Source organism: Burkholderia sp. LK4, assembly GCF_001043615.1.
Classification (GTDB): Bacteria; Pseudomonadota; Gammaproteobacteria; order Burkholderiales; family Burkholderiaceae; genus Burkholderia; species Burkholderia cepacia.
Window position 1 is genome coordinate 1 of the sequence record NZ_LDUL01000022.1, and the last position, 112586, is coordinate 112586.

Annotated in this window: 109 protein-coding genes and 1 tRNA gene (1 of these 110 running past the window's edge); 46 read left to right on the forward strand and 64 right to left on the reverse strand. The window is 67.6% G+C overall.

Annotation, left to right across the window (positions count from 1 at the left end; all coding sequences use genetic code 11):
- Window positions 1–149: 149 nt before the first annotated feature.
- Window positions 150–1040, reverse strand: coding sequence for a LysR family transcriptional regulator (locus VK92_RS11690; RefSeq protein ID WP_021157296.1), 891 nt, complete (start codon window positions 1038–1040; stop codon window positions 150–152).
- A gap of 91 nt (window positions 1041–1131) precedes the next feature.
- Between VK92_RS11690 and VK92_RS11695 the strand changes: the two genes are divergently transcribed.
- Genes VK92_RS11695 through catC form a run of 3 tightly spaced genes read left to right on the forward strand, consistent with a single transcriptional unit; the run spans window position 1132 to window position 3534 of the window.
- Window positions 1132–2265, forward strand: coding sequence for a muconate/chloromuconate family cycloisomerase (locus tag VK92_RS11695; protein WP_048022401.1), 1134 nt, complete (start codon window positions 1132–1134; stop codon window positions 2263–2265).
- A 32-nt stretch (window positions 2266–2297) separates the two neighbouring features.
- Window positions 2298–3200 (forward strand): catechol 1,2-dioxygenase, encoded by a 903-nt coding sequence (gene catA, locus VK92_RS11700; RefSeq protein WP_048022403.1) that lies wholly within the window; start codon window positions 2298–2300, stop codon window positions 3198–3200.
- Window positions 3201–3243: 43 nt separating this feature from the next.
- Complete coding sequence (gene catC, locus VK92_RS11705; RefSeq protein WP_027790983.1) at window positions 3244–3534, forward strand: muconolactone Delta-isomerase; 291 nt, start codon at window positions 3244–3246, stop codon at window positions 3532–3534.
- Window positions 3535–3743: 209 nt separating this feature from the next.
- Here catC and VK92_RS11710 read toward each other — a convergent pair whose 3' ends face one another.
- Complete coding sequence (locus VK92_RS11710) at window positions 3744–4526, reverse strand: NAD(P)H-dependent oxidoreductase (protein ID WP_048022404.1); 783 nt, start codon at window positions 4524–4526, stop codon at window positions 3744–3746.
- An 86-nt stretch (window positions 4527–4612) separates the two neighbouring features.
- On the opposite strand from VK92_RS11710, the gene VK92_RS11715 reads away from it, so the two are divergent.
- Window positions 4613–5506, forward strand: coding sequence for a LysR family transcriptional regulator (locus VK92_RS11715; RefSeq protein ID WP_021157299.1), 894 nt, complete (start codon window positions 4613–4615; stop codon window positions 5504–5506).
- Window positions 5507–5644: 138 nt separating this feature from the next.
- Window positions 5645–6055, forward strand: coding sequence for a DUF2471 family protein (locus VK92_RS11720; protein ID WP_021157300.1), 411 nt, complete (start codon window positions 5645–5647; stop codon window positions 6053–6055).
- Window positions 6056–6079: 24 nt separating this feature from the next.
- Here the strand turns inward: VK92_RS11720 and VK92_RS11725 are convergent, their stop codons facing one another.
- Complete coding sequence (locus tag VK92_RS11725; protein WP_048022405.1) at window positions 6080–8113, reverse strand: NADPH-dependent 2,4-dienoyl-CoA reductase; 2034 nt, start codon at window positions 8111–8113, stop codon at window positions 6080–6082.
- A gap of 75 nt (window positions 8114–8188) precedes the next feature.
- Here VK92_RS11725 and VK92_RS11730 point away from each other — a divergent pair, with 75 nt between their 5' ends.
- From VK92_RS11730 to VK92_RS39845, 3 genes are all read left to right on the forward strand, one after another.
- Window positions 8189–9271 (forward strand): AraC family transcriptional regulator, encoded by a 1083-nt coding sequence (locus VK92_RS11730; protein ID WP_048022406.1) that lies wholly within the window; start codon window positions 8189–8191, stop codon window positions 9269–9271.
- A 97-nt stretch (window positions 9272–9368) separates the two neighbouring features.
- Complete coding sequence (locus VK92_RS11735) at window positions 9369–9914, forward strand: hypothetical protein (protein ID WP_048022407.1); 546 nt, start codon at window positions 9369–9371, stop codon at window positions 9912–9914.
- Entirely contained in the window at window positions 9911–10513 is a 603-nt protein-coding gene (locus VK92_RS39845; RefSeq protein ID WP_082160823.1) for a hypothetical protein, read from the forward strand. The genes VK92_RS11735 and VK92_RS39845 overlap by 4 nt, the downstream gene beginning before the upstream one ends.
- 29 nt (window positions 10514–10542) lie before the next feature.
- On the opposite strand, the gene VK92_RS11745 is transcribed toward VK92_RS39845, so the two are convergent.
- The 3 genes from VK92_RS11745 to VK92_RS11755 all read right to left on the reverse strand — a co-directional run bounded on the left by VK92_RS11745 (window position 10543) and on the right by VK92_RS11755 (window position 12852).
- Window positions 10543–10998 (reverse strand): aconitase X swivel domain-containing protein, encoded by a 456-nt coding sequence (locus VK92_RS11745; protein WP_048022408.1) that lies wholly within the window; start codon window positions 10996–10998, stop codon window positions 10543–10545.
- Complete coding sequence (locus VK92_RS11750; protein ID WP_048022409.1) at window positions 10991–12238, reverse strand: aconitase X; 1248 nt, start codon at window positions 12236–12238, stop codon at window positions 10991–10993. Before VK92_RS11750 ends, VK92_RS11745 begins: the two co-directional genes overlap by 8 nt.
- Window positions 12239–12423: 185 nt before the next feature.
- Window positions 12424–12852: a MarR family winged helix-turn-helix transcriptional regulator gene (locus VK92_RS11755; RefSeq protein ID WP_021157307.1), complete on the reverse strand. Its 429-nt coding sequence runs from the start codon at window positions 12850–12852 to the stop codon at window positions 12424–12426.
- Between the two features lie 91 nt (window positions 12853–12943).
- Here VK92_RS11755 and VK92_RS11760 point away from each other — a divergent pair, with 91 nt between their 5' ends.
- The 5 genes from VK92_RS11760 (at window position 12944) to VK92_RS11780 (ending at window position 18607) form a co-directional block, all read left to right on the forward strand.
- Entirely contained in the window at window positions 12944–13864 is a 921-nt protein-coding gene (locus tag VK92_RS11760) for a LysR family transcriptional regulator (protein ID WP_021157308.1), read from the forward strand.
- Window positions 13865–13971: 107 nt separating this feature from the next.
- Entirely contained in the window at window positions 13972–14403 is a 432-nt protein-coding gene (locus tag VK92_RS11765; RefSeq protein ID WP_042973299.1) for a MarR family winged helix-turn-helix transcriptional regulator, read from the forward strand.
- A gap of 68 nt (window positions 14404–14471) precedes the next feature.
- Window positions 14472–15566, forward strand: coding sequence for an HlyD family secretion protein (locus tag VK92_RS11770; RefSeq protein WP_048022410.1), 1095 nt, complete (start codon window positions 14472–14474; stop codon window positions 15564–15566).
- A gap of 13 nt (window positions 15567–15579) precedes the next feature.
- Entirely contained in the window at window positions 15580–17154 is a 1575-nt protein-coding gene (locus VK92_RS11775) for a DHA2 family efflux MFS transporter permease subunit (protein WP_048022411.1), read from the forward strand.
- Window positions 17155–17170: 16 nt separating this feature from the next.
- Complete coding sequence (locus VK92_RS11780; RefSeq protein WP_048022412.1) at window positions 17171–18607, forward strand: efflux transporter outer membrane subunit; 1437 nt, start codon at window positions 17171–17173, stop codon at window positions 18605–18607.
- 50 nt (window positions 18608–18657) lie between these two features.
- Here VK92_RS11780 and VK92_RS11785 read toward each other — a convergent pair whose 3' ends face one another.
- The 13 genes from VK92_RS11785 to VK92_RS11845 all read right to left on the reverse strand — a co-directional run bounded on the left by VK92_RS11785 (window position 18658) and on the right by VK92_RS11845 (window position 29286).
- On the reverse strand, window positions 18658–18840 hold the full coding sequence (locus VK92_RS11785) for a hypothetical protein (RefSeq protein ID WP_021157313.1): 183 nt from the start codon (window positions 18838–18840) through the stop codon (window positions 18658–18660).
- Window positions 18841–18847: 7 nt separating this feature from the next.
- Window positions 18848–19471 (reverse strand): LysE family translocator, encoded by a 624-nt coding sequence (locus VK92_RS11790; protein WP_048022413.1) that lies wholly within the window; start codon window positions 19469–19471, stop codon window positions 18848–18850.
- 147 nt (window positions 19472–19618) lie between these two features.
- Complete coding sequence (gene yfcF, locus VK92_RS11795; RefSeq protein ID WP_082160824.1) at window positions 19619–20251, reverse strand: glutathione transferase; 633 nt, start codon at window positions 20249–20251, stop codon at window positions 19619–19621.
- Between the two features lie 144 nt (window positions 20252–20395).
- On the reverse strand, window positions 20396–20806 hold the full coding sequence (locus VK92_RS11800) for a TIGR02594 family protein (RefSeq protein WP_048022468.1): 411 nt from the start codon (window positions 20804–20806) through the stop codon (window positions 20396–20398).
- Between the two features lie 325 nt (window positions 20807–21131).
- Window positions 21132–21356: a hypothetical protein gene (locus VK92_RS11805; protein ID WP_021157316.1), complete on the reverse strand. Its 225-nt coding sequence runs from the start codon at window positions 21354–21356 to the stop codon at window positions 21132–21134.
- 280 nt (window positions 21357–21636) lie between these two features.
- Window positions 21637–21840 (reverse strand): cold-shock protein, encoded by a 204-nt coding sequence (locus tag VK92_RS11810; RefSeq protein WP_006485974.1) that lies wholly within the window; start codon window positions 21838–21840, stop codon window positions 21637–21639.
- Window positions 21841–22106: 266 nt separating this feature from the next.
- Window positions 22107–22562 (reverse strand): GNAT family N-acetyltransferase, encoded by a 456-nt coding sequence (locus VK92_RS11815; RefSeq protein WP_048022415.1) that lies wholly within the window; start codon window positions 22560–22562, stop codon window positions 22107–22109.
- A gap of 181 nt (window positions 22563–22743) precedes the next feature.
- Window positions 22744–23532 carry a hypothetical protein gene (locus VK92_RS11820; protein WP_048022469.1) on the reverse strand — a complete coding sequence of 263 codons (789 nt, stop codon included), beginning with the start codon at window positions 23530–23532 and terminating at the stop codon, window positions 22744–22746.
- 104 nt (window positions 23533–23636) lie between these two features.
- On the reverse strand, window positions 23637–25499 hold the full coding sequence (locus VK92_RS11825; protein ID WP_048022416.1) for a methyl-accepting chemotaxis protein: 1863 nt from the start codon (window positions 25497–25499) through the stop codon (window positions 23637–23639).
- 158 nt (window positions 25500–25657) lie between these two features.
- Window positions 25658–26323: an OmpA/MotB family protein gene (locus tag VK92_RS11830; protein WP_048022417.1), complete on the reverse strand. Its 666-nt coding sequence runs from the start codon at window positions 26321–26323 to the stop codon at window positions 25658–25660.
- 39 nt (window positions 26324–26362) lie between these two features.
- Window positions 26363–27127 carry a flagellar motor protein gene (locus VK92_RS11835; RefSeq protein WP_021157322.1) on the reverse strand — a complete coding sequence of 255 codons (765 nt, stop codon included), beginning with the start codon at window positions 27125–27127 and terminating at the stop codon, window positions 26363–26365.
- Between the two features lie 14 nt (window positions 27128–27141).
- The gene (locus tag VK92_RS11840) at window positions 27142–28386 is read right to left on the reverse strand and encodes a Crp/Fnr family transcriptional regulator (RefSeq protein WP_048022418.1); all 1245 of its coding nucleotides are present in this window, start codon (window positions 28384–28386) and stop codon (window positions 27142–27144) included.
- Window positions 28387–28623: 237 nt separating this feature from the next.
- Window positions 28624–29286 carry a glutathione S-transferase family protein gene (locus tag VK92_RS11845; protein WP_048022419.1) on the reverse strand — a complete coding sequence of 221 codons (663 nt, stop codon included), beginning with the start codon at window positions 29284–29286 and terminating at the stop codon, window positions 28624–28626.
- A gap of 288 nt (window positions 29287–29574) precedes the next feature.
- Between VK92_RS11845 and VK92_RS11850 the strand changes: the two genes are divergently transcribed.
- Window positions 29575–30930, forward strand: a complete 1356-nt coding sequence (locus VK92_RS11850; RefSeq protein WP_048022420.1) for a polyhydroxyalkanoate depolymerase — start codon at window positions 29575–29577, stop codon at window positions 30928–30930.
- A gap of 108 nt (window positions 30931–31038) precedes the next feature.
- Here VK92_RS11850 and VK92_RS11855 read toward each other — a convergent pair whose 3' ends face one another.
- From VK92_RS11855 to kdpF, 13 genes are all read right to left on the reverse strand, one after another.
- Complete coding sequence (locus VK92_RS11855) at window positions 31039–31509, reverse strand: DUF3761 domain-containing protein (protein WP_048022421.1); 471 nt, start codon at window positions 31507–31509, stop codon at window positions 31039–31041.
- Between the two features lie 61 nt (window positions 31510–31570).
- Window positions 31571–31708 (reverse strand): HHHH-motif protein, encoded by a 138-nt coding sequence (locus tag VK92_RS42425; RefSeq protein WP_021157327.1) that lies wholly within the window; start codon window positions 31706–31708, stop codon window positions 31571–31573.
- 332 nt (window positions 31709–32040) lie between these two features.
- Window positions 32041–32475, reverse strand: coding sequence for a cupin domain-containing protein (locus VK92_RS11860; RefSeq protein WP_021157328.1), 435 nt, complete (start codon window positions 32473–32475; stop codon window positions 32041–32043).
- A 74-nt stretch (window positions 32476–32549) separates the two neighbouring features.
- Window positions 32550–33317 carry an ABC transporter ATP-binding protein gene (locus tag VK92_RS11865; RefSeq protein WP_042973307.1) on the reverse strand — a complete coding sequence of 256 codons (768 nt, stop codon included), beginning with the start codon at window positions 33315–33317 and terminating at the stop codon, window positions 32550–32552.
- Between the two features lie 43 nt (window positions 33318–33360).
- On the reverse strand, window positions 33361–34074 hold the full coding sequence (locus VK92_RS11870; RefSeq protein ID WP_048022422.1) for an ABC transporter permease: 714 nt from the start codon (window positions 34072–34074) through the stop codon (window positions 33361–33363).
- The gene (locus tag VK92_RS11875) at window positions 34071–34760 is read right to left on the reverse strand and encodes an ABC transporter permease (RefSeq protein WP_048022423.1); all 690 of its coding nucleotides are present in this window, start codon (window positions 34758–34760) and stop codon (window positions 34071–34073) included. The genes VK92_RS11870 and VK92_RS11875 overlap by 4 nt, the downstream gene beginning before the upstream one ends.
- Window positions 34761–34935: 175 nt before the next feature.
- Entirely contained in the window at window positions 34936–35709 is a 774-nt protein-coding gene (locus VK92_RS11880) for an ABC transporter substrate-binding protein (protein ID WP_021157330.1), read from the reverse strand.
- A 300-nt stretch (window positions 35710–36009) separates the two neighbouring features.
- The gene (locus tag VK92_RS11885; RefSeq protein WP_021157331.1) at window positions 36010–36762 is read right to left on the reverse strand and encodes a response regulator; all 753 of its coding nucleotides are present in this window, start codon (window positions 36760–36762) and stop codon (window positions 36010–36012) included.
- Entirely contained in the window at window positions 36759–38465 is a 1707-nt protein-coding gene (locus VK92_RS11890; protein ID WP_048022424.1) for a DUF4118 domain-containing protein, read from the reverse strand. Before VK92_RS11890 ends, VK92_RS11885 begins: the two co-directional genes overlap by 4 nt.
- An 80-nt stretch (window positions 38466–38545) precedes the next feature.
- Window positions 38546–40570, reverse strand: coding sequence for a potassium-transporting ATPase subunit KdpB (gene kdpB, locus VK92_RS11895; protein WP_048022470.1), 2025 nt, complete (start codon window positions 40568–40570; stop codon window positions 38546–38548).
- Between the two features lie 83 nt (window positions 40571–40653).
- Window positions 40654–41352: a potassium-transporting ATPase subunit KdpC gene (kdpC, locus tag VK92_RS11900; RefSeq protein WP_197092532.1), complete on the reverse strand. Its 699-nt coding sequence runs from the start codon at window positions 41350–41352 to the stop codon at window positions 40654–40656.
- Window positions 41353–41362: 10 nt separating this feature from the next.
- Window positions 41363–43066 (reverse strand): potassium-transporting ATPase subunit KdpA, encoded by a 1704-nt coding sequence (gene kdpA / locus VK92_RS11905; protein WP_048022425.1) that lies wholly within the window; start codon window positions 43064–43066, stop codon window positions 41363–41365.
- 139 nt (window positions 43067–43205) lie between these two features.
- Complete coding sequence (gene kdpF, locus VK92_RS43485) at window positions 43206–43286, reverse strand: K(+)-transporting ATPase subunit F (RefSeq protein WP_063623159.1); 81 nt, start codon at window positions 43284–43286, stop codon at window positions 43206–43208.
- A 335-nt stretch (window positions 43287–43621) separates the two neighbouring features.
- Here kdpF and VK92_RS11910 point away from each other — a divergent pair, with 335 nt between their 5' ends.
- The 3 genes from VK92_RS11910 (at window position 43622) to hutC (ending at window position 46094) form a co-directional block, all read left to right on the forward strand.
- On the forward strand, window positions 43622–43936 hold the full coding sequence (locus tag VK92_RS11910; RefSeq protein WP_081064032.1) for a hypothetical protein: 315 nt from the start codon (window positions 43622–43624) through the stop codon (window positions 43934–43936).
- Between the two features lie 152 nt (window positions 43937–44088).
- Entirely contained in the window at window positions 44089–45216 is a 1128-nt protein-coding gene (locus VK92_RS11915) for a porin (RefSeq protein WP_021157340.1), read from the forward strand.
- Window positions 45217–45398: 182 nt separating this feature from the next.
- Entirely contained in the window at window positions 45399–46094 is a 696-nt protein-coding gene (hutC, locus tag VK92_RS11920; protein ID WP_048022472.1) for a histidine utilization repressor, read from the forward strand.
- 15 nt (window positions 46095–46109) lie between these two features.
- Here the strand turns inward: hutC and VK92_RS11925 are convergent, their stop codons facing one another.
- On the reverse strand, window positions 46110–47351 hold the full coding sequence (locus VK92_RS11925) for a glycosyltransferase (protein WP_048022426.1): 1242 nt from the start codon (window positions 47349–47351) through the stop codon (window positions 46110–46112).
- A 94-nt stretch (window positions 47352–47445) separates the two neighbouring features.
- Between VK92_RS11925 and VK92_RS11930 the strand changes: the two genes are divergently transcribed.
- Window positions 47446–48066 (forward strand): TetR/AcrR family transcriptional regulator, encoded by a 621-nt coding sequence (locus VK92_RS11930; RefSeq protein WP_048022427.1) that lies wholly within the window; start codon window positions 47446–47448, stop codon window positions 48064–48066.
- 250 nt (window positions 48067–48316) lie between these two features.
- Window positions 48317–48670 carry a hypothetical protein gene (locus tag VK92_RS11935; protein WP_021157344.1) on the forward strand — a complete coding sequence of 118 codons (354 nt, stop codon included), beginning with the start codon at window positions 48317–48319 and terminating at the stop codon, window positions 48668–48670.
- Between the two features lie 37 nt (window positions 48671–48707).
- On the opposite strand, the gene VK92_RS11940 is transcribed toward VK92_RS11935, so the two are convergent.
- The 4 genes from VK92_RS11940 to VK92_RS11955 all read right to left on the reverse strand — a co-directional run bounded on the left by VK92_RS11940 (window position 48708) and on the right by VK92_RS11955 (window position 52826).
- On the reverse strand, window positions 48708–49568 hold the full coding sequence (locus tag VK92_RS11940; RefSeq protein ID WP_048022428.1) for an alpha/beta fold hydrolase: 861 nt from the start codon (window positions 49566–49568) through the stop codon (window positions 48708–48710).
- A gap of 109 nt (window positions 49569–49677) precedes the next feature.
- Window positions 49678–50595: a LysR family transcriptional regulator gene (locus VK92_RS11945; protein WP_021157347.1), complete on the reverse strand. Its 918-nt coding sequence runs from the start codon at window positions 50593–50595 to the stop codon at window positions 49678–49680.
- 185 nt (window positions 50596–50780) lie between these two features.
- Entirely contained in the window at window positions 50781–51026 is a 246-nt protein-coding gene (locus VK92_RS11950) for a DUF3717 domain-containing protein (RefSeq protein ID WP_042973317.1), read from the reverse strand.
- A 264-nt stretch (window positions 51027–51290) separates the two neighbouring features.
- Window positions 51291–52826 carry an amino acid permease gene (locus VK92_RS11955; RefSeq protein WP_048022429.1) on the reverse strand — a complete coding sequence of 512 codons (1536 nt, stop codon included), beginning with the start codon at window positions 52824–52826 and terminating at the stop codon, window positions 51291–51293.
- A 600-nt stretch (window positions 52827–53426) separates the two neighbouring features.
- On the opposite strand from VK92_RS11955, the gene VK92_RS11960 reads away from it, so the two are divergent.
- From VK92_RS11960 to VK92_RS43310, 5 genes are all read left to right on the forward strand, one after another.
- Complete coding sequence (locus VK92_RS11960) at window positions 53427–54959, forward strand: GGDEF domain-containing protein (RefSeq protein ID WP_048022430.1); 1533 nt, start codon at window positions 53427–53429, stop codon at window positions 54957–54959.
- 164 nt (window positions 54960–55123) lie between these two features.
- A complete protein-coding gene (locus VK92_RS11965; RefSeq protein WP_048022431.1) occupies window positions 55124–56194 on the forward strand; it encodes an FUSC family protein in 1071 nt (356 codons plus the stop codon).
- 328 nt (window positions 56195–56522) lie between these two features.
- On the forward strand, window positions 56523–57857 hold the full coding sequence (argG, locus tag VK92_RS11970; protein ID WP_021157353.1) for an argininosuccinate synthase: 1335 nt from the start codon (window positions 56523–56525) through the stop codon (window positions 57855–57857).
- Between the two features lie 223 nt (window positions 57858–58080).
- The gene (locus VK92_RS11975; protein WP_048022432.1) at window positions 58081–58578 is read left to right on the forward strand and encodes a shikimate kinase; all 498 of its coding nucleotides are present in this window, start codon (window positions 58081–58083) and stop codon (window positions 58576–58578) included.
- Between the two features lie 51 nt (window positions 58579–58629).
- On the forward strand, window positions 58630–58764 hold the full coding sequence (locus VK92_RS43310) for a hypothetical protein (protein ID WP_260426450.1): 135 nt from the start codon (window positions 58630–58632) through the stop codon (window positions 58762–58764).
- A 67-nt stretch (window positions 58765–58831) separates the two neighbouring features.
- Here VK92_RS43310 and VK92_RS11980 read toward each other — a convergent pair whose 3' ends face one another.
- Both VK92_RS11980 and VK92_RS11985 read right to left on the reverse strand, forming a co-directional pair.
- Entirely contained in the window at window positions 58832–60142 is a 1311-nt protein-coding gene (locus tag VK92_RS11980; protein ID WP_048022433.1) for an MFS transporter, read from the reverse strand.
- 208 nt (window positions 60143–60350) lie between these two features.
- Window positions 60351–61433, reverse strand: a complete 1083-nt coding sequence (locus tag VK92_RS11985; RefSeq protein ID WP_048022434.1) for a tartrate dehydrogenase — start codon at window positions 61431–61433, stop codon at window positions 60351–60353.
- Window positions 61434–61541: 108 nt separating this feature from the next.
- Between VK92_RS11985 and VK92_RS11990 the strand changes: the two genes are divergently transcribed.
- Window positions 61542–62462 (forward strand): LysR substrate-binding domain-containing protein, encoded by a 921-nt coding sequence (locus VK92_RS11990; protein ID WP_048022435.1) that lies wholly within the window; start codon window positions 61542–61544, stop codon window positions 62460–62462.
- A 308-nt stretch (window positions 62463–62770) separates the two neighbouring features.
- Here VK92_RS11990 and VK92_RS11995 read toward each other — a convergent pair whose 3' ends face one another.
- From VK92_RS11995 to VK92_RS12005, 3 genes are all read right to left on the reverse strand, one after another.
- Window positions 62771–63763, reverse strand: a complete 993-nt coding sequence (locus VK92_RS11995; protein WP_048022436.1) for a LysR family transcriptional regulator — start codon at window positions 63761–63763, stop codon at window positions 62771–62773.
- A 99-nt stretch (window positions 63764–63862) separates the two neighbouring features.
- Complete coding sequence (locus VK92_RS12000; RefSeq protein ID WP_048022437.1) at window positions 63863–64282, reverse strand: ATP--cob(I)alamin adenosyltransferase; 420 nt, start codon at window positions 64280–64282, stop codon at window positions 63863–63865.
- Window positions 64283–64404: 122 nt separating this feature from the next.
- A complete protein-coding gene (locus tag VK92_RS12005; RefSeq protein ID WP_042973320.1) occupies window positions 64405–65205 on the reverse strand; it encodes an AraC family transcriptional regulator in 801 nt (266 codons plus the stop codon).
- 181 nt (window positions 65206–65386) lie between these two features.
- Between VK92_RS12005 and VK92_RS12010 the strand changes: the two genes are divergently transcribed.
- Together VK92_RS12010 and VK92_RS12015 are read left to right on the forward strand one after the other, a co-directional pair.
- The gene (locus VK92_RS12010) at window positions 65387–66013 is read left to right on the forward strand and encodes a LysE family translocator (RefSeq protein ID WP_021157365.1); all 627 of its coding nucleotides are present in this window, start codon (window positions 65387–65389) and stop codon (window positions 66011–66013) included.
- A gap of 15 nt (window positions 66014–66028) precedes the next feature.
- Window positions 66029–66793 carry a class I SAM-dependent methyltransferase gene (locus VK92_RS12015; protein ID WP_048022438.1) on the forward strand — a complete coding sequence of 255 codons (765 nt, stop codon included), beginning with the start codon at window positions 66029–66031 and terminating at the stop codon, window positions 66791–66793.
- A 19-nt stretch (window positions 66794–66812) separates the two neighbouring features.
- Here the strand turns inward: VK92_RS12015 and VK92_RS12020 are convergent, their stop codons facing one another.
- The 4 genes from VK92_RS12020 to VK92_RS12035 all read right to left on the reverse strand — a co-directional run bounded on the left by VK92_RS12020 (window position 66813) and on the right by VK92_RS12035 (window position 70051).
- Entirely contained in the window at window positions 66813–67502 is a 690-nt protein-coding gene (locus VK92_RS12020) for a DUF2848 domain-containing protein (protein WP_048022439.1), read from the reverse strand.
- A gap of 71 nt (window positions 67503–67573) precedes the next feature.
- On the reverse strand, window positions 67574–67960 hold the full coding sequence (locus VK92_RS12025; protein WP_048022440.1) for a hypothetical protein: 387 nt from the start codon (window positions 67958–67960) through the stop codon (window positions 67574–67576).
- A gap of 48 nt (window positions 67961–68008) precedes the next feature.
- A complete protein-coding gene (locus tag VK92_RS12030; RefSeq protein ID WP_048022441.1) occupies window positions 68009–69487 on the reverse strand; it encodes a 4-hydroxyphenylacetate 3-hydroxylase family protein in 1479 nt (492 codons plus the stop codon).
- Window positions 69488–69523: 36 nt separating this feature from the next.
- Window positions 69524–70051, reverse strand: coding sequence for a flavin reductase family protein (locus VK92_RS12035; RefSeq protein ID WP_048022442.1), 528 nt, complete (start codon window positions 70049–70051; stop codon window positions 69524–69526).
- Between the two features lie 276 nt (window positions 70052–70327).
- Between VK92_RS12035 and VK92_RS12040 the strand changes: the two genes are divergently transcribed.
- Window positions 70328–71539 (forward strand): IscS subfamily cysteine desulfurase, encoded by a 1212-nt coding sequence (locus tag VK92_RS12040; protein ID WP_048022443.1) that lies wholly within the window; start codon window positions 70328–70330, stop codon window positions 71537–71539.
- A 39-nt stretch (window positions 71540–71578) separates the two neighbouring features.
- Here the strand turns inward: VK92_RS12040 and VK92_RS12045 are convergent, their stop codons facing one another.
- Window positions 71579–72121, reverse strand: a complete 543-nt coding sequence (locus VK92_RS12045) for a MarR family winged helix-turn-helix transcriptional regulator (protein ID WP_027790922.1) — start codon at window positions 72119–72121, stop codon at window positions 71579–71581.
- A gap of 128 nt (window positions 72122–72249) precedes the next feature.
- Between VK92_RS12045 and VK92_RS12050 the strand changes: the two genes are divergently transcribed.
- The gene (locus VK92_RS12050) at window positions 72250–72840 is read left to right on the forward strand and encodes a nuclear transport factor 2 family protein (protein ID WP_048022444.1); all 591 of its coding nucleotides are present in this window, start codon (window positions 72250–72252) and stop codon (window positions 72838–72840) included.
- Between the two features lie 25 nt (window positions 72841–72865).
- Here the strand turns inward: VK92_RS12050 and VK92_RS12055 are convergent, their stop codons facing one another.
- Together VK92_RS12055 and rtcR are read right to left on the reverse strand one after the other, a co-directional pair.
- Window positions 72866–73381 carry an SUKH-3 domain-containing protein gene (locus VK92_RS12055; RefSeq protein WP_231616441.1) on the reverse strand — a complete coding sequence of 172 codons (516 nt, stop codon included), beginning with the start codon at window positions 73379–73381 and terminating at the stop codon, window positions 72866–72868.
- 76 nt (window positions 73382–73457) lie between these two features.
- Complete coding sequence (gene rtcR, locus VK92_RS12060; RefSeq protein WP_048022445.1) at window positions 73458–75077, reverse strand: RNA repair transcriptional activator RtcR; 1620 nt, start codon at window positions 75075–75077, stop codon at window positions 73458–73460.
- Between the two features lie 336 nt (window positions 75078–75413).
- Here rtcR and VK92_RS12065 point away from each other — a divergent pair.
- The 6 genes from VK92_RS12065 to VK92_RS12090 all read left to right on the forward strand — a co-directional run bounded on the left by VK92_RS12065 (window position 75414) and on the right by VK92_RS12090 (window position 81816).
- Window positions 75414–75486 (forward strand) — tRNA-Cys (locus VK92_RS12065).
- A 258-nt stretch (window positions 75487–75744) separates the two neighbouring features.
- Window positions 75745–76884, forward strand: a complete 1140-nt coding sequence (locus tag VK92_RS12070; protein ID WP_048022446.1) for a slipin family protein — start codon at window positions 75745–75747, stop codon at window positions 76882–76884.
- A 62-nt stretch (window positions 76885–76946) separates the two neighbouring features.
- Window positions 76947–78170, forward strand: a complete 1224-nt coding sequence (locus tag VK92_RS12075) for an RtcB family protein (RefSeq protein WP_027790917.1) — start codon at window positions 76947–76949, stop codon at window positions 78168–78170.
- A gap of 57 nt (window positions 78171–78227) precedes the next feature.
- Entirely contained in the window at window positions 78228–79040 is an 813-nt protein-coding gene (locus VK92_RS12080; RefSeq protein ID WP_048022447.1) for a nucleotidyltransferase domain-containing protein, read from the forward strand.
- Between the two features lie 261 nt (window positions 79041–79301).
- The gene (locus tag VK92_RS12085) at window positions 79302–80450 is read left to right on the forward strand and encodes a DUF1176 domain-containing protein (protein ID WP_048022448.1); all 1149 of its coding nucleotides are present in this window, start codon (window positions 79302–79304) and stop codon (window positions 80448–80450) included.
- 61 nt (window positions 80451–80511) lie between these two features.
- Window positions 80512–81816, forward strand: a complete 1305-nt coding sequence (locus VK92_RS12090) for an XAC2610-related protein (protein WP_048022449.1) — start codon at window positions 80512–80514, stop codon at window positions 81814–81816.
- A gap of 36 nt (window positions 81817–81852) precedes the next feature.
- Here VK92_RS12090 and VK92_RS12095 read toward each other — a convergent pair whose 3' ends face one another.
- Window positions 81853–82521 carry an O-methyltransferase gene (locus tag VK92_RS12095; protein WP_048022450.1) on the reverse strand — a complete coding sequence of 223 codons (669 nt, stop codon included), beginning with the start codon at window positions 82519–82521 and terminating at the stop codon, window positions 81853–81855.
- Window positions 82522–82653: 132 nt separating this feature from the next.
- Between VK92_RS12095 and VK92_RS12100 the strand changes: the two genes are divergently transcribed.
- Together VK92_RS12100 and VK92_RS12105 are read left to right on the forward strand one after the other, a co-directional pair.
- Window positions 82654–83949 carry an O-acetylhomoserine aminocarboxypropyltransferase/cysteine synthase family protein gene (locus VK92_RS12100; RefSeq protein ID WP_021157380.1) on the forward strand — a complete coding sequence of 432 codons (1296 nt, stop codon included), beginning with the start codon at window positions 82654–82656 and terminating at the stop codon, window positions 83947–83949.
- Between the two features lie 182 nt (window positions 83950–84131).
- On the forward strand, window positions 84132–84857 hold the full coding sequence (locus tag VK92_RS12105) for a ZIP family metal transporter (protein ID WP_048022451.1): 726 nt from the start codon (window positions 84132–84134) through the stop codon (window positions 84855–84857).
- Between the two features lie 22 nt (window positions 84858–84879).
- On the opposite strand, the gene VK92_RS12110 is transcribed toward VK92_RS12105, so the two are convergent.
- Both VK92_RS12110 and VK92_RS12115 read right to left on the reverse strand, forming a co-directional pair.
- Window positions 84880–85383: a hypothetical protein gene (locus tag VK92_RS12110; RefSeq protein ID WP_048022452.1), complete on the reverse strand. Its 504-nt coding sequence runs from the start codon at window positions 85381–85383 to the stop codon at window positions 84880–84882.
- A 65-nt stretch (window positions 85384–85448) separates the two neighbouring features.
- Window positions 85449–85724, reverse strand: a complete 276-nt coding sequence (locus VK92_RS12115) for a DUF4148 domain-containing protein (RefSeq protein WP_021157383.1) — start codon at window positions 85722–85724, stop codon at window positions 85449–85451.
- A 317-nt stretch (window positions 85725–86041) separates the two neighbouring features.
- Here VK92_RS12115 and VK92_RS12120 point away from each other — a divergent pair, with 317 nt between their 5' ends.
- Window positions 86042–87202, forward strand: a complete 1161-nt coding sequence (locus VK92_RS12120) for a porin (protein ID WP_048022453.1) — start codon at window positions 86042–86044, stop codon at window positions 87200–87202.
- 310 nt (window positions 87203–87512) lie between these two features.
- Here VK92_RS12120 and VK92_RS12125 read toward each other — a convergent pair whose 3' ends face one another.
- On the reverse strand, window positions 87513–87860 hold the full coding sequence (locus VK92_RS12125) for a hypothetical protein (RefSeq protein ID WP_231600535.1): 348 nt from the start codon (window positions 87858–87860) through the stop codon (window positions 87513–87515).
- Window positions 87861–88066: 206 nt separating this feature from the next.
- Here VK92_RS12125 and VK92_RS12130 point away from each other — a divergent pair, with 206 nt between their 5' ends.
- Complete coding sequence (locus VK92_RS12130; RefSeq protein WP_048022454.1) at window positions 88067–88354, forward strand: DUF4148 domain-containing protein; 288 nt, start codon at window positions 88067–88069, stop codon at window positions 88352–88354.
- A gap of 79 nt (window positions 88355–88433) precedes the next feature.
- Here VK92_RS12130 and VK92_RS12135 read toward each other — a convergent pair whose 3' ends face one another.
- From VK92_RS12135 to VK92_RS12185, 11 genes are all read right to left on the reverse strand, one after another.
- Complete coding sequence (locus VK92_RS12135) at window positions 88434–89858, reverse strand: heavy metal sensor histidine kinase (RefSeq protein WP_048022455.1); 1425 nt, start codon at window positions 89856–89858, stop codon at window positions 88434–88436.
- Window positions 89855–90538, reverse strand: a complete 684-nt coding sequence (gene irlR / locus VK92_RS12140) for a heavy metal response regulator transcription factor IrlR (RefSeq protein WP_021157388.1) — start codon at window positions 90536–90538, stop codon at window positions 89855–89857. Before irlR ends, VK92_RS12135 begins: the two co-directional genes overlap by 4 nt.
- A complete protein-coding gene (locus VK92_RS12145; RefSeq protein WP_048022456.1) occupies window positions 90538–93762 on the reverse strand; it encodes an efflux RND transporter permease subunit in 3225 nt (1074 codons plus the stop codon). The genes irlR and VK92_RS12145 overlap by 1 nt, the downstream gene beginning before the upstream one ends.
- Window positions 93763–93899: 137 nt before the next feature.
- The gene (locus tag VK92_RS12150) at window positions 93900–95375 is read right to left on the reverse strand and encodes an efflux RND transporter periplasmic adaptor subunit (RefSeq protein WP_048022457.1); all 1476 of its coding nucleotides are present in this window, start codon (window positions 95373–95375) and stop codon (window positions 93900–93902) included.
- Between the two features lie 34 nt (window positions 95376–95409).
- On the reverse strand, window positions 95410–96741 hold the full coding sequence (locus VK92_RS12155; protein ID WP_048022458.1) for a TolC family protein: 1332 nt from the start codon (window positions 96739–96741) through the stop codon (window positions 95410–95412).
- A 242-nt stretch (window positions 96742–96983) separates the two neighbouring features.
- Window positions 96984–98174: a phosphotransferase enzyme family protein gene (locus VK92_RS12160; protein ID WP_021157392.1), complete on the reverse strand. Its 1191-nt coding sequence runs from the start codon at window positions 98172–98174 to the stop codon at window positions 96984–96986.
- A 36-nt stretch (window positions 98175–98210) separates the two neighbouring features.
- On the reverse strand, window positions 98211–98843 hold the full coding sequence (gene pnuC / locus VK92_RS12165; protein ID WP_021157393.1) for a nicotinamide riboside transporter PnuC: 633 nt from the start codon (window positions 98841–98843) through the stop codon (window positions 98211–98213).
- Window positions 98844–98902: 59 nt separating this feature from the next.
- Entirely contained in the window at window positions 98903–101134 is a 2232-nt protein-coding gene (locus VK92_RS12170; protein ID WP_048022459.1) for a TonB-dependent siderophore receptor, read from the reverse strand.
- Window positions 101135–101750: 616 nt separating this feature from the next.
- Window positions 101751–101954 (reverse strand): DUF2970 domain-containing protein, encoded by a 204-nt coding sequence (locus VK92_RS12175; RefSeq protein WP_021164122.1) that lies wholly within the window; start codon window positions 101952–101954, stop codon window positions 101751–101753.
- A 123-nt stretch (window positions 101955–102077) separates the two neighbouring features.
- Window positions 102078–104210 (reverse strand): pyridoxamine 5'-phosphate oxidase family protein, encoded by a 2133-nt coding sequence (locus VK92_RS12180; RefSeq protein WP_048022460.1) that lies wholly within the window; start codon window positions 104208–104210, stop codon window positions 102078–102080.
- Window positions 104211–104246: 36 nt separating this feature from the next.
- Complete coding sequence (locus VK92_RS12185) at window positions 104247–104891, reverse strand: glutathione S-transferase family protein (RefSeq protein WP_048022461.1); 645 nt, start codon at window positions 104889–104891, stop codon at window positions 104247–104249.
- Between the two features lie 127 nt (window positions 104892–105018).
- Between VK92_RS12185 and VK92_RS12190 the strand changes: the two genes are divergently transcribed.
- From VK92_RS12190 to VK92_RS12220, 7 genes are all read left to right on the forward strand, one after another.
- Window positions 105019–105954, forward strand: a complete 936-nt coding sequence (locus VK92_RS12190) for a LysR family transcriptional regulator (protein ID WP_048022462.1) — start codon at window positions 105019–105021, stop codon at window positions 105952–105954.
- Between the two features lie 230 nt (window positions 105955–106184).
- Window positions 106185–107879 carry a 5-guanidino-2-oxopentanoate decarboxylase gene (locus VK92_RS12195; protein ID WP_082160826.1) on the forward strand — a complete coding sequence of 565 codons (1695 nt, stop codon included), beginning with the start codon at window positions 106185–106187 and terminating at the stop codon, window positions 107877–107879.
- A complete protein-coding gene (locus tag VK92_RS12200) occupies window positions 107876–109348 on the forward strand; it encodes an aldehyde dehydrogenase family protein (protein ID WP_048022463.1) in 1473 nt (490 codons plus the stop codon). Before VK92_RS12195 ends, VK92_RS12200 begins: the two co-directional genes overlap by 4 nt.
- Before the next feature lie 150 nt (window positions 109349–109498).
- The gene (locus tag VK92_RS12205; protein WP_048022464.1) at window positions 109499–110596 is read left to right on the forward strand and encodes an ABC transporter substrate-binding protein; all 1098 of its coding nucleotides are present in this window, start codon (window positions 109499–109501) and stop codon (window positions 110594–110596) included.
- A 4-nt stretch (window positions 110597–110600) separates the two neighbouring features.
- A complete protein-coding gene (locus VK92_RS12210; RefSeq protein WP_021162909.1) occupies window positions 110601–111524 on the forward strand; it encodes an ABC transporter permease in 924 nt (307 codons plus the stop codon).
- Window positions 111521–112363, forward strand: a complete 843-nt coding sequence (locus VK92_RS12215) for an ABC transporter permease (RefSeq protein WP_021162908.1) — start codon at window positions 111521–111523, stop codon at window positions 112361–112363. The genes VK92_RS12210 and VK92_RS12215 overlap by 4 nt, the downstream gene beginning before the upstream one ends.
- A gap of 40 nt (window positions 112364–112403) precedes the next feature.
- Window positions 112404–112586, forward strand: the start of a protein-coding gene (locus VK92_RS12220) for an ABC transporter ATP-binding protein (protein ID WP_021162907.1). Its footprint extends 891 nt past the window's final position; the window shows 183 of its 1074 coding nt (coding positions 1–183); the start codon lies at window positions 112404–112406; its stop codon lies off the right edge, out of view.

The following is a 112586-nucleotide window of genomic DNA, read 5'->3' on the forward strand; positions in this document are numbered from 1 at the left end:
GGCTTATGGCTTATGGCTTATGGCCTGCGACCCGCAAAACCGGCGCGGCATTTGCATCGACGCGCGTGGCATTACGACAACCCCTCCGCATCCACCGGCGCCCGCCGAAACAGACCGTTAGTTGCAATGCCTGAAAACGACGACGCCCGTCAGGCCGACGCCCCGATCATCTCCCGCGCAATCGCGCAGAACGCGGCCGTGGCGGCGCTTTCGCCGTGCAGCCGGCGGCTCATGATGATCGGCGACGTCGCGGCCGGCTCCGGCAACCGCCGGTAAACCACGCCCTTCACGCGCACGCCCTCCACGCTCTCCGGCACCAGCGACACGCCGACCTGCGCGGCCACGAGCCCGAGCGCCGTCTGCAGCTCGCGCACCTCGTGCACGGCCGCCGGCACCAGCGCGCCGTCGCGCAGCGCCGACAGCTGCTGATCGGCGAAGCTCGGCCGCGGCGTGCTCGGATAAACGATCAGCGTCTCGTTCGCGATATCCGCGAGCGCGAGCGGCCGATCGGGATCGGCGAGCGGATGCCCGACCGGCAGCGCGGCGATCAGCTTTTCCTCGATCAGCGCCTCGCGCACCAGCTGGTCGTCGTCGAACCGCAGGCGGCCGAACCCGACGTCGATCCGCCCGCCCTTCAGCGCGCCGAGCTGCTCCAGCGTGAACATTTCGATCAGCGACAGTTCGACGTCCGGCTGCGCCTCGCGAAACGCGCGGATCACGTCCGGCAGCGCGCCGTACAGCGTCGACGGCACGAAACCGATCACGATCCGCTCCGACAGCTGCGCGAGCCGCCGCGTCAGCGGGCCGAGCTCGTCGGCCTGGTCGACGAGGCGTTTCGCCTGCGCATAGAACACGCGCCCCGCATCCGTCAGTTTCAGCGGCCGCGCGCCGCGCTCGAACAGCGGCAGCCCGATCTCGTCCTCGATCGCCTGGAGCTGGCGGCTCAGCGGCGGCTGCGTCATGTGCAACCGCTCCGCCGCCCGCGTGATGTTCATTTCCTCGGCGACGGCGATGAAGTAGCGGAGCTGGCGCAATTCCATTTCATGCCTCAAAGGTATGGAAGTAGTCGGAAAGAGTGTTGGACGACGCGGGGCGGGAATTCCTACCATGTGCACCAACAGGAGGAATCGCATGATAGCAACTGCCGCCACCATCGAACGCATCGAGACTTTGCTGGTCGACGTGCCGACGATCCGGCCCCACAAATTGTCGGTCGCCACGATGAATTGCCAGACCCTCGTGCTGGTTCGTGTTCGATGCACGGACGGTATCGAAGGCGTCGGCGAGGCGACGACCATCGGCGGTCTCGCCTACGGCGAGGAAAGCCCCGAAAGCATCAAGGTCAACATCGACACCTACTTCGCGCCGCTGCTGCAGGGCATGGACGCGACCCGCCCGGGCGCCGCGATGGCGCGCGCCCGCAAGCTGTTCCAGGGCAACCGCTTCGCGAAGTGCGCGATCGAGACCGCGCTGTTCGATGGGCAGGCACGCCGCCTCGGCGTGCCGCTGTCGGAACTGTTCGGCGGCCGCCGGGCCGACGCGGTGGATGTCGCCTGGACGCTCGCGAGCGGCGACACGCAGCGCGACATCGCGGAAGCCGAAGCGATGCTCGACGCGCGCCGCCATCGTGCGTTCAAGCTGAAGATCGGCTCGAACGCGGTCGCCAGCGACGTCGCACACGTCGTCGCGATCAAGCGCGCGCTCGGCGAGCGCGGCGACGTGCGGGTCGACGTGAACCAGGCATGGAGCGAAACCGACGCGATCTGGGCCGGCGCACGGCTCGCGGAAGCGGGCGTGAGCCTCGTCGAGCAGCCGATCGCCGCGACCAACCGCGCGGGGCTGAAACGCCTCACGCAGCTCGCGCAGGTGCCGATCATGGCCGACGAGGCGCTGCACGGCCCCGTCGATGCGTTCGCGCTCGCGCAGGATCGCGCGGCCGACGTGTTCGCAGTGAAGATCGCGCAATCGGGCGGCCTGCAGGGCGCGGCGAGCGTCGCGTCGATCGCGGCGGCGGCCGGCATCGAACTGTACGGCGGCACGATGCTCGAGGGCGCGGCCGGCACGATGGCGTCCGCGCAACTGTTCAGCACGTTCGACTCGCTGAAATGGGGCACCGAGCTGTTCGGCCCACTGCTGCTCACCGAGGAAATCCTCGTCGAGCCGCTGCGCTACGAGGATTTCAAGCTGCACCTGCCGGCGACGCCCGGCCTCGGCATCACCTTCGACTGGGCCCGCATCGAACGCATGAAGCGCGACGCCCGCTGATCCCCACACGACAACCGAAACCGGAGACACACATGGACAAGCAAGCCATCGACGCCCTGCTGAAGACGTTCGACGACGCCGCGGAGAAGCCCGGCAACCCGCGCGTGCGCGCGATCGTCAACCGGATCATGAAGGACATCTGCTACACGATCGAGGATTTCGACGTGCAGCCGAGCGAATTCTGGACCGCGCTCAACTACCTGAACGAAGCGGGCAAGGAGCTCGGCCTGATCGCCGCGGGCCTCGGCCTCGAGCGCTTCCTCGACGTGCGGATGGACGAAGCCGAAGCGAAGGCCGGCATCGAGGGCGGCACGCCGCGCACGATCGAGGGGCCGCTGTACGTTGCCGGCGCGCCGGAATCGGTCGGCCATGCGCGCCTCGACGACGGCACCGATCCGGGCCAGACGCTCGTGATGCGCGGCAAGGTGCTCGGCCACGACGGCGCGCCGATCGCGAACGCGCTCGTCGAGGTATGGCATGCGAACCATCTCGGCAACTACTCGTACTTCGACCAGTCGCAGCCCGCGTTCAACCTGCGCCGTTCGATCCGCACCGACGCGGAAGGCCGCTACAGCTTCCGCAGCGTGGTGCCGGTCGGCTACAGCGTGCCGCCGGGCGGCAAGACCGAGCAACTGCTCGACCAGCTCGGCCGCCACGGCCATCGTCCCGCGCACATTCACTTCTTCGTTTCGGCGGATGGTTATCGTAAGCTGACGACGCAGATCAACATCGAAGGCGATCCGCACCTGTGGGACGACTTCGCATTTGCAACGCGCGACGGGCTGATCCCGGCAGTGAAGCAGGCCGAAGGCGCGGAAGGCAAGCCGTACGGCGTCGACGGGCAGTTCGCGCTGATCGACTTCGATTTCTCGCTGCTCAAGGAAAAGCAGGACGTGCCGGCAAGCGAAGTCGAGCGAGCCCGCGCGCAGGCGTGAGCGGCCTTCCCGTTCGACGAATCGACAACGCAAGGAGTGCAGGATGCTGTTTCATGTGGAAATGACCGTCCGTCTGCCGACGGACATGGATCCGGTCAAGGCGGCCACGCTGAAGGCGGAAGAAAAGGCGATGTGCCAGCGGCTGATGAACGAAGGTGTCTGGCGTCATCTGTGGCGGATCGCCGGGCAGTATGCGAACGTCAGCATCTTCGACGTCGAAAGCGTGCAGCAACTGCATGACCTGCTGAGCCAGTTGCCGCTGTTCCCGTATATGGAGATGGAAGTGCGCGCGCTGTGCCGGCATCCGTCTTCGGTGCGGGAAGACGATCGGTAAGCAGGCGATCGAGTTCCGACAAGACGGGCGGCCCGCGACTTCATCGCGGGCCGCCCGTTTCGTTACGCCATCCGCCGGGGTGGAGCGGGTTGCCACGCGGCCGGCTTCCGCTCATCCGTCGCGCCGATCTCCGGAAACGGCTCGATTCGCGCGCTGGTGTCGATATGCCCGCGCGTCGCTTTCCCGAGCGGGCCCGCCATGCGTCATCACTACGCGTGCGCCAGATGCGCGGCAAACCCCACCGTCCCCGGCACGATCTCCTCCTTCAGCGTCAACGCCGGAATCTCGTAATCGCCCGCGTTCTGTCGCCGGAACGGAATCGGCGGCGCGGTCCACAACGCATCGAGACGCTTGCCGAGCGCCGCACGCGTTTCATCGAAGCGTGCGTCGCTCATCTTGCCCGTCCGGTAGATCACGAACGGCGGCAGCACGTCGAACCCCGGGTAATACAGGATCCCGTGCTGGATCGGGAACAGCACGTCGTCGATCGGCCCGTTGATGCCGCGCGCACTATAGTGCGATTCCCACCCGCCTGCCGTGACGATCAGCATCGCCCGCTTGCCGGCCAGCGACCCTTCGCCGTAGCGGTTGCCCCAGCGCGTCTCCGAATGCTCGCCGACGCCATACGCAAAACCGTACGCATACACACGCTCGACCCAGCCCTTCATGATTGCCGGCATCGAGAACCACCACAACGGAAACTGCAGGATCACCGCGTCGGCCCACTTCAGCTTCTCCTGCTCGCGCGCGATATCTTCACTTTGCGTGCCGGCCGCGAATGCGAGCTTCGAGTCGAGCGACGGATCGAACCGCGCGTCAGGTGCGCGACCGGTCACGTCGTTCGCGTCGAACGCCGCCTTCCAGTTCATCGCATACAGATCCGTCACCTGCACCGCGTGGCCGGCCGCTTCGAGATGCTCGACGGCAAAGTCGCGCAGCGCGCCGTTCAGCGAACGCGGTTCAGGATGGGCATAAACGATCAGCACATTCATGTTCGTCACTCCTTTGATTGAACGACTACAGGATGCCGCCGCCGAAGGTATATTTGAAATGAATTCCTGATATTCCAGGTATAGCCATGAATAATCTCAGACGACTCGACCTGAACCTGCTCGTCACGCTGGACGTGCTGCTTGCCGAGCACAACGTCACGCGTGCGGCCGAGAAGCTGAACATGTCGCAGCCGTCGGTGAGCGTGCAGCTGCAGAAACTGCGCGACCTGTTCGGCGACCCGCTGCTGTTGCCGGGGCCGCGCGGGATGCGGCCGACCGCGCGCGCGGAAACGCTGCGCGAGCCGTTGCGCGATGCGCTCGAAGCCGTCGAACGCGCGGTGGTTCCTGCCACCCCGTTCGATCCGGCGACCGCGACGAACACGTGGCGCGTGGCCGCGACCGATTACGGCGAATCGACGATCGTGCTGCCCGCGCTGCACACGCTGCGCTCGGCCGCGCCCGGTACGCGGCTCGCCGTCGTCGAACTCGCGCCGCCGCGCATCGAGCAGGATGCCGAACGAAACGGCATCGACCTCGCCTTTCATACGACAGAAGGGTCGCCGGCCGGCATGCGGCGCCTGCCGCTGTTCGTCGAGCGTTATGTGCTCATCGGCCGCGCCGGGCATCCGAAGCTGAAGCGGCGCCCCACGCTCGCGCAGTTCGGCACGCTCGAACACGTGATCGTGTCGCCCGATGGCGGCGGCTTCTTCGGCGTGACGGACGAAGCGCTCGCGAAGGTCGGTGCCGTGCGGCGCGTCGTGCTGTCCGTGCCGCACTTCCTGTTCGTGATGTCGGCGGTCGCGAGCACCGATCTCGTCGCGATGCTGCCCGAGCGGCTGGTGCGCGACGTGCCTGCGCTGCGTGTGGTGGACGCACCGGTCGAGGTGCCCGGCTATGAAATGTCGATGCTGTGGCACGAGCGCGTGCATCGCGATCCGGCGCATCGGTGGCTGCGGGAGACGATCGCGGCGGCGGTCTGACACGGCCCGGTTGCCGGGCGGCTGCCATCTGCTGTCATCGGGGGCTTGAAAGTGCGCCGATCACTGTATATATTTACAGTGTTTCTGCGTCATTTGACCCGAATTCCGTCCCCCGAGACGGTCTTTAGTGAGGCGACCATGTTCCAGTCATCCGCATTCGATCCCGAGCAACCCGGCTTCAATCCCGTCCACTTCGAGCGCGCCGCGCGGCAGGCGGTCGTCGATCTTCAGCGTGTCGTCGGCGGCCCCGCGCAGCGGGCGCTCGGCTTGCGGCGCCGCAGCCATCCGGCCGCCGTCCGCACGATGAGCTGGCAGGCGCTGCTGAATGTCGAGGAGCTGGCGTTCTCGAACTCCGGCTTCCTGAACCGCAACGATCCGACGGTCGTCGACGCCTTCATCCGGCTGCGCGACAGCCGGTTGGTCGCCGCGGACGTCGAGGAAGCCGTCGACTGGAAGCGCGACGACGACGATTTGCCCGCCGTTTACCTGATCGTCAAGGCGATGCTCGAAGCGGAAGAGCGCGAGACCCAACACGCCGAAATGGAGTGACGGCGGCGACGCGCGGCCGTCCCGTTACAGCCGCGCCGCGAGGCGCGCACCCTGATCGATCGCGCGCTTCGCGTCGAGTTCGGCGGCCAGTTCCGCGCCGCCGATCAGGTGCACGGAACGCCCGGCCGCCTGCAACGGCGCGAGCAACGCACGCTGCGGCTCCTGCCCCGTGCAGAGCACGATCGTGTCGGCTTCGATCAGCTCGTGATCGGTGCGCTGCTCGCCGTACGACACGTGCAGCCCGCGCGCATCGATCAATTCGTAGTTCACGCCGCCGATCATCTTCACCTGCTTCATCTTCAGCGTCGCGCGGTGAATCCAGCCGGTCGTCTTGCCGAGCCCCTTGCCGAGCGGCGCGGCCTTGCGCTGCAGCAGCGTCACTTCACGCGCGGGCGGCGTGACCTGCGCACGCGTCACGCCGCCACGCGTCGCGGCCGGGTCGGTCACGCCCCACTCGGCCTTCCACTCGTCCAGATCGAGCGCCGGCGATTCGCCGTCCTGCACCAGATACTCGGCGACATCGAAGCCGATCCCGCCCGCGCCGACCACCGCGACACGCCGGCCGACCGGCCGCCTGCCCGCGAGCACGTCGATGTAGCTGAGCACGTTCGGCCCGTCCTGCCCCGGAATCTTCGGGTCGCGGGGCGCGACGCCCGTTGCGAGCACGATTTCGTCGTAGCCGCCTGCGATCAGGTCGCTTGCGTCGACGCGGCGGTTCAGGTGCAGGTTCACGCCGGTCAGCTCGACCTGGCGGCCGAAGTAGCTCAGCGCTTCGTGAAACTCCTCCTTGCCCGGAATCCGCTTGGCCATGTTGAACTGGCCGCCGATCTCGGCCGCGCCGTCGAACAGGTCGACCCGATGGCCGCGCTGCGCGAGCACGGTCGAGCACGCGAGCCCGGCCGGCCCCGCGCCCACCACCGCGATGCGCTTCGGCTGGGGCGCGGGCGTGTATTTCAGCTCCGTCTCGTGGCACGCGCGCGGATTCAGCAGGCACGACGCGATCTTGTTCTTGAACGCGTGATCGAGGCACGCCTGGTTGCAGCCGATGCAGGTGTTGATCTCGTCGGCACGGCCCTGCGCGGCCTTGACCACGAACTCGGCATCCGCGAGCAGCGGGCGGGCCATCGACACCATGTCCGCGCAGCCGTCCGCGAGGATCTGCTCGGCCACTTCGGGGCGATTGATCCGGTTGGTGGTCACGAGCGGAATGCCGACCTCGCCTTTCATCTTCTTCGTCACCCACGCGAACGCGCCGCGCGGCACCGATGTCGCGATCGTCGGCACGCGCGCCTCGTGCCAGCCGATCCCCGTGTTGATGATCGTCGCGCCCGCGCGCTCGACGGCCTTCGCGAGCTGCACGGTTTCGCTCCAGTCGCTGCCGTCCGGAATCAGGTCGAGCATCGACAGCCGGTAGATCAGGATGAAATCGCGGCCGACCGCTTCGCGCGTGCGTTCGATGATCTCGAGCGGCAGCCGGATGCGGTTCTCGTACGCCCCGCCCCACTGGTCGGTGCGCTTGTTCGTATGCATCGAGATGAACTGGTTGATCAGGTAGCCTTCGGAGCCCATGATCTCGACGCCGTCGTAACCGGCTTCACGCGCGAGCTTCGCACAACGGACGAACGCGCGGATCTGCCGCTCGACCCCGCGCGCGCTCAGCTCGTGCGGCGCGAACGGCGAAATCGGCGACTTGATCTTCGACGGCGCGACCGCGAACGGGTGATAACCGTAGCGGCCCGTATGGAGGATCTGCAGCGCGATCTTGCCGTCCTCCGCATGCACGGCGCCGGTGATCTCGCGATGGCGCCGCGCGGCGGCCGACGTCATCAGCGTACCGCCGAACGGCTTGGTCCAGCCGGCCACGTTCGGCGCGAAGCCGCCCGTCACGATCAGGCCCACGCCGCCGCGCGCGCGTTCGGCGAAATATTCGGCGAGCCGCGGCAGCGTCTTGCGGCTGTCCTCGAGGCCCGTGTGCATCGAGCCCATCAAGACGCGGTTCTTCAGCGTCGTGAAACCGAGATCGAGCGGCGCGAGCAGGTGGGGAAAGGGTGTCGTCATGATGATCGTGCCAGTAAGCGATGCGTGACATCGTAGGCGCGCGCCGCCTTGAACGTGAGGGGGCAAACAGCCATAATGCTTGTCATTTCCGGCCAAAACGACATGACTTCCCCTCTCGCCAAGGACCGCCTCGGGCTGCGCCGGCCGACGATTCCGGTCGCCTACACGCGCCTGCTGCTGCAGGCGCTGGCCGCGCGCGGTGTCGACCTGGCCGCCGTGCGCGCCGGCACGGGCCTGCGCGATGCGGTGCTGGCCGAACCGGACGCGCGCGTCGCGCCGTCGCAATGGGGGCGGCTCGTGCTCAATGCGATCGAGATCGGCGGCGATCCGGGCATCGGCCTCGCGTTCGGGCTGCTGCTGAAGCCGACCGTGCACGGCTTTCTCGGCTACGCGACCCTGACCGCGCGGGACATCCGCGACGCGCTGTCCGTCACGCAGCGCTACTTCCGGATGCGCAACCGCCAATATCGCCTGACCTATGCAGAAGACGAACGCGGCGCGACGCTCGAACTGCACGGCGTGCAGGCGAGCCCCGTGTTGCAGCATCACGTGATGTTCGAGTTCGTGCTGACCGGGCTCGCGCAGAACATCTCGCAATGGGCCGGGCGCGCGTCGCCGCCGATCGCGCTGCAATTCACGTGGCCGGAGCCGCCCTATTTCGCACGCTATCGCGACCAGTTGCCGCCGGTCGAATTCGGCTGCGCGGCCAACGCGCTGTGGATCGCGCGCGACGTGCTCGACTGGCCGCTGCCGCTCGCCGACGAAGTCGCGCATCGGCAGGCGCTCGTCCAGGTGGAGCGTGAGTATGCGCAGGTGCGCCAGGAGGAAGGCGATCTGGTCGAACGCGTGCGTGCGGAGCTGGCACGCAGAGCCGGCGATTACCCGGGGCCGGAGACGCTCGCCGATGCACTGCTGGTGTCGACCCGCACGCTGCGGCGCCGCCTCGAGGAAGCCGGGTCGGGCTATCGGCAGTTGCTCGACGAAGCGCGGTTTCGCGACGCGAAGCAGTTGCTCGCCGCGTCGGATCTCGACCTGAAGACGATCGCCGAGCGGCTGCAATTCACCGACCCGGCGAATTTCACGCGCGCGTTCAGGCGCTGGGCCGGGCAGACGCCGAGCGCCTTTCGGGAAGCGGCTGCGGGCACGGCACGCGACTGATGCAGGGCCGCGACCGGCACGAGGTGCCGGCCCGTGATTTCATCGGTATGATCAATCCCACGCCCAAGCGGCGCCGACCGGCGCACTCTCCCGCCCCATGCCCAAGCACACCACGCTGATCGAGTCGACGATCGACCGTATCGATACGAACCTCGTCCGGATCAAGGCCGACAGCAGTAAGGTGCCGCTTTATCGCCTGACGATGCGGAACGCCTGCTACTTCATCGCCGCCGACGATTTCGACGCGGAGGCGTTCAAGCAGATCGATCGATTGAAGCCCGGGATGGCCGTGCGCGCGTGCATCTTCGACGATCGCGGCCGTCACCGGATCGCGTGGCTCAGAAGCAGCGACCTGGCGATCGCACCCTACGATGCGCTCGGACAAAGGGACGGCAACCTGACGCTGCTCACATGGGCGTCGATCGTCTTCGTGCTGAGCCTGCTGATCGGTGCCGCCGTGTTCAGATCGGGCTGGGCGTTCGTCGGCGTCCTGGCCTTGCTCGCGAGCATCATCAGCCTGCTGGGTATCCTGCTCGCGATCGCGGGGCTGTCCGATCTGGTATTCCGGCCTCAGCGTCGCGAGGCGCAGCAAAAGTGGCGGTACGAACCCGCCGGGTTCACGACGGAACGGAGCAACGGATGACCGGTCGCACCATGCAAGTCGCATCCGGCCGCGTGACGTCCGTCAGCCAGAAGACGATCACTACGCAGGTCTGGAGCAACAATCTCGGCTGGACGACGCAAGGCATCGAGGAGATCGCGCTGCAGCTCGACACGTTCGACGCGCCGCTCACGCTCGTGACCGGCGCCACGCGCAGCCTGTTCATCGTCGCGGGCGATCGGCTGGAGGTGGCGTACGCCGAAGGCCCGGATCGCCCGGCCATCTACGGCATCCGCAACGCGACCGACGCCTCGGTGTATCTGGTTCGACCCGCGAAAGTCGCCGGGGCCCGCATCGATGTGTACGCGACGCTATTCCTGCTGGTCACCTTCGTCTTCATTCTCGGCATCATGTCCGCGGTGTCGCGCAGCTTCGACGGGATGCTCGACACGTTTGCATGGTTCGCCGGAGGCGCGATCGGGTTCCTCCTGCTGAGCACGATCCTGCGCACCGCGTTCGGCGTGGTCGTGTGGCCCGAGATCCGGCGGCTCAGGCAGCCCGGCGGCAAGCGCGAGATGAACGCCGCAAGGCAGGCGCTGTCGCTCACGAACGACGATACGCCGAACATCCGTTTTCTCTGACTTCTCCGACGCGATACGCACGCGACGCGTCAGCAACCGACGACGATCTGCGCGCCGCCGTCACCCTCGCTCGCCTCGATCCGCACCTCGCCCTCGGCGGCGACGATCGCGTCGTACACGTCGTCGCTCACGCACACCACCGGCACCGCGATCGCATACAGCTCGGCCGCCACGATCGCGCCGATCGAGATGATCAGGTCGCGCTCCTTCAGCACGATCCCGACCGGCCCCGTGCCGTTGCGCACGGCTTCCGCGAGCACGCTGCTGCTCGAACTCGAGCCCTTCGCGTGCGGCATCACCATCACCTTGCCGGCGAGGCTCGCACCGGCCTGCGGATGCCCGCGATCGACGATCTTTCCCGCGCCCGAGTCGTAGCCGCCCCAGAAACTGAGCGGCTTGTCGAGCACGAACGCGCGCGCATATGCGCGGCCTGGCACGAGCGTGTCGCCCGTCAAGCCCTTGCCCGTCGCCGTCGCTTCAGTCATCGAATCGCACCTTTCCTTCGAACGCCGACCGCACGCATTCGCGCATGCTGCCGTACGCGACCGTCACGCCGATGTTCGCGGGCGCATACGACGCCCATTTCCCCGAATTGGTCATCACCAGCCCCGACAGTTGCTTCATCACCGGCGTGATGTACGTGCAGGTGTCGACGACGATCTGAATGCCGCGCGCGGCGAATTTTTCCGCAAGGCCGGCCTCCTCCAGTTCCCACAAGATGAAGCGGCTCGTGTTCACGTAGAAATCGCAGGCCGGCTTGCCGTCGAACGCGTCGAGCAAGGTGCCGAGCGTGCGGAATTCGGCCAGCGAGAAATGCGGCGTGCCGAGCGCCACCGCGACGAGTGCGTCGCCGGCCGCGCCGTGGTTCAGCGTGCGGCGAATCTCGTCGAGGTCGGCCATCGCGACATCGACCGTGCGTTGCGCCGCCTGCCCGTGCAACGCCGCGTCGAGCGTCGGCGCCTCGGGTGTGATGCCCACCGCATGGAACAGCGCGACGGCGCCGCTCGATGCGGCCGCCGCGCCCAGCGCCTTGAGTTCGTCTTCGGTGGTATCCGCCGGCAGCCCGACGATCGCCGGCACGACCGCGCCCGCGATCCTGCCGATCAGCAGACCGAGCGCGGCGAAATAAATGTCGCGCGACGGCTGGCGGCTGAAGTCCGGCGCGTTGAACACGATCCGCGCGGCGCGATTCGCTTCGACGTGCAGCCCCGCATACGGCGCGCGCCCGGTGATCGCGGCAGCCAGGTCGAGAAAATCGCCATACCGGCTCGTGCGCGCGCCGAGCACCGAGTTCGCGAACACGATCGCGTTCGATTCGGCCCACGCGATCTGCTCGCCTTTCGCGGGACGGTTCTTCAGTTGATACGGCGCGCACGTGAAGCTCGATTCGCAGCCGAGTTGCAGATGCGCGTCCATCAGGCGCTGCGCGTCGCGCTGGATCGTGCGGTCGCCGTGGTACAGCTCGGGATGGATCAGGTCGAGCGACCCGACGTTCAGCGTGGTCGGCACCGCGACCTTCGCACCGGTGTCGACGAAATATTCGACGAAGTCGAGGCTCGTCCGGCCGTGGTAAAGGCAGCCGTCGATATGCGCGGACGTGATGTCGATCAGGTGCGGCGCGGACATCACCTGCGCCGTGCGTGCGACGATCCGCATCGCGCGCGCGACGCCATCGCCGTCATCCCCGCGCAGCATGGCGCTGTCGCGGTCACTCAACTGCAGCATCGGTTGCTCCTCTGACGCGTGCCGGCGGCGCCGGCCCGTGAAATCCGTCAGGGGACTCTACAACTGGAAATAAAAACTGTCCAGATCCACGTCGATCCGGACAGTTTAAAAAACCAATTTCAGCGTTGTAGCGTCACCGAAGTGGACAATGGCTCGAATTCCGCTCCAGTTTGCCGCCGATTCGTCTAGCGCTCCGCGGTCACGCTGAACAGCTCGTCGCGCAGCGCCTTCGCGCGGTCGCGTCCGAACTGCGTCTCGAATTCGTCCTGCGCGGCCTGCCACGCAACCAGCGCCCGCGCGAACGTGCGCTCGCCCGGTTTCGTGAGGCTCAACGCATGCGCACGCGCATCGTGCTCGGACGCGGCCGTCGCGACGAAGCCGTCGCGCTGCAGCGGCTTCAGCGCGCGCAACAGCGTCGTGCGATCCATCACGAGGCGATCGGCGAGTTCGCTCATCAGCAGGCCGGGCCTGCGCGTCAGGTTCGACATGATCGAGAACTGGGCGGGCGTGACGCCAACCGGGGCCAGATGACGTTCGTACAGTTGCGTGACGAAGCGCGCCGCCTGACGCAGCGCGAGACAGTTGCACGCCTGGGCAATCGAGGTGTCGTTCATGCCTCGCAATTTATATGTGCATATGCATAAAGTCAATGTACACTCCGCCGTAACCAGGCCGGTGGCCGGCCCGCGCGTCAAGGAGACGGACATGGACTACATCGACAAGCTGAGGATCTTCCGGTCGGTGGTGGAGCTGCGCAGCTTCACGCGCGCAGCCGACATGCTCGGCCTCGCCCGGCCCGTCGTGTCGCGCGCGGTCGCGGATCTCGAAGCGCGCTTCGGCAGCCGGCTGCTGCACCGGACCACGCGCCAGGTGTCGCTGACCGAAACCGCCGAGCGTATCTACGAGCGCTGCGCGGCCGTGCTGGACGAGCTCGACTCGCTCGAAGCGGAAGCGCAGGCGCCGACGCGCGAGCCCGAAGGCCTGTTGCGGCTCGTCGCGCACACGACGGCCGCGCTGAACCGGCTGGTGCCGCTGATCGCCGGCTTCAAGGCCGCGCACCCGAAGGTGCGCCTCGACGTGACGCTGACCGAGCGCCCGGTCGATCTCGTCGGCGAAGGCTACGACATCGGCATCGTCGTGCCGTACATGCTGACGAGCGAATCGACCGTCGTGCGGCTGATCGAACGCATTCCGGTCGTGATCGTCGCGACGCCCGCGTATCTGCAAGCGCATGCGCGCCCCGAGACACCGGCCGACCTGGCCGATCACCCGTTCGTGCCGATCTCGCCTTCGCTGCGCCGCCCCGCCCTGTCGTTCCGCATCGACGGCGACCTGCTGACCGTGCCGTTCCGCTTCGACATCTCGTCGAACAGCCCCGTCTTCAACCGCGAAATGGTGATGCACGACTTCGGCATCGGCGTCGTCCCGAAAACGCTCGTCCAGGCCGAACTCGCGTCGGGCGCGCTCGTGCAGCTGCTGCCCGACGCCGACCTCGTCGATGCATCCGTCGAGATCAAGCTCGCGTACGCGAACCGCGCGCTGCTGCCCGCGAAGGTCAAGGCGTTCATCGACTACACGGCCGCCTACTGCGACCGCGAAGGCTGGATCGTTCCCGCCGCGGCCTGACCGGGCGCACGAACGCGCCTCGTTGCAGCCGATTGGTACAGCCACGACACCAATCTGATCCCGCCCCGCCCATCGCTTCACGCGATCCAGCGCCCTAACATGTGCACATGCACAAGACCACGCTCACCGACGACGATTGCTTTGCGGTCCGGCAAGCCGCCCGGCGAATCTCGCAGTTCTACGAGCGCTATCTGTCGCGCGCGGGTGTCACGCCATCGCAATACAGCATTCTCGCGCTGCTGCGCGACCAGCCCGGCCTGACGATGGCGACCTTGTCGAGCATGCTGGTGATCGAACGCACCGCGCTGCTGCGCGCGCTCAAGCCGCTCGTCGGCGCGGCGCTGGTGGCGGGCCGGATCGAGCCGCCGTGCCGCGGCCAGACGTTCGCGCTCACCGCGCACGGCGAAACCAAGGTCGCCGATGCGCACGTGCACTGGCTCGCCGCGCAGGAAGCATTCGAGCGGTGTTTCGGGTCGGCGCAGGCGGCCCGCCTCAGAGACGAATTGTTCCGGATCACGCACAACCTGCCGGAACGCTGATTGACGACTTCCCCGACGGACGGCACGCCGTCTTTCGTTTTGATACGTGCATATACATAGGTGAATCGATGGAAACGACCCAAGCCGCTGCCGCGTCACGCGAAGCAGCCACAACCGACCAACCCGCGAAGCAACAGCGCCGTGTGCCGTGGATGCGCATCGCGGTGGGTGCCGTCGTCGTCGTCGTGGCCGCCGCCGCGCTCGACTGGCTGTTCGTGCTGCGCTTCCAGGAAAGCACCGACGATGCCTATGTGGGCGGCGACGTGACGGTGCTCGCACCGAAGGTCAACGGCTTCGTCGACAAGATCCTCGTGACCGACAACCAGCGCGTGAAGGCCGGCGACGTGCTCGTGCAGCTCGATGCGCGCGACTACGACGCGAAGCTCGCGCAGGCCAGCGCCGAAGTCGACAGCGCGCGCGCCGCCGTGACCGAACTCGAGGCGAAGCAGCAACTGCAATATGCGGTGATCGGACAGCACGCAGCGGACAAGAACGCTTCGTCGGCCGAGCTGACGCGCGCCGCATCGGATCGTGTGCGCTATCGCGAGCTCGTGAAATCCGACGCGGTGTCGAACCAGATCGTCGAACGCGCGGACGCCGATTACTCGAAGGCCGGCGCCGCCGTCGAACGCAGCGACGCCGCGCTGCTCGCGTCGAAGCGGCAGCTCGATGTGCTCGGCGCGCAGCTCGCCGACGCGCGGGCGCGCGTGAACACCGCGCTCGCCGCGCAGCGCGTCGCCGCGCTCAACGTCGAATACACGACGATACGCTCGCCCGTCGACGGTTACGTCGGCAATCGCACGGGCCGCGTCGGGATGCTCGCGAACGTCGGCGTGCCGCTGCTGACGATCGTGCCGGCTTCCGGACTGTGGATCGACGCGAACTTCAAGGAAGACCAGCTGCGCAAGATGCACGCGGGCGATCGCGTCGACGTGTCGCTCGATGCGTCGAGCACGCGCCTGCACGGCCGCGTCGACAGCCTCGCGCCCGCGACCGGCGCGACCTTCAGCGTGCTGCCGCCCGAGAACGCGACCGGCAACTTCACGAAGATCGTCCAGCGCGTGCCCGTGCGCGTGCATCTCGATCCGCAGCCGGGCCTCGAGCACGTGCTGCGCCCCGGCCTGTCCGCGGTCGTGACCGTGCATACCGGCCGCGCGAGCTGAACGGGAGACGACGATGACCACCGCGTTTTCCGGCGACCCGGCGTCGCAACCGACGAAGCAGCGCGTCTTCGCCTTCGCGCTGATGTGCGTCGGCTTCTTCATGGCGACGCTCGACATCCAGATCGTCGCGTCGTCGCTGCGCGACATCGGCGGCGGCCTGTCCGCCAGCCAGGACGAATTGTCGTGGGTGCAGACGGCCTACCTGATCGCCGAGATCATCGTGATCCCGATGTCGGGCTGGCTGTCGAAGGTGATGTCGACGCGCTGGCTGTTCGTCGCGTCGGCCGTCGGCTTCACGATCACCAGCATGCTGTGCGGGCTCGCGTGGGACATCAACTCGATGATCCTGTTTCGCGGGCTGCAGGGCGCGCTCGGCGCCGCGATGATCCCGACCGTGTTCACCACCGCGTTCGTGCTGTTCCCCGGCAAGCAGCGGCTGATCGCGTCGACGACCATCGGCGCGCTCGCGTCGCTCGCGCCGGCGATCGGCCCCGTGATCGGCGGCTGGATCACCGACCAATGGTCGTGGCACTGGCTGTTCTACCTGAACCTCGTGCCGGGCATCGCGGTGGCCGCGCTCGTGCCGCGCTACGTGCATATCGACGAGCCCGACCTCAGCCTCATCAAGCGCGGCGACTATCTCGGCATCGTGCTGATGTCGGGCTTCCTCGGCTGCCTCGAATACGTGCTCGAAGAAGGCCCCCGCAAGAACTGGTTCGGCGACGATGCGATCGTGATCTGCGCGTGGATCTCCGGCATCTGCGGCTTCCTGTTCCTCGTGCACGCGCTGACCGCGAAAGATCCGATCGTCGACCTGCGCGCGCTCGCCGTGCGCAACTTCGGGATCGGCAGCCTGCTGTCGTTCGTGACCGGCATCGGGATCTTCGTGACCGTGTTCCTGACGCCGCTGTTTCTCGCGCAGGTGCGCGCGTTCAGTTCGCTGCAGATCGGCATCGCGCTGCTGTCGGTCGGTGCGTTCCAGTTGATCGCGCTCTGCGCGTATGCGTTCGCCGCGCGCTTCTTCAGCCTGCGTGCGTTGCTCGTGTTCGGGCTGATCTGTTTCGGGCTCGGCTGCTACCTGTACACGCCGATCACGCACGACTGGGGCTGGCGCGAATTGCTGCTGCCGCAGGCGCTGCGCGGCATCGGCCAGCAGTTCAGCGTGCCGCCGATCGTGACGATGGCGCTCGGCTCGCTGCCGCAGTCGCGGCTGAAATCGGCGAGCGGCCTGTTCAACCTGATGCGCAATCTCGGCGGCGCGATCGGCATCGCGGTGAGCGCGACGATGCTCAACGACCGGCTGAATTTTCACTACCTGCGGCTGAACGAGCACGTGAGCGCCGGCGAACCGCAGATCGCGTCGCTGCTCGATCGACAGGCGGCCTACTGGGGCTCGGTGGCCGGCAATACGCTGAATACCGCGCAGGCCGGGCTCGCGAACCTGCATCGGCTGATCTATCGCGAAGCGCTGACGCTCACTTATGCGGATGCGTATTACGTGCTGTCGCTGTGTTTCGTCGTCGCGCTGTTTGCCGTCGTGTTTTCCAAACCCATTACGTTGAACGCGCCGCCGCCGGACGCGCACTGAGGCCAGGGTCATCATCATGAAAAAGCTACTCGTCGCGCTGGCTGTCAGCGCATTCGCCGCCGGGTGCGCGGTGCAGCCCGCGCAGCATCCGGCGCTGTCCGAATCCGTCCAGACGCTCGCCCCCACCGCATGGGATACCGACGTGCCGCGCGCGGACATCGACGCCGCCGCCTGGTGGGCGCAATTCCACGATCCCGTGCTCGACCGGCTGATCGCGGCCGTGCTCGACGGCAACCTCGATCTGCAGGCCGCCGCCGAACGCGTGAAGCAGGCGCAGGCGCTGACCGTGCAGAAGCGCGCGGTGCTGCTGCCCGAACTCGACGCGACCGCGCACGCGGCCGACGCACGCCAGAACACGCCACCGCCGCTCGGCTATGTGCGGCAGGCCGGCGCGGGGCTCGCGCTGAGCTGGTCGCCCGACGTATTCGGCGGCGAACGGCTCGACCTGCTCGCCGCGCAGGCGGAACTCGTCGGCCAGAAGCATGCGGAAGATGCGATGCGGCTCGCGCTCGCAGCGGATGCGGCGTCCGCGTATGTCGATCTGCGCTGGGCACAGCAGGAACTGAAGATCCTTCAGGACAACGCGAAGATCCGGCAGCATGCGCTCGAACTCACGCGCAAGCGACAGGCGTTCGGGCTGTCGACGGAACTCGACGTCACGCGTGCGCAGAACCAGCTCGACGCGCTCGAAGCGCGGATTCCGCCGACGCAGGCGCAGATCTCGCATCAGCTCAATCTCATTGCCGTGTATTCGGGGCGCACGCCGGAATCGGTCGATCGGCTCGTGCTCGCGCAGGCCGGCGACATTCCCGCGCCGCCGGCCGGCGCGCCCGGTACGTTGCCTTCGCAGGCGTTGCTGCGGCGGCCCGATGTGCTGACTGCGTATGCGCAGGTCGAGCGGCGGGCGGCGCAAGTCGGCGTGGCGAAGGCCGAGCGGTATCCGAAGTTTTCGTTGAACCTGACGGACGGGATTCTCGCGGCTTCCTATCTCGGGTTGCCGACGTTGACCGACAACCTGTTCAGCGCGGCGTTGAGTGCGACGAGCCCGATCTTCAATGCGGGGCGGATTACGGCCGATATCTCGCAGAGCGAAAGCCGGATGCGCGAGTCGGAACTCGGGTTACGGCAAACGATGCTGCAGGCGTTGCGGGAAGTCGAGGATGCACGCGCGAATCTCGTCAGCGCCGATGAGGCGACGCGGCGGCTCGATAGCGCGCTCGCTGCGTCGGACAAGGCGCTCGGCCTGGCGAATCAGCTCTACAAGGGTGGCGCGACCGATTTTCTGGATGTGCTGTCGGCGCAGGAGGTGTATCTGCGCGATTCGGATTCGCTCAACCAGGTCAGGCGCGAGCATGCGCTCGCGGCGGTCGCGCTTTATCGGTCGCTTGGGGGCGGGTGGAGCAGGAACGACGCGACGGGTGGGCCGACGGTGGAGGCGGTGGCGAAGAACTGAACGTGATCACGATACGACGCCGGCCTCGACACTTGCCGGCGTCCCGCTCGTCAACCGCACGACCCCAGACATCTGACCGACGACAACGCGATCAGGTAAACCGCCAGCCACGCAATGCCCAGCCCCGCGATGACGGTGACGATACGCGTGATGCGCTTGTGCCAGAACCGGATCGCAGCGAACACGCCGGCAGCCAGCAGGAGCCCGATGAGGATCGGGCCGAGCACGTTCATCGCAGCGTTACCGATCCAGCGCCAGCTTCGCGCCGAGCCCCAACTGGATCGTCCCCATCACCGCATCGATCGGCTTGCGCAGTTTCGCGTAACCCGTCTGCACGCGGTTCGTCGAGAACAGCACGGCCACCGTGCAGAACCACGTCAGCGATACGGCGACGACCACGGCCAGCGTCGCGCCATGCACCCATGCCGGCGCATGCGCGGGCAGCAGCGTGACGAACAGGCTGCCGAAGAACGCGGCGGCTTTCGGGTTGGTCAGGCCGACCAGCAGCCCTTTCCGGTATGCGTGCACGCCGCCGCGAACGATCGGCTGGCTTGCCGCTTCAGCCTGCCTTGCCGACTGGCGCAGGCCCCACAGCGTCCTGATGCCCAGGTAAATCAGGTAAGCCGCACCGGCGATGCGGATCACCTCGTACAGCCACGCGAGCTTCGCGACGATCAGCCCGAGCCCGAAAATCGCCATCGCAGCCCACACGGCATGCGACGACGCAATGCCCAACGCGGCCAGCAAACCCGCACGGCGATTGCCGAGCGCATGGGACGAAACAGCGATCAGGTCGGGGCCGGGGCTGACGCACGCCAGCAACATCACGCCGCCGACTGCGGCGAGTTGGGGAAGATAGCTCATGGCGGTTCGGGAGGATTCAGGTGAGGAGGAATGCCGGCTAACTCTAGCACGCCGATTTTGGTTGCATGCGGGACGATCTGAAACGCGGCGCGCCGGCAGCCGGCACACGTTTTCTCATGCCGTCGCCGCGCGCCTTGCACCCGCGTATTACAGCGGCGGCCGCTTCAGCTTCACCCAGCGCTGCACCGACGGCCGCTCCCACTGCGCACGCGCATAGTCGGCGAGGCGCTGCGGCACCGGATCGTCATTCAGCACCAGACGGTTCAGCATCACCGCGAGGTCGACATCCGCGATACTCCACTCGCCGAACAGGTTTGCCGCACCCGGTGTGAGCAGCTTGCCGGCGGCCGCGAACAGCTTCTGCGCGGCAGCCTGCGCCAGGCTCGACAGCGGCTCGCTCGACGGCCAGTAGAACAGCACTTCGGTCGACCGTTCCGTGCGGATCGCCATCAGGTCGCTGCGCAGCCACGCCTGCACCTGTCGCGCCTGCGCGCGCTGGCGCGGATCGGCTGGATAGAGCCGTGTGCCCGGGAAAATCTCGTCGAGATACTCGGTGATCGCCGACGATTCCGACAGCGCGAAATCGTCGTGCACGAGCGTCGGTACGCGTTGCGTCAGCGACGTCGCCGCGTAGTCGGGTGCGAAATGCGCGCGGTTGCCGAGATCGACGGTCACCCGTTCGTAGGTCAGCCCTTTTTCCTCGAGGGCGACGAACACCGACATCGCGTAAGGGCTCGCGTATTGCGTATCCGCATAGAGACGGAGATTTCCGGTTTGCACTACAGGCTCCTTGTCAGGGCGGAGATCGGCGACCGTGCGACGAGCGCGTCGGCGGGCTCCGCGTGGATCGATGCGGTGTGTGCGACGGATCAGCCGCCGCTTGAAAAGCGATGTTCGAAGTTTTGTTTGCGCCGCGGCGGTTGGTCAAACGGCGTGGGGCCAGCGGTAGCCGATCACTTCATTCAACGGGTACGCGAGTTCGCGAACCTCTTCCAGTTGATTGCCGCCGAACAGATGTACGTGCTCATCGTCGTGACGCAGGTAGAAACCGACATGCCCTTTCCAGCTCGCGGGATCGTCGCGCGTCAGGATCGCGATGCAGCCGTACACAGGGCGCTCCAGCGGCCGGCCCCATTCGAGCCACGAACGCGCGAGCGCGGAGCCCGTGCCGCGAATGCCGGCGTGCGTCATGCACCAGTTGACGAACGACGAGCACCAGGAAATCTTGTCGTCGTAGCCGACCAGGTTCGTCTGGTTGTTGTATTCGACGATGCGCGGATTGACGCTGCCGGGCGGATGGCGGCGGATGCCGAGTTCCGCCATCGCGACGGGCATCCAGGGCGGGTGGGCGGTGTCCGGTTTGCGCTCGGGGTTGAATGAGGTCACGTCGTTCTCGGGCAGGCGAGTGTGATGTGCGGTCAATCTTCGCACGAATGATGCGCGGCGACGAGCACCTGTACGCGTGGCCTCGCGTTGAACGAGCGCGTTCAAGTGTTCGCCGACCATGCTCGGCGACAGGCCAGCTTCGGAACCGGGAGAGCGTGGCGCGCCGATCGAATCGAAGCGTAACGAATCGATCGCGCGCAAGGGTTGGACGCGCGTTGTCGTGCGCGCCCGGGTGACTCGTCTGCGTGGGGTGTCGGGTACCGCGGCGTTACCGTTAACCGCGTGTGTCGATCCAGCGACGTGCCCAGCGGGCCGAGTGCCGCAGTGCCTGCGCTTCGCTCGCGAAGTAATCGAGCGAATAGAACTGGTAGCGGCCTTCCGCGGGTGTGCTGTCGGTACGTTCGAGCACCAGGTTGGATGAAAAACTACCGTCGGGCAAACGATGCGCCGAGGGTTGGACGGCATAGCCGTTGTATTGTTGAATTCGTTTGTTTTGCATTTTTAATTTTAATCATGTTCGAGTGCGCGCATGCCGTGCGCAATATGCACGGACGCGCCGATTCAAAGCCATTGCCAGCTGAATCTGAAGCTTTCGGAAAGCGAAAGTGCGGCGTTGCTGCCGGAGGGGGGAATGAAGTGCAACGAGGCGTGTGGCGCTTGGCGAGCTGCTGAATGAACAGATGCAGCTAAGAGCAATCGCGCCAACTTCAGGAGACGAAGCTCCGTGGGGGTGTCGCTGCGACCCGGCGTCCGTCGTGGGAGGCCGGGCCCTTCAAACTTTACAGCGGCTTGATGTTGGCCGCTTGCAGACCCTTCGGGCCCTGCTTCGTTTCGAAGCTCACTTTCTGGTTTTCAGCCAGCGTCTTGAAGCCGTCGGCACGAATTTCGGAGAAATGGGCGAACAGGTCGTCGCCGCCGTTATCCGGCGTGATGAAGCCAAAACCCTTGCTGTCGTTGAACCACTTGACGATACCGGTATCCATGAAGATTCCTTGAGAAAAAAATAGAGAGATGTGCGCTGTTGAAGAGCGCGTGAAGCGTCAAGGAGGGAGAGGACAACGAATACCGCTGCGGAGAGCGAGCAATTGATGAACAGCAATCGGACTTCTTGGACTTCGATGCGTACACTAACCGCCGGGCTGGCGCGCGTCAACTGCTAACTTGTAACTGTTTCTGCTGGCGACCCGTTTTTCGGACAAAGCGATGCGACCCTACAGGTCGCCATGACCTGACCATGCGAACCGAATGCTCAAGCCGCGATGGGTTTTTGCATGAACACGCTCAACGGGTCGTTCGTGTAACCGCCGAACGGCCCGCGGCGCCGATACCCCGCGGATGCATATAAAGCCAGCGCCTCGTGTTGACAGGGTCCGGTTTCGAGCGTGAGCAACGTGCAACCGAGATCGATCGCCCGTGACTCGAGCAGCGCCATGAGTTTTCTCGCAACACCCTGCCCGCGACCTTGCGGGCTGACGTACATCCGCTTCAGTTCGCCGAATTCGGGGTTGAGGACAACCGCGCCGCAACCGATCGCCTTGCCGTCGCTATCCCGCGCGACGGCAAACAGCACATTGGATTGATTCAGCGACGCGATATCCAGAGCGTGCCGGCTCTCGGGCGGGTACAGGGTGTCCTGATACGCATCGAGATCGGCGATGAGGGCGATCACGTCAGGCTGATCGGGGGACTCGAAGGCAATGGTCATGGCTGAAGAAGCTGGGCACAGAAAAGGGAAACTGAAGTACCCGGCGACGAAGCGGTATTCGACATCGATGGCTGCCGGATCTTCAGTCGCCGATTGTCGGCGATGCTTCCGGTGCTGTCGAACGTGTCAAAAAGCGGGCGAATCCGATCGCCTCGCGATTCCGAGGCAATCGCATTCCGTCCTATTGAACGACGGCATCGACCATCGCTTGCGCTTCGGAAAGAAACCGCGAATAGCGCCGCTGTTTGGGCAATTGCTGCGCGAAGCAGGCTGGCCGCTGTTCCTCTGGCACGTGCTCCGCACTGCAGGCGACGATCTTCGGCAATGTCGCGTCCCGCCACAGGATATAAATCCGCGCGCCCTGCCTGATCGACACGGCCAGCGTATTCGGCCCGTCCGGCATCCCGTCCTGGCTTTCCCCGAGCAACAACGCCTTTACCACCGCATCGGCCGGCTTCCGCTTCACCGGCAATTCGGCGAACCGGAATGCCGCGGCGTCGTGGCCGAACACGTCGGTGTAAAACGTCGCGTTATCGAAAATCGACGCGACATCATCCGTCGACCTGATCCCCGCATCCGCCGTCCTGGCCCAGGCCGTCAAAAGCGGAACCGTCGTCACGACGAGGTTCACCTTGCCGTCACCCGACTTCAGGAACAGTCCATCCGGCCCGGACGTCATCCCGTCGTCGATGGAGAGACCGTCGACGGTGCTCCCCGCCGTCGCGGAAAAGCCTCTCGCCCTGACCTTCCCGACAAGCCTGGCCAGCCGCGCATTCACCTCCGACGTGTACTTCCTGTCCAGTTCCGCCTTGTCGTCCGGTTTGGCCGCCTCGATCGCGTCGACAGCGTGCTTCCGATACGCCAGGTAGGAATCGGTCGGCGACGCAATCACCTTCGCCCCCACACCGGCGATCACCGCAACGAGCACCACTGCCCCCACCCCGATCTTCCACCTGGAAAAACGCTTCATTTTTATGGACGTCACCAAATCCCGCACCGACATGCATAACGGCTGCCGTGAACCCACGGCAGCCGTCCCTCAGACACGCTCCATTCTAAAACGCGAATCAGCCTTTATTCATCCACCTTGAAAGCCGACACGAGCCTCGTCAGCTCCGCCGCCTGCTGTTTCAAGCTCGCCGCCGCCGCCGCGCTTTCCTCGACCAAAGCCGCATTCTGCTGCGTCATCTGATCCAATGACTGCACCGCATCGCCGATCTGGTCGATCCCGGCGCTCTGCTCCAGGCTGGCTTCGGCGATCTCGCTCATCATCGCGCTCACGCCCTGCACCTGCGACACGACATCGCTCATCACCTTCCCTGCCTCGCTGACCAGCCGCGACCCGGTGTTCACCGTGCCCGCGCTGTGCTCGATCAGCGCCTTGATCTCCTTGGCCGCCTGCGCGCTGCGCTGCGCCAGATTCCGCACTTCCGAAGCCACCACCGCAAACCCGCGCCCCTGCTCCCCGGCCCGCGCCGCCTCGACGGCCGCATTCAGCGCGAGAATGTTCGTCTGGAACGAAATGCTGTCGATCATCACGATGATCTCGGAGATCCGCTGCGACGCGTTGCTGATCTGCTCCATCGTCGTCACGACCTCACCCACCACCTGCCCGCCGCGCGCCGCCGTATCCGACGCGCCATTGATCATCTTCGCGGCCGTCGTGGCCGTCTCGGTGTTGTTGCGCACCACGGCCGTGATCTCTTCCATCGACGAAGCCGTCCGCTCCAGGTTGCTCGACTGCCCTTCGGTACGTTCGCTCAGATCGGCATTCCCCGACGCAATCTGCGCCGAACCCGTGGCAATCGACGCGGACGCCGCGCGAATGCTGTGCACCAGCGTCGACAGCGACGACACGAACCGGTTGAACGCATCCGACAACTGCCCGATTTCGTCCTGGCTCTCGACCGTCATCCGGCGCGTGAGGTCGCCCTGGCCGCTGGCGATCTCCGACAGCAGCGTCGCCGCGCGGCGGATCGGCGCGGCAATCGCGCGGCCCACCAGCCAGATCACGAGCAGCGCGACCGCGAGGCCCACCACCGCCGCGACCAGCGCCGCGCTGCGGATCGCGCGCGTCACCGGCCCGAGCAGTTCGGCCTGCGGCACCTCGACGACGACATACGCGTTCAGCTCCGGAATGAACGACGTCGCGATGAAACGCGCGCCGCCGTCGCCGTCGTAGCTCAGGTACGCATACGGCTTGCCGGCCAGCAGCGTCGACGACGCATCGCCGGGCAACCCCTGCTGGTCCTTCATGAAATGCTTGCCGTCGATCAGCGACGAATCGCGATGCATCATGATCGCGCCGTCGGGACGCACGAGATACGCGAACCCGGTCTCGCCGATCCGGTAGGCGGCGATCCCCTTCGCGAGCGCATCGACGGACAGGCTCATGCAGGCCGCGCCGATCGGCACGCCGTCGAGCTCGACGCGGCTGTTGATGAACATCATGTAGCCGCCGACCGTCACCTCGCGATCCATGTTCACGTCGAACGCCTTGCCGGACGACAGGAAGCCGGTCAGCCACTGATCCTTGTCGGTCACCTTCCGCTGCAGGCCGGATTCGTTGTAGTAGTTGCCGCTCTTCACGGACACCCACTGCACCGACGCAGCCTTCTGCTCGTCCTTCACGTTCTTCGCGAGCTGGATCCAGTTGCGCGTACCGGCGTCGGGTTCGCCGTCGGCTTCCCATTGCAGCAGGAACGCGTCGCGCGCGAGAATCCGCGACGCGGCGATCGGCCCGGCCATCTGCCGCTGCACGTCGGCGCGGATGCCGTTCACGGCCGTCGGCAGCTCCTCGCGGACGACACGGTCGCGCACCGCGTTGCCGATCAGACGGATGCTGAGTCCGCTCGAGATCGCGACGAACACGAGCAGGCAACTCGTCATGCTGAGAATCAGCTTGTTCTGAATGGAAAGCTTGCGCCAGAAATGCATGGGGAACCCTCGATAACCGCTCGGTCTGAGCCAGTTTGGGTTATCGGCATGCACGCGCGGAACCGCATCGCGGATTTCAGATGTTCATCATGCGAGATTCGTTATGTCGTTGTCAGGCGGGCATAACCGGCCGCCTGTCGACTCGCGATCAGCGCAGATCAGTATGCGACGAAGATCGTGACACGCCGGTTTCGCGCCCGCGAAGCCGCATCGTCGCCCGCGACGAGCGGCTGCGTATCGGCCCGCCCGATCGCCGCCAGGCGATGCGGCGCCACGCCGCGCTCGGTCAGGTAGCGCACGACGCTCCCCGCACGCGCCGACGACAGCTCCCAGTTCGATTCGTATTTCGCGTTCGCGATCGGCACGCTGTCGGTATGTCCTTCGACGAGGATGTCGCCGGTCGCGTGCTCGCTCAGTGCCTGCGCAATCTGGTTCAGCACCGGCGACGAATCAGGCAGCAAGCGCGCATCGCCGACGTTGAACAGGATCTTCGCGTCGATGCCGATCTCGACACCATGCGGCGCCTTCACGAGCGAAATCCGGCCGTTCGACTTCAACGAATCGAGCAACGCGAGCCACGGCGGCGCACGGTCGGGCGTAGCCGCATCGGCAGCGCTCGCGGCACCACCCGCCTGCCGCGCAAGCGTCTGGTACCGCGCGTCGAGCGCGTTGTATTTCGCGAGCTGGAGCACGTACAACGCAAGAAACAGCACCATCAGCGTCGTGATGAGATCCGCGTACGAAATCAGCCAGCGGCCGGACTGCGCGCCTTCGAGCTCGTCGTCGCGATCGGCGGCGGAGGCACCGTCAGTTCGAGCAGTCATGTTGTTGGGAATCCGGGTTGATCGTCCGACACACGCGCGTCACGCAAGCGATTCCACCGCGCGCCCGCGCACGTCGCCGGTCAGGCGCGTTTCGATCGTATGCGGCGATTCCTTGCGCGATATCGCCAGGAAACCGTCGAGATACAGCTTGCGAAACCGCAGCTCGCTATCGATCTGCGCACGCAGCTTGCCGTAAAGCGGCAGGAACACGAGGTTCGCGAACGCCAGCCCGTACAGCGTCGCGATGAACGCGACCGCGATGCCCGGCCCGAGCTGCGCCGGTTCGAGGATGTGGCTCGTCACCTGCACGAGCCCGAGCACCGACCCGAGAATGCCGAACGTCGGCGCATATCCGCCCGCCTGCTGCCACACGCGCGCGGCCGCCAGGCGGCTGCGTTCGTAGGCATCGAGTTCGCGCTGCAACGCGTCCTCGAGCACGGCGGTCGACACGCCGTTCGCCAGCAGTTCGAGCCCGCGGCGCGCGAACGGATGGATGCCGCTCACGTCCATCGATTCGAACGCGAGCAGCCCGTCGAGCTTCGCGCGGTCGCCCCATTCGAGCAGGTCGGACAGGTTCTTGCGATCGACCTCGCGCGCCCGCACGAACGCGAGCCGCAACTGTTTCACCGCGTCGAAGAAGCGTGCCCAGGTGTTCTGGATCATCACCGCACCGAGCGTGCCGCCGAGCACGATGACAAGCGCCTCGAACTGGAACAGCATCGGGAAATGCCCGCCTTCGAGCGCGAAGCCGAACACGATCGCCGCGCCGCCAAGCACCACACCGGCCAGGGTCAACAGATCCATGCGCGCCCCCTTGGTCATGCATCCGATGCCGATGCGACGGGCGCGGTGCCCGCCGCCGGCGCCTTCGCCGCGCGAACGGCATCCAGCACGCGCCGCTCGATGTCCTCGATCTCGACCGGATCGAGCTTGAGCTCGCGACGCATCACCCACGACACCTCGTTGCGCCGCGCCTCGGTCATCACGGAGAACAGCTTGTCGGCCACCGCGCGATCGTCGAGATTCGCGATCAGCTTCGCGAGATCGTAGGTGTCGAACGCGCTGATGACGTCGAACAGCGTGCGCGGGTCGATCCACACGAGATCCTCCAGCGCGCGCACGTCGCCGCCGCGACGCGCATTGCGCCGCGAGAAGTACGCGACGCCCTTCTGCTCGACGTAACTGAGCACCTTCGATTTGCGGAACGCGAACACTTCGTCGGCAATCTCGCCGTTCGACAGCTTGTTGAGCAGCATCGTCTTCTCGACGCCGATCAGCGATTCGAGATCGGCGAGCTCGATGAGCTCGAGTTCGCTGTTGATCGACAGGTCGAGATCGTGATCGGCCACCTGCTGCGCGCGATCAATCACGCGCGCGGCGTCGAACGTGACGACCTGGCGCGCATCCGACGACGCCGCATAATCGGCCGCCCCGCCGGCGTGGTCCGCCTGCGCCGCTTCGATCGTGACAAGATTGAGCTTCTCCATGCGTCGCAGCATCGCGAGCACGTGCGGCCGCGAGTGGCCGGCGATCGCGCGGCATTTGCGGATCACTTCGGCGAGCGGCACCGACGTTTCGGCCGCATGCGCCTGCATCGGCCGGCGCGTCCATGAGTCGCCGGCGTCGCGCGCGTCGGCGCCCGCCATCAGCGCCAGCACATGCGCATACGACAGCACGCCCGGCATGAAGTCGGCATGCGTGTAGGTCGCAAGCTGGTCGTCCTTGCGCTTCACGCGGCGGATCATTGTGCGCACGATATGACGCAGCAGTGCCGACACACGCTCGATTTCCTCGTCGAGCATGCCGGCCGGCACGACCGTCAGCTGGCAGAATGAAAGCGCCTTCGCGGTATGGGCACGCGGCTCGGCCGCGAGCAACGCCGATTCACCGAAGAACTCGCCCCGACCGAGCGTCGCGACGACGACGCGCTTGTCGTCGCATCGCGTGGACAGTTCGACCTTGCCGTCGGTGATCAGAAAGATGACGGGCTCGCCCGCAAAACCCTCGGAATAAATGATTTCCCCGGGCGCCGCCGTACGCGTCCACGATTGCTGACGATTCAAGTCGATTCCCCTGCTGCGCTGATTGTTGCGGACTGCGCGTCGCACGTCGGAAGCATGCGATCGCGAGTCGTCCCCGTGACTCGTTTACGTCATCGCGCTCAACATCCTTTAGGGCATTCGTCCTCGCGTCGAACCGAAATCAAGGTAAAACGTTTGCGCGTTACGCGGCCAGATCGAAACGTTCGTTTCGATGCCGGTGCGTGTAGTGCAATTGAAAGCGACGGGCGATCCCGCGCGTCAGAACTCCATGTCGAGTTCGTCGATGTCTTCGTGCTCCGCCTTCGCCGCATCGATCCACTCCGCCACGAACGGATGCGCGAGCACCTGCATGCAGTACTCGGCGATATCGGGCTCCAGCTTCACGTCGTAGGTCAGGAAACGCGTGACGACGGGCGCATACATCGCGTCGGCAATCCCGATCTCCGCGCCGAACAACCAGGGGCCGCCGTACACGGCCAGGCACTCGCGCCAGATCGTCACGATCCGCTCGATGTCGTGCTGCGCGCGCGACCAGATCCGGAAGCCGGGGAAATGCGCGCGCAGGTTCATCGGCAGCGCGGATCGCAACGCGCTGAAACCGGAATGCATCTCGCCGCAGATCGACCGGCAGTGGGCGCGCGCGCGCCGGTTCTCAGGCAGCAGCCGCGCCTGCGGCCGGATCTCGTTCAGGTATTCGGCGATCGCGAGCGTGTCCCACACCGTGTTGCCGTCGTGCGTCAGGCACGGCACGAGAATCGACGGCGACAGCAGCAGCAGCTCCGCGCGCGACGCGGCATCGATCGGCACGCTGACCGTCTCGAACACGAGCCCGCTCAGCTTCGCGAGCAGCCAGCCGCGCATCGACCACGACGAGTAATTGCGGCTGCTGATGGTCAGCGTCGTCTGTCCGGTGGATTCCATGTCGCTCCCCTGCTGGTTGCCGTTCGTGCCCCTGCACCGAATCGGACGCGTCACGCCGTTGCCCGCACCATGCCTGTGCGGCCCATTCGCCGAACTGGCGCAGTGCCGCACGGTGGCGCGCCATGAGTCATGCGCGGAACCGGTTCGGCAGCACGTCTCCTGCACCCGTCCGTCGTCACGTGCCGCCTGCGCCGCCGCGTTCCCGAACTGCGTGCAACGCGCGTGCCAGCCGCACGCTGGCACACGGCTTGCCTCGTTCCCTGCATCGCGGCGCAACGAGCGACGGTCATGAACCTGCTTGCCTATCCGTTTTATCAATGGTCTGCGGAATGCCTGCGCCCGGCGCGTGCATGGGCGGCCGCCACGCGCGCGACGATGTCGCTGTGGCCGCCCGCGACGTCGACGCCGACCGGCCGCATGCTCGACGCGCTGTGCGAACTGCTCGAGTGCTGCGCGTTCTCGCACCGGCGTCCGCCGTTCGGGATCGAATCGATCGTCGTCGACGGCGACACGGTGCCGATCGTCGAGGAAGCGGCGGCCGTCACGCCGTTCGCGACGCTGCTGCATTTCCGCAAGGCGCGGCCGGTCGCGCGCCAGCCGCGCGTGCTGATCGTCGCGCCGATGTCCGGGCATTTCGCGACGCTGCTGCGCGGCACGGTGCGCACGATGCTGGCCGATCACGACGTGTACATCACCGACTGGCACAACCCGCGCGACATTCCGTTGACGGCCGGGCGCTTCGGCTTCGACGAATACGTCGCGCACGTGATCGACTTCATCCGCCAGATCGGCCCGGACGCGCACGTGCTCGCGATCTGCCAGCCGACCGTCGCCGCACTCGCGGCGGTCGCGCTGATGGCGGCCGGCAGCGATCCGGCGCAGCCCGCGAGCCTGACGCTGATGGCCGGCCCGATCGACTGCCGCGTGAATCCGACCAAGGTCAATGCGCTCGCGACGAGCCAGCCGATCGAATGGTTCGCGCGCAACCTGATCAGCGTCGTGCCGCCCGGCTTCGTCGGCGCGCAGCGGTGCGTGTATCCGGGCTTCGTGCAGGTCGGCGCGTTCATGTCGATGAACCCGGACCGGCACGCGGCGTCGTTCGCCGATCTGTATTACGAGCGCGCGAAAGGCGATCCCGTGAAAGCGGACACGCTGCGGCACTTCTACGACGAATATTTCGCGACGGCCGACCTCACCGCGGAGTTCTACCTGGAAACGGTCGAGAAGGTGTTCCAGCAATACGCGCTCGCGCGCGGCGAGCTGACGGTCGGCGACCGGCTCGTCGAACCGGCGGCGATTCATCGCACCGCGCTGTTGACGATCGAAGGCGAGAAGGACGATATCTGCGCGGTGGGCCAGACAGTGGCCGCGCAGGAGCTGTGTTCGGGGTTGCCGCCGTATCTGAAGACGCACCACGTCCAGACGGGTGTGGGGCACTACGGCGTGTTCAACGGCAGCCGGTGGGAAACGCAGATCTATCCGATCGTGCGGGCGACGATCCATGACAACGAGCCGTACGATCGCACCGCGGGCGCGGAAGGCGATGCGAACGGCACCCACTACGTCACGCTGCGTGCACTGCTCGATGCGCGCGCCACCGGGAGCGACGCGGCGGCGGAAACACGCTCGCATCACGCGCACTGAGCGCGGTTGGCGGCACAAATGCATCGCCCCGCCGCAGAGGCGGGGCGACGTTGGCGGCTGCGTCCGGCCGACGCGCGCGTGCATGCACTCGCGCGCCAGCCCTGCGCGTTACGAGCAGGCCTTGCCGTGCGACGCGTGGTAGCCCTTCGCCTTCGCGTCGGCTTCCGACATGTAGCTGCCGTGCTTCGTCTTGCCGTAGTACTTGTCGGTCGAGCAGTGGTAGACCTTCGTGCTGTCGTTCGCCCACACCTTGCCCGCGCCGCCGCCCGGCGCTGCGGCCGCGGTCGTCGCTGCGGCGCTCTTCGCGGGAACGGTGCCCGATGCCGGCGTAGCGGAAGCCGCCATGGCCGGCGCCGCGGCCGGTGCGCTCGCCGCCGCGGCGCCGGCCGATGCGCCGTACCAGGTCTTCACGCCCTTGTGGCCCGCGCATGCGCCCTTCTTCGACGCGCCCGAGTAGAACGAGCCGTCCTTGCACAGACCGGTCGTGCCGGCCGGCGCGCTGGCCGGAACCTGCGCGAACGCACCGATCGACACACCCATGCCGGCGACCAGCGCGGCGATCAACATCGTTTTTTTCATGGTCCTCTCCTGATTTGCCTGACTGAAGAATGCATTCCGGGTCGCCCCGGAAAATTCGCGCTTACCGCACCCAGCGGCACACGCGATGGTGGTGATGATCGACGTGGCACACACGATGCGAATGCGCTTCGGCAAGCGCCGGAACAAGAACCGCACATGCCACTGCGGTAGCCGTCAGGATCTTCGCGATGCGCTTCATGAAACTCTCCCGGGTAAGGTCAACCGGCGATCCGGCTGGTACCTCCTTAACGCCGGCCGTCGGCAAGCCGTGCACCGCCACCCCGCGCAATTGACGATCTTTGACATCGCGGCACGGCCAGCGCCTCGAAACTGACGAATGTCTTTCTTTTCTTTCCGGATCTTCAGCTTCCCAACCGTTCGGAATTCGAAAGAATGTTTCCGGGAAAGGGAAAACGTGCAGCAGGCGTGATCGGTACGCACGGAAGCGTCCGGGGAGCGCGCAACAAAAAACCGCCCGAAGGCGGTCCGATGCAGGCGTGCGCGTGACGCGCACCCAGGGCAACCGGGCAGCTACGCGCCCGCTTCCCCCCACGGCGTCGGCGGCGGCACCGCGCACGGCCCGTCGACGTCGATCGACTTGAAATCGGCGGGCCCGACGATCTCCAGGTATTCCATGTCAGGCGAGTAGTCGAACAGGTAGTGGACGATGCCCGGCGCCTGATGCACGCAGTCGCCGGCCGCCACCAGCGTCTCCTGTTCGCCGTACATGAAGCGCGCCCAGCCCTTCAGCATGATCACGATATGGAACTCGGCCTCGTGACGGTGCCAGCCGGTGCCCGCCTCCGGTGCATGATTCGCCCTGACAAGCTGCGCGACGACCTTGCCGTTGGTCGCGGCCGCGATGCCGAGATCGCGATACAGGAAGAAGTCGCGCAGGCCTTCGCCGCGATACGCGGTGTCCTGCGGCTTCACATGGGAAAAAGCGGTGGTGGTCTGCTCGCTCATCGCGGTGCTCCTTCATCGAAAGGATTCCGCGTGACAAGCATTTAGCGTTCCACCCTGCACCACCGCCCGCCTGCTTACTTCAGCCGCCCCGACAGGAACTGCCCGAGCCGTTCGCTCTTCGGATTCACGAGAATCTCCTGCGGATTCCCTTCCTCCTCGATCTTTCCCTGATGCAGGAAGATCACGTGATTCGACACGTTGCGCGCGAAGCCCATCTCGTGCGTGACGACGACCATCGTGCGGCCTTCCTCGGCGAGCTTCTGCATCACCTTCAGCACTTCGCCCACCAGCTCCGGATCGAGCGCCGACGTCGGCTCGTCGAACAGCATCACCTCCGGCTCCATCGCGAGCGCGCGCGCAATGGCCACGCGCTGCTGCTGGCCGCCCGACAGGTGCGACGGGTACATGCCCTCGACGCGCGGCGCGAGCCCGACCTTCTCCAGGTACTTGCGTGCGCGGGCGATCGCTTCGTCCTTGCCGATCCCGAGCACGGCCATCGGCGCTTCGATCACGTTCTCGAGCACCGTCATGTGCGCCCACAGGTTGAAGTGCTGGAACACCATCGACAGCTTGGTGCGCATCCGCTGCAGTTGCTTCTGGTCGGCCACGCGCAGCGAGCCGTTGCGGTCGCGCGTGGTCTGGATCGGCTCGCTGCCGATCGTGATCTGCCCCGAGCACGGCTGCTCGAGGAAGTTGATGCAGCGCAGGAACGTGCTCTTGCCGGAGCCGCTCGAGCCGATGATGCTGATCACATCGCCGGCCTTCGCCTTCATCGACACGCCCTTCAACACCTCGTTGTCGCCGAACTTCTTGTGCAGGTTGTCAACGGTAAGCTTGTACATGCTGGGTCCTTCCTTGCGAATCTTGCGAATGCGTTAATGGCCGTTAATGACCGCGCGGCGAGAGGTACGCGAGCCAGCGCGTCTCGAGCTTGCGGAACGCCCAGATGAGCGTGAACACGACAACGGCGTACAGCACGGCCGCGATGCCGTAGGCCTGGAACGACATGTACGTCGCCGAATTGACGTCGCGCGTGACCTTCAGGATGTCGGGCACGGTCGCGGTGAACGCGAGCGTCGTCGCGTGCAGCATCAGGATCACTTCGTTGCTGTAGCTCGGCAGCGAGCGGCGCAGCGCGGACGGCAGGATGATGCGCGTATAGAGCTTGCAGCGCGACATCCCGTAGGCCATGCCGGCCTCGATCTCGCCGGCCGACGTCGCCTTGATCGCGCCCGCGAAGATCTCCGTCGCATACGCGCATTCGTTCAGCACGAACGCGAGCAGCGTGCAGTTCATCGCGTTGCGGAAGAACGTGTCGAGCAGCACGTGGTTGTGCACGACCTGCAGGCTGTAGATGCCCGTGTAGCACATCAGCAGCTGCACGTAGAGCGGCGTGCCGCGGAACACGTACGTATAGAGCCACACCGGGCCCGAGATCCAGCGGTTCGACGACGCACGCGCGATCGCGAGCGGCACGGCGAGCGCGAAGCCCAGCGCGATCGACACGACCAGCAGCCACAGCGTGATCGCGAGGCCGCTGAAGCGGTAGCCGTCGGTGTAGAGATAGCTTTGCCAGTACTGGCTGACGAGTTCGATCACAGTGCGAGCCTCCGGACGCCGACGGAATAACGCTTCTCGAGGTGATGCAGCACGACGTTCGACACCGTCGTGATCGCGAGGTAGATCGCGCCTGCCGCCAGCGTGAAGAAGAAGAAATCGAGCGTGCTCTTGCCCGCGTCCTGCGACGCCTTGACGACGTCGGCGAGGCCGATGATCGACACGAGCGCGGTGGCCTTCACGAGCACCTGCCAGTTGTTGCCGATGCCGGGCAGTGCGAAGCGCATCATCTGCGGGAACAGGATGCGGCGGAACACGCGCCAGCCGCTCATCCCGTACGCGAAGCCCGCTTCGAGCTGGCCGCGCGGCACCGACAGGAACGCACCGCGGAACGTCTCGGTGAAGTACGCGCCGTAGATGAAGCCGAGCGTGATGACGCCCGCCACGAACGGGTCGATGTCGATCTGGTCCCAGCCGAGCGCGTCGGTGACGTTGTTCAGCAGGATCTGGATCCCGTAGAACAGCAGCAGCATCAGCACGAGGTCCGGCACCGCGCGGATCAGCGTCGTGTAGAAGGTGCCGATCGACTTGAGCACGCGGTTCGTCGACAGCTTCGCGCTCGCACCGATGAGGCCCAGAACGAGCGACGCGGCCAGCGACAGCACCGCGAGCTTCACGGTCTCGACCGTGCCGGCCCACAGAAGCGGGCCAAATCCTTGGAAGATCATAGAAGGGATCCAGAACGAAGTGGCTGGATTGTCAATAGCCATTAACCGCGCATCAAACGATATCTGCGCACTACCTGATGCGACTTGCTCATCAAGCCGGGGGCATCCCGCGAAGCGGATTGCACCCGGCAACGGATGCGGCGCGCGCCGCAGGCGATGCGCGCCGCACGGACGGTCAGCCGCCGTAGACGTCGAATGCGAAGTACTTCTTCTCGAGCTTCTTGTACGTGCCGTCCTTGATGATGTCGGCGATCGCGTGGTCGATCTTCGCCTTCAGGTCGGCGTCGTCCTTGCGCAGCCCGATGCCGGCGCCGTTGCCGAGCGTCTTCGGATCGTCGATGTCCTTGCCGGCGAAATCGAAGCTCGCGCCGCGCGGCGTCTTCAGGAAGCCGATGTCGGCCTGCACCGCGTCCTGCAGCGCCGCGTCGAGGCGGCCCGACATCAGGTCCTGGTACACGCCGTCCTGGTTCTGGTAAGGCACGACCTGCACGCCCTTCGGCGCCCAGTACGTCTTCGCGTAGGTTTCCTGGATCGTGCCCTGCTCGACGCCGACCGACTTGCCCTTCAGCGATTCGGCCGTCGGCTGCAGGTTCGCGCCCTTCTTCGCGACGAGGCGCGTCGGCGTGTTGAACAGCTTGTCGGAGAACGCGATCTGCTCGGCACGCGCCGGCGTCATCGACATCGACGACAGCACGCCGTCGAACTTCTTCGCCTTCAGCGCGGGAATCATCCCGTCGAAGTCGTTCTCGATCCACACGCACTTCGCCTTCAGGCGGGCGCAGATCTCGTTGCCGAGATCGACGTCGAAGCCGACGACCTTGCCGCTTGCGTCCTTCGATTCGAACGGCGGATAGCTGGCGTCGACGCCGAACCGGATCGTCGACCAATCCTTGGCGTGGGCACCGACCGCGATGCAGGCAAGGGCAATACTGAGCGCGAGTTTCTTCATGGCGTTCCTGTCGTAGGCGAACTGGGCAAGGGTCCCGTCGGACGGCCCGCACCGGCGCGGCCGGCACGGCGCTCCGCCGTGAACCCTTCCAACCCGGGTATCGCCTCGTCCGGCGACCGCCCAAGTTGTACATACAACTTTGCCCGCGCAGGTGCGTCACCAGCAATCCGTGTTTATCTCTAATTGTCGGCGGATTGTGGATGTGTGTCGCAAATTTCCTTCAATTTCAATTAATTACGAATTACATCGAGCTAAACAACGGCTTTCTCCGCGTGCAGGTTGGTGGCCGGGAGCGGGTTTTCACCTGTCTAGACCTGTCGACGCCGCATCACGCTGCCCGTCCGTCATGCCGACCGTTTCCAGACCGACCAGCCGGTAGCCGAACTGCAGTTCCGTCAACAGGTGCCGCGGGCGCGCCGGCACCGGTTCGAGCTTCTGCCGCAGGTTCGTCATGTACACGCGCACGTAGTGCGCGCGCTCCGCGTCGTGGATCCCCCACACCTCGGCCAGCAATTGCCGCGCGGCGACCACGCCGCCGCGCGCGCGAATCAGCGCGGCGAGCAGCCGGAATTCGAGGCGCGTCAGATGAACCGGCTCGCCGCCGCGGGCGACTTCGTGCTTGCCGAGATCGACGGTCACGTCGCCGAAGCGCACGATCGACGACGATTGCCCGTCGGCCGACACGAACGCCGCGCGCCGCAACTGCGCGCGCGCCCGCGCGAGCAGTTCGGGCACGCCGAACGGCTTCGGCAGGTAATCGTCCGCGCCCGCGTCGAGCGCCGCGACCTTCTCCACCTCCTGCTGCCGCGCCGACAGCACGATCACCGGCACCGTCGACCATTCGCGCAGTTCGCGGATGAACGTCTTGCCGTCGTCGTCCGGCAGCCCGAGATCGACGATCACGAGATCGGGCTTGCTGCTCGACGCGTACATCCGCGCCTCGCGGGCCGTCGACGCCTCGCAGGTGTCGAGCCCCTCCTGTTCCAGTGCCATCCGCACGAAACGGCGGATGTCCGATTCGTCCTCGACGACAAGTACGCGCGATCTGATCATGTCCGGCTCTCGTGTTCGATGTCGGGTGGCGCACCCAGTGGCAGGCGAATCTCGAACCGCGCGCCGTGCGGATCGAGCGGCACCGCGCGGATGGAGCCGCCGTGCGCGTTGACGATGCTGCGGCACAGCGCGAGCCCGAGCCCCACGCCGCTGATCGACGATTCCTTGCGCTCGCGCTCGAACGGCTCGAACAGCGGCTCGGTGTTGCGCGCGACGAAGCCGGGCCCGTCGTCCTCGACGAACACGTACAGCGTTTCGCCGAACACGCGTGCGCGCACCGCCACGGCCGCCTCCGCGCCCGCGTACTTCGCCGCGTTGTCGAGCAGGTTCATCAGCACGCGCTCGATCAGCAGCGCGTCGACGTCGATCAGCGGCAGGTCGGCCGGCAGGTCGGCGCTCACGTCGCGGCCGGCCAGCACGCCGGCCGAATGCGCGAGCGCGCTGCCGACGATCTCGTCGAGCATGTGCCACTCGCGATTCAGCCGCACGCCCTCGCTCTGCATGCGCGCGAGATCGAGCAGGTTCACGACGAGCCCATGCAGCGCCTCGGCCTGGTTGCGGATGCCGTGCGCGAGCGCGGCCGGCTGCCCGTCGGCCAGCCGCTCGGGCCGCTCGAGTGTCTCGGCGAGCCCGCGGATCGCGGTCAGCGGCGTCTTCAGGTCGTGCGACACGGCAGCGAGCAGCGCGTTGCGCAGCCGCTCGCCTTCGATCCGGACGAGCGTGTGCTGCGCGACGCCGACGTAGTGCACACGCTCGAGCGCCATCGCGATCGACGAGCACAGCGCGTCGATCAGGCGGCGATCGTCGGGGTCCGTGGGTACCGGCTGCGCGTCGCCGAACAGCACGAGCACGCCGCGCACGCGCATCGGCGCCTTCAGCGGCAGGTACTGCGCGGCCGCGCGCTCGAACGGCGGCAGCCCGCACCCGGCTCCGCGCGCATGCTCGTAGGCCCAGCGGGCAATCGGCGCTTCGACGAACGCGGCGTGCGGCGCCGGCATCAGACGGTCGTCCGCGTCGGGCAGCACGAGCGCGACGCGCACGCCGAGCAGCGGCGCGATCGTGCCGGTGCAGATCGACGCGATCTGTTCGGTTTCGATCGCCGCCGACAGGTCGTGCGCGACACGCGCGAGCGCGGCCGAGCGCTTCTCGTTCGCGCGCGCGGCCCGCGCCTCCGCGCGCAGGCGTGCCGCGAGCTGGCCGATCGCGAGCGCGACGGCGAGCATCAGTGCGAACGTGAACACGTACTGCGTATCGGATACCGCGAACGACAGCCTCGGCTCGACGAAGAAGAAGTCGAAGCAGCCGACGCAGACGAACGCGGCCCACGCACCGGCCAGCCGGCCGAGCCGCAGCGCGATCAGCACGACGGTCATCAGGAACAGCATCACGACGTTCGACAGGTCGAACACGCGCAGCAGCGCGCTCGCCGCCAGCGTCGCCAGCGCGCACACGAGCGTGGCGAGCAGCAGCGGCACCGCGTACTGCGACACCCACACGTGCGTGCGCGGGCGCGCCTCGCGCACGGCCAGCGCCGGCCGCCTATCGGGCCCCGCGCCCGCGATGCGGTCGGCCAGCGCCGCGCACGCGCGCAGCACGGCTCGCCAGCGGTCGCGGCGCACGCCGGCCCCGCTGCGGCGGGCAGCGGTGTCCCGCCGCCTCGTTGCCCGTCGATTCGCATCCTTCACGTTCACATTCACATCCATGATCGCTTCCGGCAATTGAAACGCCGAACGGCCCCGCGCACGCCGCGAAGGCGTGAGCGGGGCCGCGACGGCGCGTTCGGTCAGATAAACGGCGTCAACAGCATGTCGATCAGCTTGATGCCGATGAACGGCGCGACGATTCCGCCCACGCCGTAGATCAGCAGGTTGCGCCCCAGCAGCTTCCCGGCCGGCTCCGCGCGATACTTCACGCCCTTCAGCGCGAGCGGGATCAGCGCGACGATGATCAGCGCATTGAAGATCACCGCCGACAGGATCGCCGACGTCGGGCTGTGCAGGCCCATCACGTTCAGCGCGCCGAGCGCCGGATAGGTCGCGACGAACGCGGCCGGGATGATCGCGAAATACTTCGCGAGATCGTTGGCGACGCTGAACGTGGTCAGCGCGCCGCGCGTCATGATCATCTGCTTGCCGACCTCGACCACTTGCATCAGCTTCGTCGGGTTGCTGTCGAGGTCGACCATGTTGGCCGCCTCCTTCGCCGCCTGCGTGCCGCTGTGCATCGCGACGGCCACGTCGGCCTGTGCGAGTGCGGGCGCGTCGTTGGTGCCGTCGCCCGTCATCGCGACGAGATGGCCCTTCGCCTGGTGCTCGCGGATCAGCCGCAGCTTGTCCTCGGGCGTCGCTTCGGCCAGGTAGTCGTCGACGCCGGCTTCCGCCGCGATCGCGGCCGCGGTGAGGCGGTTGTCGCCCGTGATCATCACGGTCTTCACGCCGACCTTGCGCAGTTCGGCGAAGCGCGCGGCGATCCCGTGCTTGACGATGTCCTTCAGCTCGATCGCGCCGAGCACGCGGGCGCCGTCGGCGACGACGAGCGGCGTGCCGCCGCGCCGCGCGATTTCGTTGACGGCCGTCTCGACCGCCTGCGGAAACGCGCCGCCGAGCGCATCGACGTGCGCGCGGATCGCCGACGCCGCGCCCTTGCGCACCTGCCGCCCGCCGATATCGAGGCCGCTCATCCGCGTGCGCGCGCTGAACGGCACGGCAAAACTGCCGTCGATCGTCTTGCCCTCCAGCGCGAACCGCTGTTTCGCGAGCGCGACGATCGAACGCCCCTCGGGCGTCTCGTCGGCAAGCGACGACAGCTGCGCGGCCTCGGCCAGCGCACGCTCGTCCACGCCCGGCGCCGGCCGGAACTGCACGGCCTCGCGGTTGCCGAGCGTGATCGTGCCGGTCTTGTCGAGCAGCAGCACGTCGACGTCGCCGGCCGCCTCGATCGCGCGGCCCGACGTCGCGAGCACGTTCGCGCGCATCATGCGGCTCATCCCGGCGATGCCGATCGCCGACAGCAGCGCGCCGATCGTCGTCGGGATCAGGCAGACGAGCAGCGCGATCAGCACGGTCAGGCTCACCGCCGAACCCGACGCGTTCAGCAGCACGCTGAACTGCGAGAACGGCAGCAGCGTCGCGCACACGAGCAGGAAGATGATCGTCAGCGCGACGAGCAGGATCGTCAGCGCGACTTCGTTCGGCGTCTTGCCGCGCTTCGCGCCCTCGACCATCGCGATCATCCGGTCGAGAAAGGCCTCGCCCGGCTGCGCGGTGATCTTCACGACGATCCAGTCGGACAGCACGCGCGTGCCGCCCGTCACCGACGAGAAGTCGCCGCCCGACTCGCGGATCACGGGCGCGGATTCGCCGGTGATCGCCGATTCGTCGACCGACGCGACGCCGTCGATCACTTCGCCGTCGGCGGGAATCGTGTCGCCGGCCTCGACGAGCACGATGCTGCCGGCGGCGAGTTCGTCGCTCGGCACGCGATGGCTGGTGCTGCCGTACCGCTTCGGCTCGTCGAGCACCTTCGCGTACACGCGCTTGCGCGCCGCGCGCAGCGCGTCGGCCTGCGCCTTGCCGCGCCCTTCGGCCAGCGCCTCGGCCGCGTTCGCGAACAGCACGGTGAACCACAGCCAGCACGCGACCGCGAAGATGAAGCCGGCCGGCGCATCGCCCGTGCCGGTCAGCGCCTGCAGCCACAGCACGGTCGTGACGATGCTGCCGAGATAGACGACGAACATCACGGGATTCTTCAACTGCACGCGCGGCGCGAGCTTGCAGAATGCCTCGCGCAGCACGGCCGTCCAGCGCATCGGCGGCACGGCGCCGACCGGGATCGCCGCCGGATTGATCGGGGTTTCGATATGGGACATGAGTGACTCCGTGGTTCCTGCCATTACTTCGCGCCGGCCGCCTGGCCGAATGCGCGATCCAGCGCGAGGTTCAGGTCGAGCACGCGCACGCGCGGTTCGCCGAGCACGCCGAGCTGGCGCGGCGATGCGATGCGTTCGACCAGCGCCGCGACCTGTGCGGCATCGACGCCGCGTGCCTGCGCGACGCGTGCCGCCTGCAGCCGCGCGTTCGCCACCGAGATCTCGGGATCGAGCCCCGATGCCGACGCGGTCACGGCATCCGCCGGTACCGGCGTGCCGGCGGCGAGCGCGTTCTCCTGCCGGTACGCGCGTACCCGCTGCGCGATATCCGCGAGCAGCTTCTTGCTGGTTGCTCCCTGGTTGCTGGCGCCGCTGCCGGCCGCGTTGTACGGCTGGTCGACCGTCTTCGACGGATCGGCCGGATCGGTGCCGGTCGTCGCGCTCGGCCGCCCGTGGAAGTAGCCGGCGTGCGTGAAGTACTGCCCGATCACCGTCGAGCCGATCGTCGTGCCGTTGCGCTCCACGAGACTGCCGCGCGCCTGCGACGGGAACAGCACGTTCGCGACGCCCGTGGTGAGCAGCGGATACGCGATGCCCGTGACGAGCATGAACAGCACCGACGATGCGATCACGGGCCGCACGAGGCCGCGCGTCGCCGCGCCGAACGAAGAACCGGGTGCCGGCGCGGCGGCGGCCGCTGCCTGGCGATTGCCTTGCATCATGATGTTTTCCTCAGAACAGTTGGCCGCCCGACATCAGCAGGTGCTCGACGACCGGGCCGAGCGCGAGCGCGGGCAGGAACGTGAGGCCGCCGACGACCAGGATCACGAAGACCAGCAGGCCGGCGAACAGGCCCGTCGACGTCGACAGCGTGCCCGCGCTTTCCGGCACGCTCTTCTTCGCGGCGAGGCTGCCCGCGACCGCGAGCATCGGCAGCAGCGTCAGGTAGCGGCCGATCAGCATCGCGAAGCCGATCGTCGTGTTGAAGAACGGCGTGTTCGCGTTCAGGCCCGCGAACGCGGAGCCATTGTTGGCGGTGCCCGACGTGTACGCGTACAGCACCTCGCTGAAGCCGTGCGGGCCGAGGTTCGCGAGGCTGTCCATCGTCGAGTGCAGCATCGCGGCCAGCGCGGTGAAGCCGAGGATGCTGAACGGATGCGCGAGCACCGCGAGCATCACGAGCTTCATCTCGCGCGCCTCGATCTTCTTGCCGAGGAATTCCGGCGTGCGCCCGATCATCATCCCGACCAGGAACACCGTGAGGATTGCGAACGTGAACAGGTTGATCAGGCCGACGCCGTCGCCGCCGAACACGTTGTTCAGCATCATCTGCGCGATCGGCACGAGGCCGCCGAGCGGCGTCAGCGAGTCGTGCATCGCGTCGACCGAGCCAGTGGTCGCGGCGGTCGTGACGGTGGCGAACAGGCTCGTCTGCGCGATGCCGAAGCGCATCTCCTTGCCTTCCATGTTGCCGCCCGGCTGCGCGGCGCTCATCTGCTGGTCGACGCCGAGCCCCGCCACGAGCGGATTGCCGTGCTGCTCGGCCGAATAGATCACGGCCAGGAAGCCGACGAACATCACGACGAACGCACCGAGGATCACCCAGCCCTGGCGGCGCCGGCCGATCATCGTGCCGAGCGTGTAGGTCAGCGCGGACGGAATCAGCAGCATCGACAGCATGTGCAGCGTGTTGGTGAGCGGCGTCGGGTTCTCGAACGGATGCGCGGCGTTCATGCTGAAGAAGCCGCCGCCGTTCGTGCCGATGTGCTTGATCGATTCGAGGCTGGCAACGGGCCCCGTCACGATCTGCTGGCGCGCGCCTTCGAGCGTGGTCGCCCACGCATCGGACGCGAGCGTCTGCGGCATGCCCTGCCACACGTACACGAGCGCCATCGCGAAGCTGAGCGGCAGCAGCACGCGATAGGTCACGCGCGTGAAGTCGACCCAGTAGTTGCCGATGTCCGCCGCGCTCTTGCGGCTCAGCCCGCGGATGAAGCCGCCCGCGGCCGCGACGCCGGTCGCCGCGCTGGCCACCATCAGGAACGTGATGACGGCCATCTGCGAGAAGTTCGACAGGCTGCTCTCGCCCGCATACGCCTGCCAGTTCGTGTTCGTGATGAACGACGCGGCGGTGTTGAACGCGAGGTCGGGGCTTTGCGCGGCGCGCTGCAGTGCATCGAACGGCAGCGTGTCCTGGATGCGCAGCAGCAGGTAGCCGAGCAGCATCATCCCGGCATTGCTGAGCAGCAGCACCATGCCGTAGCGCTGCCACGACATCGCTTCGTCGGGATTCACGCCGAGCAGCGTATAGGTACGGCGTTCGACCCACGCGTGGCGCGGGCTCGTAAAGGCGTGCGCGAGCCATTTCCCGACGACGGGCACCAGCGCCAGCATGATCGCGAGAACGATCGCGAATTGAATGAGATTGTTGAACATGTCGACGCTCGCTCAGATCCGGTCAAGGCCGGTGATGAAACCGGCCGTCAAGGCAAAGAACGCGAGCGTGAACAGAATGAAAAGCAGATCGCTCATGACATCCACCGATATTTTTCGAATTCCCGTTGAATCGCGCCGATCAATACCGCTCGGGTTTGATCAAGGCATGAAACAGATAGATAAAGAGCGCGAGCGACAGCGCGCCGGTGATCCACAACATGGCTTTCCCCTTTTTTCGTATGCGCGGCGACACCGCGCGATCGTCGGCGTGGCGGGCCTTGCCTTGCCGGCGCAGGCCCGTGTGACGCCCCCATGCTCGTCTGGCGAATGGGATGCGACAGTGTAGAAATCCGCGTATCAAAGCGGTGTTCAATTTCTTTACAGGGAATAAAAAAGCCGTAAAGACGAAAGCCGGCCGACGGGGCACTTTTTATGCGTTCTTTTCAGGGCCCGCGCGAGTCTATACACCGTATCGTCACCGCGATTCCTAGAATGGGCGGCATGTCCAGGACGAGATCTCCGCGGTGCGGAGCACGATGTGACCGGGGTGCCAGCATGAAACCGACCAGAACCGAAACCGCCGCTTCACGCGATCTGCCGCCCGTTCGTTCGCGGCGCCGGTACCCCGCCGACGAACGCGTGCTGCTGTCGATCCGCGTCGAATCCGACAACCTCGCCGTCGTGCGGCGCCTGCTGCACCAGGCAGTCGGCGCCGCGCTCAATTTCTACACGGCCGCGATCGACAAGCGCACCGGGCGCGCCTGCATCGAGCTCGAGGTCGCACGGTCGCAGGCATCGCCGGCCATCCTGTCGATCCTCCGCCTGCTGCCGGCCGCCGAGTTCGGCACGATCCGCCTGTTGCAGCACTAGCGGCGTTCGCCGCGGCCGCGCGTGACACGCATCACGCGCCGCCTCCCCTTTTCAACGATTCATCGATTCATCGATTCGAACGCGTGTTCCGGTGCGAACGCGCGACGAATCGTCGTTCCCGTCGCGACGGGCCTTTCCAGGAAGCACTCACAATGAAAAAAGCAGTCGTCGGTACCCTTTCCCTCGCATTCTTCGGCGCCGCCGCGCATGCGCAAAGCAGCGTCACGCTCTACGGGATGCTGGATGCGGGCATCGTCTATACGAACAACCAGTCGGGTAAAAGCGCGTGGCAGCAAGGCAGCGGCCTGCTGTCGAATACGGTCTTCGGCCTGAGCGGCAACGAGGATCTCGGCGGCGGCCTGCATGCGCTGTTCCGCCTCGAGAACGGCTTCAACCTGAACAACGGCACGCAGTCCTACCGGAACACGATGTTCGGCCGCCGCGCGTACGTCGGCCTGCAGAGCGACCGGTACGGCGCGCTGACGCTCGGCCGCCAATACGATGCCGTGGTCGACTACCTCGGCCCGCTCGCGATGGCGAACAACGGCGACGGCAACAATCTCGCGTCGCATCCGTTCGACAACGACAACATCGACGATTCGTTCTACATCGACAACGCGGTGAAATACACGAGCCCGACGCTCGCCGGCTGGCAGTTCGGCGGCCTGTACGGGTTCAGCAACGCGGCCGGCGGCTTCGCGAACAACCGCGCGTACAGCGCGGGCGTGTCGTATGCGAACGGGCCGGTCAGCCTCGGCGCCGCGTACCTGCAGCTCAACCGCGGCGGGCTGACGGCCGGCGGCGCGCTGTCGACGAACGACGGCCCGAACTTCCCGGCCGTGCGCCAGCGCGTGATGGGCGCGGGCGGCAGCTACGCGTTCGACCGGCTGACGGTCGGCGCGCTGTGGACGCATTCGATGTTCGACGAAACGGCCGCGTCGTCGCTGCCCGGCGCGCTGAACGCGCTGCGCTTCGACAACTTCGAGGTCAACGCGCGCTACACGCTGACGCCGGCCGTCTCGCTCGCGGGCGCCTATACGTTCACCGACGGCCGCTACGACGACGCCACCGGCAGCCACCGGCCGAAGTGGCACCAGGTGACGCTGATGGCCGACTACGCGCTGAGCAAGCGCACCGACGTGTATGCGGAGACGGTCTACCAGCACCAGTTCGGCGTGCCGTCGGGCGCGACGCTCGGCTTCGCGAACGTGACGGGGCTCGCGGCTTCGTCGACCAACACGCAGGTGGTCGCGACGGTCGGCATCCGGCACCGGTTCTGACCGCGCGCGGACTGCCGCGGGCCGGCCGCTCTGTGCAATCCCGCATGGACGCGCGCCGGCCGAACAGGGATCATTCGGGAAATCCGGGCCCGCACGCCCGCGAAACCGGTACACTCGGCGCCGGGCGCGCGCCGGATCGGCATTCGGCGGCGGGCCGCCGCCGACTCTCGAACCGTGATCCCATGACCACACCGATCTATCAGGAAATCAAGGACTTCATCCTCGCGCGCATTCATGCCGGCGAATGGGCGGAAGGCGACCAGGTGCCGTCGGAGAACGAACTCGCGCGCGAATTCAACGTCGCGCGGATGACCGTGAACCGCGCGCTGCGCGAACTGACGGCCGAGCAGGTGCTCACGCGCACGCGCGGCTCCGGCACGTACGTCGCGTCGCCGAAGTACGAATCGACGCTCGTCGCGATCCGCAGCATCTCGGACGAAGTCGCCGCGCGCGGCCACGGCTATCGCGCGCAGGTGCTGCTGGTCGGCGCGGCCGTCGCCGATGCGAAACTCGCCGACGAACTGCAGCTCGACGCGGGCAGCCCGATCTTCCATTCGCGCGTGCTGCACTTCGAGAACGACACGCCCGTGCAGCTCGAGGAACGCTGGGTCAATCCGGCCTGCGCGCCCGAATACGCGTTGCAGGACTTCACGACGACGACGCCGAACCAGTACCTGACGCGCGTCGCGCCGCTGCAGCGCGTCGAATACCGGATCGAGGCCGCGATGCCCGACGCCGAAACACGCCGCCACCTGACGATGGACGACCGCGAGCCTTGCCTGCTGCTGCATCGGCGCACGTGGTCGCAAGGGATGGTCGCGTCGGTCGCCAACCTGTGGCACCCGGGCAGCCGCTATCGCTTCACCGGGCATTTCTGACGTCGACGCGCGGGTTCAGCGCGCGCCCGGCCGTCCCCAGCGCTCGATCGCACTGACGGCCAGCGTCAGGCCGTCGTCCCGCGCGATGCGCGCGCCGAGTTCCGTTGCGCGCGCCTTCGTGTCGCCGCGCTCCGCGAACGCAATGGCCCGCGCCAGCGCGGCGGCGTCCACGCGCCGCCCCGCGACCGGCGCATCCGCGACGCCGAGCCGCTGCAGCCGGTTCGCCCAGAAGAACTGATCGCCCGCGAACGGCACGACGACGGACGAAATGCCGGCCCGCGCAGCCGAATGCGTGGTGCCCGACCCGCCATGATGGATCGCCATCGACACACGCGGGAACAGCCGGTCATGCGGCGTATCGCCGATCACATGAACGTGCGCGGGCAGCATCGACGCGTCGATGCCGCTCCAGCCCGGATGGAACAGCGCACGCCGGCCGCCGAGCGCGCGCACGAGCGCATCGACCATCCCGGCGCGATCGAAGCCGGCCATGCTGCCGAAACCGATGTACACGGGGGGATCGCCCGCGTCGAGAAACGCCGCGAGATCGGGCGGCGGTTCCCAGTCACGTGCATCGATTCGCCACTGGCCGCAGGCCAGCGCCTGCGACGGCCAGTCGGCCGGGCCCGACAGCAGTGCCGGCGACACGCCGTACAGCATCGGATGATCGGTCCACACCCGCCTGCGCGGCGGCAACGCGCACACGCTCGCGCGCGCCGCGTTCGTCGACTTCCTGAACGCCCGCCACAACAGCGCGTTCACGAACCGGTGGCTCGCGCGGTTCAGCCAGCGCGGCACCTTCCCCGGCGGCAGGAACGGCGACGCGAATTCCGCGGTGGGCGTAATCGGGATCATGCCGGCGCCGATCGCCGGCACGCCGCGATACTCGGCAACCGACAAGCCGACGAACGATACGAGCCCCGACACGAGGATCGCGTCGCACCCGGCTGATGCCTCCGCAACCTGCCGCATCCACGCGGCCGTGTTCGCATTGGCGATCGCCGCGAGCGCCTTCGACGTGTCGTTGAAGCCGCCGCGCCCGCGCACCGCATCGGCCAATGCGCCCTCCGGCGCAATCGCGCGGCGGATATCGCCGGACAACGCCGCCGACGGCACGCCGAGCACGGCGGCCGAGCCGAGCGTTGCCGCGTCGGCCAGCAGCCGGACGTCATGGCCGGCATCGATCAGCGCACGGCCGAGCGCCGCGAGCGGGCGCGTGTCGCCTTCGGTGCCGTAGGTGGCGATGACGAGTTTCATGCGTGACTCCTTGCGCCCGACGGAGGCAGGTGGATTCATAAAAATGCACGTCGTATACTAATGCAATTCGTGCACTTTTATCCGATCCCTCGCCATGCCGACTCCGACCGACGATCCGGGCCGCCGCGCGCGCAAGCGCATCCAGATGCTCGCGCATCTCGCCGCCACCGGCGCACGCCTCTTCGACGCGCACGGCTACGAAGCCGTCACGATGGAGCAGATCGCCGCGCAGGCCGATGTCGCGAAGCGCACGCTGTACAACCATTTTGCGACGAAGGAAGCCGTGCTCGCGCACTGGCTCGAAAGCGAACTCGCGCGCGATCTCGCGCATCTGCAGCGCGACGTCGCGCGGCGCAAGACGTTCGTGTCGCGCATCGGCTGCGTGCTCGATGCATCGGCCGCGTGGTGCGAGCAGCATCCCGCGTACCTGCTCGCGTATCTGCGCCATCGCTTCCTGAGCATCGGCGTGGCCGAACCGGAAAGCGGCAACGAGAACGGCGGCGATATCGCGTTCGTGTGGCAGCAACTGATCGCGGCCGGGCAGCAATCCGGAGAACTGAACGGCACGCTGCGAGCCGACCAGCTCGCGACGTGGTTCCATCACCTGTATCTCGCGGCGATGCTGCGCTGGCTGACCGTGCCGGGGCTGTCGCTGAAACGGGAGTTCCAGGCGGTCGCGAAGCTGTTTGTCGAGGGCGCGGAAGCGAAACGCTGAACGGCGCCGGTGATGCATCGAGCACGACAGAACCGGCCAGCGCAGCGTCGCCGGTGAATACGGTGCGATAACCGCGTCGCGCGGCGCATACGCATTTTTACGACGAACACATGCATCGCATGCCAAATTTCCCGCGCGGCAGTATGCTGGCGACGTACGGCTGCGCACGACGCTTCGGGTAATCCCTGTATCGGCACATCGTCGCGCGGCCGTCGCGACCGCAATCATGCGTTGCAAGGAGGGATTCGTGATGGCAACCACGCATCAGCACTTCCACCTGGAACTACGGCACGCCACCGCGCCGACCTATTTCATCAGCTACCTGTTTCCCGCCTTGCTGTTCGTCTACGAGCTGCTGCGCGTGGGCCAATGGATCCGCGATCACGGGATGCAGTTCGGCGCGTTCAAGCAGATGGGTTACGAGTATCTGCTGATGCTGCTGTTCGTCGGGCTGCAGATCTTCGTCGAGGCGATCTTCCTGCTCGGCGCCGCGATGCGCCGCGACAATCGCGACTTCGAGCACCGGCTGCCGAACGTGATTCTCGGCATCGGTCTCTCGATCGCGCTGCTGGCGATCGATCTCGCTATCCAGCTCGCGTTCTGACGGCCGGCGGGCGCGCGCCCGCCGCCGGCAGCCGCGCTCAGGCGAGCGCGTCGCGCAGGAACGTCGCGATGGCGGCCAGCACGTCGTCGGTCCGCTCGCGGTGCGGCATGTGCCCGCACCGGCCGAGCAACAGATACGACGACGGCCCCGCGACGCGCGCGGCGATCCGCTTCGGATGCACGTCGGACCCGTATTCGTCGTCTTCGCCGTGAATCGCGAGCGTCGCGCATTGCACGCGCGGCAAATCCGCGTCGAGACTCCAGTGGCGAAACGCGGGCGACAGCCACGTGTCGACCCACGCGCGCAGTACCCATTCGGCCTTGTCGCCGTGATAACGCGCGAGCCGGTCGAGCTGGCCCGGCTCGTCGAACTGCTGCCCCGCGTCGCGAATGCCGGCCAGCGTGCGATCCTCGACGAATGCCTGCGCGGCGATCGTCACGAGCGCACGGCAACGCGCCGGATAGGCAGCGGCACACCCGACCGCCATCCCGCCGCCGACGCTGTGCCCCAACGCGACGAACGCGTCGACATCGAGTTGGTCGAGCAATGCGGCGAACGCATGATCGGCCTCGTCGCGCACGAACGTCGTGCCGAGTTTCCCCGGGTGCCGGTCCGAGCGGCCGAAGCCGAGGCGGTCGTAGGCGATCACGTCGCGCTGCGTGACGCTCGCGAGCTGCGCGGGGAAGTCGCGCCACAGGTCGACGCAGCCGAGCGAATCGTGCAGCAGCACGATCGGTGCGGCCGGCTCAGGGGCGGCCAGCTCAGGTGCGGCCGTCTCGGAGGTGGCCGGCTCGCCCGCACCCGCTGCCCGTTGCGCCGGGCCACCGCGCCAGCGTTTCACGAAGAGGCGCCCTTGCGGCGTCTCGACGGTTGTCTCCTCGATCGGAATGTCGGTCATGTGCCTGTCGTCTGCATGAAAGCGGCCGCGCCTCGGCGGCCTTGCCGGATCCGGCGATGTTGGCCCGCGCCCGCGCCCAGCGTCAAGCAAGCCCCCACCGCCCGCGCGTTCATTCGGGCTGCGGCGGCAGATACTCCATCTGCGCCTCGTCGTACAGCCGGTAGATCAGCGCCTGCATCGCGCGGATGTCCTCCGATTCGTCGAGCATCCGCATGCTCATGATGATCGGCGACACGAGGTTCGGATCGTCGAGCGGCTTGTAGCTGATGTCGTCGCGCTTCAGCCCGTACACGCTGTGCGGCACCACCGACACGCCCTCGCCCATCGCGACGAGACCGAGCGCGATCTGCAGTTCGCGCGTCTCGTAGATCTTGCGCGGCTGCAGCGCGCGATCGTGAAAGGCCGCGAGCACCTGGTCCGCATAACTCGGGCGCGGCGCCTTCGGAAAGATGATCAGCGTGTCGTTCACGAGATCGTGCAGCGACAGCACGGGCTTCGCGCTGTCGAGCACATGGCCGACCGGCAACGCGACGATCATCCGCTCCTCGCGCAGCACGACGCGCCGCACGCTCGGGTCCTCGTGGCGGATGCGCCCGAACCCGACGTCGATGCGCCCTTCCTTCAGCGCCTTGATCTGGTCCATCGTCGACATCTCGTGCAGGCTCAGCTCGACGGCCGGATACTCGCTGCGAAAGCGCCGGATGATCTTCGGCAGCATCCCGTACAGCGTCGAGCCGACGAAGCCGACCGACATGCTGCGCTCGATCTTGCCGACCCGCTTCGTCATCGATTCGAGCTCGGTCGTCTGTGCGAGCAACTGCACCGCGTGCGAATAGAAGAAGCGCCCCGCGTCGGTCAGCTTCAGCGGCCGCGCGTTGCGCTCGAACAGCGGCACGCCGAGCGCTTCCTCGAGCTGCTGGATCTGCCGGCTCAGCGGCGGCTGCGCGATATGCAGCCGTTCGGCCGCCCGCGTGAAATTCCGCTCTTCGGCAACCGCGACGAAGTAGCGGAGGTGTCTCAACTCCATGTTCGATGTCTCCCGGACAGCGATCCGGCGGTCAACCCCGGCCGGACGATGTCGTCACGATACCGCAGGCGGCGCAATCCGCCACGCACGGCCCCCGCCCGGCGCCGCCCAAAGCAAAACGGGAAGCCCGCGAGCTTCCCGTTGCCTGATCGACGCCGCCGCACGGCGGCGTCACGCGCCGTCCGTCACACCTCGGTCGCGTAGAGCGCGTCGCGCTGTGCGTCGCTCAGCGAGTCGAGCGGCACGTCCGGCAGCTGGTAGCAGATCATCGTGCCGTACAGTTCCGCGAGGCAATTGCTGCCGGCATCGAGCGCGTAGCCGTCCTCGCCGTCGGGCGCCGGCGGGTACACTTCGCGCCACGCGTTGATCGCGGCTTCGATTCGCACGATGGAAACGGGTCCGGCCTTCCGCTCGGCGGGTGATGCGCTCATGGATTCCTCTGGGTTGCGCGCTCCGCGGGCCGTATCGGCCCGGATGGAACGATGAAAACGCCGGGCATCTCGCCGGCCGCCGCACCGCGCGCGCGCCGGATGCCGATCCGCGCTACGCGCCCCGCGCCGGCCGGGCCATGGCCCGGTAGGGTCGGGCAATATAACCGGCTTTGACCCCGTGCAGGCAAAAGCCGGGCAAAAAAAACGGGAAGCGCGCGGCTTCCCGTTTCGTCGCATGCCGCGCGGCCGTGTGCCGCGCCCGCGTCAGCCCGCGGTTTCGCGGTTCGCCACCGGCTGCCGCTGCGCGCCGCGGCTCGCGGCGATCCACGGCGCGATTTCCATGTCCTCGTAGCGCACGAAACGGCTTTTCTTCAGGAACCGGAAGCCGAGCCATACGACGAGGAACAGCGGAATGCCGACATAGGTCGCGGCCACGCCGGCCCAGTCGATCCGGTTCGCGAGGAACGCCTGATAGTCCTGCCCGAGCGCGATCACGAGGCACAGCACGAACGCGAACAGCGGGCCGAACGGGAACCACTTCGACTGGTACGGCAGCTGGTCGAGCGCGTAGCCCTGCGTCACGTAGCCCTTGCGGAACCGGTAGTGGCTGACCGCGATGCCGAGCCATGCGATGAAGCCCGTCATCCCCGACGTGTTCAGCAGCCACAGGTACACGGTCTTGTCGCCGTACAGCGACGTGAAGAAGCACAGCGCGCCGACGGCCGTCGTCGCGTACAGCGCGTTGCGCGGCACGCCGCCGCGCGACAGCTTCGCGAAAATCCTCGGCGCACGGCCTTCGGTCGCGAGGTTGTAGAGCATCCGCGTGGATGCGTACATGCCCGAGTTGCCGGCCGACAGCACGGCCGTGAGGATCACCGCGTTCATCACGCCGGCCGCGAATGCGAGGCCCGCGTGGCGGAACACGAGCGTGAACGGGCTCACGCCGATGTCGGTCACGTCCGTCTTCAGCAGGTTCGGGTCGGTGTAGGGAATCAGCACGCCGATCACGAAGATCGCGAACACGTAGAACAGCAGGATCCGCCAGAACACCTGGCGCACCGCGCGCGGGATCGTCGTGCGCGGGTTTTCCGATTCGCCGGCCGCGACCCCGATCAGCTCGGTGCCCTGGAACGAGAAGCCGGCGATCATCGCGACGCCCATCAACGCCGGCAGGCCGCCCGCGAACGGGGCGTCGCCGATCGTCAGGTTGCCCCAGCCGTTGCTCGGCGCGCCCTTCAGAATGCCGAAGATCATCAGCAGGCCGACGCCGATGAACGCGACCACCGTGACGACCTTGATCAGCGCGAACCAGTATTCGGCTTCGCCGAAGCCGCGCACGGTCAGCGCGTTGAGCAGGAACATCACGCCGAGGAACGCCGCGCTCCACCACACGCCGGGCACGTCCGGAAACCAGTAGTGCATCACGAGCTGCGCGGCGACGAGCTCCACCGCGATCGTCACCGCCCAGTTGTACCAGTAGTTCCAGCCGAGCGCGAAACCGAAGCCCTCGTCCACGTATTTCGCGCCGTAGGTCGCGAACGAGCCCGACACCGGCATGAACGCGGCCATTTCGCCGAGGCTCGTCATCAGGAAGTAGACCATCAGGCCGATCAGCATGTACGCGACCATCGCGCCGCCGGGGCCGGCCTGCGAGATCGACGCGCCGGACGCGACGAACAGGCCCGTGCCGATCGAGCCGCCGATGGCGATCATCGTCAGGTGGCGCGCCTTCAGCGCGCGATGAAGCTTGGGTGGGTTCGCGGACGAACCGGGTTGGTCGGATTTCGGAAGTGCGGACATAAACGAGACGAACGTTGAGCGGGCCGGCATCCGTAGCCGGCGCATGCGGAATCGGAGCGCGGGGCGCGTCCTGCGATGCATTCGATGCGGCCCCGATACGCGTTGCGCGGCGGGCGCCTGCGGCGAAGCGCGGATTCTACCTGATTCGTCACGGGGGCAGCTCAGGTGCCGCCGCCCGCGGCCACTCCGGAGATTTCGCAGAATCAAGGGGTTGGCCGCGTCGCGACCGGGCCGGCCGGGCCGTCGCCGCGCGCCGGTGCAAAAAACCATGCGCATCGGGTGGTCAATCCGGTTTTCCGCTGCCACGGTGTTTCTCCGCCACCTTGTCGCAATCCGCCAGCTACCGCGACGGCACACATAATCGCCGGGTAATCACGGGATTATTCAGACAAAATGACCGATATCGGCAATTGATTCAAATCAAATCACCCGCACCTAAAGCGGTAACGATGCGTAACCGTTTCAAATCGCCGCCCGGGCATGCATCTTTTGCATGCGCACACGAATGCCGCGAATTCGCGAGATAATGCGGCCCGATTCGAAATCAACAGCGAGCGGAATCGCCAACGACGCGATATCCGCCGCCCGCCGCCCTCGAGGATGAAGTCATTCACGCTGCCCGCCACGCTGCGCCGCCATACGGCGTCGATCGTGGCACGCATTCTGTCGCCCCGCGGCGTGCTCGTTGCGGGGATTTTGCTGCTGATGTTCAGCTGGGGGCTTTCCACGGCGCTTTTAATCGAGGCGCGGCGCGATGCATATGACCACGCGGTCGAAAATGCACGCAACCTGATGCTGCTGATCGAACGCGATATCGCGCGCAATATCGAGCTCTACGATTTGTCGCTGCAGAACGTCCTCGACGGCGTGGCCGATCCGGAACTGACGACATTGCCGCCCCGCCAGCGCCATCGGCTGCTGTTCGACCGCGCCGCCACCGGCGAATATCTCGGGTCGCTGTTCGTGATGGATGCGCACGGCAATATCGTGATCGATTCGAGCGCATCGCCCGCGCGGCAAGGCAACTTTGCGGATCGCGACTATTTCGCCGTGCACCGCAACGATGTCGCGCAGGGCCTCTATATCAGCCGGCCGTACGCATCCCGGCTGCGCGGCGGCGCGCTGACGATCGCGCTCAGCCGCCGGATCACGCTGCCCGACGGCTCGTTCGGCGGCATCGTCGTCGGCACGCTCAGCATCGACTACTTCCGCGCGCTGCTCGACGGCCTCGCGGTCGGCAAGCACGGCAGCGCGGCGATCGCCGAGCTCAACGGCACGCTCGTGAGCCGCCTGCCCTACGACGCGCGCGTGGTCGGCATCGACCTGCGCGGGTCGCCGCTGTTCATCGAGGCGCTGCGCAGGCGGGAAGGCGTGCTGTCGGGCGTCGGCAGCATCGACGGCGTGCGGCGCGTCTATGTTTACAAGCATCTTGCCGGCCTGCCGCTGATCGTCGACGTCGCGCCCGCCGAGGTCGACATCTACGCGTCGTGGCACCACCGCGCGATCTGGACCGTCGTGCTGATGTGCCTGTTCACCGGGTTCATCGCGTGGGGCTCGCTGGCGCTGTCGCGCGAACTGAAGCGCCGGCAGGTCGCCGAATCGAAGCTGTACCGGCTCGCGCACACCGATGCGCTGACGGGCCTCGACAACCGCGGCACGTTCGACACGGTGCTCACGAAGGAGGCGCAGCGTGCGTCACGCAGCGGCCGCCCGCTGTCGGTGCTGTTCGTCGACGTCGATCACTTCAAGGCGTTCAACGACTACTACGGCCATCCGGCCGGCGACGACGTGCTGCGGCGCGTCGCGCAAACCGCGTCGCGCTGCCTGCGGCGCGACAGCGATCACGTCGCGCGCTACGGCGGCGAGGAATTCGTCGTCACGCTGCCCGACACCGATGCGCAAGGCGCGGTGACCGTCGCCGAAGGTATCCGGCGCGCGATCGCGGAGCTCGGCATCGAGCACGTGAAGAGCCCGTACGGACGTGTCACGGCGAGCATCGGCGCGGCGACCGCGGCCGACGGCCGCCTGAATGCCGCGACGCTGCTGCAGCGTGCCGACGAGGCGCTGTACCGGGCGAAGTCCGGCGGACGCAACCGCGTGCTGGAAGCGCAGCCGGGCACCGCGGACGCATGACAGCGCGCTGACGTGACGCGAAGCCGCGCGGCGGCCGACCCCGCCGGACGACCGCGCCCGTGGACAGCCCTGCCGCGTTCGGCTAGCGTTACGTCTGCTGCGCACGCGGCGCGGCGCCGGCCCGCGCAGGCCGCGATGCGCGTTCCGGCCACTCCAGCTCCGCCATGACCACCCCGTTCCCTGCCCGGCTGCCGCCGCTCCTGCGCAACGCGCTCCGCCCGCTGCTCGACCCGTACCGCCGCTACCGGCACGCGAAGCTGATCCATGCGGCGCGCGTCGCGCTCGCGATTCTCGTGTCGATCGCGCTGTCCACCGGCCTGAACGTGCCGCACGGCGAGTGGTCGACGATTACCGTGCTGATCGTCGTCGGCGGGCTGCAGCATCACGGCAACATCCGCAAGAAGGCGGCCGAGCGCGCGCTCGGCACGTCGATCGGCGCGCTCGCGGGGCTCGGGCTGATCCTGCTGTATTCCGCCGCACACGCGCCGATCGCGATCTACCTGCTGATGGCGCTCGCGTGCGGCATCTGCGCGTATCACGCGATCGGCAAGGCCGGCTACATCGCGCTGCTGTCGGCGATCACGATGGTGATCGTCGCCGGGCACGGCGACAACGAGATCGTCGACGGCCTGTGGCGCGCGGTGAACGTGCTGATTGGCATCGCGATCGCGCTGGCGTTCTCGTTCGCGCTGCCGCTCTATGCGACCTATTCGTGGCGCTACAAGCTCGCCGACGCGCTGCGCGCGTGCGCGGCCGTGCATGCGCGGGTCGCGGGCGACCGCCAGGTGAGCGACGACGCGCACCTGAAGGAAATGGCCGCGCTGAGCGCGCTGCTCGTGCAATTGCGCTCGCTGATGCCGTCGGTGTCGAAGGAATGCGAGACGTCGATGACGCAGCTCGAGGCGATCCAGCGCAGCCTGCGCCTGTGCATCGGCTACCTGGAGATCCTGTCGAGCGCGGTGCCGGCCCGCGACGACCTCGCGGCCCGCGAATACATGCGCGTCGACATGAAGGCCGTGAACCGGCGCATCCGCGATACGCTGGTGGGCGCGAGCCGCGCGCTCAAGTTCGGCACGCCGAGCCGGCTCGCGCCGCGCCGCCGGCCGGCCGAGCCAGCGCACGACGCACCGCCGCCGCAGCTGTCCGGCTACGTGTCGATCACGGCCAAGCTGGCCGGCGAAGTCGACCAGTTGCGCGAGAAGCTGCTCGATACCGCCCAGTCGTGGAATATCTGACGCTCGCGGGCATCCGGGCTTTACGCCGGCGTCTTTCATATTCCTTTCGGCGCGACACACCGGCATCCCGACCGCTGCGGCCCGACCATCCGGCCGATCCGGCCCCGGAAACACGGCCGGCGTCCGCGCTCATCGGCGCCTGATTTGCCGTGATTTCGCGCCGTCCCGGGCGGCGTTCTCCACCCGGTTAACCGCCCGTCAGGCCCGCCGCGACAGGCCCGGCGACGGTTCCGGACAAAAATCAACCCTTGCCCCAACCTCCCGGACAGCCGATACTCGCATATTCCGCGAAATACGATCCCACCGGCTTCAATCCACGGTAATTCCTATGAGCACGATTCTCGAAAGCCTCCCGACCGGCCAGAAGGTCGGTATCGCCTTCTCCGGCGGCCTGGACACCAGCGCAGCGCTGCACTGGATGAAACTCAAGGGCGCCGTCCCGTACGCATACACGGCGAACCTCGGCCAGCCCGACGAAGACGATTACGACGCGATCCCGAAACGCGCGATCGAATACGGCGCAGCCGGCGCCCGCCTGATCGACTGCCGCGCGCAGCTCGTCGCAGAAGGCATCGCGGCGCTGCAAAGCGGTGCGTTCCACATCACGACGGCCGGCGTCACGTACTTCAACACCACGCCGATCGGCCGCGCCGTGACGGGCACGATGCTCGTCGCCGCGATGAAGGAAGACGGCGTCAACATCTGGGGCGACGGCAGCACGTACAAGGGTAACGACATCGAGCGCTTCTACCGCTACGGCCTGCTCGTGAACCCGGATCTGAAGATCTACAAGCCGTGGCTCGACCAGACGTTCATCGACGAGCTCGGCGGCCGTGCCGAAATGTCCGAGTTCATGAACCAGGCCGGTTTCGCGTACAAGATGTCGGCCGAGAAGGCCTACTCGACCGATTCGAACCTGCTCGGCGCGACGCACGAAGCGAAGGATCTCGAAAGCCTCGAGAGCGGCATCAAGATCGTGAACCCGATCATGGGCGTCGCGTTCTGGCGCGACGACGTGAAGATCGCCGCGGAAGAAGTGACGGTGCGCTTCGAAGCCGGCCAGCCGGTCGCGCTGAACGGCGTCGAGTTCACCGACCCGGTCGAGCTGCTGCTGGAAGCGAACCGCATCGGCGGCCGTCACGGCCTCGGCATGAGCGACCAGATCGAAAACCGGATCATCGAGGCGAAGAGCCGCGGCATCTACGAAGCCCCGGGCCTCGCGCTGCTGTACATCGCATACGAGCGTCTCGTCACCGGCATCCACAACGAAGACACGATCGAGCAGTACCGCGAGAACGGCCGCCGTCTCGGCCGCCTGCTGTACCAGGGCCGCTGGTTCGACCCGCAGGCGATCATGCTGCGTGAAACGGCCCAGCGCTGGGTCGCGCGCGCGATCACCGGCGAAGTGAAGATCGAACTGCGCCGCGGCAACGACTACTCGATCCTGAGCACGAAGTCGCCGAACCTCACGTACCAGCCGGAACGCCTGTCGATGGAGAAGGTGGCATCGACGTTCTCGCCGCGCGACCGGATCGGCCAGCTGACGATGCGCAACCTCGACATCACCGATACGCGCGACAAGCTGCGCGTGTATTCGCAAGTCGGGCTGCTGACGCCGGGCGAAGCATCGGCGCTGCCGCAGATCAAGGGCGACGACAAGTAAGTCGCGTCGCTCGACGCCGTGCCGCATCGCTGGATGCGGCACGGCCGGGCAGGCTGCGCGGGTCGATCCTCTTCTTCACGCACGCAGCCTGCCGCTCCCTTCCTCCCCCCCGCCTTTCCGCTTCCCCTTCCGCAGTTGCATCACGCCGCGTAGCGCACCAACGGCACTGCGCCGCCGCACCAATCATGGCAAGCTGCGAGTCGTTCGATTTCTTCGTTGACTCATGACCACCCTGACCGTCATCCACCTGAACGGCCCGATCAACAGCGGCAAGACGACGATCGGTCTCGCGCTCGCCCGCATGCTGCCCGATGCGCGCTTCATCGACGGCGACGATCACGATGCGCCCGAAGACGCACCGTTCGACGTGCAGTGGGCGATCGCGCTCGAGCGTCTCGTCACGCAGATCGCGAATGCGCGCGAGCGTCATCTGGTCATCGCCTATCCGATCGGCGACACGGAATTCGGGCGGCTGCGCGCCGCCTGCGAGGCGCGCGATGCGCGGTTGTTCGTCGTGACGCTCGCGCCGCCCGAAGCGATCGCGTCGTCGAATCGCGGCTCGCGCGCGCTGACGGACTGGGAGCGGAGCCGGATCGCCGAGATGTATCGCGAAGGTTATGCGTCGCGGCCATTCAGCCAGATGGTGCTCGATACGTCGGACGCGACGCCCGACGCCTGTGCGGCGCGTATCGCGCGGCACGTCGCTGCGACGGCGCCGTAGAGCGGCACGACGATCACCGTCACGGCGAACGGCACGACCGGGACCTTCACGATGGATTCGAGCTTCGTCGGCGAGCGTTTCCGTTTCAAGGCCGGCGACGTCGACCGGACGGTTGTGTCCGGCACGCCGCCGACGACGCCCGGCACGGTCGTGAAGTTCCATGCGCTGACGTTCACGCACAGCTGATCGCGCCTCTCGGTGCAGGAAGCCGGGCGGGCTCGCGATACGCGCCGTCCCGGCGCACCGGCCGCGCCTACGAGTGATGCCGCACGCCCGGCACGGCCGCTTCCTTCTCGCCCTTGCGGCTCAGCATCAGCGTGACGACCGCCGACACCGCGAGCGTGCCCGCCACCACGTAGAGCCCCGCGGCATAACCACCCGTCACGTGCTTCAGCCAGCCGATCGCGAACGGCCCGACGAACCCGCCGAGGTTGCCGATCGAGTTGATCATCGCGATGCCGGCCGCCGCGCCGGCACCCGACAGGAACGCGCTCGGCATCGCCCACAGCGGCGCCTTCGCGGCACTGATCCCGATGTTGACGACGACCAGCGCGAGCACGGTGAGCAGCGCGGTGCCCGCCTGCCCCGCAAACACGAAGCCGATGCACGCGAGCACGCACGGAATCACGACGTGCCAGGTGCGCTCGCCGCTGCGATCCGAATGCCGCGCCCAGGCGATCATCGCGACGACCGCGGCAATGCTCGGGATGCCGGTGAGCAGGCCCGTCTGCAGCGCGGTGAAGCCGAACTGCCTGACCATCAACGGCGCCCACAGGCCAAGCGTGTACAGCCCCGCCGACGTGCCGAAATAGATCAGCGCAAGCGCCAGCACGCGCGGATCGAGCAGCGCCTGCCACGCGCCGGCGGTATGCCCGGCATGCGTGTGGCGCGCATCGGCTTCGGCTTTCAGCTTCGCGACCAGCCAGTCGCGCTCGTCCGCCCGCAGCCATGCGGCCTGCGACGGCGAATCGGTCAGGCACCTGAGCACGACGAAGCCGAGCGCCACCGCCGGCAGCGCTTCGACGATGTACAGCATCTGCCAGTCGGCGAGCCCGAACATCGGCGGCATCTGCATGATCGCGCCCGACAGCGGCGAACCGATCGCGGTCGAGATCGGCGCGGCCGCCATGAACCACGCGGCGGCCACCGCGCGCTGCTTCGCGGGAAACCACAGGCTCAGGTACAGGATGATGCCGGGGAAGAATCCGGCCTCGGCCATGCCGAGCAGGAAGCGCAGCACGTAGAAGCTCGTCGGCCCGGCCGCGAATGCGGACACGGCCGACACGATCCCCCACGTGACCATCACGCGTGCGATCCAGATGCGCGCGCCGACGCGATGCAGAATCAGGTTGGACGGCACTTCGAACAGGAAGTAGCCGATGAAGAACAGACCGCCGCCGAACCCGAACGCGGTCGGCGACAGGCCGATCGCCTTGTTCATCGTCATCGCGGCAAAGCCGACGTTGACGCGATCGACAAAGCTGACGAAATAAAGCAGCATCACGAACGGAATGATGCGCCACATCAGTTTCCGCGCGACGCGGGTTTCCAGATCCGCTTGCATGTGTCTCCTCCTTCGAGGTCGAGCCGTGCTCTGTCCGTGAATGCTTGCCGGCGCCGCCACGAAGCGGGCGGGCAGGCACCCGGCTCGCGTCGGATGCGCGAGTCGCGGGCAGGAAAACGAGAACGATGAACGGGCGACGGCCGCTTACCGATTGCGCACGCGCGCCGCCGCTACGTCGCGGCCCGCCCGCCCATCGCCGCCCGTGTGATCAGGCGGCGATCGCCGCGTTCGCGACACGCTCGCAGACAGCCGCCGTTACCTGCGCGGTCGTCGCGCTGCCGCCGAGATCGCGCGTGTGCAGCGACGGGTCGGACGTCACCGCCTCGATCGCCTGCATCACGCGCGTGGCGGCTTCCGCTTCGCCGAGGTGGTCGAGCAGCATCACGACCGACCAGAACGTGCCGACCGGATTCGCGAGCCCCTTGCCCATGATGTCGAACGCGGAGCCGTGGATCGGCTCGAACATCGACGGATAACGACGCTCGGGATCGATGTTGCCGGTCGGTGCGATGCCGAGGCTGCCGGCGAGCGCGGCGGCGAGATCGCTGAGGATGTCCGCGTGCAGGTTGGTCGCGACGATCGTGTCGAGCGACGCCGGCCGGTTGACCATGCGCGCGGTCGCCGCGTCGACAAGCTCCTTGTCCCACGTCACGTCGGGAAACTCCTGCGCGACCTGCTTCGCGATCTCGTCCCACATCACCATCGCGTGCCGCTGCGCGTTGCTCTTGGTGATCACGGTCAGCAGCTTGCGCGGGCGCGACTGCGCGAGCCGGAACGCGAAGCGCATGATGCGTTCGACGCCGGCGCGCGTGAGGATCGACACGTCGGTCGCGGCCTCGATCGGATGGCCCTGGTGCACGCGGCCGCCGACGCCCGCATATTCGCCCTCGGAGTTCTCGCGGACGATCACCCAGTTCAGGTCGCCGGGCCCGCAGCGCTTCAGCGGCGCATCGATGCCGGGCAGGATGCGCGTCGGGCGCACGTTCGCATACTGGTCGAAGCCCTGGCAGATCTTAAGGCGCAGCCCCCACAGCGTCACGTGGTCGGGCACGTCGGGGTCACCCGCCGAGCCGAACAGGATCGCGTCCTTGCCGCGCAGCGCGTCGAGGCCGTCGGCCGGCATCATCGCGCCGTGCTCGCGATAATGATCGGCGCCCCAGTCGAAATCCTCGAACTCGAACGCGAAGCGCTCGCTGCCGCGGGCCAGCGCTTCCAGCACCTGCTTGCCGGCCGGCACCACTTCCTTGCCGATCCCGTCGCCGGGAATCGTTGCGATACGGTAGGTCTTCATGCGCACATCCTCGATTGATCGTCTGCGTGGAGGCACTTTACCGAACCAGAAGTGCGGGAACCGATGCTAGACTCAAAGCATCTTTAACTTGAATTCATGAATCCCGTCATGGCGGATACCGTTCAACCGGCCGATCTCGGCTTCTTCTCGACGCTCGCCGCGTCCGGCAGCCTCAGCGCGGCCGCGCGCGAACTCGGTCTGACCGCGGCGGCCGTCAGCAAGCGGCTTACGCAGATGGAGCGGCGCGCGGGCGTCACGCTGGTGAACCGCACGACGCGGCGGATGATGCTGACGCCGGAAGGCGACGTGTATCTCGACTACGCGCGCCGGATCCTCGACCAGATGGACGAACTCGGCGAGTTGCTCGGCAGCGCGAAGCAGCGCCCGAAGGGGTTGCTGCGCGTGAATGCGACGCTCGGTTTCGGGCGCAGCCACGTCGGCCCGGCGATTTCGCGCTTCGTCGCGCGGTATCCGGAAGTGTCGGTGCAACTGCAGTTGTCGGTGATGCCGCCGCCGCTCACCGACGACACGTTCGACGTGTGCATCCGCTTCGGCGAGCCGCCCGATTCGCGCGTCGTCGCGCGGCGGCTCGCGCCGAACCGCCGGCTGCTGTGCGCGTCGCCCGCCTATCTCGCGCGGCACGGCACCCCGGGCGCGCCGCACGACCTGACGCGGCACAACTGCATCGGCATCCGCCAGGGCGACGAGGGTTACGGCGTCTGGCGCCTGACGAGCGGGCGCGGCACGGCGCGTAATACGGAAGCCGTGCGGATCAACGGCAACCTGACGACGAACGACGGCGAGATCGCCGTGAAGTGGGCACTCGACGGGCACGGAATCCTGATGCGCGCGGAATGGGATCTGCGCGACTACCTCGCCGACGGCCGCCTGGTCGTCGTGCTGCCCGATCACGAAACGCCGGGCGCCGACATTTATGCGGTGTATGCGCAGCGTCACCAGATGTCCGCGCGGATTCGGGCGTTCGTGGATTTTCTGGCGGAGGAGCTGGGGCGGTTGAGGGCGGTGTAGCGAAAACCCGTAAGGCCGGAGCAAACCGCCACCCTATGCGTGCGGCACCGACGACGCTCGACGGCCGAATCGCTCTGCACGTGGCCACGGTTCGCTCCGCATGCGCACGGGCTTGTCTCGCCAGGGTGGGCATCAAAAAGGCAAATATTCTGGCGAAACACGGCGCACAATCGCCAGAATATTTACATCTCGATGCACCAGCCCCCACCCTGCGACGCGGCTCGCGCTGCCCGCCCCCGAGCAGGCGAACATGGCCGCCGCATTTCATCTCGCGGACGATTGACCGCCATTCGTTCAGCGCTCCTCGTTCACGCCACTGCCACCTGACTCCTCTCGCGATCGTTCATCTCGACGACATCCGGCACAAGCTGTCTCGCCACTGCCCCCGCGACGGCCACGTCCTCCCGATCCCGTTCAAACCGCTCGACCATCCAGTCGACGAACGCGCGCACGCCGGGCGACACATGCGGGCGCTTCACGTACACGGCCGACACCGCGATCGCACCCGGCCGCCAGCACGGCAGCACTTCCCGCAACCGCCCCGCGTCGATCAGCGGCTGCGCGGCGACGCGCGGCGGCTGGATCAGCCCGAGGCCATGCACGCCGCACGCCAGGTACGCCCGCTCGTCCTCCACACTGACGATCCCGTCGAGCCGCACCTTGCGCACCGCGCCATCGACGAGGAACTCGAGTTCGGCCGTACGCTGCCCCGGAACCGGCGACGTGCCGACCGCACGATGCACGGCCAGATCGTCGAGCGTGCGCGGCGCGCCGTGGCGGTCGAGATACGCGGGGCTCGCGCATGTCACGCGCTCGAGCGTGCCGAGCCGGCGCGCAACGAGCGACGAATCGGGCAGTTCACCAAGCTGGACGCTGCAGTCGATCGCGTCGCCGATGCGATCGGCCGGGCGCCCTGATACGCCCAGCGTCAGCGCCAGGTCGGGATGCCGCGCATGGAACTCGCCGAGCGCCGGCAGCACGATCGCGTCCGCGACCGCCGCCGGCAGCTCGACGCGCAGCGGCCCGCTCGGGTGCAGCGCGGCGCCGCGAATGCTGGCCTCGAGCTCGTCGACGTCGGCCGTGATGCGCACGCAGCGCCGGTAATACGCGTCGCCTTCGGGCGTCGCGCGAAGCGCGCGCGTCGTACGCACCAGCAACGGCATGCCGAGTGCCGTTTCGAGCTCCTGCACGGTCCGCGTCGCGGTGGCGCGCGAAATGCCGAGCGCCTGCGCCGCACGCGTAAAGCTGTTCATTTCGACGATGCGCGTGAAGATGCGCATCGCGCGGATCGGATTGTCCACCGGACACCCCTGCATGTTTGCCGCATGCCGCGGCGCACGCTTGCGCGCCCGCCGTGCCTGCGTATCGAGGAACGCCGCGCCGCCGGCGCGGCAGACGGTTCAGCCGTTCGCCGCCGAGGCGCCGCGCGCCGGGTCGTCGAGCAGCCGTTGCGCCAGCGCGAGTGCGTCGTCGCGGGTGGCGGCCGCGTTCAGCGGATAACCCCAGACCTTCTCGAACGCGCCCGAGAACGCGTCGAGCGCCACGCGCCGGGCGGCGTCAGGCTCGATCGCGATCATCGCGGGAATCCATTCGCGCGACTGCGCGCGGTTGGCCTTGCTCCACTTCGCGAGCTGCTTGCGCAACTCGTGATCGTCGGCGCCGCGGTCATCGCCGGACGGCGCATCGTCGGTCAGAAGAACGAACGGTTCGCGACGCGCGAGCAACGCGTCGAGCTCGGCGATCAGGCTGGCGGGGTCGGTGTGCGTCGAACCGGTGTAACGCAACCAGACAAATGGGAATTCGGTCGTGGTGATGTGCATGTCGGCCTCCAGATGAGAACGATTCTCATTTTATGGATCGAGGCCCACGGCGTCATTTATCGTCCCGGCCAACCGCTTGCTCGATCCGGCCAATCGCGCCCGGATGACGCGAGTCGCACCGTTCACCGTTGCCGGTCGGTCAGGAATTGCGTCGGCGACTTGCCGGTCGCCTTGCGGAACATCGTCACGAAGCTGCTCGCGCTCTCGTAGCCGAGATCGATCGCGATCTGGTGGACGCGGCGGCCGGTCGTCAGCATCCGCAGCGACAGCGCGACGTGCAGCCGCCGGCGCCAGTCGCCGAGGCTCATCCCGAGTTCCTTCGCCGCGAGCCGCGTCAGGCTGCGCTCGCTGATGCCCGCGCGCCGCGCGAGTTCGGCCAGCGGCGACTTGTCGGCCGGATCGGCGAGCAGATGGTCGATCAGCTTGCGCAGCCGGCGATCGGCGGGCATCGGCAGGTACAGGTCCTCGACCGGTGCGGCGACGAGTTCGTCGAGCAGCGTCGCCATCAGCCGCCCCTGCGGCCCGTCGACGTCGTACAGGTTCGGAAAGCTCGCCGCCTTCAGCAGCAGTTCGCGCAGCAGCGGCGACACCGACAGCGTGCAGCAGCGCGCGGGGAGATCGAGGGCGGCATCCGGTTCGACCAGCACCGCGTAGAACGTCGCGCCGGCCGAGCCGCGCGCCGCGTGCGGGACGTCGCCCGGAATCCATACCGTGCATTGCGGCGGCGCGCTCCACACGCCGCCGTCAATCTCGCAATAGATGACGCCGCTCAGCGTGTAGAGCAACTGCGCCTGCGGATGGCTGTGCCGCTCGAGCCGCCATTCGGGCTCGACGACCGAGCCGCCGAACACGACGAGCGGACGCGGCACGTGGAAGACTTCGTCATCCGCTGCGGGATCGGTGGTCGGAGGAAGCTGGCGCATGAAACGGTGGACGATGGAGGAAACCGGACGCCCTGCCCGCGCGTCCTTTCGTGCTTATACCAGAAAGGCGCCGGCGCGGCCCTGCCGCCCGGGCGGGTGTCCGGGCGGCGTCTGCAGCCGCCTGCCGAAGCGAATACAATGCCCCGATCCCCCGCCGCCGCATCCACCTGCCGGAGCCGTCATGTTCGACCTGACCACGCTGACCACCTTCACGGCCGTCGTCCTGGGCCTGTTCCTGATTCCCGGCCCCGCCGTGCTGCTCGTGCTGAGCCGCACCGTGCAGGGCGGCCGCAAGACCGGCATCCTGACCGGCCTCGGCGTCGCCAGCGGCGACTTCGTGCATACGCTGTTCGCGGCCGTCGGCCTGTCGGCGCTGCTGATGACGTCGGCGCTCGCGTTCAATGTCGTGAAGGTGATCGGCGCCGCGTACCTGATCTATCTCGGCGTGCGCGCGCTGCTGGAGAAGCAGTCCGATCCGTCGCTGCCGAGCGTATCGCCCGTCACGCCGCTCAAGGCGTACCTGCAGGCGATTCCCGCCGAGGTGCTGAATCCGAAGACCGCGCTGTTCTTCCTCGCGTTCATGCCGCAATTCGTGCATCCGGAACGCGGCTCGACGTTCGTGCAGTTCGCGGTGCTCGGGCTGATCTTCGTCGTGCTCAGCTCGCTCTACACGACATTGATCGCTTGCTCGATCCGTCCGCTCGGCCGCATCGTGAAGCGGCTCACGTGGCTCACGCGCTGGCAGGGGAAGATCATCGGCTCGATCTTCATCGCGCTCGGGCTGCGCGTGGCCGTGCAGCAGCGCTGACACACGCGCGGCCGCATGACGTCCGCCGCCCCGCCCGCCGGCGAAGCGCTCTACACCGACCCGCGCCTCGTCGCGGTCTACGACCTGTTCAACGCGGGCGATCGGGATTTCGCGTTCTACGCGTCCGTGATCGGCACCGCACGCCGACGCATCCTCGACCTCGGCTGCGGCACCGGCACGTTCGCGCGCCGGCTCGCGGCAGCCGGGCACGACGTCACGGCGATCGATCCCGCGTCGGCGATGATCGAATACGCCCGACGCCAGCCGGGCGCCGACGCGGTCCACTGGCTTGCGTGCGGGCTCGACGGCCTGCCGCCCGACGCGCCGCCGTTCGATGCGGTCGTGATGACCGGCCATGCGTTCCAGTGCCTGCTGACCGACGCGGAAATCGATATGACGCTGCGCGGCGCGCGGCGCGTGCTCGCCGACGGCGGCCGCTTCCTGTTCGAGACCCGCAATCCGCGCATCGCGCCGTGGCGTGCATGGACGCCGGCACATTCGGCACGCAGCGTCGAATCGCGCGAATCGGGCATCGTCGACCTTCATCATGCGGTGCGCTCCGTGGATGGCGCGATCGTCACGTTCGACACGCACTACCGCTTCCGCCGCGACGACACGGTGCTGACTAACACGAGCCGCCTGCGCTTCATCACACAACCCGACCTGCGGGAGCGCGTGATCGCAGCCGGATTCCCGTCGGCCGACTGGTACGGCGACTGGCAGCACGCGCCGTTCGACGCTGCGGCCAGCGCGGAGATCATCGCGATCTGCCGCGCGTGAGTGCGCGTTCCCGACCGCGTCAGCCCGCCACCGGCAGCGTGTCCACCGCATACGCATGCCGCAGCGTGCGGCCCAGCACCGGATCGTCCAGCTCGACTTCGAACCGCTCGGCCGGCCGGATGCCGCCGATCGCCGCGAGCGTGCCGCACAGCATCGCGGTGCCGTCGACGAAGCGGCCGTCGTGGCGCGCGAACTGCGCGAGCAGGTCGTCCGGTGCGCGCATCGCGCTCACGTTGCCTTCCTGGTACAGCACGCGCTCGCCGTCGATCGTCGCGTATGCGCGCAGCACGAGCTGATCCCAGTGCCCGGCCACGTCGTCGAACTTCCACAGCGTGTTCGCGCACGGCTTGCCGCACATCTGCTTCGACACCGTGATCCCGTACGTCTCGACCTCGCGGTCGGTGTGATCGGACGCGATGCCGACGAACGTCTCGCCGCCGTCGCGCACCAGCACGAATTCCGCTTCGCCGCTGCTCTGCCCGCCCGATACCTGGATTGCCGGCGACGGATCGAGGCGGTCGGCCGCGACGCGATAGAACACGGGCGTCGTCGCCGGGCGCTTGACGCCCAGTTCCTCCAGCTCGCGGATGTGCTTCTCCATGGCGGCCGTGTCGCGGCCGGTCCAGCCCGCGATCACGAGCGTTTCGATCGCGATCGCGCGCTCGGTGCGGCCGTCGTGACCGTCGATCGCGAACGTGATGGTTTTCATCGAATGCTCCTCGTAGCGGGCAGCGCACGCGCGATGCGGCGCCGCCCGCGTTGTGTCGTGAATGGCCGGGCTCAGGCCGGGTCGTAGTAGTGGATCTCCAGCAGCACGCAGCCGCCGTTCGACTTGAACGGGCCGTGCCATGCGCCGGGCGGGCGCACCGCATACGTGTAGCCCTTGAACGGCGTGCCGCCGTTGCCGTGTTCGTCGTTGCCGACGGTCAGGTCGCCTTCGACGAGAAACACCTCTTCCCAGTAGTCGTGCACGAACGGCTTCTTCGTATGCAGCCCGGCCGGCAGGCGCAGCAGGCGCGTGCGGCTGCCGCGTTTGCGCTCGGTGTCGAGCGCGCCGGACAGGATCAGTTCCTGCGCGCCGGATGCCGGGTCATAGCCTTCCGGCAGTTGCCAGTCGCGCTGCATGTCCAGCGTATGGAATTCGTCGTGAAGCTTGTTGATGGCCATCTGTCTCTCCTGTGGCGATAGCGGATGAGTCGAACGCGATGCGGCGCGTCAGGCGGCGTGCGGCGTCGACAGTTCCTGGTTCAGCGAATAGCTGCCGAGCATCGAATCGACGAGATGCGACGCGCGCTGCCAGTCGTACGTGCGATACGCATGCCCCTTCGTGACGAACGACGCGCCGGCGTAGAACAGTTCGTACTGGTTGTGGCGCGACGCGAATTCGGAGCCGACCGCATCCCACGCGAGCTTGAAGAACTTCACGCGCTCCTCGGACGAACACACCGGCGACTTCTGCGTCTTCTCGATGATGCGCAGCAGGTCGGGGTTCTCGAAATCGCGCACGCTGGACGGCAGCATGATCATTCCGCCGCCGGCGAGCTCGCGCAGCGTGTTGAGCACCTTCGAATAGAGTTGCTGGGTGACGACCTGCGAGCCGTACAGCATGTTGCGGTCGGGCACGTAGAAGCCGTTGACGACGGTACCCTTCGCTTCCATCCCGTAGACCCACGCCTCGACCATCGACGCTTCGGCCGCGAGCTGGCCCAGCGTTTCGCGCACCTGCGGGAACGCATTCGTGCCGTTGACCTCGGAGATCTTCAGGCCGAGCCCGACGAGGAAGCGCAGCTTCGTCATCAGGCGCACCTGGCATTGGTAGTTCTGGTACACGTGCGCGGGCGTCGCGTGGAACTGCTTCGCGCACATCGCCGTGTTGCCGGCAACGAAGATCCGTTCCCACGGCACCTTCACGTCGTCGAAATACAGCACCGCGTCGTTCTCGTCGAAGCGGCTCGACAGCGGGTTGTCGAACACCGACGTCGCGTTCTCCTCGTACGACTTGCGCGACAGGATCTTCATGCCCTTCGCATTCATCGGCACCGCGAACGACAGCGCATACATCTCGTCGCCTTCGCGCAGCGGCTGGATGCAGCTGCAGAACACCTCGTTCGCCATGATTCCGCTCGTCGCGAGCATCTTCGCGCCGCGCACCGTGATGCCTTCGGCATCCTGATCGACGATGCCGACCGCGAGGTACTTGTCCTCCTGCTCGTGCGCGGCCTTCGACTGGTTCGCCTGCGGATTCACGATCACGTAGGTCAGGAACAGGTCGTTGTCGCGTGCGTAGCGGTAGTAGTCGCGCAGCGCGCCCGCCCGCGCCGGATCGTATTGCTCGAACACGTCGGCGCCCATCACCATGCCGGCAAGACAGGACGCGACGTGATCCGGCGAGCGGCCCATGAAGCCGTAATGCAGCTCCGACCACGCTTCCAGCGCGGCACGGCGTTCGACGAGTTCGTCGTAGGAGGTCGGCAGTTGCCAGATCCGGCTGACGCGGTTGCCCGAGTCGGGCGACACGAACGTCATCTTCTCGACGTTCTCGTCGCGGGCCTGGTAGTCGTACAGGCTCGCGTAGCTGCGGATCGAATTGCGGAATGCCGCATGCGCGGTCACGTCGCCGACCGGCTGGCCGTTCAGGTAGACCTGCCGCCCGTCGCGCAGCGACGCGATGTGCTGGGTCCCGTTCTTGATCATGATGTCCTCCTGGGTGGAATGAAACGTGGATTGCATTCAGGCAGACGGCGCGTGCATGCCGTCGAGCGTGCGATAGCGGCCGCCGAAGAAGATCAGCGGGCGCCCTTCCGAACGAGCGCGGTACCGTGTCACGCGGCCGACGAAGATCACGTGATCGCCGCCGTCGTACTGCGCATAGGGCTCGCATTCGAACGTCGCGAGCGCGTCGGGCAGCAGCACCGCGCCGTCGTCATCGGCCGCGCCGGCACGCCAGCCCCACTTGTCGCCGTTCGCTTTCGCGAAGCAGTTCGACAGATGCTGTTGCGTCTCGTCGAGCACGTTGGCCGCATAGCCGCCCGCGCCGGCCAGGTCGCCGAGGCTCAGGCTGCGACGGTCGACCGAAAACAGGATCAGCGGCGGGTCCAGCGACACCGAATTGAACGACGCGACCGTGATACCGATCGGCGCCCCCTCCTTGCGCGGGGCGGTAATCACCGCGACGCCCGTCGCGAACATCGACAGCGCGGTGCGAAAGCGCCGCTGCGCGTCGGCACCCGCACCGGTTCCGGCATGGTTCTCGCTCATCTCGTCCTCCTTGGGTGGCATCGCCGGATTCCGCAACGGAATCCGGCCCAACAAAGCACCGTTACTTAGCTTTGTTATTTAGCTTTTATTAAATGCAAACACAAAGGCGGGTTCAAGTTGTCGTAAACCCTGACCTTGAAAGCTTTGTTTGAAAGACAACCCTACTGGCGGGATGGGTGTTGAGCGGCGCCCGCGAATGTCCACGTACACTGCGGCTACCCTGTTCCGCGGTGCTTTCGCGCACTGCGGGAGACACCGTTTTCCGGAGCCGCATCGATGCAATCCCGTCCGATCTACATGGACTACAGCGCGACGACGCCCGTCGATCCGCGCGTGGTCGACAAAATGGTGCCGTTCCTGCACGAGCAGTTCGGCAACCCGGCTTCACGCAGCCACAGCTACGGCTGGGATGCCGAGCAGGCGGTCGAGGAAGCGCGCGCGCACGTCGCCGCGCTGCTCGGCGCCGATCCGCGCGAAATCGTGTGGACCTCCGGCGCGACCGAGGGCAACAACCTCGCGATCAAGGGCGCCGCGCACTTCTACCAGGGCAAGGGCAGGCATCTCGTCACGGTGAAGACCGAGCACAAGGCCGTGCTCGATACGTGCCGCGAACTCGAACGCCAGGGCTTCGACGTCACGTACCTCGACGTGCGCGAAGACGGCCTGCTCGACCTCGACACGGTGCGGCAGGCGCTGCGCGCCGACACGATCCTGGTGTCGGTGATGCTCGCGAACAATGAAACGGGCGTGATCCAGCCGGTGACGGAGATCGGCGCGCTGTGCCGCGCGCGCGGCATCGTGTTCCACTGCGACGCCGTGCAGGCGGCCGGCAAGATCCCGGTCGACGTGAATGCGTTGAACGTCGACCTGCTGACGGTGACCGCGCACAAGGTCTACGGCCCGAAGGGGATCGGCGCGCTGTACGTGCGCCGCAAGCCGCGCGTGCGGATCGAAGCGCAGATGCACGGCGGCGGCCATGAGCGCGGGATGCGCTCGGGCACGCTGCCCACGCACCAGATCGTCGGGATGGGCGAGGCGTTCCGGCTCGCGAAGGAAGAGATGGCGGAGGAAAGCCGCCGCGTCGGCGCATTGCGCGACCGGTTGCTGGCCGGCCTGTCGACGCTCGACGAGGTTTACGTGAACGGCGATCTGGCCCGCCGGATTCCGCACAACCTGAACGTCAGCTTCAATTTCGTCGAAGGCGAATCGCTGATCATGGGGATCAAGGGTGTCGCGGTATCGTCAGGCTCGGCGTGCACGTCGGCATCGCTGGAGCCGTCGTACGTGCTGCGCGCGCTGGGCCGCAGCGACGAGCTCGCGCACAGCTCGATCCGCTTCACGCTCGGCCGCTTCACGACCGAGGCCGAAGTGGACAGCGTGATTGCGCAGGTGCGCGACACGGTCGGCAAGCTGCGCGCGCTGAGCCCGCTGTGGGACATGCATCTCGAAGGGGTCGACCTGAATACGATCGAGTGGGCCGCGCACTGAGTGCGGCCGAGCGTCAGGCGGGCTGGCGGCGCGTGCGCGTCAGCCTTTTTCCTGGCGCGCGATCAGGTGCGCGAGATCGAGCGTCGCGCGGTCGCCGTTGGTGACGAGGCGGTCGATCACCGAGCAGAGCGCCTTGAATTCGGTCTTCGTCACGCCCTCGAACAACACGTTGTTGATGCGCTGCTGCGTATCCGTGAGCGCCTTCAGCAGCTTCGAGCCGGCCGGCGTGACCGTGAGACGCATCTTGCGCTTGTCGTCGGGGTCCGGGCGTTTGTCGATCAGGCCGAGTTTCTTCAGCTTGCCCGTCTCGATCGTGACGAATGCGCCGCTCAGGTGCAGGTGATCGGCGAGGCGGTTGACGGTCACGACGTCGTCGTGCGAAAGATGCGAAACCGATACGAGCAGCGAATACTGGATGCCGGTGAGGCCGATCAGCGAGCCGAAGCCGTCGCGTACCGACAGCAGGCGGGCCGCAAACGGCAGCAGCCCGTTGATCAGGTGGCGAAATTCCGTGTCCGTGCCGTCGATCAGGCAGGCCGGGTTGGTGATGGTCAGAACGGACTCCTCTTGCTGCTTGGCCATGACTTCGACGCTCCGTACGGTCATGCGAATTTAGCTTTGAAACGAAATTATACGGCAAAGGCACATGCGCCCCTGGCCAGGTCCGGCCGCTGCGCGTGACCCCATTTCCCGCTACAGGAGGCTCGTCCATGCCCTTCCCGCTTCATCCCGCGTCGGTTCGCGCGCTGCTCGAATGCTATCTGCGCGCAAAGGACCTGAACCGGCCCGCGCTGATCGCCGACTGCTTCGCGGCCGATGCCGAGCTGAGCTTTTCGCTCGCGAACGACGACATCGATTTTCCGCCGCGCGCGACGGGCGCGGCCGCGATCGCACGCACCCTGGTCGAGGAATTCGGCGAGCGGTTCGAGCGGTGCCGGACCTATTACGTTTGCACGGAACCCGAAGTCGACCCGCATGGCATCAGCGGGATGTCGTGGCTCGTCGTGATGCGGCAGAAGGACAACGGCGCGTTGCGGATCGGGCACGGCACGTACCGCTGGCAGTTCACACCCGACAGCGAAAGCGGTGCGCGGATCGCCGCGCTGCACATTCATGTCGCGCGCATGGATACGATCGACGATCCGGAGTCGACGAAACTCGACGCGCTGCATGCGGCGTTCGGGTATCCGTGGCTGCCGGCGCACGCGTTCGCGCGCGGGCTGGCGGATGTCGCGGCCGCGCAGCCGGAATGGGCATTCCTGGCGCCGTTTCACGAGGCGGCGGCAGCGGCGGCCGGTTGAAACACGGCTGAAGCGCGTCGCCGCTTCACGTGCGGGCAAGGAGCTGACGGACCGTCATCACGCGCGGATCGTCGCTCGTCAGAACCTCGCCGTAATGGGCGATCGTTGCCCGGTGGTCGAGCAACAGCGGAATCGAGACGCGCCCGAGCAGCGTCCGCTCGACCGCTTCGCCGAACGTGAATCCGCACAGATGCACGCCGTCGACCACGCAATTGGTCGAGAACACCCGGCCCTGCGCATCGACATAAAACTCGGCGTACCCGAGATCGTCTTCGGCGAAGCCGATCATCGTCGTCCCGAGCGCCTGTTCCCACGCGTCGATCTGGTGATCCTTGCGCGCCAGCGCATGAAAGGCGAGCCCCATTCGCGCGCAGGTCTGCCCGCTGGCGGAAGCGCCCACGATCAGCCCGCCGAATTCGCGCAGGATGGCATCCCCCGGATGCTCGCCATCGCCGGACGACACTCGGCAATCGGAATCGCCACGCCACCCCGAATCGGCAAACAGCGCCTTGACCGACAAAGGAATCGCGATCACCACCACCCTCCCGAGTTTGCGTGCACGATACCGCACGCGCTATCCACCATGCGCGACACAGGAAATGCATCGCGCATGCCCGTCACCTCGACGCATCGAGCGCGCCCCTCACCCCCTCCCAATCCAGCCCGAACCGCGCGAGATACTTGCGCAGCCTGTCCGCGTCGTTCGGCTGCTTCTTGCTCTGCCGCGACACCGCGAACAGCGTGCGCCCCGCTTCCGACAGGCTTGCCGACACGCGGCACACGTCGAGCACGCGTTCGAGCTGCGCACGGTCGAACAGGTCGAGTTCCGCCGCGCGCGCGCCGAACACCGCTTCGACACACGCGTCGGACGATCCCGCGCCGCCGGGCTGCGACCACGTGCGCGTCAGCCGTTCGACTTCCTGTTCGGCCAGCGCTTCGGTAATCCGTCCCGCATCGGCCAGCGTCGCCATCCGCGTGACCGACGCGGACAGCTCGCGGAAGTTGCCGGCCCACGCCGCACGCGGCGACGCGGCGAACGCGAGATAGCGCCGCTTCGCCTCGACGTTGAAACGCACCTGCTCGCCCTGCTCGCGGCCGAACCGGTCGAGTTCGAATTCGAGGTTCGGCTCGATGTCCTCGCGGCGCTCGGCCAGCCCCGGCAGTTCGTACGTCCACAGGTTGATCCGCGCATAGAGATCCTCGCGGAAGGTGCCGGCCGCCACCATCTGCCGCAGGTCGCGGTGCGTGCCCGCGATCAGTTCGAAATCGCTGGCCACCTCGACATCGGCGCCGACCGGCAGGAAACGCTTCTCCTCGATCGCCTTCAGCAGCATCGCCTGTTCGTCGAGCCCGAGTTCGCCGATCTCGTCGAGAAACAGCAGCCCGCCGTCCGCCGCGCGCAGCAGCCCGGCCCGCGCCGACTGCGCACCCGTGAACGCGCCCTTCACGTGGCCGAACAGCGTCGACATCGCCGCGTCGCCGCGCAGCGTTGCGCAGTTGATCTCGATGAACGGCCCCGCGAGCCGATGGCGGCCGCGCTTCAGCTCGTACACGCGCTTCGCGAGAAACGACTTGCCGGCGCCCGTCGGCCCGACCAGCAGCATCGGCGCGCGCGACCGCACGGCCACGCGCTCCAGTTGCTCGATCAGCGCATTGAAACGCGCGTTGCGCGTCGCGATGCCGGCCTTCAGGAACGACACCGTCTCGTCGCGCTCGCGCGTGAAGCGCTGCGCGATCCGGTTGTAGCGCGACAGGTCGAGATCGATCACCGACATCGTGCCGGGCCCGCTCAACCCCTCGTCGGTCTTCTGCGGCGGTGCCGTCTGGGCGAGACGCGCCGGCAGGTAACGTGCCTCCGCCAGCAGGAACCAGCAGATCTGCGCGACGTGCGTGCCGGTGGTGATGTGGATCAGGTAGTCCTCGCGGTCGAGATCGAACGGGTAGGCGCGCGCGAAATCGTGCAGCGTCGCGTAGACCTCCTCGAAATCCCACGGATCGCGAATCTCCATCGGGACGAGCCGCACGTCGGTGTGCGGCGACACGCGCTCGAGGTCCTGCTTCACGCGGTTCGCGAGACGCGCGTAGTTCGGCGCGTGCAGCAGTTCGAGCCGGTCGACCGGCATGTCGCGCTGCTCGCACAGCGAAATCGTCGGCCGCCAGTTGCGCCAGCGGCGCTGCGAGCCGCCGCCCTGGTCGAGCACGGTACCGAGAAAACCGATCGCGACGGTCTTGCGCATGTTTATCCCAAAAGATAAGAGGCGATCCGATTGTATCGAATTTTCCGGATCGAGCCATGGCCGGGTTTCCATGCGCCGCTGGTCATGACAAATAACTTCCCCTTTTATTTCAATGCCTTGCGATTTATTTCGCGCATTGCGCCGCCCGCTGGCACGCTCCTCGCTAAATAGAAAGCGCCGGATGTCCCGCTGGCCCGCGAGCCAGGGTTCACAAAGCCCTGCTGGTGCGCCGCCGCCGAACCTGTTTCGTCGCGGTCGCGCATGCCGCCATGGGCAGACGAAGGCAAACGGGCGCGTACTGGAACTTCGCCCGGGTTCGAATCCCGGGGCGCCCTCCGTTCGGTAGCTCATTCGGGTAGAGCAGCCGGCGCAAGCCGGTGTGTAGCGGGTTCGAATCCCGCTCGAACGCTGTCCGCAAGGACAGCCTTGTAATGAAAGCAGTACCCGCCGGTGCGGGCCGCCAGGCCCGCCGCGCGTCGGACCGGTTGCGGTTCCGCGCGATCGGCCGGACGGCCGCACGGCCCGCGCAAAGGCGCACGACGACGCGAAGCAGGATGCGTCGCCGCGCACTTCGGCGCCGGGCCTGCGCGCCGCCCGCCCGGTTGCGTCGCCCCGCGATCCGCACGATGCGCGTCACCCGGCGGTCATCGAAGAAAAGGACAAGAATATGTGGATGCGACATGTAGTGAAAAAGAACGAACGCGCGCTGCTGATGAACGAGGGCGATTTCGTGAAGGTGCTCGAACCGGGCGTGTTCAAGGCCTTCGATCCGTTCAAGCGCCTGTCGGTGCAGACCGCGCGTCTCGACGCGCCGCTCGCCGACGCGGCACTGGCCGATTACCTGCGTCACGACGCACCGGACGTGCTCGCCCGGCACTTCGTCGCGATGGATCTCGCCGACGACGAAGCCGGCCTGCGCTACGAAGACGACGTGCTCGTCGAGATCCTGGCGCCGGGCACGCGCCGGCTGTACTGGCGCGGCCTGACCGCGCACCGTCTCGAGCGCGTCGATCTCGCGCAGGACAGCGTGCTGCCGGCCGCGCTCGTGAAGCGCATCGCGCAACCGGCACTGCGGGCGCGCGGCGTGGCGGGCCTGGCGGGCGTACTGCTGGCGCAGGTGCCGGCGTACCACGTCGGCGTGCTGAAGATCGACGGCAAGATCGAGCGGCTGCTGGACGCGGGTGTCTCGGCGTTCTGGCGCTTCAACCGCGACATCGCGGTCGAACTGGTCGACCTGCGCGTGCAGGCGCTCGAAGTCGGCGGACAGGAAATCCTGACGCGCGACAAGGTCGCGCTGCGGCTGAACCTGTCGGCGACGTGGTGTTATGCGGACGTGCTGCATGCGTTCGGCCAGCTGCAAAAGCCGGTCGAGCACCTGTACCGCGAGCTGCAGTTCGCCCTGCGTTCGGCCGTCGGCACGCGCTCGCTCGACGAACTGCTGGAAGACAAGCAGTCGATCGACGACGTCGTGATCACGCAGGTGCGTGCACGCCTCGGCAACTCGGGCGTGGACGTGCGCAGCGTCGGCGTGAAGGATATCGTGCTGCCGGGCGACATGAAGACGATCCTCGCGCAGGTGGTCGAGGCGGAAAAGTCCGCGCAGGCGAACGTGATTCGCCGCCGCGAGGAAACGGCGGCCACGCGTTCGCTGCTGAACACCGCGAAGGTGATGGAAGAAAACCCGACCGCGCTGCGGCTCAAGGAGCTGGAAACGCTCGAGCGCGTCGCGGAACGGATCGACCGCATCTCGGTGTTCGGCGGTCTCGACCAGGTGCTGAACGGACTCGTCAGCATCAAGGGCGCCTGACGGGCGCAACGGCGCGGCGCAAGTGTGCCGCGCCGCATGAATGAAGGAATCAGGTGAAGCAAATGAGTGCAATGGATTACCAGGTGATGGAACTGGCGAACGGCAAGCCGGTGAAGATGTGGACGCAAGGCGTCGCCGTCGAGGACGAAGCGCGCGCGCAGCTGCGCAACACCGCGCAGATGCCGTTCATCTTCAGCCACGTCGCGGTGATGCCGGACGTCCACCTCGGCAAGGGCTCGACGATCGGCAGCGTGATCCCGACGAAGGGCGCGATCATTCCGGCCGCGGTCGGTGTCGACATCGGCTGCGGGATGATGGCCGCGCGCACGACGCTGACGGCGTCCGACCTGCCGGATTCGCTCGCGGGCCTGCGCAGTGCGATCGAACGCGCGGTGCCGCACGGCCGCGCGCCGGGCCGCCGCGATCCGGGCGCATGGGGCGACCGCACGCCGGCCGCCGTGACCGAATCGTGGAAGTCGCTGCAACCGGGCTTCCAGCGGATCGTCGACAAGTATCCGAAGCTGGAAAAGACGAACCACTACGCGCATCTCGGCACGCTCGGCACCGGCAACCACTTCATCGAAGTGTGCGTCGACGAAGCGGACCACGTGTGGTTCATGCTGCACAGCGGCTCGCGCGGCGTCGGCAATGCGATCGGCAGCCTGTTCATCGAACTCGCGCAGGCCGACATGCGGCAGCACATCGCGAACCTGCCGGATCGCAACCTCGCGTATTTCACCGAGGGCAGCCGCCACTTCGACGACTACGTCGAGGCGGTCGGCTGGGCGCAGGACTACGCGCGGCGCAACCGGCAGGCGATGATGGATGCGGTGATCGGCGCGGCGCGCGGCGTGATCGCGAAGCCGTTCTCGGTCGACGAACACGCGGTGAACTGCCACCACAACTACGTGCAGCGCGAACGCCATTTCGGCGAAGACGTGCTCGTGACGCGCAAGGGTGCGGTGTCCGCGCAGAAGGGGCAGCTCGGGATCATTCCGGGCTCGATGGGTGCGAAAAGCTTCATCGTGCGCGGGCTCGGCAACCCGGAAAGCTTCTGCTCGTGCAGCCACGGCGCGGGCCGGACGATGAGCCGCACCGAAGCGAAGCGCCGCTTCACGGTCGACGACCAGGTGAAGGCGACCCAGGGCGTCGAATGCCGGAAGGATTCGGGCGTCGTTGACGAAATCCCGATGGCCTACAAGGACATCGACGCGGTGATGGCGGCCCAGCGCAGCCTCGTCGAAGTGGTGCACACGCTGCGCCAGGTGGTGTGCGTGAAAGGATAGCGCGGTGCGCGGCCGATGGCCGGCGGCCGCGCGCAACGAGAGAGAAACGAGACAATCATGAAAACGGAACAACTGACTGCCGTGCGCAGTGCGCACCCGGTCGACCCGGCCGTGCGGGCGCGCGTGATGGCGGAACTCGCGGAAGTCGAGCGCCGCCACGACGTGACCGTACTGTTCGCGTGCGAATCGGGCAGCCGCGGGTGGGGATTCGCCTCGCCGGACAGCGACTACGACGTGCGCTTCGTGTATGCGCACCGGCGCGACTGGTACCTGAGCGTCGAAGCGCAACGCGACGTGATCGAGCGGCCGCTCGACGACGAGCTCGACGTCAGCGGCTGGGAACTGCGCAAGGCGCTGCAACTGCTGCGCCGCTCGAACCCGACGCTGCTCGAATGGCTCGACTCGCCCGTCGTGTATCGCGAAGACGCGCGCTGGGCGCCGCGGCTCAGGTCGCTGGCGTCGGCGTTCTTCTCGCCGGTGCGCGGGCGTCATCACTACCTCGCGATGGCGAAGAAGAACTTTCGCGGCTATCTGCAGGGCGACACGGTGCGCTACAAGAAATACCTGTACGTGCTGCGGCCGCTGCTCGCGGTGCGCTGGATCGACGCGGGGCTCGGGATGCCGCCGATGCGTTTCGCGGCGCTCGTCGACGGCACCGTGCCCGAGCCGTCGGTGCGCGCGGAGCTCGACGCGCTGCTCGCGCTGAAGATGAGCGCGAACGAAAGCGAATACGGGCCGCGCCGGCCGGCGATCCACGCGCTCGTCGAGACGATGCTCGCCGATGCCGAACACGATCGCGAATACAAGCGGCCGTGGGGGGACGTGACGATGCTCGACGCGTTCCTGCGCGACGTGGTCGACGCCCGATGAAAAGCGAACGGCGCGGTGCCTGCGGGCATCGCGCCGTTTGCGCATCCGTTCCGTACACGTGCGACCACACCGCCCAGCAACGTACGTGCCCGCACACAAAGCGTCGCCGCCGCGATCGGCGCGCTTTGCGGCGGTATACTCGACACCGTTCGGCAAAGCGCGCCGCTGCATGCGCCGCCGCCTTCGACCGCCCCGCTTGCTGACGATGCGCTTGCAGTCCGACGTCTTGCGCCCGCCCATCCACAGTCGATACGAACCGTCATGTCGCACCGCCTTTCGCTCGCCATCGCCGCCCTCCTCGCCGTTTCCCCGATCGTTGCCCAGGCCCGTCCGCTCACGCGGCCGCCGGTCGAGCGCGACTTCAAGAACTGGTCGGTCGTCTGCGACAACGTCAATCATTGCATTGCCGAAAGCCATGCCGACGACACCGACGACTCGCGCATCAGCCTCATCCTGCGCGTGACGCGCGATGCCGGCCCGGACGCGCAAGCGTCGCTCGCCCTCTATGCGTCGGCGCCGCTCGACCTGCGCACCGCGCGCGCGGACGGCCGCCCGTTCGACGCGATGGCGGCCCAGTGGCATGCGTTCGGCGGCAAACCGGACGACGACGAAGCACACCCGTTCCGGATCCGCACCGACGATCCGGCAACGGTTGCCGCATGGCTCACCGCGGCGCGCAACGCGCAACTGCTGAGCTTCGGCGATCCGGCGTCGGCGCAAGCCGTTCGAACGCCGTTGACGGGATTGAACGCCGCGCTGCTGCTGATCGACGACACGCAAGGCCGGGTCGGCACGACGACGGCGCTGCTGCGCCCCGGCAACCGGCCCGCGTCGTCGGTGCCGGCCGCGCCGGCACTGCCGCCCGCCGTCGTGCCGGCGCCGGCCGTCGCGGACCTGCCGGCCGGCGGGCAGCGCCCGCTCGTCGACGCGGTGCTCGCGAAGTTCGGCGACGACATCAAGCAATGTGCGGCCGACGTCGAAGACGAAATGTCGGCCGGCGATCGCCGGAAGGCGTCGCGCGCCGTGGCGATTTCCGCCGACGAGGCGCTCGTCGCGATACCGTGCCAGACCAGCAGCATGTATAACCACACCGACCTGTGGTATCGCGTGCGAAGGACGGCACCGTTCACGCCGACGGCGATGAATTTCGGCGAGAACGCGAACGCGGGGCTCGACTCGGCGTCGTTCGCGAACGAACTGACGGAGGCCGCCTACGACCGTACCCGCGCGACGCTGTCGAGCAAGGTCAGGCTGCGCAGTGCCGGCGATTGCGGCTCGACCGCGTCGTGGATCTTCGACGGCCGGCGCTTCCTGCTCAGCGACATCGCCACGCACGGCACGTGCAACGGCCTGTTCGACGATCAATGGCCACGCCTGTATCGACGCGCCGATGCGCCGGGAAACCGCTGACGCGTGCATCGCACCGAAACACGCCGGCAGTCACACCCATAACAAACCGAGGGGCCGACCCATGCATCTCCCGTTCATCGACGCGTCGCGCAACGCGACCGCGACGCGGCGCACGCGCGGCTGGCGCGGCGCAATTGCGTTCGCGCTGCTCGCCGTAACCGCGTTCGCCTTTTCGCCAATGAAGGCAGCACGCGCGGCAAGCGCCGACGATACGGTCGAGATCCCGTTCTGGTCGCGCGACTGGGTCGGCACGATCGGCAACCGGCATGTCGAAGTCTCGCTGTCGCGCGTGGCCGGCACGGTATCGGGCTCGTACTGCTACGCGCCCTGCACGTCCGACAAACGCTACCGGCTCGCGCTGAAGGGGACGCTCGACGCGCACGGCGCCACGCTGTCGGAACGCGACAGCGGCGCGAAAGCCGGCGCCGATCGCGTAACGGGCACGTGGCGCGTGGCGTCGCTCGACAATGCGGTGGCCGGCACGTGGGCGTCGCCGGACGGCAAACGCTCGCTGCCCGTTTCGCTCGCAACGAAACCGGACGGCAGGCCGTTCCCTTACGAGATCCGCCTCGTCGCGGACAAGCTGCCGGACGACGACGGTTCGTGCAACGACCCGCCGCACGTCGCCGCGATCCGCCTGTACGATCGCGGCCGCCTCGTGCAGACGCTGCAGACCGATTCACGCGGCACCTGCGGCCTGTTCACGCCCGATTTCGCCGACGTGAATTTCGACGGCTGGCCCGACCTGATGCTCGCGCAATCGATGGGCGCGAGCCCGAACATGCCATACCAGACGTGGATCTTCGACCCGAAGACGCGGCGCTTCGTCGACGCGCCGCAGGGGCTGCAAGGCATCACGTCGCCGGAGTTCGATGCCGTGCACCGGATCATCTGGACGAGCTGGCGCGCGAGCTGCTGCGAGCACGGCGTGACGACCTATCGCTGGCAGGGCAACGACGTGAAGGAGACCGACTCCGCCAGCAGCTACCTGCTGCCGGTGCTCGACGGAAACACGCGCCGCTATTGCTACGTCACGCCCGGCTACGGCGACGGCTACATCGAGTTTCCGCAGCGCATCGAGCAGACCGGCACGGGGCTGCGCTCGACGCTGGGCACGCTGAAAGACTGCGAGGCGGACGCGTCACCGTGGATGGCGCGCGTGTACATCGGCATCTGGAAGCCGGGCACGCCCGGCCACGCGCCGACGCTCGTCCGCACCGAAAGGGTCGCGTGGAAGCGCACGCCGACCCGCGCCGGCATGAAGTTCTGCCCCGACGTGCCGTTCTACGATAACGGCCGCATCCGCCGCATCGTGCTGCGCGACGATCCCGACCAGTGCAACGACAGGAATCCCGACCAGAACTAGCGCGCGTGCCGACCGCATGCGCGTGCCGCCGTCACGTCACGCGCCGACGATCGAGATCGAGAACCCGTCCCAGCCCTTCTGCCCGACCGTCTGCACGGCCGTCGTGGTGACATGCGGCGCGGCTGCGAGACGCGCGAACCCGTCGCGCACGCCGGCCACGTCGGGCTCGCGATTGCCGGGATCGGCCACGCGCCCGCCGCGCACGACGTTGTCGACGACGATCACCGTGCCGGGCCGCGACAGCTTCAGCGCCGCGTCGAGATAGACCGGGTTGTTGTCCTTGTCGGCATCGATGAAGATGAAATCGAACGGTGCTTCGCCCGCGTCGACGAGCCGCGCGAGGCTGTCCTTCGCGCTGCCGACCACCACCGTCACGACCTCCGCGAACCCGGCACGCGCGATGTTCCGCGTCGCGACCTTCGCATGTTCGGGGTTCAGCTCGAGCGTCACGAGCGTGCCGCCCGGCGGCAATGCGCGCGCGAGCCAGATCGTGCTGTAGCCGCCGAGCGTGCCGACCTCGAGGATCCGCCGCGCGCCGCGGATCGTCGCGAGCAGTTGCAGCAGCTTGCCCTGGTTCGGCGCGACGTTGATCGCGGGCAGCCCGGCCGCGTCGCTCGCCGCCAGCGCGGCGTCGAGCGCGTCGTCGGACGGCACGAGCGTCGCGGAGAAATACGCATCCACCTGGTTCCAGTGTTCCTGATTCATCGCGCACCCCTTGTTTGCGGAAAGGGCATTCTATGCGCCGCACCGCCATAAGCAACAAACCATTCGTTCTAAGGGCCGCCGCGCACGTGCTCCTATAATCGCTCGACCACCACAACAACAGACGGAGCACCCATGACCGACCAGGCCTCTTCGAACTGGCGCCTCGAAACCATCGCCGTGCACGGCGGTTATCGTCCCGACCCGACCACGCGCGCGGTCGCCGTACCGATCTACCAGACCGTTGCGTACGCATTCGACGACACGCAGCACGGCGCCGACCTGTTCGACCTGAAGGTGCAGGGCAACATCTACACGCGGATCATGAACCCGACGACGGACGTACTCGAGCAGCGTATCGCCGCGCTCGAGGGCGGCATCGGCGCACTCGCGCTCGCATCGGGACAATCGGCCGTCACGTACGCGATCCAGACGATCGCCGAGGCCGGCGACAACATCGTGTCCGCGAGTTCGCTGTACGGCGGCACCTACAACCTGTTCGCGCATACGCTGCCGCAATACGGGATCACGACGCGCTTCGCCGATCCGCGCGACCCCGCGTCGTTCGAGCCGCTGATCGACGCGCGCACGAAGGCGATCTTCGCGGAATCGGTCGGCAACCCGCTCGGCAACGTCACCGACATCGCCGCGCTCGCGGAAGTCGCGCATCGCCACGGCATCCCGCTGATCGTCGACAACACGGTGCCGTCACCGTATCTGCTGCGCCCGTTCGAGCACGGCGCGGACATCGTCGTGCATTCGCTGACGAAGTATCTCGGCGGGCACGGCACGAGCCTGGGCGGCGCGATCGTCGATTCGGGCAAGTTCCCGTGGGCCGAGCATGCGGACCGCTTCAAGCGGCTGAACGAGCCCGACGTCAGCTATCACGGCGTCGTCTACACGGAAGCGTTCGGGCCGGCCGCCTATATCGGCCGCGCGCGCGTGGTGCCGCTGCGCAACATGGGCGCGGCCATCTCGCCGTTCAATGCCTTCCAGATCCTGCAGGGCATCGAAACGCTGGCGCTGCGTGTCGAGCGGATCAGCGACAACGCGCTGAAGATCGCGCAGCATCTCGCGCGTCACGAGCAGGTCGAATGGGTGAACTATGCGGGCCTGCCCGATCACCCCGACCATCCGCTCGTCGCGCGCTACCTGTCGGGCCGTGCGCCGGGCATCCTGACGTTCGGCGTGAAGGGCGGCCGCGACGGCGGGGCGAAGTTCCAGGATGCGCTGAAGCTGTTCACGCGGCTCGTCAACATCGGCGACACGAAATCGCTCGCGACGCACCCGGCATCGACGACGCACCGGCAACTGTCGCCGGCCGAACTCGCGAAGGCCGGCGTGAAGGAGGAAACGGTGCGGCTGTCGATCGGCATCGAACATATCGACGACCTGCTCGCCGATCTCGACCAGGCGCTCGCGCAGGTGTGACCGGCACGGGCGCGCCGGCTTGCCGGTGCGCCCTGCATCGAATGTGTTGACCTTGAAGCGGCTTCAGGGTGTTCAATCCCCGGTTGATGCCGGGGCAACGCCCGGCGTGCATGAACCGTACCCTGCGGCAGGGCAGCCGGACGCCGAGCCCGCTGCGGTACGCCAACCGTTCGAGAGGCCTCATGACACCGACCGCGAAGCTTGCGCTACTGACGTTACCGCCCGTGCTGGCGGCCTGTTTCGGCGCACTCGCCGCCGCGTGGCGCGCCCCCGGCCCGACCACGTCGAGCGTCATCCAGCATTTCACCGGCGGCATCGTGTTCGCGGCCGCGGCGCTCGAACTGCTGCCGCAAGATCGCGCGCATGCGCTGTTTCCGGTCGTCGTCGGCTTCGTGCTCGGCATCGCGCTGATGCTCGCGATCCGTGCGCTGTCCGGCGCGATCGAGACGCGCTTCGTGGACGCGCGGCTGCCCGTGAGCCTCGTCATCGTCACCGCGATCGACCTCGTCATCGACGGCCTCGTGCTCGGCATCGCCTTCTCCGCGAGCACCGAAAGCGGCATCATCCTGACCGTCGCGCTGACGCTCGAGGTGCTGTTCCTCGCGCTGTCGGTCAGCGCCGCGCTCGCGGCCGCCGGCATCGGCCGCATGCTGTCGATCGTCGTGCCGGTCGGGATCGCGGCACTGCTGAGCATCGCGGCCGTTGCCGGCAATGCGGCGTTCGCAGGACTTCCCGCCAATATCTACGCGGCGCTGCTCGGGCTCGGCACCGTCGCGCTGCTGTACCTCGTCACCGAGGAACTGCTGGTCGAAGCGCATGAGGTGCCCGAAACGCCGTTTGCGACGGCCGCGTTCTTCATCGGCTTCATCGTGTTCTTCCTGATCGAAGGATCGGTGAAGGCCGGATAAGCCGGGCACGGCCGCGCGCCGGTTACCACGTCGTCGCGCCCGTCGGATACGTATCGACGATGCGCGTGCCGTTGACCGGCGTCACGCCTTCGTCGCGCAGCGCGGCCCACAGGTCGATCGCGTGTTCGCGCGACTTGCGGCTGCCGTCGTCGGTCAGCACGTTCAGTGCGATCACCTCGTCGCGGGTCGTCAGTTGCAGTTGCTCCTTCAGCTTGCGTGACTGATGCGACGCGGTGCGGATGTCGCCGAGCAGGATCCGCTTCTCCGCGACATCCTGCCCGCCGCCTGCATCGGCCGGCACGAACGTCAGCCGTCCGTTTCCGACTTCGCATTGCCCGCGCGTGAACGTCGCGCTCCATTCGCCGGCCGGCACGGTCGCGAGCTCGCAGCGCATCCGCTCGTTCGCGCGGCGGCCGACCTCGTGCGCCGGCGCGTGCGACAGCGCGCGTTCCGGCCAGCCGGCCGCCATCGCAGCCGACGACACCAGGCACGCCGCGAGCACGATTCCTTTCGCGAAATGGCGCATGGCACTCTCCTTTTCGTGTGGGATGCGGCCGGCGGGCACCGTGCCGGCCGGCCGCGCATGAACGATCAACGAACCGCAAGACGGTTGTCGTGCGCATCGACCCGCGGCGCCGCCTCGCCGCGATGTACCGTCGCGCGATGGATTTCCTGGTTGCGCGCGACGGTGGCCGGGCTCGCCGGGTAGTCATGGTTCGGGCTCGGGATCACGCCGTCGTGGCGCGCACGCACCAGTTCCTGACGGACTTCCTGACGGGTCTTCTGCTGCGCGGCCGCTGCCTGCGAGAGGGCCGCAATCGACAGGACGGCGGCGGCGACGACGATCATCGGTCGCGGAATGTTCATGTGGCTCGCTCCTTGCTGGAAAGATGTGACAGGAGCCTTCACTTTGATCCGGCGGCGGTGCGGAATCGTGATCGCAGCATGACGGTTTCGTCACTGCCCCGACCGCTTCTATATCGCACTCCCAATTAAAACGGGTCGCAAGTTTCCAGGTCGATGACGCGGCAATGAGATTTTTCTCATTTGTCCCTCACCTTCACGATCCGAACGCTTTCCAGAATCGGCAGCGCGATTGCGACATTCCGCGCTTGCCGCACCGACGCGCGGCGTCGGAATCGACCGATGCACGGATCGATCCTCTTGAACCTCAGGGACACACCATGAAAACTCCAGTTCGGCTCGCGATGATGTCGGGTGCGATGCTCGCGGCCGCCCAAGCGGCACACGCGTCGGAAGTCACGCTGTACGGCCTGTTCGATACGTCGTTGACCTACGTGTGGAATGCCGACGCGAACGGCAGGAATCTCGTCGGCCTCGGCAACGGCAACCTGCTCGGCAACCGCTTCGGCGTGAAGGGCGCGGAAGATCTCGGCGGCGGGCTGAAAGCGGTCTTCACCCTGGAAAACGGCTTCAACCCGAACACCGGCGCGCTCGGGCAAGGCAACCGGATGTTCGGCCGGCAGGCTTTCGTCGGTCTCGAAAGCGCGCGCTGGGGCACGCTGACGCTCGGCCGCCAGTACGACGCGCTCGCGGATGTCGCGTGGCCGATTACCGGCGATTTCTACTTCGGCAGCGTCTATGCGACACCCGGCGACGTCGACAACTACGACACGTCGTCGCGCACCGACAACGCGGTGAAATACACGTCTCCGGTGATCAACGGATTCCAGTTCGTCGGCATGTACGCGCTCGGCGGCGTGGCCGGCAAGAGCGGCGCCGGGCAAACCTGGTCGGCCGGCCTGTCGTACAGCAACGGCCCGGTCGACGTGGCCGGCGGCTACTACTACGCCGCCAATCGTTCAGCGCTCGCCAACGGCATCCGCACCGGCTGGAACGGCACCTCCGACGGCACGTTCGACGGGTCGCTGGTCAACGGCGGCTATCTCTCCGCGAAATCGATCGGCATCGCGCGCGGCGCGGTGCGCTACAGCTTCGCGCCGTTCGCGGTCGGCATCGACTACAGCAACGCGCAGTACAAGGCCGATGCGATGTCCGCATTCCGGAGCACGCAGAAGTACGACACCGCGCGCGGCTTCTTCAACTACCAGGCGACACCCAGCCTGCTCGTCGGCGTCGGCTACAGCTACACGCGCGCCCGCGGCGATACGGGCGCGACCTATCATCAGGTGTCCGCCGGCGCCGATTACGTGCTGTCGAAGCGCACCGATCTCTACGCGGTCGGTGCATGGCAGCGCGCGAACGGCGAACAGCGCACGCTCGACGGCGGCACGCAAACGGCGCAGGCGTCGATCGGTTCCTATGGTTATGGCGGAACGCGCACGCAGGGCATCGTCAATCTCGGGTTGCGCCACCGGTTCTGATCGTGGCGGCGATACACGCGCCGCGTGACGAAAATTTCATGTCCCGATCAGGTTAGCGAAGCGTCGCCTCGCTACGATCGGAAACGTGACGGGCAGTGCCCGTTCCAGACCACGCAAGCGGGTCGCTGCCGCACGGCACGTCACGCGTTAGGCCCGGACTCGTCGAGTGCCGGGCTTCTTTTTGCTCGTCGCGAATCGACATCCTGTGTGTTCGGCGACGAACCCTCGACCGACCGCGCGCTATCCCGGACGACTCCAGCCGCATCCCCGGCAACCTGAGAGCGCGCAATCGCGTGCGATGCGATCGCGGTCAACGCGTGCCGCTGCGCTGCGGGAACAGGCACACGTGCGTCTTGACGTACAGGTTCGGATTGCCGCAGCGATGCCCCGCATAGTCGATCTGCTCGCCAGGCATGAGGTCGGCCGGCAGCGGCTTGCGCGCGGCGGCGGGCGTGGCCGATGTGGTCGACGCAGCGGGCGTTAGGCCGGAGCGCGTCGATGTGCAACCCGCGAACAACGGGACGATCAGTACTGCGATCAAGGCGAGGCGAATGGCGGGACAATGCAATTTTCGGTCCGGGGTGAAAGTCGGAAAGGGCCGCCCGCATTCCATGCTGCTGTCGCGGACGGCGCGAATGCCGTCGGCCAGGTCGACCATCGGCAGGCTTCATGTTCCGCTTCCCGCTCATCGCGCCCATGACGCGAACATGACGATTGCATCATGTCGGCCGCGGTCGAACGGCACATCCCGGCATCACGCAATCTGACGCATTTTTCATCTCGCGATCACGATCACGCACGGCCGCTTTCGCATACTGGGTCCATGGCTCGCCACCTGGCGGCCCTGATCAAGGAGAGCACTCGATGAAAACCGCACAATTCGCAGCACTGTTCGTCACCGCCACGCTGTCGCTCGGCATGGTCTCGCAGGCCGCGTCCGCGCAGACGCAAACGCAGGGCAAGACCCGCACGCAGGTCGTCAATGAACTGAAGCAGGCGCAGCACGACGGCGTCGTGCCGACGAGCAAGACGCAGTACCCGCCGAGCGGCGAGCTCATCGCGCGCAACAAGGAGCTTCACGGGATTTCGGTGCATGGCGGCGAGAAGAAGCCGCAGACCGACAACCACGACGAACTGACCGCGCGGCAATGACGCCCGGCCGCACGGCCGCTGGCAGCGCGCCACGCGCGGCCGCCTCATGGCGAACGCGCGGGCGTGCCCGCCCGCGGTGTCAGGCGCCGGCGGCCGCCAGCCGCTTCGGTTCGGCCGGCTGGCTCGGAAAGCGCAGCCAGAATGTCGTGTGCCGGCCGGGGTCGCTGTCGACGCCGCATTCGCCGCCGTGATTGTCCATGATCGACCGGACGATCGCGAGGCCGAGCCCGGTACCCGACGCCGAATTGTGCCGCGACGGATCGACGCGATAGAAGCGCTCGAAAATCCGCCCGACATGCTCGGCGGCAATGCCGGGCCCCGTGTCCGACACGGCAATCGTCGTCGCACCGCCCTGCTCCACGCAGTCGATCGTCACGACGCTGCCGCGCGGCGCGTACCTCAGCGCATTGGACAGCAGGTTGCTCAGCGCGCGCTGGTACAGCGTCAGGTCCGCATCGACCCACGCGTGACCGTCGACCTTCACCTGCACGCCCGCATCCTCCGCAAGCGCCTCGTAGTAGCCGGCCACGCGCCCGGCCTCCTCCGCCGCATTCAATCGCCGCACGTCGATCGACGTGCCGGCCTGTTCCGAACGCGCGAGAAACAGCATGTCCTCGATCATCCGCGACAGCCGCTGGTATTCGTCGATGCTCGACTCGATCACGTTCCGGTATTCATCCGCGCTGCGCGGCTGCGACAGCACGACCTGTGCGGCCGCCTGCAGGTTCGTGAGCGGCGTGCGCATGTCGTGCGCGAGATTCGACGAGAACTGGCTCAGCCGCGTGAACGACTCGTTCAGCCGCCCGAGCATCCCGTTGAACGCGTGCTCGAGTTCCTTCAGCTCGCCCGCGGTATCGAGTTCCGGCAGCGGATGGGCGAGCCGGCTCGTCGACATCTGCTCGGCGCGCGCCGCGAACCGCCGCAGCGGGCTCAAGCCCAGTGCCGCGATGCCGTACGCGATCGCGGCCGCGAGCATCACGCCGAACACCTCGATCACGACGATCGTATAAGCGTGCGTGCGCAGCAGCAGCATGTCGGCGCTGCGGTCGTACTGCACCGCGACGCGTACCACCGGCGCGCCTGCGCCGGCGAGCGGCACGGTCGTCACGAGATACTGCTGCCGCGCGCCGGGCGGCGCGACGCCGACCGGCACGCGCCCCGCGTCGAGCGACAGCAGCGGTGCAATCAGCCGGAATCCGGGCGTGCCGACGAGGCGCGTGCCCGTCGCGTCGTAGATCGCGAGATCCATGTTCGGATGGCCGTGCAACTGGTCGATCCAGATATCGACGTTGCGCGTGACGTCTGCCGTCGAGCGCGCTTCGGCCAGGTGCGCGCCCAGCGCGGCGGAAATCCCGGCCATCTGCTCGGCGGCCGTCGTTTCGACGCGATTGCTGAGCGCCTCGTAAAGCGCGACCCCGCTCGACGCGAGGATCACCGACGTCGACAGGATGATCAGCGCGGTCAGGCGTCCACGCAGCGTACGCGGCAGCAGTCGCGCGATCATGCGGCCGCGCCGCCGCGCGCTTCGAGCACGTAGCCCATCCCGCGCACGGTGTGGATCAGCTTCGGGTCGTACGCGTCGTCGATCTTCGAACGCAGGCGCCGGATCGCCGAATCGACGACGTTCGTGTCGCTGTTGAAATTCATGTCCCACACCTGCGACGCGATCGTCGCGCGCGGCAGGATTTCGCCTTCGCGGCGCATCAGCAGCCACAACAGCGCGAATTCCTTCGCGGTCAGCAGGATCGTGTCGCCCTGCCGTGTGGCCTTGCGGCGCGTCAGGTCGAGTTCGAGGTCGGCCACCCGCAGCGTGTTCGAATCGCGCGGCTGGCCGCGCCGCAGGATCGACTTGATGCGCGCGGTCAGCTCGACGAAATCGAACGGCTTCGCGAGATAGTCGTCGGCGCCGAGCTCGAGCCCCTTCACGCGATCGCCGACATCGTCGCGCGCGGTCAGGAACAGCACCGGCGTCGACTTGCTGCGCCGCAGGTTCTGCAGCAGCGTCCAGCCGTCCTGCCCGGGCAGCATCACGTCGAGCACGAGCAGGTCGTATTCCTCGGTCTCGGCCTGGTGCTGGCCCGTGATGCCGTCCTCGACCCAGTCGACGACATAACCTGCTTCCGTCAGGCCCTTGCGCAGATATGCGCCCGTCTTCGGTTCATCTTCGACAATCAGAATTCGCATCACGCATTACCCTTGAAAAAACCCAGCCGGCGCAGCGCGCCCGACACGAAGCCGCCGCCGAAGCCGCCCGCCAGCGCGGCACGCCACGACACCGCATGGCTGACGCGGTACAGCACGGGCAGCACCAGCAGCGTCAGCGCCGTGGACGACAGGATACCGCCGATCACGACCGTCGCGAGCGGGCGCTGCACCTCGGCGCCGGTGCCGGTCGCGAACGCCATCGGCAGGAAACCGAGCGACGCGACAAGCGCCGTCATCAGCACCGGCCGCAGCCGCGTGAGCGCGCCTTCGCGCACGGCGGCCTCGAGCGGTGTCCCTTCGTCGCGCAGGTTGCGGATGAACGAGATCATCACGAGCCCGTTGAGCACGGCCACGCCCGACAGCGCGATGAAGCCGACCGCCGCCGTGATCGACAGCGGAATCCCGCGCAGCCACAGCGACACGACGCCGCCGCTCAACGCGAACGGAATGCCGGTGAACACGAGCAGCCCGTCCTTCACGTTGTTGAACATCACGAACAGCAGCACGAACACCATGAACAGCGCGAGCGGCACGACGAGCTTCAGGCGCTCGCTCGCGCTCTGCAGCTGCTCGAACTGCCCGCCCCACGACACCCAGTAGCCGGCCGGCACGCGCACGTCCTGCTGAAGCTGCTCGCGCGCGTCGGCGACAAACGAGCCGACGTCGCGCCCGCGCACGTTCGCGCTGACGACCACCCGCCGCTTGCCGTCCTCGCGGCTGATCTGGTTCGGGCCCGGTGCGACGTCGATCGTCGCGAGCTCCGCGAGCGGCACGTACGGCGCCGCCGCGAGCGGTGCGCTGGCGCCGGCCGCCGGCGCGGGCAATGCGATCGGCAGCCGCTTGATCGCCTCGATGTCCGAGCGCAGCTCGTCGGGCAGCCGCACGACGATGTCGAAACGGCGGTCGCCCTGGAACAGCGTGCCGGCCTTCTGCCCGCCGACGGCCGCGGCCACCGTATCCTGCAGGTCGGCCACGCTCACGCCGTAGCGCGCGAGCTTGTCGCGGTCGAGATTGACGGTCAGCACGGGCAGCCCCGTGGTCTGTTCGACCTTCACTTCGGACGCGCCCGGCACCTTCTGCAATGCCGCCGCGATCTGCTCGCCGGTCTGGTTCAGCACGGCCATGTCGTCGCCGAAGATCTTCACGGCGACGTCGCTGCGCACGCCCGAGATCAGTTCGTTGAAGCGCAGCTGGATCGGCTGCGAGAACTCGTACGCGTTGCCCGGCAGCTCGGCGAGCGCTTCCTCGATCTCCCGCACGAGCTGGTCGCGCGGCTTCTTCGGGTCGGGCCACCGGTCGACGGGCTTCAGCATGATGTAGCCGTCCGACAGGTTCGGCGGCATCGGGTCGGCCGCGATCTCGGCCGTGCCGGTGCGCGCGAACACGCGCTCGATCTCGGGGAAGCGCGCCTTCAGCGTCTTCTCGATCGACTTCTGCATCTCGACCGACTGCGACAGGCTCGTGCCGGGAATCCGCAGCGCGGCGACCGCCAGGTCGCCTTCGTTCAGGCTCGGGATGAACTCGCTGCCGAGCCGCGTGGCCAGCCCGAGCGTGACGAGTACGATCGCGCCCGCGCCGAGCATCACGCGCACCGGCCGCGTCATGAATGCCGCGAGGACCGGCTCGTATGCGCGCCGCGCCCAGCCCATCAGCCGGTTCTCCTTCTCCTCGACGCGCTCGCCGATGAACAGCGCGACGGCCGCCGGAATGAACGTGACGGTCAGCACCATCGCGGCTGCGAGCGCCATCACGACGGTGATGGCCATCGGATGGAACATCTTGCCTTCGACACCCGTCAGCGCAAAGATCGGCAGGTACACGACCATGATGATCAGTTGCCCGAAGATCAGTGCGCGCCGCGCTTCCTGCGACGCGCCGAACACCTCGGCGAAGCGCTCGTCGCGCGTGAGCGGCCGGCCGGCGGTAGCCTGCGCATGCGCGAGCCGCCGCACGCAGTTCTCGACGATCACCACCGCGCCGTCGACGATGATCCCGAAGTCGAGCGCGCCGAGGCTCATCAGGTTCGCACTCACCTTCGCGTTGACCATTCCGGTGAAGGTCATCAGCATCGACAGCGGGATCACGAGCGCGGTGATCAGCGCCGCGCGCATGTTGCCGAGGAACAGGAACAGCACGGCGATCACGAGGATTGCGCCTTCGAGCAGGTTCTTCTTCACCGTCGCGACGGCCTTCTCGACGAGCACCGTGCGGTCGTACACGGGAATCGCCTTCACGCCGGACGGCAGCGTGCGGTTCACGTCCGCCATCTTCTCGGCGACGGCCTTCGCGACCGTGCGGCTGTTCTCCCCCATCAGCATGAAGACCGTGCCGAGCACGACTTCCTCGCCGTTCGACGTCGCGGCGCCGGTGCGCAGTTCGCGGCCGATGTCGACTACGCCGACGTCCTTCATCCGCACCGGCACGCCGCCGACGTTGGTCAGCACGATGTTCGCGATGTCGTCGACCGTGCGCGCCTGGCCAGGCACGCGCACGAGATACTGCTCGCCGCGCTTCTCGATGTAGCCGGCGCCGACGTTGTCGTTGTTGCGTTCCAGCGCGCGGACGACGTCGGCGAGCGTCAGTCCGTACGACATCAGCTTCGCGGGATTCGGCGCGACACGGTATTCCTTCACGTAGCCGCCGATCGAGTTGACCTCGGTCACGCCGCGCACGTTCCGGAGCTGCGGCCGCACGACCCAGTCCTGCAGTTCGCGCAGGTCGGCCGCCGTATAACGCGTGCCGTCGGGCTTGCGCGCGGCGGCATCGGCTTCGACGGTCCACAGGTAGATTTCGCCGAGCCCCGTCGACGTCGGCCCCATCGCGGGCGCGATGCCAGGCGGCAGCTTGTCCTTCGCTTCCTGGATGCGCTCGTTGACGAGCTGCCGCGCGAAGTAGATGTCGGTGCCGTCCTTGAAGATCACGGTGACCTGCGACAGCCCGTAGCGCGAGATCGAGCGCGTCTGCTCGAGGCCCGGCAGCCCGGCCATCACGGTCTCGACCGGATAGGTGATGCGCTGCTCGGCCTCGAGCGGCGAATAGCCGGGCGCGGCCGTATTGATCTGGACCTGCACGTTGGTGATGTCGGGCACCGCGTCGATCGGCAGCTTCTGGTAGCTGAACACGCCCAGTGCGGCCACGGCCGCGATCGCCAGCATCACGAGCCAGCGGTGCGCAATCGCAAAGCGGATCAGGCGTTCAAACATGGCGGGGTTCCTTGAAGCGGGGCACGGTCACCCTCGACGGACGGGCCGCCCGGCCGGCCACCCGGCGGGCCGGAAATCTGGCCGCGAATCTGGCTGCAAATCGGGCCGTGATTCGCACCACGGCGCACACGTGATGCTCATTCATGTTCCGCGCTCCCCTTGCCGAGTTCGGCCTTCAGCACGAAGCTGTTCGACGCCGCGTATTCCTGGCCCGGCTTCAGCCCCTTCAGCACTTCGGTCGCACGTTCGTCGCGCCGCCCCGTCTCGACGGCCTGCGCGACGAAGCCCTTCGGAGAACGCACGAAAACCGACGGTGCGCCGTCGACGTCCTGCAGCGCGTCGCTCGCGACCGCGAGCGGCACGCCCTGCTTGCCCGCGTCGACCGACACGTTCACGAACATCCCGGGCCGCCACACGCCGTCCGGGTTCGGCAGCACGACGCGCGCGGGCGCGGTGCGCGTCTGTTCGCCGAGCAGCGAACCCACGTACGCGATCGGGCCGCTCGAACGCGATTCGAACGCGGTCGCGACGACCGTCGCGTCGCGGCCCACCCGCACGTCGTTGAGCCGCTGCGCCGGCACGGCCATCTCGGCCCATACCGTCGACAGGTCGGAGATCACGAACATGCTGGCATCGGCGGCGATCGCTTCGCCGGGCGTCGCATGCTTCTCGACGATCGTGCCCGCGAACGGCGCACGCAGTTCGTAGCGGTTCAGCGCGCCCGCGCCGGCGGGCGCATTCAGCGCGGCGAGCTTCTGCCGCGCGTTCTGCACGGCGATCTCGGCTTCGCGCAACTGCACCTGCGCCTGCTGGTAGTCCTGCTCGGCCGAAATGCGCTCCTGCCACAGCGTGCGTTCGCGCTCGTAGGTCGCACGTGCGCCCGACAACCGGCGTTCGGCCGTCAGCAGCTCGCTGCGCCGGTCGGCTAGATCGGTGCTCGCGATCACGGCCAGCACCTGCCCCTTCGCGACGTTCTGCCCGAGCGACACCGACACCTGCTCGACGATGCCGGCCACGCGCGGCACCACGTGCGCGGTGCGATCCTCGTTGAACTTGATCTCGCCCGGCAACTGGAACGGCGTCGCGATCTGCGCGGGGCCGGCCTTCGCGAGTGCGATCTTCGAGGTCGCCAGCTGTGCGTCGGTCAACGCGATCGCACCGTCGGCGCGTGCGAACGGGAATGAGGCGGCGTCATTGCCCGCCTTCACGTCGATCGTCGCATCGAACACGTGCGGCTTGGCGATCGACTGCGCGGACACGAACTTCTGGCCGGCCGCGTCGAAACGCAACGGCTCGTGCGTGCGGTCGTAGCGGACCAGCGTGCCGGACACGGTGACGCCCTTGCCGGCCGGCTTGCCGTCGACGAACGGATAGACGACGAGGCGCGCGTCGCCGGGCTTCTCCGTCATCACGATTTCGACGGACAGCTTGCCGCGCCTGAGCACGACACCGCCGCGCTCGCCGGCGGCTTCGGCGGATGAAGCGGATTCGGGCGCCGCCGACGCGGACGTGTCGTTGCCGCCGCCGTTGCGCGTGACGCCGAGTGCGCCGAGGACGATCCCGGCGGTGCCGAGCACGACCGCCGCGATGATCAGGATTCTGCTGCGTGACATGATGATCCTTCAGGTAATGGAGGCGTCTGTTGCGCTATTGCGTGACAGGCACAAGCGGCACAAGCGGTGCAAGCGGCGTACCGACGAGCCGGCCAATGTCGGCACGCGCGGTATGGGCGTCGGCGAGCGCGCGCACGTATTGCGACTGGCCCTGGAACAGCGTGCGCTGCGCGTCGAGCACGTCGAGGAAGCTGAACTTCCCGAGTTCGTAGCCGCGCGACATCGCGTCGAGCGCGACGCGCGCGGCCGGCAGGATGTCGTCCTTCAGCCGCTGCGCTTCCTGCGCGGCGGCTTCGAAATTCGCGTAGGCCTGTGTGAGTTCCAGCCGCAGGCGCGTGCGTTCGCGATCGAGATCGGCGTTCGCCCGCGCGGCCTTGTGCGTCGCCTCGAGCAGCGCGCCCGTGTTCGTGTTGAACAGCGGAATCGGGATCGACACGCCAACCACCGCCTGGTTGTCCGGCACGCCGCCCGTGGTCACGCGCTTCACGCCCGCGCTAATCGTCACGTCCGGAATGCGCCGCGCGCGTTCGAGCGATACGGCCGCGTTCGAGCGCAGCATCTCGGCGCGCGCGATCCGCGCGAGCGGCGCGTCGTCGAGTTGCGCGGTGAGCGCGGGCAGCGACTCGACCGGCGGTACGGCTTCGAGGTCGCCGAGCACCGCCAGCCGGCCGTCGCGCGCCTCGCCCATCACCGCGTTCAGCTTCTCGCGTGCGACCTCGACACGGCCGCGCGCCGTCACGACTTCGATCTGCACGCCGGCCGCCGCCACGTGCGCCTTGGTCGCCTCGACCGGCGACACCTTGCCGGCCTGTGCACGGCGGCTCGCGAGATCTGCGGAGCGCGCGGCGATCGCGGCCGATTCCTCGGTGACCTGAAGCTGGCGCTGCGCGGCGAGCAGCCCGTAGAACGCGGCGATCACGTCGGCGCGCACGACGGCGCCCTGTTCGTCGAGAGACGCATTGGCCGCTTCCCTGCCGTACGACGCGACGTCGAGCCGCGCGCCGCGCTTGCCGCCGAGTTCGATCGTCTGGTTCAGCAGCACGGTCGACGTGCGTTCGGCGCGACGGAAGCTTTCCTGCAGGAACGACACTTCCGGATTGGGGCGCGCACCGGCCTGCATCAGCGCGCCCGCGGATGCATCGACGTCCGCACGCGCGCCGCGCAGCGCCGGATTGTTCCGGGCCGCGGCCGCGAGCGCATCGGCAAGCGTCAACGAGGTGGAAGGGCGCGCGTCGGGTGGCGGTGCAGCGATCGGCGCGGCGCCGCCGGAGGCTGCCGGAGCCGGCCCCGGCGACAGCGACGGCTGCGCATGGGCCGTCGCGGCCATCGCGAAGACGACGGCCACGGCGAGGTTGAGCTTGAGCATGTTCGGTTCTGCGGTAACGGTTCGCGACCGATGCTACGGTCCGGCCGCAGTGCGAACATGAGGCGAAGATGACATTTCCGTCATCTTGGGGGCGGCCGCGCGCGAGCGTGCTGTGCCCTGCGGGAATGGCATCCCGCGTAGACGATCAGGAGGATCGGGTGAACGTGCAGCCCGACGGCCGCGAGGAAGACTGCGGAGGATCGGGGAATCGGCGCGCGTGCGCCGAAACCCCGGTGCGCAAATCAGGCTGTCCCTTGCTTCGCGCGCCGGCGCTGCACGAGCCAGTCGAGCAACTGCCGCCCGTCGCGCTCACCGAACCACCGCGCGTGCCCGATCAGATACCCGTCGTATGCGATGTCGACGATGGCCGGCGCATCGATGATGCAGCCGAAATAAGCCACTTCCGACAGCGCGAACTCCGTATGCACGATCGGCAGCATCGCGACCAGCGCCGCATAGGCTTCGTCGCCCAGCGGTTCGAGTGACTCATACCCGTCGAGCAGCGCGTCGATCTGCGCGTACTCGACGCGCCGCGCGTCGGCCGGCGCCATCCAGTCGACCGTATTGCGCTCGATCGCGAGCGCGAGGTCCATGACGGCGCACGTGCGATCCGACAGCCCGAAATCGAGCACCGTCCGCACCTGCGCGCCGGGCCCCGCCTCGGTCCACAGCAGGTTCGACGCGTGCCAGTCGCCGTGCGTCCACAGCGGCGGCAGCGCGGGCAGCAGCGGCACGAGGCGCGCGTGATACGGGCCGATCGCGTCGGCCACGTCGCCGCGCCAGTCGCGCGCGCCGAGTGCGCGCACGAGCAGCGGCTGCGCCTCGACCCAGCGTTCGAGCGCGCCCGCCAGATCGTCGGACGACAGCACGCGGAAGCTCGACAGCAGCGTGCGCACGGGCCGCGCCGGCGCATCGTAGCCGGCCGACGCGCGATGCAGCTCGGCCAGCGCGCGGCCGGCCGCGTAAGCGTGCGACGCATGCGTGAACGGCTGCCACGACATCACGCCGCGATACGGGTCGACGCCGGGCGCGAGCACATGCACTTCGTAGGTCCAGTCGCCGGACGCGAATGCGGTCGCACCGTTGCGATCCGCGAGCACGTCGACCACCGGCATGCCGCGTTCGCGCAGGTGCGCGATGAAGCGATGCTCTTCCTCGAGCCCCGCGACATCGCGCAGGCTCGCGTGATGACGCTTGACGAACAGCCCGCGCCCGTCCGCCATCCGCACGAGCACGGCCGCCGCGAACTGTCGCGGGCTGTGCCACGTGAGCCGCTCGGGCTCGCCGGCGCCGTCGATGCGCGCGAGCACCGCCGCCACCTCGTCGTGCGTCATCAGCGGCCAGTCGCGTTCGGCCTGCTCGCCGTCGACACCGAATTGAGGCGGCGCGACGTCGCGCGGCAGGGCGCCGTCCGGCTCGAGTGGGAATGACATGAACGACGTTGCTCCGTAGTTGAATCGGCGCGTGAATCAGCGCGCGCCGCCGCCCGTTGCCAGCGCACCGCCGGCCGCCGCGCGCAACGCGGCGGCGGTCCGGCTCCAGTCGCGCCAGCCGACGACGGCCAGCCCGATGAACAGCGCGTAGAGGCCGGCCGTCAGATACAGTTCCTTGAACACGAACATCCCGACATACACGACGTTCACGACGATCCACAGCCCCCACGATGCGATGTAGCGCCGCGCGGTCCAGTATTGCGCGACGAGGCTGAACGCGGTCAGCGAGGCATCGACGAACGGCAGTGCCGCATCGGTCCAGCGCGCCATCATGCCGCCGAGCAGCGCGCTGCCGACGACGGCCGCGATCAGGTCGGGCAGCATCTGCATCGGCCGCACGCCCGTGACGGGCGCGACATCGCCTGCCGGCGCCGCATTGCCGTCGGCCTCGCTCGCGCGCTGCGCGAGCCAGCGTTGCCAGCCGTACACCTGCAGCACCGCGAACGCGCCTTGCAGCAGCATGTCCGAATACAGCTTCGCGTCGAAGAAGATCCAGCCGTACAACGCGACCGACACGAGCCCGACCGGCCAGCACAGCATGCGCCGCTTCGCGGTCAGCCAGATCGCGAGCGCGCTGACGATCACGCCGGCGATTTCGAGTGGGGACATCGTCTGTGCTCTCCAGGTTAGCTGCCGGGGCTGCGGGTCACGCGGCCGGTTCCGGACGGTCAGAAATCATAGGTCAACGACACGCGGGCGGTGCGCGGCGCACCAGGGAACAGGTACGCATCGCCCTGCTGCTCACCCGCGTCGCGCCAGTAGAACTTGTTGAACAGGTTGTCCACCGACACGCGCAACACCGTGCGATGGCCGCCGATCTTCGTCGTATAACGCGCGCCGAGATTGAACACGAACCACGCCGGCACCTGCGCGGTACCCTCCTCGTTCGCGTTGCGGGCCGCGCTGTACTCGACGCCGCCCAGCACGTTCAGCCCGGCCACGCCCGGCACCGCGTAGTCCGCATACAGCGACGCGCGCAGCGCGGGCACGTTGATGACCTGGTGTCCTTCATACGCCGGCGAACCCGAATCGTAAGCGCGCGCGCGAATCGCCGCGACGCTGGCCGTCAGCCCCAGTCGCTCGGTCACGCGCCCGGCCGCGCCGAGCTCGATCCCCTGGTGCCGCTGCGTGCCGCGCTGCACGAACGTGTAGGTCGTGCCCGATGCGTCCGGATCGGCGAACTGGAACGGCTTGCTGATGGAGAACACGGCGGCCGTGAGGCTCAGCCGGTCGAGCCAGTCGTATTTCGCGCCGACCTCGATCTGGTGCGATTCGACGGGCGGCAGGAACGCATACGCGTTGGTCGCGCGCACGGGCGCCTGGTCGCCGAGCGACAGCGCCTTGCTGTACGACGCGTACAGCGACAGCACGTTCACCGGCTTGTAGACGAGCGCGACCTGCGGCAGGAACACCGAACGGTCGGTGTGCGTCGCGTCGCCGTCGAGGCTGCTCCAGCTGCGCTGGCGCAGCAGCACCTCCTTGCCGCCTGCGAGCACCTGCCAGTGTTCGCCGATGCTGATGCGGTCGAGCCCGAATACGCCGTACTGCCACGAATCGAGCTGCGGATACGACGGCCCGGGCGTATTCGGCGACGGTGCGAACGTGACGTCGGGTCCGTAGATGTTCTCGCTGCCGACATAGTCGTACACGGCGGTCGCCATGTGCACGACGCGGCGCTGCACGCTCACGCCGAGCGTCAGCTCGTGCCGCAGCGGCCCCGTCGCGAACTTGCCGGTCGTGACCGCGCGCAGATCGTCGTTGCGCCGGTATTCGCCGGGGCTGCGGAAGTCGTACACGTCGTAGTCGCCGTTCGCGCCGAAGAAGAACGGCGACGTCGCGCCGGCCGTGCAGCTCGCCGCGTACGAGCAGCCGTACGCGAACGCGCTGTTGTCGTCGATCATCGTGCGGCTGCGGCCGGCGGCGATATACGCCTTCCAGTCGTCGTTGAACTGGTAGTCGAAGCGCGCGTTCAGGTTCAGCGCGTCGGTCGTCACCGGTTTCGCCCACGGCTGCGTACCGAGCGCCTTCGACGTCGTCTTGACCGACGGCACAACGGTGCCGCCGAGCAGCTGGTAGCCGGGCGCGGAACGCTGGATCCACTGCTGGAATTCGGCATTGAGCTGCAGGCTCGCGCGCGGGCTGATGTCCCAGTCGACGGCGATCGAGCCGAACGTGCGCCGTCCGTTCGTGCCGTCGATGTAGGAGTGCATGTTCTCCTTCGCGGCATTGATCCGGAAGCCGAACTGATTGTCGGGGCCGAAGCGGCGGCCGAGATCGACGGCCGCCGACGTCGAGCCGCGGCTGTCGACGCCACCCGTCACGCTCGCGACGTTCGCCGAGCGCTTCGTCACGAAGTTGATCACCCCGCCGGGCGCGACGACGCCGCTGTCGATACCCGCAAGCCCCTTCAGGATCTCGACGCGCTCCTTGTTCTCGAGAGGCACGTTCTGCTCGCCGGACACCGTCAGCCCGTCGATCCGGATCGCGCTCGCGAGATCGACCGGAAAGCCGCGGATCGCAAAGCCTTCGAAATAACCGACCGGCGCATAGTCGTTGACGACCGACGCGTCGTTGCGCACGACGTCGCTCAGCCGCTTCGCCTGCTGGTCGTCGAGCTGCGCGCGCGTGACGACGCTCACCGACGCCGGCGTGTCGCGCAGCGGTGTGTCGTCAAGCCCCGCGACGGATGCCGTGCGTGCGCGCAGCGCGTTGCCGCGCTCGCCGCTCACCGTGATCGTCGGCAGCGTCGTGCTGCCGGCCGCGCCGGCGTCCGGCGCCGGCGTGTCGCCCTGCGCCGCGGCGGCCTGGGCCGCGAAAAGCGTGATGCCGACGCCGACACCAAGCCCGACCTTCGCGCGCCGCCGCCGTGCGGGCGACGCTGTTGTTCTATTCACCGTCATTGCTCTGGATGGAAAACTCGCCACTCGACCCTGTCGAAACCCGTTAGGAAGCTACGAAGCGTGCCCGCGACCGGATCTGCCTCCGCCGGACGCACGCGCCGGCACGACATTCGTCAGACGAACCGGGCGAACCAGACGATCCGGCACGCAAGCGTGCCGCTCGGTCGGGAAGACGCAGGATGGGACATCGGATTCAGGTGACGCACCGGGAACCGACGCTGCCGTGGACTGGTTCGTCGGGGCGTGTCGGGCGGCCGGCTGCATCGCGCGGTCTTGTCATGCGGGGGGACGCTTCGAACGCCCCGGTACGGGCGCGACGGTCTGGTGCGCGCCGTTCGCTGGAACGGCGGCGTGCCCGTCGCGCACGACATCGCGGCGCGGCGCGCATTTTACCCCGGGCGGGGCGGGCTGCCCTGGAATCGGGCGAATCGGGTGAATCGGATGGGCGAGGAAGGCGGGAACGGGAACCGCGCGATTCGTGCGGCACGGCGACGGTGCCGATGTGCGCATGACTGGCGTCGTGCGCGGCCACCTCGATGACCGGCACCGTCACGCGCCGGTCACGCGGCCGGAAACCGGAGCGGGAACGTTCGCCCGCTCGCGATTCGGCGGCCGGTCAGAATCCCTGCATCGTCGCGGTCGGGTCGACGACCAGGTGCACGACGCCGTAGATCACCGCGCCGACGAGCAGCGCGAGCACGATCGCCACGAACGGCAGCAACGTGTAGTTGACGTTCGCGAGATCGGCCGCGTGCGCCTTGCTGTTGCGTACGCCGAAGAAACTCCACAGGACCAGCTTGATCATGCCGAGCAGTTTCATGGTTGTGCTCCTTTCATCGAATCGGTTGACGCTATCGTCGATCCGACCGGCATCCGAAAAAAGAAGCAGTTGCGCGCGCTTTTCGCGCAGCAGGCCGTCTGCGGCCGCATGTCGCAGGGCGCGTCAGCAGTCGAGCACGAGCGGCTCCGACCCTTGCGCGGGCCGCGCGACGCACAGCAACGCGCAGCCGGGTTCGACCGGCGCATCGGGTGCCTGCTCGTAGTCGACCGCGCCCGACAGCACGCGCGTCGCGCACGTGCCGCACGACCCGGAGCGGCATCCGGACGGCACGGCCACGCGCTGCCCTTCAGCGAATTCGAGCAACGTGCCGTCGGCGGGCGTCCACGCGGCATCGCGGCCCGTGCGCCGGAACACCACCGGCACGCTTGCGACCTGCGCCCCGGTCGTACGGGTCGCGCTGCGTGCCACGCTCGACGGCCCGAACGCCTCGAAGCGGATGCGTTCGTCCGGCACGTTCAGCGCGCGCAGCCCGTCGTACAGGTCGCGCATGAACGCCGACGGCCCGCACAGGTAGAAGTCGTAATCGTCGAACGTCAGGAGCCGCTTCAGTTGCGCGATGTCGATGCGGCCTGCCTGCGCTGCAGAGCCGTCGTGAGGATGGCTGTCGAACCAGTGGAGCGACAGCCGTGCGTCGGCGGCCGCGATGCGTGCCAGCGACGCCGCGAACGGCCGGTCGGCCGCGTCGCGCGCGCCATGCACGAACACCACGCGGCGCGATGGCCGATCGTCCGCCAGCGCGCGGCGCAGCATCGCGATCATCGGCGTGATGCCGATGCCGGCCGACACGAGCACGGCCGGGCGCGGGCTCGCGAGATCGAACGTGAAGCGACCGCGCGGCATCTGCGCGTCGAGCGTCATGCCCGCCTGCGCGTGATCGTGCAGCCACGCCGACACGCGCCCTTCGCGCTTCACGGTGATCCGGTAATGCGTGCCGCCCGGCGCATCGGAGAGCGTGTAGCTGCGGATCGTCGGCGCGTCGCTTCCCGGCAGCGCGACACGCAGCGTCAGGTGCTGCCCGGCTTCGTAGGCGGGCAATGCGCCGCCGTCCACCGGTTCGAAATGGAACGAGCGAATCGCGCGCGCTTCGTCGACGATCTTCGCGATGCGCAGCGGCCGCCATGCGGGTGCCGATGCCGATGCCGATGCCGATGCCGATGCCGATGCCGATGCCGATGCCGATAGTGATTCTGATGCGGGTGCGGGTGCGATGACCGATGCGATTGAAGTCTGCACCAACCCGCCCGCCGCACCCGCACCCGCGCCCGCCGCCATCGCCGCGAACTGCGGCGCACGTTCGACCGCCGACCACCGGAACGGCAACACTGCGCGCATGCGCCGCACTTCCCGCACATGGAACCGCACGACCCGCTGCGCGCCGTCGAACGACGCGACGAGCGGCCCGTCCCACACGATCTCGGCGCGCGCGGCCACAACCAGCAGGTCGCCGTTGTCGAAATCGACGAACAGCAGCCCCGCGCGCGGATCGTGCTGCAGGTTGCCGAGCGTGTTGAAGAAGCGGTTGCCGCTGAAATCCGGCGTCGTCAGCGTGTGCGCATCGTCGACGCGCACGAAGCCCGGCATCCCGCCGCGATGCGACACGTCCGCGCCACGCGCAGCGCCCGCGTCGGTCGACGTGTTCGCGCTCGCGACGAAGAACGTATCGGCCTGCGCAAGCAGCGCTCGATCGGCGTCGTTCAACGCGTCCGATACGTCAGGCCCGGCGGACGCGCCGGCATCCCGGGCGACGAACGTCGGCTTGCGTCCCTGGATGTACTTCGCGCAGTTGCCGAAGCTCTGCTCGACCGCGATCGTCAGCGCGTCGCCGTCGACCGCGCGCACGACGCCGTTGACACGATTGCGCCGCCGCGTATCGAATTCGATCCCGAGCCCGCCGAGCGGCGCCCCCGGCTGCCACGCGCCGTCCAGCGGATCGCCCGGCAACGCGCGCGCCGCGATGCGCAGCGTACGCGGGTCCGGCGACGTCACGAACCCCGGCGCGCCGGCCCGCAGCGTCGCCCACGGCTGGCCGTTCGCATCGACGCCGCCCAGCACGAAAAACGGCAGTTGCGCGAAAAACGTCCGGTGCTGGTCCGGCATGAAACGCCGGATCCCGCGCCGGCCGGCCGAACCCGCGGCCTCCGTCACGCCCGCGCGCTGCTGCACGGCGAGTTCTCCCGCGTGAAACGGCGCGGTATCGAGTTCCCAGCCCGGTACGACGGTGGTCGGGGTGTTCATCGCGTTCTCCGTGGGCAGGCGCGGCGTCGGTGGGCGTTACGCGGCAAGCAGGCCGGCGCGTGTCGTCGGCATCGCAACGAAGCCCGGCAGCGCCTCGACGCGTGCCAGCCACGCACGCACGTGCGGATACGGTTCGAGCGACACGCCGCCTTCCGGCGCGTGCGCGATGTACGAGTACGCGGCGACGTCCGCGATCGTCGGCTGCGCACCGGCCGCGAACGGCTTGCCGGCCAGCTCGCGATCGATCACGTCGAGCACTTTCGCGGCCGTACGCTTGGCCGCTTCGTGGTCGAGCTTCGCGCCGAACACGGTCACGAGCCGCGCGGCAGCCGGCCCCGCTGCGATCGGCCCCGCCGCATACGAGAGCCAGCGCTGCACGACGGCCGCGCCGGCCGGGTCGTCGGGCAGCCAGTGCGCGTCGCCGTAGCGCTTCGCGAGATACACGAGGATCGCGTTCGAATCGGCGATCACCGTGCCGCCGTCGTCGATCACGGGCACCTGCCCGAGCGGATTGAGCGCGAGGAACGCCGGCTCGCGCTGTGCGCCGGCCGCGAGATCGACGTCGACGGTCTCCGAAGGCAGGCCGAGCAGCGACAGGAACAACCGGACGCGATGCGCATGCCCGGACAGCAGGAACGAGTAGACGCGAATCGGCGAAGCAGGCTTGCGGACGGCAGACATGGAAAACACTCCGGAATCTCGCGCCGCCGGGGATCGGCGACGAACACCTGCAGCGTAGCGCTCGCCGTTCGTCGCCAGAAGACGGATAATCGTGGAAACATTATCCGCTTCCATAGGACAATCGACGATGGCCGATCTGCGCGACGTGAACCTGAACCGGCTGGCGGTCTTCGTCGCGGTGGTCGACGCCGGCTCGCTGACGGCCGCGGCCGAGCGGCTCGGCCTGGCGAAGACGGTCGTCAGCACGCACATGCAGCGCCTCGAATCCGAGGTCGGCGCGAACCTGCTGGTGCGCACCACCCGGCGGCTGAGCGTGACCGACGCCGGGCGGGCCTTCTACGACGCGTGCCGCGACATCGTGCGCGCCGCGGAAAGCGCGCTCGACGCGGTGTCGTCCGACGCGGGGCCGCTGCGCGGCACGCTGCGCGTGAGCGTGCCGATCGACTACGGCGCGCTGGTCGTCGCGCCTGCCGTCGTCGCGTTGCGCGACCGGCATCCGGGCCTCGACGTCGAACTCGTCGCGAACGACCGCGTCGTCGATCTCGTCGCGGACAACCTCGACGTCGCGATCCGCATCGGCCGCCTCGCCGATTCGAACTATCGCGCGGTGCAGCTCGGCACCTACGAGAAATGGCTGGTCGCGAGCCCCGCGTTCGTCGCGCGCCACGGGCGGCCGCAGGATACCGATGCGCTCGCCGCGCTGCCGTTCGTGATGCTGTCGACGCTGCCGCGCCCGCAAACGCTCGAACTCGAAGACGCGAACGGCGGCACCGCTTCGGTGCGCTGTGTCGCGCACGTCGTGTCGAACACCGCCACCGCGTGCCGGGCGATCGTGCTCGCGGGCGGCGGCTTCGGGCTGCTGACGGACTTTTCGACCGCCGACGACGTCGCGGCCGGCCGGCTCGTGCGGCTGCTGCCCGCGTGGCGTTCGGCGCCGGCCGGGATCCATGCGGTGTATCCGTCGACACGGCTGCCTTCGCCGAAAGTGCGGGCGTTCATCGATGCGATGAAGCAGAGGATCGACGACACGCGGCCGGCACGCAAGACGAAACGCGAACGCTAGCGCACGCCGAATTCCGTTGCGGCTGCGCGCCGCGCCGTTGCCGGCCCGCGCATTCCATTCCTCCGATGTATCGCGACATCCTCGCGACCACGCATCGCCATGCAACGCGCTCATGCGCGGCATGAAAACTAATCGATTGTTGGCGCCCCGGATCGACGCCGACAATCCGCTGCATGCCCCCTCGTTTGCGGTACGGGCCACTCCCCCTCCCAATCGGCACGTCACGATCCATGAACCATCCAGTCTCCCTCTCCTGCATCGCCGAGGCCCGCACGGCCGCGCCGGCACCGTTCCTTGCCCGTCCCCGCACCTGCGGCGAAGCACTCGTCGACCTGCTCGAACGTTATGGCGTCGAATGCGTGTTCGGCATTCCCGGCGTGCATACCGTCGAGCTGTATCGCGGGCTCGCCGAGTCGTCGATCCGCCATGTGACGCCCCGCCACGAACAGGGGGCCGGCTTCATGGCCGACGGCTACGCGCGCGTCACGGGCCGGCCGGGCGTCTGCTTCATCATCACCGGGCCGGGCATGACCAATATCGCGACCGCGATGGCACAGGCCTACGCGGATTCGATCCCGATGCTGGTGATCTCGAGCGTCAACGCTCGGCGCGAGCTCGGCGGCGGCGACGGCCGCCTGCACGAGCTGCCGTCGCAGCGTGAAGTCTTCGCGGGACTCACCGCGTTCTCGCACACGCTGCTCGACGCGGCCGATCTGCCGCAGGTGCTCGCGCGCGCGTTCGCGGTTTTCGAAAGCGCACGGCCGCGGCCCGTGCATATCGAGATTCCGCTCGACGTGATCGTGATGCCGGCGCCCGCTCTGCCCGCCGCGCCACCCGCGCTGCCCGCCCGCCCCGCACCGGACGCCGGCGCGCTCGCGGCGGCCGCGGACCTGCTCGCCCATGCGCGCCGGCCGCTGATCCTGGCGGGCGGCGGCGCCGTGCATGCGGCGGCCGAATTGCGCGAGCTCGCCGAACGCCTGCACGCGCCGGTCGCGCTGACGATCAACGCGAAGGGTCTGCTGCCGGCCGGCCATCCGTTGCTGATCGGCTCCACGCAATCGCTGCCCGCCACCCGCGCGACGATCCGCGACGCCGACGTGGTGCTCGCCGTCGGCACCGAGCTCGGCGAAACGGATTACGACGTCACGTTCGACGGCGGATTCGCGATCGATGGCCGGCTGATTCGCATCGACATCGACGCGCAGCAGTTGATGCGCAATGCCCGCGCGGAGATCGCCATCGCCGGCGATTCGCGGCTGGCGCTCGGCGCGCTGTCGACCCGCCTGCACGAAAAACCGACGACGCCCCCCGAAGCCGGCTGGGGCGCGGCGCGCGTGGCCGCCGTGCGCGCCGCGATCGCGGCGGGCCACGACGGCCCGGCGCGCGCGCAGGCGCGGCTGATCGACACGATCGTCACGGCGCTGCCTGGCGTAATCGTCGCCGGCGATTCGACGAGCCCCGTGTACGTCGGTAATTTCACCCACGACGCGCACGCACCGCGCAGCTGGTTCAACTCGTCTACCGGCTACGGCACGCTCGGCTACGGGCTGCCCGCCGCGATCGGCGCGAAACTCGCCGCGCCCGCACGCCCGGTCGTCTGCCTGATCGGCGACGGCGGCCTGCAGTTCACGTTGCCGGAGCTCGCGAGCGCGGTCGAGGCCCGCGTGCCGGTGATCGTGATCGTCTGGAACAACCGCGGCTACGGCGAGATCCGCAAATACATGGTCGCGCGCGACATCACGCCGATCGGCGTCGATCCGTACACGCCCGATTTCCTGGCGCTCGCGCGCGGCTTCGGCTGCGCGGCGCACGCGGCCGCGACGCCCGACGCACTGGCGGCCACGTTGCGCGACGCCGTCGCGCGCGCGATCCCGACCGTAATCGAGATCGACGAAGCGACATGGTTCGAGCAGGTGCAGCGATGAGTCGGGCCCCCGATTTCCACTTTGATCCGCCGCTGCGTACCGGGCTTTTCATCGCCGGCGCGTGGGGGTCCGGCGCCGACGGCGCCACGTTGCCGATCGTCGATCCGTCGACTGAAGCGGTCCTCGCGCATGTGGCTGCCGGCGGCAGCGCGGACGTCGAGCGCGCCGTCCAGGCCGCGGCCCGCGCGTTTCCCGGCTGGAAACGCACGACGGGTGCCCGGCGCGCGGCCCTGCTCCGCGCGATCGCGCGCGGCGTCGACACGCACCGCACACGGCTCGCGACGCTGCAGTCGTTCAATAACGGCAAGCCGTTCGCCGAAGCGGAGATCGACGTCGCCGACGTGATCGCCACGTTCGACTACTACGCCAGCCTCGCGGAACGCATCGACACCGACGGCGAAACCGAGGTCGCGCTGCCCGGCGACGACCACCGCGCATGGATCCGGCGCGAACCGGCCGGCGTCGCCGCGCTGATCGTGCCGTGGAATTTCCCGATGGTGACGACCGCGTGGAAGCTCGCGCCCGCGCTCGCGGCCGGCTGTACCGTCGTGCTGAAGCCGTCCGAGATCACGCCGCTGCCGGAACTCGAACTCGTCGCGATCGCCGCCGCAGCGGGCCTGCCGCCAGGCGTGCTGAACGTCGTGACGGGCACCGGCCCCGACGTCGGTGCCCGGCTGTGCGCGCATCCGCTCGTCGCGAAGGTGTCGTTTACCGGCAGCACGGCGGTCGGCGCGCAGGTCATGAAAACGGCCGCGGACACGATCAAGGGCGTCGGCCTCGAACTCGGCGGCAAGTCGTCGATCGTCGTGTTCGACGACGCCGATCCCGACCACGCGGTCGAACTGATCGCGGGCGGCGGCCTGTTCAACGCGGGGCAGATGTGTTCGGCGACCTCGCGCGTGCTCGTCGCCGCGCCGCTCGCCGACGACCTGATCGCACGCCTTGCGCGGCGGATCGACGCGACCGTCGTCGGCCCGCCGTTCGCGCCCGGCGTGCAGATGGGCCCGCTGACGAACCGCGCGCAATACGAACGCGTGAAGCGCCACATCGCGCAAGGCCGCGCCGACGGCGCGCGGCTCGTGACGGGCGGCGACGTGCCCGCCGGCCCCGGTTACTTCATCCGGCCCGCGCTGTTCGCCGACGTGCCGGCCGACAGCCCGCTATGGCGCGACGAAATCTTCGGGCCGGTGCTGTGCGTCCGCACGTTCGATACCGAGTACGACGCGATCGCGGCCGCCAACGATACCGAATACGGGCTCGTCGCGACCGTCGTCACGCGCGACGCGGCACGCGGCAAGCGGGTCGCCGATGCGCTGGAAGCAGGCGTCGTGTGGATCAACACGCCGCAACTGATCTATCCGCAAACCTCATGGGGCGGCTACAAGCGCAGCAGCGTCGGACGCGAGCTCGGCCCGTTCGGGCTGGCCGCATTCCAGGAGATCAAGCAGGTCATGATGCCGGCCCGCTGAGGCCGTCCGGCCCATGCGTTTATGTCATGCCGCGCATGCGGATATTTCGTTTGTTGCGGAAATTTGACCTCCCTACAGTTCATCCACACCCCGCGCCGCCGTTCGGCGACCGGCATCGAACCACCCGGCATCGTTCATCAGGAGACGGCCATGCAACACTTCAAGGCGGGCAGAAGGCAGGTGATCAAAACCCTCGGCACGGCACTCGCCGCATCCGCCCTTCCGATGCCGTTCATCAGTACTGCGAAGGCACAGACCAGCAGCTTCGCGGGCAAGACGCTGCGCATCCTCACGTGGTCTGACGATACCGGTGCGGCCGCGCTGCGCAACATCGCGGAAACGTTCAGCAAGCAGACCGGCGCACGCGTGATCGCCGACCGCGCGGACGGCACGTCGGGCATGGTCGCGAAGGTCAAGGCCGCCGGCGAGCGGCCGACCTACGATGTGATCACGCTGGCCGGCGTCGGTGCGGCCGGCCTCGCCGATGCAGGCCTGCTCGCGAAGCCGGACCTGAGCCGGCTGCCGAACCTGAAGGACGTCGCGCCACAGTACCGCACGGGCGCAAACGGGTTCGGTGTCGGCTACCTGCTGTGGTCGGACGGGCTGATCTACAACACGTCGACCGTCAAGACCGCACCGGCGAGCTACGAAGCGCTGTGGGATCCGAAATATGCGGGGCGCCTGTTTCTTCCGCCGCCGGAGTGGGCCGAGGCGGTCGATCTCGCGATCGTCGCCGCGAAGCTGGCCGGCGGTTCGCAGCAGAACATCGAGCCGGGCTTCCGCAAGCTCGCGGCGCTCAAGGATCGTGTGATGACGCTCGGCGAAAACCCGAACCAGGTCGCCGACCTGTTCCGCACCGGCTCGCTCGACATCGGCGGTATCTATTCGCCCGCGTTCTTCCCGGACCAGATCCGCAAGCCCGACTACAAGATGGGCGTGACGTACGGGATGAAGGAAGGCTTCGCGACGCAACTGATGTTCACGGTGATTCCGAAAGCGCACCCGGGCGACCTCGACCTGATCCATGCGTTCATCAACCACACGCTCGACGCGGGCGTGCAGGGCCGGATGGCGGCGGACGTGCTGAACGGGCCGGTGAATTCGAAGGCCGTGATCCCGGCGGAAAGCCGCGCATTCGTGCCGTCGCCGCAGCAGATCGCGGAGAAGGCCATCCTCCACGACGACAAGGCGCTCGCCGTCGTTCAGCCGGCGTGGATCAAGCGCTATACCAGCCTCTTCGCGGCCTGACGACATGGCCTCGCTGCCTTCCTCCCGTCACGCGGAACCCGTCGCCGCCGGCCCGGCCGGCGGCGCTTCGGCCGCCGCTGCCGCGCGGCCCGGCGTGCCGGCGTGGCTGCTGCTTGCGCCGATCCTCGCGTTCCTCGCGGTGCTCGCGGCGGCAACGCTCACCGTGCTGCGGATGAGCGTCGGTACGCCGGGCGACGAATGGCGCACGTTCACGCTGCAGAACTACGCCGATCTCGCCGACCCGTACTTCATGCACTCGCTGTGGCTCACGCTGCGCCTCGCGTTCCAGAGCATGGTATGCGCGGTGCTGCTCGCGATCCCGGTCGCGCTGGCGATGGCGCGCGCCGAATCGCGGCTCGCGCGACGACTCATGCTTGCCGGCGTGCTGCTGCCGCTGCTCGTCAACCTGCTGCTGCAGGGTTACGGCTGGCTCGTGATGCTCGGCCCGGCGGGCCTGCTCAACCGCTCGCTGCTGGCGGCCGGTGTCATCGAACGGCCACTGCAGCTGCTGTACCGCGAACACGGCGTGCTGCTCGGGCTGATCCAGACCGCATTCCCGCTCGCCGTGCTGCCGCTGTCGAGCGCGCTGCGTGCCGTGTCCCGCGCGTACGACGAAGCCGCCGCGACGCTCGGCGCGACGCGCTGGCAGACGCTGCGGCACGTGACGCTGCCGCTCGCGATGCCGGGGCTCGTATCGGGCGCGCTGCTCGTGTTCGCCTACAACGCGAGTGCATTCGCGGTGCCGCTGCTGCTCGGCGGCCGGCGCGTGCCGATGCTCGCGGTGCTCGTGCATGACCAGGTCGCGCCGCTGCTGAACTGGCCGGCCGCGTCGGCCTCGGGTGTCGTGCTGATGGGCGCGACGCTCGTCGTGATGGCGGTTTCCCAGCGCCTCGTGCGCGCCCTGCAACGTGACGAGGTGAACCGATGAATGCCCTTCTGCCGCGAGCACCGCTGCCCGGCCGTCTGAGCCGCGCGACCGGCACCCTCGCGACGCTCGTGCTGTGCCTCGCCGCACTGCCGATCGTGACGATGATCACGATGTCGTTCGGCTCGTCGGGCACGCTCGAATTTCCGCCGCGCGATTTCAGCCTGCACTGGTACCGCGCCGCCTGGCAGACCTTCGTGACCGCCGATGCCGGCAGTGCGCAATCGATGGGTGCCGCGCTGACGACGAGCCTCGTCGTCGCGATCGCGACGATGCTGGTCGCGACTGCGGTTTCGGTACCCGCCGCCTACGCGCTGTCGCGTTATCGCTTCCGCGGCAAAACGTTCGTCGAGCAGCTCGTCGCGCTGCCGATCGTCTATCCGCTCGTCATGCTCGGCCTCGCGCTGCTGCTCGTGTTCAACGCGCTGCCGGTCGAACTCGGGCTCGTGCGGCTCGTCGTCGCGCACGTGATCCTGACGCTGCCGTTTACCGTGAAGAACTGCGCGGCATCGGTCGCGTCGATCGGCCCGGAATTCGAGGAAGCCGCGTGCCTGATGGGCGCGAGCCCGCGCCGCGCGTTCGTCGATGTCGTCCTGCCGCTGATGCGGCCGGGCGTCCTCGCCGGCATGCTGTTCGCGTTCATCGTGTCGTTCAACGAGTTCACGGTGACGTTCTTCCTGTACAGCGTCGACACGATGACGCTGCCGGTCTGGCTCTACAGCCGCACCGTGTCGTCGCTCGACCCGACCGTGTTCTGTTTCGCGGTGTTCACCGTCGCGATCGATTTCGCGCTGATCTGGATGCTCGAAAAACTCGTCGGCGACAAGGGCGTTGCGCTCTGATACGCGCACGACTCCGCCCTCGCCCATCCAAGGACTCCCCATGACCCAGCTCACCCTTCAGAGCGTGACGAAGCGCTTCCACCACGCGTATGCCGTGGATCACGTCGACCTGTCCGTGCCGGACGGCAAGCTCGTCTGCTTTCTCGGCCCGTCGGGCTGCGGCAAGACCACGCTGATGCGGATCATCGCCGGCCTCGAGACGCCGACGTCGGGCACGATCACG

Excerpts from the sequence above, each read along its gene's own strand:
- VK92_RS12115 (WP_021157383.1), bottom strand. The coding sequence starts at position 85,724 with ATGAACATTCCGCGACCGATGATCGTCGTCGCCGCCGCCGTCCTGTCG.
- VK92_RS11725 (WP_048022405.1), bottom strand. The coding sequence starts at position 8,113 with ATGACGACACCCTTTCCCCACCTGCTCGCGCCGCTCGATCTCGGTTTC.
- VK92_RS11960 (WP_048022430.1), top strand. The coding sequence starts at position 53,427 with ATGAAGTCATTCACGCTGCCCGCCACGCTGCGCCGCCATACGGCGTCG.
- VK92_RS12205 (WP_048022464.1), top strand. The coding sequence starts at position 109,499 with ATGCAACACTTCAAGGCGGGCAGAAGGCAGGTGATCAAAACCCTCGGC.
- kdpC (WP_197092532.1), bottom strand. The coding sequence starts at position 41,352 with ATGATGCAAGGCAATCGCCAGGCAGCGGCCGCCGCCGCGCCGGCACCC.
- VK92_RS11805 (WP_021157316.1), bottom strand. The coding sequence starts at position 21,356 with ATGCAAAACAAACGAATTCAACAATACAACGGCTATGCCGTCCAACCC.
- catC (WP_027790983.1), top strand. The coding sequence starts at position 3,244 with ATGCTGTTTCATGTGGAAATGACCGTCCGTCTGCCGACGGACATGGAT.
- VK92_RS11860 (WP_021157328.1), bottom strand. The coding sequence starts at position 32,475 with ATGAGCGAGCAGACCACCACCGCTTTTTCCCATGTGAAGCCGCAGGAC.
- VK92_RS11890 (WP_048022424.1), bottom strand. The coding sequence starts at position 38,465 with ATGGATGTGAATGTGAACGTGAAGGATGCGAATCGACGGGCAACGAGG.
- VK92_RS11935 (WP_021157344.1), top strand. The coding sequence starts at position 48,317 with ATGGCAACCACGCATCAGCACTTCCACCTGGAACTACGGCACGCCACC.
- VK92_RS11715 (WP_021157299.1), top strand. The coding sequence starts at position 4,613 with ATGAATAATCTCAGACGACTCGACCTGAACCTGCTCGTCACGCTGGAC.
- VK92_RS11930 (WP_048022427.1), top strand. The coding sequence starts at position 47,446 with ATGCCGACTCCGACCGACGATCCGGGCCGCCGCGCGCGCAAGCGCATC.
- VK92_RS39845 (WP_082160823.1), top strand. The coding sequence starts at position 9,911 with ATGACCGGTCGCACCATGCAAGTCGCATCCGGCCGCGTGACGTCCGTC.
- VK92_RS12150 (WP_048022457.1), bottom strand. The coding sequence starts at position 95,375 with ATGTCACGCAGCAGAATCCTGATCATCGCGGCGGTCGTGCTCGGCACC.
- VK92_RS12045 (WP_027790922.1), bottom strand. The coding sequence starts at position 72,121 with ATGGCCAAGCAGCAAGAGGAGTCCGTTCTGACCATCACCAACCCGGCC.
- VK92_RS11730 (WP_048022406.1), top strand. The coding sequence starts at position 8,189 with ATGCTTGTCATTTCCGGCCAAAACGACATGACTTCCCCTCTCGCCAAG.
- VK92_RS11780 (WP_048022412.1), top strand. The coding sequence starts at position 17,171 with ATGAAAAAGCTACTCGTCGCGCTGGCTGTCAGCGCATTCGCCGCCGGG.
- VK92_RS12120 (WP_048022453.1), top strand. The coding sequence starts at position 86,042 with ATGAAAACTCCAGTTCGGCTCGCGATGATGTCGGGTGCGATGCTCGCG.
- VK92_RS11695 (WP_048022401.1), top strand. The coding sequence starts at position 1,132 with ATGATAGCAACTGCCGCCACCATCGAACGCATCGAGACTTTGCTGGTC.
- VK92_RS12170 (WP_048022459.1), bottom strand. The coding sequence starts at position 101,134 with ATGACGGTGAATAGAACAACAGCGTCGCCCGCACGGCGGCGGCGCGCG.
- VK92_RS11910 (WP_081064032.1), top strand. The coding sequence starts at position 43,622 with ATGAAACCGACCAGAACCGAAACCGCCGCTTCACGCGATCTGCCGCCC.
- VK92_RS11990 (WP_048022435.1), top strand. The coding sequence starts at position 61,542 with ATGGCGGATACCGTTCAACCGGCCGATCTCGGCTTCTTCTCGACGCTC.
- VK92_RS11810 (WP_006485974.1), bottom strand. The coding sequence starts at position 21,840 with ATGGATACCGGTATCGTCAAGTGGTTCAACGACAGCAAGGGTTTTGGC.
- VK92_RS11765 (WP_042973299.1), top strand. The coding sequence starts at position 13,972 with ATGCACAAGACCACGCTCACCGACGACGATTGCTTTGCGGTCCGGCAA.
- VK92_RS12035 (WP_048022442.1), bottom strand. The coding sequence starts at position 70,051 with ATGAGCGAGAACCATGCCGGAACCGGTGCGGGTGCCGACGCGCAGCGG.
- VK92_RS12110 (WP_048022452.1), bottom strand. The coding sequence starts at position 85,383 with ATGCGCCATTTCGCGAAAGGAATCGTGCTCGCGGCGTGCCTGGTGTCG.
- VK92_RS12085 (WP_048022448.1), top strand. The coding sequence starts at position 79,302 with ATGTCGCACCGCCTTTCGCTCGCCATCGCCGCCCTCCTCGCCGTTTCC.
- VK92_RS11825 (WP_048022416.1), bottom strand. The coding sequence starts at position 25,499 with ATGCATTTCTGGCGCAAGCTTTCCATTCAGAACAAGCTGATTCTCAGC.
- VK92_RS12040 (WP_048022443.1), top strand. The coding sequence starts at position 70,328 with ATGCAATCCCGTCCGATCTACATGGACTACAGCGCGACGACGCCCGTC.
- VK92_RS11845 (WP_048022419.1), bottom strand. The coding sequence starts at position 29,286 with ATGGAATCCACCGGACAGACGACGCTGACCATCAGCAGCCGCAATTAC.
- VK92_RS12185 (WP_048022461.1), bottom strand. The coding sequence starts at position 104,891 with ATGTCTGCCGTCCGCAAGCCTGCTTCGCCGATTCGCGTCTACTCGTTC.
- VK92_RS12095 (WP_048022450.1), bottom strand. The coding sequence starts at position 82,521 with ATGAATCAGGAACACTGGAACCAGGTGGATGCGTATTTCTCCGCGACG.
- VK92_RS11945 (WP_021157347.1), bottom strand. The coding sequence starts at position 50,595 with ATGGAGTTGAGACACCTCCGCTACTTCGTCGCGGTTGCCGAAGAGCGG.
- VK92_RS12050 (WP_048022444.1), top strand. The coding sequence starts at position 72,250 with ATGCCCTTCCCGCTTCATCCCGCGTCGGTTCGCGCGCTGCTCGAATGC.
- kdpF (WP_063623159.1), bottom strand. The coding sequence starts at position 43,286 with ATGTTGTGGATCACCGGCGCGCTGTCGCTCGCGCTCTTTATCTATCTG.
- VK92_RS11885 (WP_021157331.1), bottom strand. The coding sequence starts at position 36,762 with ATGATCAGATCGCGCGTACTTGTCGTCGAGGACGAATCGGACATCCGC.
- VK92_RS12075 (WP_027790917.1), top strand. The coding sequence starts at position 76,947 with ATGAGTGCAATGGATTACCAGGTGATGGAACTGGCGAACGGCAAGCCG.
- VK92_RS12105 (WP_048022451.1), top strand. The coding sequence starts at position 84,132 with ATGACACCGACCGCGAAGCTTGCGCTACTGACGTTACCGCCCGTGCTG.
- VK92_RS11875 (WP_048022423.1), bottom strand. The coding sequence starts at position 34,760 with ATGATCTTCCAAGGATTTGGCCCGCTTCTGTGGGCCGGCACGGTCGAG.
- VK92_RS11815 (WP_048022415.1), bottom strand. The coding sequence starts at position 22,562 with ATGACCATTGCCTTCGAGTCCCCCGATCAGCCTGACGTGATCGCCCTC.
- VK92_RS11770 (WP_048022410.1), top strand. The coding sequence starts at position 14,472 with ATGGAAACGACCCAAGCCGCTGCCGCGTCACGCGAAGCAGCCACAACC.
- VK92_RS11710 (WP_048022404.1), bottom strand. The coding sequence starts at position 4,526 with ATGAATGTGCTGATCGTTTATGCCCATCCTGAACCGCGTTCGCTGAAC.
- VK92_RS11880 (WP_021157330.1), bottom strand. The coding sequence starts at position 35,709 with ATGAAGAAACTCGCGCTCAGTATTGCCCTTGCCTGCATCGCGGTCGGT.
- VK92_RS42425 (WP_021157327.1), bottom strand. The coding sequence starts at position 31,708 with ATGAAGCGCATCGCGAAGATCCTGACGGCTACCGCAGTGGCATGTGCG.
- VK92_RS11760 (WP_021157308.1), top strand. The coding sequence starts at position 12,944 with ATGGACTACATCGACAAGCTGAGGATCTTCCGGTCGGTGGTGGAGCTG.
- VK92_RS11940 (WP_048022428.1), bottom strand. The coding sequence starts at position 49,568 with ATGACCGACATTCCGATCGAGGAGACAACCGTCGAGACGCCGCAAGGG.
- VK92_RS12025 (WP_048022440.1), bottom strand. The coding sequence starts at position 67,960 with ATGGCCATCAACAAGCTTCACGACGAATTCCATACGCTGGACATGCAG.
- VK92_RS12135 (WP_048022455.1), bottom strand. The coding sequence starts at position 89,858 with ATGATCGCGCGACTGCTGCCGCGTACGCTGCGTGGACGCCTGACCGCG.
- VK92_RS11915 (WP_021157340.1), top strand. The coding sequence starts at position 44,089 with ATGAAAAAAGCAGTCGTCGGTACCCTTTCCCTCGCATTCTTCGGCGCC.
- VK92_RS11820 (WP_048022469.1), bottom strand. The coding sequence starts at position 23,532 with ATGAAGCGTTTTTCCAGGTGGAAGATCGGGGTGGGGGCAGTGGTGCTC.
- VK92_RS11925 (WP_048022426.1), bottom strand. The coding sequence starts at position 47,351 with ATGAAACTCGTCATCGCCACCTACGGCACCGAAGGCGACACGCGCCCG.
- VK92_RS12200 (WP_048022463.1), top strand. The coding sequence starts at position 107,876 with ATGAGTCGGGCCCCCGATTTCCACTTTGATCCGCCGCTGCGTACCGGG.
- VK92_RS12015 (WP_048022438.1), top strand. The coding sequence starts at position 66,029 with ATGACGTCCGCCGCCCCGCCCGCCGGCGAAGCGCTCTACACCGACCCG.
- VK92_RS12160 (WP_021157392.1), bottom strand. The coding sequence starts at position 98,174 with ATGTCATTCCCACTCGAGCCGGACGGCGCCCTGCCGCGCGACGTCGCG.
- VK92_RS11850 (WP_048022420.1), top strand. The coding sequence starts at position 29,575 with ATGAACCTGCTTGCCTATCCGTTTTATCAATGGTCTGCGGAATGCCTG.
- VK92_RS12175 (WP_021164122.1), bottom strand. The coding sequence starts at position 101,954 with ATGAAACTGCTCGGCATGATCAAGCTGGTCCTGTGGAGTTTCTTCGGC.
- VK92_RS11830 (WP_048022417.1), bottom strand. The coding sequence starts at position 26,323 with ATGACTGCTCGAACTGACGGTGCCTCCGCCGCCGATCGCGACGACGAG.
- VK92_RS12020 (WP_048022439.1), bottom strand. The coding sequence starts at position 67,502 with ATGAAAACCATCACGTTCGCGATCGACGGTCACGACGGCCGCACCGAG.
- VK92_RS11690 (WP_021157296.1), bottom strand. The coding sequence starts at position 1,040 with ATGGAATTGCGCCAGCTCCGCTACTTCATCGCCGTCGCCGAGGAAATG.
- VK92_RS12215 (WP_021162908.1), top strand. The coding sequence starts at position 111,521 with ATGAATGCCCTTCTGCCGCGAGCACCGCTGCCCGGCCGTCTGAGCCGC.
- VK92_RS11980 (WP_048022433.1), bottom strand. The coding sequence starts at position 60,142 with ATGCAAGCGGATCTGGAAACCCGCGTCGCGCGGAAACTGATGTGGCGC.
- VK92_RS12000 (WP_048022437.1), bottom strand. The coding sequence starts at position 64,282 with ATGCACATCACCACGACCGAATTCCCATTTGTCTGGTTGCGTTACACC.
- VK92_RS11790 (WP_048022413.1), bottom strand. The coding sequence starts at position 19,471 with ATGAGCTATCTTCCCCAACTCGCCGCAGTCGGCGGCGTGATGTTGCTG.
- VK92_RS12195 (WP_082160826.1), top strand. The coding sequence starts at position 106,185 with ATGAACCATCCAGTCTCCCTCTCCTGCATCGCCGAGGCCCGCACGGCC.
- VK92_RS12145 (WP_048022456.1), bottom strand. The coding sequence starts at position 93,762 with ATGTTTGAACGCCTGATCCGCTTTGCGATTGCGCACCGCTGGCTCGTG.
- VK92_RS12190 (WP_048022462.1), top strand. The coding sequence starts at position 105,019 with ATGGCCGATCTGCGCGACGTGAACCTGAACCGGCTGGCGGTCTTCGTC.
- VK92_RS11735 (WP_048022407.1), top strand. The coding sequence starts at position 9,369 with ATGCCCAAGCACACCACGCTGATCGAGTCGACGATCGACCGTATCGAT.
- VK92_RS11800 (WP_048022468.1), bottom strand. The coding sequence starts at position 20,806 with ATGCCCGTCGCGATGGCGGAACTCGGCATCCGCCGCCATCCGCCCGGC.
- VK92_RS11720 (WP_021157300.1), top strand. The coding sequence starts at position 5,645 with ATGTTCCAGTCATCCGCATTCGATCCCGAGCAACCCGGCTTCAATCCC.
- VK92_RS11775 (WP_048022411.1), top strand. The coding sequence starts at position 15,580 with ATGACCACCGCGTTTTCCGGCGACCCGGCGTCGCAACCGACGAAGCAG.
- VK92_RS12070 (WP_048022446.1), top strand. The coding sequence starts at position 75,745 with ATGTGGATGCGACATGTAGTGAAAAAGAACGAACGCGCGCTGCTGATG.
- VK92_RS12130 (WP_048022454.1), top strand. The coding sequence starts at position 88,067 with ATGAAAACCGCACAATTCGCAGCACTGTTCGTCACCGCCACGCTGTCG.
- VK92_RS12125 (WP_231600535.1), bottom strand. The coding sequence starts at position 87,860 with ATGGTCGACCTGGCCGACGGCATTCGCGCCGTCCGCGACAGCAGCATG.
- VK92_RS12180 (WP_048022460.1), bottom strand. The coding sequence starts at position 104,210 with ATGAACACCCCGACCACCGTCGTACCGGGCTGGGAACTCGATACCGCG.
- VK92_RS12100 (WP_021157380.1), top strand. The coding sequence starts at position 82,654 with ATGACCGACCAGGCCTCTTCGAACTGGCGCCTCGAAACCATCGCCGTG.
- VK92_RS12090 (WP_048022449.1), top strand. The coding sequence starts at position 80,512 with ATGCATCTCCCGTTCATCGACGCGTCGCGCAACGCGACCGCGACGCGG.
- irlR (WP_021157388.1), bottom strand. The coding sequence starts at position 90,538 with ATGCGAATTCTGATTGTCGAAGATGAACCGAAGACGGGCGCATATCTG.
- VK92_RS11965 (WP_048022431.1), top strand. The coding sequence starts at position 55,124 with ATGACCACCCCGTTCCCTGCCCGGCTGCCGCCGCTCCTGCGCAACGCG.
- VK92_RS11865 (WP_042973307.1), bottom strand. The coding sequence starts at position 33,317 with ATGTACAAGCTTACCGTTGACAACCTGCACAAGAAGTTCGGCGACAAC.
- VK92_RS12010 (WP_021157365.1), top strand. The coding sequence starts at position 65,387 with ATGTTCGACCTGACCACGCTGACCACCTTCACGGCCGTCGTCCTGGGC.
- VK92_RS11855 (WP_048022421.1), bottom strand. The coding sequence starts at position 31,509 with ATGAAAAAAACGATGTTGATCGCCGCGCTGGTCGCCGGCATGGGTGTG.
- VK92_RS11985 (WP_048022434.1), bottom strand. The coding sequence starts at position 61,433 with ATGAAGACCTACCGTATCGCAACGATTCCCGGCGACGGGATCGGCAAG.
- VK92_RS43310 (WP_260426450.1), top strand. The coding sequence starts at position 58,630 with ATGGATTCGAGCTTCGTCGGCGAGCGTTTCCGTTTCAAGGCCGGCGAC.
- VK92_RS11835 (WP_021157322.1), bottom strand. The coding sequence starts at position 27,127 with ATGGATCTGTTGACCCTGGCCGGTGTGGTGCTTGGCGGCGCGGCGATC.
- VK92_RS11975 (WP_048022432.1), top strand. The coding sequence starts at position 58,081 with ATGACCACCCTGACCGTCATCCACCTGAACGGCCCGATCAACAGCGGC.
- VK92_RS11785 (WP_021157313.1), bottom strand. The coding sequence starts at position 18,840 with ATGAACGTGCTCGGCCCGATCCTCATCGGGCTCCTGCTGGCTGCCGGC.
- VK92_RS12005 (WP_042973320.1), bottom strand. The coding sequence starts at position 65,205 with ATGCGCCAGCTTCCTCCGACCACCGATCCCGCAGCGGATGACGAAGTC.
- VK92_RS11950 (WP_042973317.1), bottom strand. The coding sequence starts at position 51,026 with ATGAGCGCATCACCCGCCGAGCGGAAGGCCGGACCCGTTTCCATCGTG.
- VK92_RS12210 (WP_021162909.1), top strand. The coding sequence starts at position 110,601 with ATGGCCTCGCTGCCTTCCTCCCGTCACGCGGAACCCGTCGCCGCCGGC.
- rtcR (WP_048022445.1), bottom strand. The coding sequence starts at position 75,077 with ATGCGCAAGACCGTCGCGATCGGTTTTCTCGGTACCGTGCTCGACCAG.
- VK92_RS11955 (WP_048022429.1), bottom strand. The coding sequence starts at position 52,826 with ATGTCCGCACTTCCGAAATCCGACCAACCCGGTTCGTCCGCGAACCCA.
- hutC (WP_048022472.1), top strand. The coding sequence starts at position 45,399 with ATGACCACACCGATCTATCAGGAAATCAAGGACTTCATCCTCGCGCGC.
- argG (WP_021157353.1), top strand. The coding sequence starts at position 56,523 with ATGAGCACGATTCTCGAAAGCCTCCCGACCGGCCAGAAGGTCGGTATC.
- catA (WP_048022403.1), top strand. The coding sequence starts at position 2,298 with ATGGACAAGCAAGCCATCGACGCCCTGCTGAAGACGTTCGACGACGCC.
- VK92_RS11750 (WP_048022409.1), bottom strand. The coding sequence starts at position 12,238 with ATGCTGCAGTTGAGTGACCGCGACAGCGCCATGCTGCGCGGGGATGAC.
- VK92_RS11745 (WP_048022408.1), bottom strand. The coding sequence starts at position 10,998 with ATGACTGAAGCGACGGCGACGGGCAAGGGCTTGACGGGCGACACGCTC.
- pnuC (WP_021157393.1), bottom strand. The coding sequence starts at position 98,843 with ATGTCCCCACTCGAAATCGCCGGCGTGATCGTCAGCGCGCTCGCGATC.
- VK92_RS12080 (WP_048022447.1), top strand. The coding sequence starts at position 78,228 with ATGAAAACGGAACAACTGACTGCCGTGCGCAGTGCGCACCCGGTCGAC.
- VK92_RS12030 (WP_048022441.1), bottom strand. The coding sequence starts at position 69,487 with ATGATCAAGAACGGGACCCAGCACATCGCGTCGCTGCGCGACGGGCGG.
- kdpA (WP_048022425.1), bottom strand. The coding sequence starts at position 43,066 with ATGTTCAACAATCTCATTCAATTCGCGATCGTTCTCGCGATCATGCTG.
- VK92_RS12155 (WP_048022458.1), bottom strand. The coding sequence starts at position 96,741 with ATGCTCAAGCTCAACCTCGCCGTGGCCGTCGTCTTCGCGATGGCCGCG.
- kdpB (WP_048022470.1), bottom strand. The coding sequence starts at position 40,570 with ATGCGCTGGACGGCCGTGCTGCGCGAGGCATTCTGCAAGCTCGCGCCG.
- VK92_RS11755 (WP_021157307.1), bottom strand. The coding sequence starts at position 12,852 with ATGAACGACACCTCGATTGCCCAGGCGTGCAACTGTCTCGCGCTGCGT.